The organism is Nonomuraea sp. NPDC003804, assembly GCF_040610675.1.
In the GTDB taxonomy this organism is placed as follows: Bacteria; Actinomycetota; Actinomycetes; order Streptosporangiales; family Streptosporangiaceae; genus Nonomuraea.
In genome coordinates, this window is the sequence record NZ_JBEXMT010000012.1 from 54,764 (window position 1) to 170,106 (window position 115,343).

The following is a 115,343-nucleotide window of genomic DNA, read 5'->3' on the forward strand; positions in this document are numbered from 1 at the left end:
GGGTGCGGATGGCGCGGAGTCGTGCACCCAGCGACTTGGCGTACTCAGACGGCATTGTGTGGCCCCCGGCTGTTGTATGTGCTGCTCTCAGTTGATTGTCCTCCCTTGCGACGATTGCCTGGACCACCGGGGGGTGGGTGCCGGACAGGCACCTTCGGTAGCCGGGCTACTGGGGTTTACCCCGGTACGCCGCAAGGTGTGGTTACGGACAGTGACGGTAAAGCTGTGGACGCCTAAGGTCAAGCTGATTGGAAAAAAGATGCCGAATCCGGTCCGGGATGGTCCGCCTCAAACATCACTCTTGTCCCATGCGCCAACACTACTTCGTCACTGTTTGCCGAGAGCCGCCGGGCTGTCTGGTCAGAACGAGCACAGGACGCGGCGCCACCCTTATGATCTTGACCGATGTGTCACCGAGGAAGACCCGCCGCAGCGGTCCTGACGAGCTGGAGGCGACGATGATCAGCTCGCCGTCCAGCCAGGACGTTCCGTCCATGGCCTGGGCGACGTTCCTGCCCGCCAGCGTCTCGATCGCCGCCTCGGGCTCCCAGCCCCGCGCCGCCTTCTCCAGGTCGGTCATCGCCTGGGCGCGCAGCCCGTCGAGCATCCGCTGCTCGATCTTGGCGCGGCCCGCGCCGACCACCAGCGTCACCAGCCGCAGCGGCGCGTCCAGGGCGGCGGCCAGCTCCACGGCGGAGGCGAGGGCCGCGTCGCAACCGGGGCTGCGCCGGTAGGCCACGGTCAGCCGCTCGATGCGCCGCGGCGCCTGCTCGGCGTAGCCGTTGGGGGCCAGCAGCACCGGCACCGGAGAGGCGTGCAGCAACTGGTCGGCCGTGCTGCCGAGGGAGATGTTCCCCTTGCGGCCCCGCGGGCCCGAGCCGATCACCACGAGGTCGTCGTCCGCGGACCGCGCCACCTCCACGAGGCCCCGCCCGCTGCCCCTGTTGTAGTGGACGACGTACTCGGCCTCGTCGCCCGCCAGTTTCCTGGCCTGCTCGAAGCCCGCCTCGACCTGTTCGTTGAGGAAGGCCAGCCAGGCGCTCTCCTCGGCCTTGGCCGGGCCCGGCGTGGTCCACGGCGGCGGCTGGATGGTGGCGACCGTCAGCCGCGCGCCTGCCTGCCTGGCCAGCAGGACGGCCAGCGTCAGGCCGTCATGTCCCCGGGAGTCGGGCTGGAAGCCGGACAGGACGTGCTCGGGCTTCATCGGATGCTCCCGGTGTTGAGCCGCGAATGTCTGAAGCCGTACGCGAAGTAGGCCAGCAGGCCTGCGGCCGACCACAGCAGGAACGCCACCCAGGTGACCCCCGCCAGCTCGGACATGAGCAGCACGCAGAAGATCACGCCGAGCACCGGGGTGACGGGGAACAGCGGGGTGCGGAAGCTGCGCGGCAGGTCAGGCCTGGTACGGCGCAGCACCAGCACGCCGACGTTGACGATGGCGAAGGCGAACAGCGTGCCGATGCTGGTGGCCTCGGCCAGCTGCCCGAGCGGCACGAACCCGGCGAGCACGGTGACGAACAGGCTCACGATGATCGTGTTGGCGACGGGCACCTGGCGGCGCGGGTTGACCTTCTCGAAGATCTTGGGGATCAGCCCGTCACGGGACATCGCGAACAGGATGCGGGTCTGGCCGTACAGGACGGTGATGACCACGCTGGCGATCGAGATGACCGCGCCGAAGGAGACGATGGCCCCCGCCCAGGTGGAGCCGGTGGCCATGTTGGCGATGACGGCGAGGACGGCCTCGGTGCTCTCGGGATCGAAGTCGGTCCAGGCCATGGCCCCGATGGCGGCGATGGCGACCAGGACGTAGATCACGGTCACGATGCTCAGCGACAGGAGGATCGCCAGGGGCAGGTCGCGCTTGGGGTTCTTGGCCTCCTCGCCGGCGGTGGAGGCGGCGTCGAAGCCGATGTAGGAGAAGAACACCTGGGAGGCCGCGGCCGTGATGCCGGCGACGCCCAGCGGCGCGAAGGGCGTGAAGTGGGCCGAGTTGAAGGCGGTGAAGGCGACCACGCAGAAGAAGATCAGCACGGCCACCTTGATGTAGACGAAGATCGTGTTCGCGGTGGCGGACTCGGAGGTGCCGCGCAGCAGCAGCCAGGTGGCCAGCAGGACGATCAGGATGGCCGTGAGGTTGATCACGCCGCCCTGGTCGCCGGGGGAGTGGGTGATCGAGTCGGGCAGCGAGAAGCCGAAGGTGCTCTCGAAGAAGGTGTTGAGGTACTCGCCCCAGCCCACCGCCACGGCCGCGACCGAGACCGCGTACTCGAGCATGAGGCACCAGCCGCACACCCACGCCACGAGCTCGCCGAGCGTGGCGTAGGCGTAGGAGTAGGACGACCCGGACACCGGGATGGTCCCGGCCAGCTCGGCATAGGACAGCGCGGAGAACAGCGCGGTGACGGCGGCCAGCACGAAGGACAGCACCACCGCGGGCCCCGCCTTCGGCACCGCCTGCCCGAGGATGACGAAGATCCCCGTCCCCAGCGTGGCGCCGACGCTGAACAGCGTCAGCTGCCACAAAGACATGGTGCGGCGCAGGTCGCCGCCCTCCCCATGACCGCCCTCCGCCACGATCTGGTCGGTGGGCTTGGTGCGGAACAGCCGCTCGGCCAGCGCCACGGGCACCTCCCTACAACGTGCTGGACAGCGGCCAGGTGGCGTTGGGCGTGATGATGGTGCCCGCCTTGCCGTCCAGGATCTCCAAGGCCTGATCCAGCCGCCCGATGGCCGCCATGTCGCCGGTCGTCTCCACGAACCTGCAGACCGCCTCCACCTTGGGGCCCATGGACCCCGCGGGGAAGTCGATCGCGCGTAGCTCGTGCGGCGTCGTGTGGCCGATCTCGGTCTGCTGGGGGGTACCGAAGTCGCGCATGACGCGCTCCACGTCGGTGAGGATGAGGAAGGCGTCGCACTCCAGGGCCTCGGCGAGCAGCGAGCCCGTCAGGTCCTTGTCGATGACGGCCTCGACGCCCGTCAGCCGGCCGTTCTCGTCGCGGATGACGGGCACGCCGCCACCCCCGGCGCCCACGACGATGACGCCGTCCCGCATCAGTCCGCGGATCAGCCGCGTCTCGACCACACGCTGCGGTTTGGGCGAGGGCACCACGCGGCGCCAGTACTGGCCGTCGGGCTTGACCACCCAGCCGTTCTCCTCGGCCAGTTTCTCGGCCTCCGCCTGGTCGTAGACCGGCCCGACGAACTTGGTCGGGTTCTGGAAGGCCGGGTCGACGGCCGAGACCAGGGTCTGGGTGATGATCGAGATCACCTGCCGGCCCGGCAGGCCGTTCTGGAGCGCCTGGAGCATCCAGTAGCCGATCATGCCCTGAGTCTCGGCGACCAGCGTGTCGAACGGGTAGGGCTTGGTCAGCTTGGGGTCGGCGGCGCTCTCCAGGGCCAGCATGCCCACCTGTGGACCGTTCCCGTGCGTGATGATCAGCTCATGCCGCTCGGCGACCTTGGCCAGCGGCCTGATCGCCGCGGCCAGGTTCGCCCGCTGGACGTGGTCGTCCTGCCGCTCGCCGCGCCGCAGGACCGCGTTTCCCCCCAGCGCCACCAGGACCTTCATGTCAGCTCCCCAGGGTGGCGACCATGATGGCCTTGATCGTGTGCAGGCGGTTCTCGGCCTGGTCGAAGACGATCGAGCGGGGCGACTCGAAGACGCTCTCGGTGATCTCCAGGGCGTCGAGTCCCGTCTTCTCGTAGATGTCCTCGCCGACCCTGGTCTCCCTGTTGTGGAAGGCGGGCAGGCAGTGCATGACCTTCACGCCGTCGTTCCCCGTCGCCTCCACCACCTCGTCGTTGATCTGGTACGGCTTGAGCAGCCTGACCCGCTCGTCCCACACCCTCTTGGGCTCGCCCATCGAGACCCAGACGTCGGTGTAGAGGAAGTCGACGCCCTCGACGCCCGTGGCCACGTCCTCGGTGATGGTCAGGGTGGCGCCGGTCTGCCTGGCCAGGTCCGTGGCCGGCTTGACGACCATCGTCGGGTCGGGCTGCAGCGACCTGGGCGCCACCAGGCGCACGTCCATGCCGAACATCGCCCCCGTGACCAGCAGCGAGTTGCCCATGTTGTTGCGGGCGTCGCCGAGGTAGGCGAAGGAGACCTGGCGCAGCGGCTTGTCGGTGTGCTCGCGCATGGTGAGCATGTCGGCCAGCATCTGCGTGGGGTGCCACTCGTCGGTCAGGCCGTTCCAGACCGGGACGCCCGAGTAGGCGGCCAGGTCCTCGACGTGCTCCTGCTTGGAACCCCGGTACTCGATGCCGTCGAACATCCGGCCCAGCACGCGCGCGGTGTCCTTGACCGACTCCTTGTGCCCCATCTGCGAACCCGAGGGGTCGAGGTAGGTCACGTGCGCGCCCTGATCGTGGGCGGCCACCTCGAACGCGCAACGGGTCCTGGTCGAGGTCTTCTCGAAGATCAGCGCGATGTTCTTGCCGGTGAGCCGCCGCTGCTCGGTGCCGGCGTACTTGGCCTGCTTGAGTTCGGCGGACAAGGTGAGCAGGAAGCCGAACTCCGCGGGCGTGAAGTCGAGCTCCTTCAGAAAGCTGCGGTTGCGAAGGTTGAAGCCCATGGTCAGATGCCGTCCCTCTCCAGCGGGCAGCTCATGCAGCGCGGCCCGCCCCGGCCGCGGCCCAGCTCGCTGCCGCGGATGGTGATGACCTCGATGCCGTTGTCGCGCAGGTAGTTGTTGGTGGTGGTGTTGCGCTCGTAGGCGACCACCACCCCCGGCGCGATGGCCAGCACGTTGCACCCGTCGTCCCACTGCTCGCGCTCGGCGGCGTTGACGTCCTGGGTCGCGGTGAGGATCTTGATGTCGTCGAGGTCGAGCGCCTGGGCGATCGCCTTGTGCATGTCCTCGGCCGGGTGGTCGGTGACCTTCAGCTCCTTCTCGGTGTCGCCCGGCTCGATCGTGTAGGACGGCAGCATGCCGAGGCCGGCGTACTTGGTGAACACGCCCACGTCCACGTTGGTCATGACCGTGTCGAGGTGCATGAACGCGCGCGCCTTCGGCATGTCCAGCGCGACGATCTTCTTGGCCCCGCCCGTGGCGAACAGGTGGCGGGCGAGCATCTCGACCGCCTGCGGCTGGGTGCGCTCGCTCATCCCGATCAGCACGGCGCCCCGCCCGATGATCAGGACGTCGCCGCCCTCGATGGTGGCGGGCGCGACCTTGGTGCCCGGCATCCACACCTGGAAGCGGCCCGCCTCCGAGGTGAACATCGGGTGGTAGGTGTAGATGGCCTCGAAGTTGACCGTCTCGGCCTGCCTGGCCTTCTTCCTCATCGCGTTGATGGACACCCCGTTGTAGATCCAGCACGAGGTGTCACGCGTGAACAGGTGGTTGGGCAGCGGCGGAAGGACGAAGTCGTTCCCGCCGAGCACGTGGAAGGCGACGCTCTTCGGGTCGGCCCCGCGCTCCATGATCTCCGACTTGGTGATGCCGCCGGTCAGGGCCTGCTGCAGGTCCTTCGACGGCAGCGAGTCGAGGGTGTTGCGGATGGCGTCGGTGGCCAGCGGCCCGTGCCAGCGCTCGTCGACGACGTGGTCGAGGATGTGCTTGCGCGCCTCGGGGATGTCGAGGGTCTCGCGCAGCAGGTCGGCCAGCATGTGGACGGTGATGCCCTGGTCGCGCAGCGTCTGCTGGAACTCCTCGTGCTCCTCCACCGCGCGCTGCACCCACAGCACGTCGTCGAAGAGGAAGTCGTCCTTGTTCGTGGGGGTGAGCCGCTTCAGCGCCAGTTCGGGCTTGTGCAGCAGAACCTGGTGGAGCCTGCCTACCTCGGAATCGACATGAAAGGTCATAACAGGTATTCCTTTCCTAGACCAGCGGGCCGTACTCGCCGCGCTTGGCCTTCACCCAGATGTAGACCGGCACGCCCACCAGGAGCATCAGCGTTCCGCCGAGCACCGCCTCGGGGCCTGATCCGTAGGCCATCCAGAACGCGAACAGCAGCGCGACGACGCTGATGACGAGGTCGCGGCCCAGCCGTCCCCTGTTGACCTGGCGTTCACCCGTCACCAGCCAGAACAGCTGGGCGCAGGCGGAGAAGAAGTAGGGGATGACGGTGGTGAAGGAGGCCAGCAGCACGATGGTGTTGAAGGCGTTCTCCGACGAGTAGGCGACCAGCAGCATGCCCGATGTCAGGACGGTGCCGATCAGGATGCCGGGGATGGGCGCCCCGCGCGGCGACTCCCTGGCGAACAGCGGCGGGAACATGCCGTCCTGGGCCGCGGCCTTGGGCATCTCGGCCACCAGCATGGTCCAGCCGTTGAGGGCGCCGATGCCGGAGAAGATGGCGCAGGCGGCCATCGCGATGCCGCCCCCGGTGCCGCCGAACATGTTGTTGATCGCGTCGGCGAACGGCGCCGACGACTTCACGAGCTCGGCGTACGGCACGGTGCCCATGACCGCGACGGTGCTCAGCATGTAGAGCACGGCGCAGGCCAGCACGCCGATGACGCTGGCGCGCCCGATGTTGCGCATCGGGTCCTTGATCTTCTCCGCGGCGATGGAGACGCTCTCCACGCCCGAGTAGATGAACAACGCCACCGCGCCGGCGAGGGAGATGGCGGCGACGACGTTGCCCTCCGTGGCGTTGAACGGCCCGAAGTTGCCGCCCTGGATGAAGAAAAGGCCGACCAGCGAGACGAACAGCAGCGGCGCGAACTTCAGCACCGTGGTGACGAGCTGGAAGGCGGCCATGTTCTTGGGGCCCATCAGGTTGACCACCGCGGGGATCCACAGCCCCACCAGCGCGATGACGATCGCCGCGGTCGTGCCCGTCCAGTTGAGGCCGAAGACCTGCTGCGCGAAGTACTGCACGTACCCGACCCACGCGACCGCGATGGCGGCGTTGCCGATCCACGCGGTCAGCCAGAACGACCACGCGTTCCAGAAGCCGACGAACTCGCCGAAGGCGTTGCGCGCGTAGGCGTAGGGGCCGCCGCCGGCCGGTATGCGCGCGCCCAGCCTGCCGAAGACGATCGCCATCGCGATGGCCCCGAGGGTGACCAGGCCCATCGCCACGATGCTGACGGTGCCGAAGGCGGCCAGCGAGGCGGGGAGCAGGAAGATGCCGGTGCCGACGACGTTGCCGATCACCAGGGCGATGGCCGCGCCGAGGCCGAGACTGCGTTGCGGGCCTTCGGTGACGCCCGTCAGCTCGGTCTCGACAGTGCCGACGCCTCCGCCTTCAGGCGGCCGTGGCTCTCCCATTGCGCCCCCCAACGCGGATACCCCGGACGTCATGTGACATTCGGGGCGTCCCCGTCGGTGAGTACGCTAAAACGCCCAGCTCAACCATCTTCTCTTGTTCATGAGAGAGCGGGCGGGCGCGCCGGAGGGGCTCAGCTGCGGGGGTTGCCGGACACGAGCAGCACGACGGCGAAGACCGCCATGCAGACCGCGATCAGAGCCACGGGCCACGCCTCCCAGCGCCCGTTGATGCGCTCGGCGGTCACCGGCCCGCGGCCGTGTTCGGCGAAGCCGCGGACCAGCGCGGGCTCCTCAGTGGCGAGCTGGCGGGCGATGGCGTCGAGAATCTTGCGCTCGCGTGCGGACAAGGACATTCCGCGACCTCCCCGAGAAAGACTTGGAGGAGGTTTTATCTCTTTTGTCCGGATTTTCCAAATTGTTCAATGGTGCTTGAGCGCCTCGACCCCGCCGACGATCTCGTTGAGCTCAGTGGTGATCTCGGCCTGCCTGGCCTCGTTGGCCTCCCTGGTCAGCCGCTCGACCAGCTCCAGGGCGTTCTCGGTCGCCGCCGTCATCGCCGTGCGCCTGGCCGCCCACTCTGCGGCCGCCGAGTCGAGCATCATGTACCAGATCCTGGAGCGGACGTACTTCTGCAGCATCTCGTCGAGCACCGCCTCAGGCGTGGGATCGAACTCGTAGGGCGCCTTGGGCAGCACGTCCGCGGCCCGGTCCTCGTCCCGCTCCTCCACCTCCTCCAGGACCATCGGCAGGATCCGGTGCACGGTCGTCTGCTGGGTCAGCATCGAGGCGAAGTGCGTGTACACCACGTGCACCTCGCCGACCCCGCCGTCCCGCGTGGGCATGTCGAAGGCCTCGATCAGCGTCCGTCCGATCTCCGCGGCCGTCGCGTAGTCGGGCTGTCCCGACACTCCGACCCACTTCCCGCGCACCTCCCTGTTGCGGAAGCTGAACCAGTCGACGCCCTTGCGCCCGGTGACGAAGGGGATGATCTCCTTGCCCTGGCCCTCCAGCAGGGTGGCCAGCGCCCGCGCGTGACGGAGCACGTTCTGGTTGTAGGCGCCCGCGAAACCCCTGTCGCTCGTCATCAGCAGCACCGCCACCCGCGAGGTGTCGGGCCGCGTGTTCAGCAGCGCGTGGTTCATCCGCATGCGATGGCTGACCAGCGCCGACACCGCCCGCGAGATCTCCCTGCTGTACGGCTCGGCGTCCGTGGCGCGGTCACGCGCCTTGCCCACGCGTGAGGAGGCGATCAGCTCCTGCGCGCGGGTGATCTTCGCCGTCGATCTGACCGACCTGATCCGCTGACGGATCCGGCGTAGTTGCGCCCCCAACGTAACCCCCCGACGCCGCCCGACTACGTCACGTGAGACACCAGCGTAACCGTCGTATCACCCCCTGCCCGTCGTGGCTGGTAGCTGCTGGTAATGTGGCTGCGACCCAACACCCTTTTAACCCCGTCCCGTGAGGCGGGAAAGGCGGTGAGCTTCACCATGTCCGAACCCAGGGCCGTTCTCGAAGGCCCGGACATCCACCGGGCGCTGACCCGCATCGCGCACGAGATCCTCGAGCGCACCAAGGGCGCCGACGGCGTCGTCCTGCTCGGCATCCCCACCCGTGGCGCCACTCTGGCCGGCCGGCTCGCCGAGCGCATCGAGCAGTTCGAGGGCGTGAAGGTCCCCGTCGGCTCGATCGACATCACGATGTACCGCGACGACCTCAGGCTCCGGCCCGCGCGCCCGCTCGGCCGTACCGACCTGCCCGCCGACGGCATCGACGGCAGGCTCGTCGTGCTGGTCGACGACGTGCTCTACTCCGGCCGCTCGGTCCGCGCCGCGCTCGACGCGCTCAACGACCTCGGCAGGCCCACGGCCGTCCAGCTGGCCATCCTGGTCGACAGGGGCCATCGCGAGCTGCCCATCAGGGCCGACTACGTGGGCAAGAACCTCCCGACCGCCAAGAGCGAGAAGGTCAAGGTCTACCTGGAGGAGACCGACGGGCGCGACGCAGTGGAGTTGATCAAGTGAACAGGCATCTCATCTCGGCGGCCGACCTGACCAAGGACGACGCGCTGCTGATCCTCGACACCGCCGAGGAACTGGCCCGCGTCTCGGAACGATCCATCAAGAAGCTCCCGACCCTGCGCGGGCGCACGGTGGTCAACCTCTTCTTCGAGGACTCCACCCGCACCCGCATCTCCTTCGAGGCCGCCGCCAAGCGGCTGTCGGCCGACGTCATCAACTTCTCCGCCAAGGGCTCCAGCGTCTCCAAGGGCGAGTCGCTCAAGGACACCGCGCTGACCCTGGAGGCGATGGGCGCCGACGCCGTCGTCATCCGCCACGGCGCCTCCGGCGCGCCGCACCGCCTGGCCAACTGGGTGCGCGGCAGCGTCGTCAACGCAGGCGACGGCACCCACGAGCACCCCACCCAGGCGCTGCTCGACGCCTTCTCGATGCGCCGCCGCCTCGGCTCGCTCGAAGGGCGCAAGGTCACCATCGTCGGCGACGTCCTGCACAGCAGGGTCGCCCGCTCCAACGTGCTGCTGCTGGCCACGCTGGGCGCCGACGTGACCCTGGTCGCGCCGCCGACGCTGCTGCCGGTCTCCGTCGGCACCTGGCCGTGCGAGGTCTCCTACGACCTCGACGCCGTGCTGCCCAAGTCCGACGTCGTCATGATGCTCCGCGTGCAGAAGGAGCGGATGAACGCCGCCTACTTCCCCAGCGAGCGCGAGTACTCCCGCCGCTACGGGCTCGACCGCGACAGGTTCGCGAAGATGCCCGACGAGGCGATCGTCATGCACCCAGGGCCGATGAACCGGGGCATGGAGATCGCGGCCGAGGTGGCCGACTCGCCGCGCTCGACGATCGTCGAGCAGGTCGCCAACGGCGTGACCATCCGCATGGCCGTCCTGTACCTGCTGCTCGGGGGAGAGATCTGATGCTGATCAAGAACGTTCGCATCCTCGGCGGCGAGCCGGTCGACATCGCCGTCGTCGACGGCCTCATCGCGGAGGTCCGCCCCGCGGGCTCGGCCCCCGCGGAGGGCGTCGACGGGGTCGTCGACGGGGTCGTCGACGGGCGCGGCGCGATCGCGCTGCCCGGCCTGGTCGACCTCCACACCCACCTGCGCGAGCCGGGCCGCGAGGACGCCGAGACCGTCCAGACGGGCACCCAGTCGGCCGCGCGCGGCGGCTACACCGCCGTCCACGCCATGGCCAACACCATGCCCGTCGCCGACACGGCGGGCGTCGTCGAGCAGGTCTGGCGCCTCGGCCAGGAGTTCGGCCACTGCGACGTGCAGCCCGTCGGCGCCGTCACCGTCGGCCTGGAGGGCAGGCAGCTGGCCGAGCTCGGCGCGATGGCCGACTCCGCCGCCCGCGTGCGCGTCTTCTCCGACGACGGCAAGTGCGTCGACGACGCCGTGCTGATGCGCAGGGCGCTGGAGTACGTGAAGGCCTTCGACGGCGTCGTCGCCCAGCACGCCCAGGAGCCCAAGCTCACCAAGGACGCCCAGATGAACGAGGGCGTCATCTCCGGCAGGCTCGGCCTGGCGGGCTGGCCCGCGGTCGCCGAGGAGGCGATCATCGCCCGCGACTGCCTGCTGGCCGCCCACGTCGGCTCCCGCCTGCACGTCTGCCACGTCTCCACGGCCGGTTCTGTGGAGATCATCCGGTGGGCCAAGTCCAAGGGCTGGAACGTCACCGCCGAGGTGACCCCCCACCACCTGCTGCTCACCGACGACCTCGTCGAGGAGTCGCCCAACGGCGCCTACAACCCCATCTACAAGGTCAACCCGCCGCTGCGCACCGCGCACGACGTCCAGGCGCTGCGCGCGGCCCTGGCCGACGGCACGATCGACGTCGTGGCCACCGACCACGCGCCGCACCCGGTCGAGGACAAGGAGACCGAGTGGGCCGCGGCGGCCATGGGCATGGTCGGCCTGGAGACCGCGCTCAGCGTCGTCCAGGAGGCCATGGTCGACACCGGGCTGCTCGACTGGGCGGGCGTGGCCGAGCGCATGTCCGTGGCCCCGGCGCGCATCGGCCGCCTCTCGGGCCACGGCCGGCCGCTCGAGGTCGGCGCACCGGCCAACATCGTGCTCTACGACCCGTCCTCGCGCACCGAGGTGGACCCCTCCTCCTTCGCCTCCAAGAGCCGCAACACCCCCTACGAGGGCATGACCCTTCCCGGACGGGTGCTGGCGACGTTCCTGCGCGGCAAGCCAACCGTTCTCGAAGGGAAGGTCACGTGACCGAGCGTCGCGAGGGACACCATATGCACAGCAGTAACGCCGTTCTCGTGCTGGAAGACGGCCGTGTCTTCCACGGGCGCACCTATGGCGCGCAGGGCGAGACGTTCGGGGAGATGGTCTTCAACACCGGCATGACCGGCTACCAGGAGACCCTCACCGACCCGTCCTACCACCGCCAGATCGTCGCGATGACCGCCCCGCACATCGGTAACACGGGCGTCAACGACGAGGACCCCGAGTCCTCGCGCGTCTGGGTCGCGGGCTACGTCGTCCGCGAGCCGTCCCGCGTGGTCTCCAACTGGCGCGCCACCCGCTCCCTCGACGACTACCTCAAGGAGCAGGGGGTCGTCGGCATCGCGATCTCCGGCACCCGGGCGCTGACCCGCCACCTGCGCGAGCGCGGCGCGATGCGCGCGGGCATCTTCAGCGCGCCGTCGCAGCCGGTGGAGGCCCTGGTCGAGCGCGTACGGCAGCAGCCCCTCATGGAGGGCGCCGACCTGGCCGCCGAGGTGGCCACGGCCGAGCCGTACGTGGTCGAGGCCATCGGCGGCAAGCGCTTCACCGTCGCGGCCGTCGACCTCGGCATCAAGGGCATGACGCCGCACCGCATGGCCGAGCGCGGCTGCGAGGTGCACGTCCTGCCCGCCACGGCGACCTTCGAGGACATCCAGGCGATCGGTCCCGACGGCGTCTTCTTCTCCAACGGCCCCGGCGACCCGGCCACGGCCGACGTCACCACCCTGCGCAGGGTGCTGGAGGCGGGCATCCCGTTCTTCGGCATCTGCTTCGGCAACCAGCTGTTCGGCAGGGCGCTGGGCCTTTCGACCTACAAGCTCCGCTACGGCCACCGCGGCGTCAACCAGCCGGTCCAGGACGTGCGCACCGGCAAGGTGGAGATCTCGGCGCACAACCACGGCTTCGCCGTCCAGGCGCCGCTCGACGGGCCCTTCGACACGCCGTACGGGCCCGCCGAGGTCAGCCACGTCAACCTCAACGACCGCTGCGTGGAGGGCCTGCGCCTGCTCGACGGGCGCGCCTTCAGCGTGCAGTACCACCCGGAGGCCGCCGCCGGCCCCCACGACGCCGCCTACCTTTTCAATGAATTCTGTGAGGTCATGAGCCGTGCCCAAGCGTGAGGACATCCGGTCCATCCTGGTCATCGGCTCCGGACCGATCGTCATCGGGCAGGCGTGCGAGTTCGACTATTCGGGTACCCAGGCCTGCCGCGTGCTGCGCGCCGAGGGCTTCAGGGTGATCCTGGTCAACAGCAACCCCGCCACGATCATGACGGACCCCGAGTTCGCCGACGCCACCTACGTCGAGCCGATCACTCCCGAGTTCGTCGAGAAGATCATCGCCAAGGAGCGGCCCGACGCGCTGCTGCCCACCCTGGGCGGGCAGACGGCGCTCAACACCGCGGTCGCCCTGCACGAGGCCGGCGTCCTCGAGCGCTACGAGGTCGAGCTGATCGGCGCCGACTTCGACGCCATCCAGGCGGGCGAGAACCGCGAGCGGTTCAAGGAGATCGTCGCCAAGGTCGCCCGCGAGCACGGCCTCAACGCCGAGTCCGCCAAGTCGGTCATCTGCCACAGCATGGACGAGTGCCTGGCCGCCGCCGGCGAGCTCGGCTACCCGCTGGTCGTGCGCCCCTCCTTCACCATGGGCGGCGTCGGCTCGGGCTTCGCCTACGGCGAGGCCGACCTGCGCCGCATCGCCGGCGCGGGCCTCGACGCCAGCCCGACCACCGAGGTGCTCCTCGAGGAGTCGATCCTCGGGTGGAAGGAGTACGAGCTCGAGGTCATGCGCGACAAGGCCGACAACGTCGTCATCGTGTGCTCCATCGAGAACATCGACCCGATGGGCGTCCACACCGGCGACAGCGTCACCGTGGCCCCGGCGCTGACCCTGACCGACCGCGAGTACCAGAACATGCGCGACGTCGCGATCGCGGTCATCCGCGAGGTGGGCGTCGACACCGGCGGCTGCAACATCCAGTTCGCGGTCAACCCGCGTACCGGCCGCATGATCGTCATCGAGATGAACCCGCGCGTGTCGCGGTCGTCGGCGCTGGCCTCCAAGGCGACGGGCTTCCCGATCGCCAAGATCGCCGCCAAGCTGGCGATCGGCTACACGCTCGACGAGATCCCCAACGACATCACCAAGGAGACCCCGGCCTCCTTCGAGCCGACCCTCGACTACATCGTGGTCAAGGTGCCGAGGTTCGCCTTCGAGAAGTTCCGCGGCGCCGACCAGACGCTCACCACGCACATGAAGTCGGTGGGCGAGGCCATGGCGATCGGCCGCTCCTTCCCCGAGGCGCTGCAGAAGGCGCTGCGCTCGCTGGAGAAGAAGGGCTCGTCGTTCTCCTGGGCCGGCCACCTCGCCTCGAAGCAGGAGCTGCTCGACGACTGCCGCACGCCCCACGACGGCAGGCTGCGCACCATGCAGCAGGCCATCAGGGCGGGCGCGACGGCCGAGGAGCTGTTCGAGGCCACCAACGTCGACCCGTGGTTCATCGACCAGCTCATGCTGCTGGACGAGGAGGCCCGCGCTCTCGCCGAGGCCCCCGAGCTGTCCAGGCAGGTGCTGGAGCAGGCCAAGCACCACGGCTTCTCCGACGCCCAGATCGGCGAGATCCGCGGCATGGACGAGTCGCGCGTGCGCGACCTGCGCCACGCCCTCGGCCTGCGCCCGGTCTACAACACCGTCGACACCTGCGCCGCCGAGTTCGCCGCCAGGACGCCCTACCTCTACTCGACCTACGACGAGGAGAGCGAGGTCCCCTACGGCGAGCGGCCCAAGGTCCTCATCCTGGGCAGCGGGCCCAACCGCATCGGCCAGGGCATCGAGTTCGACTACGCGTGCGTGCACGCCTCCTTCGAGCTGTCCAGGGCCGGGTTCGAGACCGTCATGGTCAACTGCAACCCCGAGACCGTCTCGACCGACTACGACACCTCCGACCGGCTCTACTTCGAGCCGCTCACGCTGGAGGACGTCCTCGAGGTCGTCCACGCCGAGCAGCAGACCGGCCCGGTGGCCGGCGTGATCGTCCAGCTCGGCGGCCAGACGCCGCTGGGCCTGGCGCAGGCGCTGAAGGACGCGGGCGTGCCCGTCGTCGGCACCTCGCCGGAGTCGATCCACCTGGCCGAGGAGCGCGGCGCCTTCGGCCGCGTGCTGGCCGAGGCGGGGCTGCCCGCCCCCAAGCACGGCACCGCACTGACCGTCGCCGAGGCGCTGGAGATCGCCGAGGAGATCGGCTACCCGGTGCTCGTGCGGCCGTCCTACGTGCTGGGCGGCGCCGGCATGGCCATCGTCTACGACGACGAGACGCTCAGCACCTACATGGCGGCCCAGGAGGGCGGCCACCCCGTGCTGATCGACAAGTTCCTCGACGAGGCCATCGAGATCGACGTCGACGCGCTGTTCGACGGCGAGGAGCTCTACCTCGGCGGCGTCATGGAGCACATCGAGGAGGCCGGGATCCACTCGGGCGACTCGGCGTGCGCGCTGCCGCCCATCACGCTCGGCGGCAACGACATCAAGCGCATCCGCGCCGCCACCGAGGGCATCGCCAGGGGCGTCGGCGTCCGCGGCCTGCTCAACGTGCAGTACGCCATGTCAGCGGGCGTCCTGTACGTCCTGGAGGCCAACCCGCGCGCCAGCCGTACCGTGCCGTTCGTCTCCAAGGCGACGGCGGTGCCGCTGGCGAAGGCGGCGGCCCGCGTCATGATGGGCGCGACCGTCGCCGAGCTGCGGGCCGAGGGCATGCTGCCCGAGCACGGCGACGGCGGCACGCTGCCGCTCGACGCCTCCATCGCGGTCAAGGAGGCCGTGCTCCCGTTCAACCGCTTCCGCGGCGTCGACACCGTGCTCGGCCCCGAGATGCGCTCGACGGGCGAGGTCATGGGCATCGACGAGTTCTTCGGCATCGCCTACGCCAAGTCGCAGGCCGGAGCCTACGGCGAGCTGCCCACCAAGGGCCGCGCGTTCGTCTCCGTCGCCAACAGGGACAAGCGCTCGATGATCTTCCCGGTGCGCGCCCTCGCCGACCTCGGCTTCGAGATTCTGGCCACGGAGGGCACCGCCGAGGTGCTGCGCCGTAACGGAGTCCATGCCAAGATCGTGCGAAAGCAGAGCGAGGGGACGGGACCCGACGGTGAGCCGACGATCGTGCAGCGCATCCTGGACGGTGAGGTGGACCTGATCGTCAACACGCCGTTCGGCAGCCCCGGGCAGTCGGGGCCGCGCCTCGACGGCTACGACATCCGCACCGCCGCCGTGCTGCGCGGCATCCCGTGCATCACGACGGTCCAGGGGCTCGCCGCGGCCGCCGCGGGCATCCAGGCCAACGTGCGGGGCGATGTGGGCGTACGGTCCCTTCAGGAACACGCACGAGCCCTGCGGGGGTGATCAGGTCTGGCCGGGACTCCGGTGCAGGTGACTGGCACGGTGCTGACCACGCGCCGGGTCGACGCCTACCATGCGCTGACCGTGGTGGCGCCCGGCGTCGCCGAGCGGTTCCGTCCCGGCCACTTCGTCTCGGTCGCCGTCGGGGGGCCGCGCACCTCGATGGTGACCAGACGCGCGCTGTCCATCCACGACGTCAGCCCCGACTACGGCGGCACGGTGGAGCTCGTCTTCACCGCCACCGGCCCCGGCACGTCGTGGCTGGCCGAGCGGCGCGCCCGTGACACGCTCGACCTGGTGGGGCCGCTGGGGCGGCCCTTTCCGCTGCCCCGCGACCCCGCCGTCTGCGTGCTGGTCGGCGACGAGTACGGCGCGGCGCCGCTGTTCCCGCTGGCCGACGCGCTGATGGAACGCGGCTGCCGCATCGACTTCGTGCTCGGCGCGGCCTCGGCCGACCGGGTGTTCGGCGCGATGCGGGCCCGCAGGATGGCCGAGACCACCACCCTCACCACCGAGGACGGCTCGCTGGGCCTGCGCGGCAAGGTGACCGACGTGCTGCCGTCCGTGATCGCCGACACGCGCGCCGACGCCATCTACGCCTGCGGGCCGATGGCGACGCTGCGCCAGGTCACCGCGGTCGCCATCGAGTTCGACATCCCCGTCCAGGTGGCGGTCGAGGAGGCCATGGCCTGCGGCATCGGGATCTGCATGACCTGCGTGCTGCCCGTCATCGGCGACGACGGCGCCACCAGGATGGTGCGCGCCTGCGCGGAGGGTCCTGTGTTCAGAGGCGAACGCGTGCGGTTCGAGGACGTGGGAACGATCCCGTTCGACGCGCTCGGCGCCCCCGGCGGTGGAGCGCGTCATGTCGGTTGACATGCGGACCTTCCTGGCCCACGTCGAGCTCGCCAACCCGGTCACGACCGCGGCGGGCTGCGCGGGCTCGGGCAGGGAGCTGGCCCAGTTCTTCGACCTGCACCGTCTCGGCGCGCTGGTCACCCGGTCGATCACGATGGCCCCGCGGGCGGGCAGGCCCACCCCGCGGATGGCCGAGACGCCCTCGGGCATGCTCAACGCCGTCGGCCTGCAGGGGCCGGGCATCGACGCCTTCCTCGAACGAGAGCTGCCGTGGCTGGCCCAGCGCGGCATCAAGACCGTCGTCTCGATCGGCGGCGGCACCGTGGCCGAGTACGCGGCGCTGGCCCGCCGGCTCACCGACGCGCCCGGCGTGACCGCGATCGAGGTCAACCTCGCCTGTCCCAACATCGAGGACCGCGGCCGGGTCTTCGCCCGCGACGGCGGCGCCGCCGCCGAGGTGATCGCCTCGGTGCGCTCGGTCATGCGCTACGACGTGCCGGTGGTGGCCAAGCTCTCGCCGGACGTGGCCGACGTCGTCGCGGTCGCCCGCGCGTGCGTCGACGCGGGGGCCGACGCGCTCTCCATGATCAACAACCCGCTCGGCATGGCCATCGACATCGACGCGCTCAAGCCGTCCCTCGCCGCCGGCACCGGAGGGCTGTCCGGTCCGGCGATCCTGCCGCTCGCCGTACGGTGCGTGTGGCAGGTCCACGCCGCCATCCCCGGCGTGCCCATCATCGGCGTCGGTGGCGTGGCCAGCGGCCACGACGCCCTCCAGCTCGTCCTCGCAGGCGCCTGCGTGGTCGGGGTGGGCACGGCGCTGTTCCACGACCCCTACGCCTGCCTGCGCATCGAGCGCGAGCTCGAGGAGCTGCTGGCGGCCAGGGGATTCCACCGCCTGGCCGACGCCGTCGGCCTGGCACACCGGCCACCGGGCAGCGCCGCCCGGCACCTGCTCGTCGACTCCGAGGAGAGTTCGCTGTGACGCCCGCACCCATCGCCGTCGCCCTGGACGCACCCGACCTGGAGACCGCGGCCCGCTGGGCTTCGCTGGTGACCCCCCATGTCAGCACCGTCAAGGTGGGCCTCGAGCTCTACCTGCGCTACGGACCCGACGTGATCGCCTCGGTGCAGGGGGCCAGCGGCGTACGGGTCTTCCTCGACCTCAAGCTCCACGACATCCCCAACACCGTGGCCGGGGCCACAAGGGCCGTGGCGCGGCTCAAGCCCGCCATCCTGACCGTGCACGCCGCCGGCGGCCCCGCGATGATCCAGGCGGCCGTGGAGGCCGCCCCGCACACCGAGATCGCGGCGGTCACCGTGCTCACCTCGCTGTCGGCCGCGGACCTCGCCGCGATCGGGATCGCCGGCTCGCCCGAGGACGCGGTGCGCCGCCTGTCGGTGATGGCGGTGGAGGCGGGCGCCAAGGCGCTGGTGTGCTCCCCGCACGAGGTCGCCGGCGTGCGCGCGGCCGTGGGGCCGGACATCACGCTGATCACCCCGGGTGTACGGCCCGCCGGCGCCGACAGCCAGGACCAGGCGCGGGTGGCCACGCCCGAGCAGGCGCTGGCCGACGGTGCCGACCTGCTCGTCATCGGCCGCCCGATCACCGGCTCGGCCGACCCCGGCGCCACGGCGGCCTCGATCGCCGCGTCGCTCCGACGGTCATGATCATCTCTGGAACGGCCGCCTGGGTCAAGTCCACGTCCGTCCCGTCCGTCACATCGCTCGCAGAAGGCCCGTCCGGCCCTGCTGGCGCCCCCGTCCCGACAGCCTGGCCGGCCGCGTCCTGACGCGAGCCTTCACCGGGCGATCGACGCGAGGGGCGCGAGGTGTCCGAAACCCCGGCAGGGCCGCCGAATCGGGTCTTCGGCTGTCCGTAAAGGACGGGTCAGGAAGGGGTGTCGGGACCGGCTTCTGTGATCATGATCGCATTCGCGGCGACCCGGTTGACGAACGCTGAAAAGCGCGAAGTAGGGGCATTTTGATCAGCACGGTGTAGCGGTGTGACTTCACAGAGTGAAGAAGTGGACTTTATGGTGAGAGAAACGGCGCTTGACGTTGCTAACGACGTCTTGACCAGCTAGTTTCCCTTGCCGTCCGAGTACATCGCAAAGAAATTCGAGGTGACCCGGCGTGGCTCTTCCTCCCCTGACCCCTGAGCAGCGCGCCGCAGCCCTTGAGAAGGCTGCCAAGGCCCGTAAAGAGCGTGCCGAGGTCAAGAACCGTCTCAAGCACGGCGCGGTTTCTCTGGCTGAGGTGCTCAAGGATGGGCAGACCGACGACGTCATCGGCAAGATGAAGGTGTCGGCTCTGTTGGAGTCGCTCCCCGGCGTGGGCAAGGTCCGCGCCAAGCAGTTGATGGAGCGGCACGCTATCGCCGAGTCCCGCCGCGTGCGGGGTCTCGGCGCGAACCAGAGGGCTGCCCTCGAGCGCGAGTTCGGTGGCAACGAGGGCTAACCTCGGTACCACACGAAATCGCGGGTTCGACGGGGGTACGAGGTGACCGACAGGTCCTGGTCCGAAGGTGAAGGCACGGATCGTGGAGGTTTCGTTCCCCCAGGTGGCGACGCGCGCCAGCGCGGCGCCACCAGGCGGCTGACGGTCCTTTCCGGGCCGTCAGGCGTCGGCAAGTCCACGGTCGTCGCCGAGCTCCGGCGGGCACACCCCGAGGTGTGGCTGTCGGTCTCGGTGACCACCAGGAAGCCCCGCCCCGGCGAGACCCACGGGGTGGAGTACTTCTTCGCCGACAACGACGAGTTCGACCGGCTCATCGCGGCCGGCGAGCTGCTGGAGTGGGCCGAGTTCGCGGGCAACAGGTACGGCACGCCGAGAAAGGCCGTCCTCGACAAGATCGCGGCGGGTGTGCCCACACTGCTGGAGATCGACCTCCAGGGCGCCCGGCAGGTGCGTGAGAGCATGCCGGAGGCGCTGCTGGTCTTCCTGGCCCCCCCGACGTGGGAGGAGCTGGAGAAGCGGCTGCGGGGACGCGGCACCGAACCCGAGGACGTCATCGCTCGCCGCCTGGAGGCCGGACGGATCGAGATGGCGGCCGAGAAGGAGTTCGATACCACGCTGGTGAACACGAACGTCCAGGACGTATGCCACAGGCTGATAGCCTTGATGACCGCATAGCATTCCGACGAGAGGTCTGACAACGTGGCAGGCATTGCCCCGACGACCGAGGGCATCACCAACCCCTCGATCGACTCGCTGCTCGACATCGTCGACAGCAAGTACTCGCTGGTCATCATGGGTGCCAAGCGCGCCCGCCAGATCAACGCCTACTACTCCCAGCTCGGCGAGGGCCTGCTGGAGTACGTCGGCCCCCTGGTCGAGACCCACGCGCAGGAGAAGCCCCTGTCGATCGCGCTCCGCGAGGTCTCCGAGGGTCTCCTCAACGCCGAGCCCATCGAAGGCGCGGTCTGACCCTTCCATGAGGGTCGTCCTTGGCGTCAGCGCGGGCATCGCCGCCTACAAGGCTTGCGAGCTGCTGCGCCTGTTCACCGAGTCGGGCCACGAGGTGCGGGTCGTGCCGACCCGCGACGCGCTGCGGTTCGTGGGCGAGCCCACGTGGGCGGCGCTGTCCGGGCACCCGGTGACCACCGACGTGTGGGACGGCGTGCACGAGGTGCCCCACGTACGGCTCGGCCAGCAGGCCGACCTCGTCGTGGTCGCGCCGGCGACCGCCGACGTCCTGGCCAGGGCCGCCCACGGCCTGGCGGGCGACCTGCTCACCAACACGCTGCTCACCGCCCGGTGTCCCGTGGTGTTCGCACCCGCGATGCACACCGAGATGTGGGAGCACCCGGCGACCCGGGCCAACGTCGCCGTCCTGCGCGAGCGGGGGGCCATCGTCATCGACCCCGCCGTCGGCCGCCTCACCGGCGCCGACACCGGTCCAGGCCGGCTGCCCGATCCCGCGGAGATCTTCGAGATCTGTCGCCGCGTCATGGCCGGCCGTCCGCGCGATCTGGCGGGACGCAAGGTCGTCATCTCGGCCGGCGGCACCCGCGAGGCCCTCGACCCCGTGCGCTACCTCGGCAACCGCTCCTCGGGGCGGCAGGGATACGCGCTGGCCCGCACAGCGGTCGCGCGCGGCGCCGAGGTGACGCTCGTCGCGGCCAACGTCTCGCTCGGCGACCCGGCGGGCACCAAGGTCGTCAGGGTCGAGTCGGCGATCGAGCTGCGTGACGCCGTGCTGTCGGCCGTGGCCGACGCCGACGCGGTCGTCATGGCGGCGGCCGTGGCCGACTTCAGGCCCGCCGTGCGCCACGACTCCAAGATCAAGAAAACGTCGGCCGAGCCCGAGCCGATCGACCTGGTCAAGAACCCCGACATCCTCGCCGAGCTGGGCGAGCGGCGGCGCGCGGCCGGGCCCGGCGCGGGGCCCGCGGTGATCGCCGGGTTCGCGGCCGAGACCGACGACGTGCTGGCCAACGGCAAGGCCAAGCTCGCCCGCAAGGGATGCGACCTGCTGGTGGTCAACCAGGTGGGCGAGGGGCTGGCCTTCGGCACGCCCGACAACGCCGCGGTCATCCTGGCCGCCGACGGGTCCCAGGTCGAGGTCGGGCGCGGGCCCAAGGAGGACCTGGCCGACGCCGTATGGGACCTGATCGCCGCCCGCCTCTCCTGATCCGCCGCCCGCTTGACCGGGACGTGCTCGCGCGCTCGGGTGTGACCTCACTCGGGCTGGAGGTGGCGGTTCTCGCATGCCCGAAGCGGCTCCGGCGGCCCGTGACCGCCGCGTTTCGAAGGAGGGCCGGGCTCGCCGCTGTCGCGGGTGGCGCGCGTGGCCCCGCCGGGCCGTACCGCGAGAGCGGCGCGGGGCCGCTGCTCCCTCGGCGCGCTTGGCCCCCGGTGCTTTGACCTTCGGGAAGCGACATGGGCGGTTACCTGATCACCTGTTGCGGCGTCCCCCGCCGCCTGCCAATACTGAGGGTCGGCGAGGGGGGATGGGATGCCGGTGACGTCGGCTGTCAGGGATCGCTGCAGGGCTCTGCTGCGCCAGGGGGAGGAGATCCGCTATGTCTTCCCCGCGCTCTCGATAGGCCCGCCCGGCGTCGCCAACTTCCTCATCGTCGTCACCGACCAGTCGGTGTCCGTCCTGGCCACCAGGACGCTGAGAAACGACCGGCCGGTGTCGCTCTACGCCGCCTTCCCCCGTGCCACCAGGCTCGGGCCGATCACGATGGCGCCCAGCCCGGTCATCCAGGTGGGCCAGATGTTCTTCGAGTTCGAGGAGGAGTACGCCGCGGTCGTCGCCGCGGCCGACGCCGAGGTGTTCGAACCCGACACCCTGCCCCACGATCCGCTTCCCTACCTATGACAAGCGGCAGAATGGGAGCAGTTTCGCGGCACACGGGCATGTCGGGCTACACTTCGGCGATGGCCCCGGCGTGCCCTGCCCGCCCGAGCCACACCACCGTCAGCAGCCGCTGCATGAGGAGCCACTGAGTTGTCACGTCGCCTGTTCACCTCCGAGTCGGTCACCGAAGGCCACCCGGACAAGATCGCCGACCAGATCAGTGACGCGATTCTCGACGCCATGCTCAAGGACGACCCCAGGTCCCGGGTCGCCGTCGAGACGCTGATCACTACCGGCCAGGTCCACGTCGCAGGCGAGGTGACGACCGAGACCTACGTCGACATCGCCGGCGTCATCCGCGAGAAGATCCTCGAGATCGGGTACGACGCCTCCCACAAGGGCTTCGACGGCGCCTCCTGCGGTGTGTCGGCCTCCATCGGCGCCCAGTCGCCCGACATCGCCCAGGGTGTCGACGACGCCTACGAGCACCGTGTCGAGGGCGATGTCGACGAGCTCGACCGTCAAGGCGCCGGCGACCAGGGTCTGATGTTCGGCTACGCCTGCCGCGAGACGCCCGAGCTGATGCCGCTGCCGATCACGCTCGCGCACAGGCTCGCCCGCCGCCTGTCCGAGGTGCGCAAGTCCGGCCTGGTGCCCTACCTGCGTCCCGACGGCAAGACCCAGGTCACGATCGAGTACGACGGCGACAAGCCGGTCCGTCTCGACACGGTCGTGGTCTCCACGCAGCACGCGGCGGAGATCGACCTCAAGGAGATGCTGACGCCCGACATCAAGGAGCACGTGGTCGACTACGTGCTCGCCGGGATCGACATCGACACCGAGGGCTACCGGCTGCTGGTCAACCCGACCGGCAGGTTCGAGATCGGCGGCCCCATGGGCGACGCCGGCCTGACCGGCCGCAAGATCATCGTCGACACCTACGGCGGCATGGCCCGCCACGGCGGCGGCGCCTTCTCCGGCAAGGACCCGTCCAAGGTCGACCGCTCGGCCGCCTACGCCATGCGCTGGGTCGCCAAGAACATCGTCGCCGCCGGCCTGGCCGACCGGGCCGAGGTCCAGGTCGCCTACGCCATCGGCAAGGCGGAGCCGGTAGGCGTCTTCGTCGAGACGTTCGGCACCGAGAAGGTCCCCGTGGAGAAGATCCAGGAGGCCGTGACCCAGGTGTTCGACCTGCGTCCTGCCGCGATCATCCGCGACCTCGACCTGCTGCGCCCGATCTACTCCGAGACCGCCGCCTACGGCCACTTCGGCCGTGAGGGCTTCTCGTGGGAGTCGACCGACCGCGCCGCCTCCCTCCGCCAGGCCGCCGGCCTCTGACGGACGCCCGCTTCCGGGCCACCGGTCTTCCGGTCCCGGATGCGGTCGCTCCTCGCGCCGCGGGTCCGCCGTCGCGGACCCGCCTTCGCGGCGCGGGGCGCGGGCTCCTCTGGCCGGGCGTGCCATCGCGTGGTGGCGTCATCCTGTGAGTCGCGGGGCGTCCTCCGATGATCGGACCGTCTCGCGTCACGGGGCGCCGTCTCGGATCGTCTGGCGTCACGGGGCGCCGGTCCCGGATCGGATCGTCTGGCGTCATGGGTTCCGGTCCCGGGTGGCATCGCCTGACGTCATGGGTTCCGGTTCCGGATGGGATCGTCTGGCGTCATGGGGTGCCGGTCTCGGGCCGGATCGTCTGGCGTCATGGGTGTCGGTTCCGGATCGGGTGTTTCGCGACAGAGGTGCCGGTCTGAGATCGAAGCGCTTCGCATCACGCGAGGCGCGGCCGTTCAGTGTGCTCTTGCGCCGATGTGACGCGCGAGGGACGTCGATCTCCGGCCGGTCGGCGTTGAGCGTCGACGGGAGGCCGCCGGTCTACACCGGTGGAGCGTGGGGACCGTCGACTTCCGACCGGTCGGTGTTCGTCATCGGGCCGCGGGGACTGTCAGTCTCCGGCGGCCCGTTCGCGTCTCAGCGCCCCGGAGGCCGGGGGATCGCGCCTGGGCAGCTGGTATCGGCAACCTTGGGCCGCCGGCTCCCGGTGAGCGGCTGTCGGGTCGCTTGAGGTCGCCGGCTCGTGGTCAGGGCGGTCGTCGGGTCGGTTGAGGCCGGTGGTTCGTCAGAGCGGCTGTCGGGTCGGTTGAGGCCGGTGGTTCGTCAGAGCGACCGCCGGTTCGCTTGTGGCGGTGGTTCGTCGGAGCGGCTGTCGGGTCGCTTGGTGCGGCCTCCGGTGCGGTCGGTTCCGACGGGGAGTAGCCGCGGGAATCGTGGGTCTTCCACGGCCGGTTTCCGGCACGACCACGTGCGGCTTGGGTGGTTCTCCTGATGATGCCGCACTCCAGCAGGGGTCCGGTCGCGTCGTCGCAGGGCTGGTTCCGCGTCCGGCGGGAGCCGACCGGCGGGTGCGCAGCATCTGGTAGACGTAGTCTGTGACCGACTCCGACGACGCCCTTCTGCCCCTCGAGGCTGTACGACCCGCGGAGTCGGCCAAGCGCGACCTGGGCGCCCCTGTGGCGGCCGCTGAGCTTCCCGTGGCCAGGGTGGTGGTCGACAGCCCGCTGCCGCATCTCGACAGGCCGTTCGACTATCTGGTGCCCGAGACGATGGATCGTGACGCCGTGCCCGGCGTGCGGGTGCGGGTGCGGTTCGCCGGCAAGCTGGTCGACGGGTTCCTGGTGGAGCGCCTGGCGGGCAGCGAGCACGAGGGGCGGCTGATGGCGCTCGAACGCGTCGTGTCGCCCGAGCCGGTGCTCACGCCCGAGATCGCCGGGCTGGCGCGCGCCGTCGCCGACCGCTACGCGGGGACGATGGCCGACGTGCTGCGCCTCGCGATCCCGCCCCGGCACGCTCGCGTGGAGTCCGAGGCCGCGGCGCCCGCCGTCCGGGGGCGGAAGGCCGATCTGGCCGCTCCAGCGGCGGCCACGCCGACCGGTTCCGCATCCCCGGGAACCGACGACCTCAGCAGCCCGGCGGCGGCCATGGCGACCGGGTCCGCCACTCCGGCGGCCGGCGACCTCGGCGGCCCGGCGGGGGCCACGATGACCGGCCCTGCGACCCCGGCAGACGACCTCCGCGCCAAGGCGGCGGCCCCAGAAGGCGACCTCGCCGCCCCTGCCGGAGCCATGGCGAGCGAGCCCCTCGACCCCGCCACGGCCACGCCCGGCGGCCCCGTCGACCCGGTCGGCACCATGGCGAACGGCCCCGTCACGCCGGCGCGGAAGGCGGCGAGCGACTCCGCCTACCCCGCCACGGCGAGCGACTCCGCCTACCTCGCCACGGCGAGCGGTCCCGTCATGCCGGCCAGGGGCGCGGCGAGCGACTCCGCCGACCCGGCCAGCGCCACGGCGGGCGGCCTCATCGACCCAGCCAGCGCCACGGCGGGCGACCTCGTCGACCCGGCCAGCGCCACGGCGAGCGGCCACGTCGACTCGGCCACGGCCACGGCCACGGCCACGGCGAGCGGTCCCGTCATGCCTACCAGGGGCGCGGCCGGCGGTCCCGCTGTTGCGGCGAAGGAGCCGTCAGCGGACCCTGGCGCCGGAGGCGACGCGACGCGGGACGATCCCACCAGCGGTGACCGCCCGGATCGCCCATCCGGCACCGGGGCGGGAAACGGGAGCGCCTGGGATCCGTACCCCATGGGCGCCTCCTTCCTCGACGCCCTCGCCAACGGCAGGTCGCCGCGAGCCGTCTGGAGCGCCCTGCCCGGCGGCGTCGGCTGGACCCGTCCCGTGGCCGAGGCCGTCAGGGCGACGCTGGACGGCGGCAGGAGCGCGGTCGTCGTCGTCCCCGACGGCAAGGACGTCACGCTCGCCGACCAGGCGCTGTCCGACGTGCTCGGCCCCGGCAGGCACGTCGCCCTCACCGCCGACCTCGGTCCCGCCGAGCGCTACCGAAGGTGGCTGCGCGTGCTGCGCGGCCAGGTGAGGGCGGTCGTCGGCACCAGGGCGGCGATGTTCGCCCCGGTGGAGAAGCCTGGCCTGCTGGTCATCTGGGACGACGGCGACGACCTGCACGCCGAGCGGCTGGCCCCCTACCCGCACGCCAGGGAGGTGCTGGCGCTGCGCGCCCACCGGACGGGTGCGGGCATGCTCATCGGCGGTTACTCCCGTACGGCGGAGTCCACCCAGCTCATCGCCGCCGGGTGGGCCAGGCCCATCGTGGCGGGCAGGCAGGCGATCAGGTCGGTCGCGCCGCGCGTACGGCCCGCGGGGGAGGACGGCGAGCTCGCCAAGGACCAGGCGGCGCGCGCCGCCAGGCTGCCCAGCCTCGCCTGGCGGGCCCTGCAGCAAGGGCTGGCCGACGGGCCCGTGCTCGTGCAGGTGCCGCGGCGCGGCTACCTTCCCTCGCTGGCCTGCCGTACGTGCAGGGCGCCGGCCAGGTGCGTACACCCGCCGACCCGCGCGACGATCACGGGGGAGCAGCTGTGTCACGGGCCGCTGGCGCTGCGCGGCGGGCACGCGGCGCCGTACTGCCGGTGGTGCGGGCGGATCGCGGGCGACTGGCGCTGTCCCACGTGCGGTGACAGCAGGATCCGCGCCTCGGTGGTGGGCGCCCGGCGCACCGCGGAGGAGCTGGGGCGCGCCTTCCCCTCGGTTCCGGTGAAGACCTCGGGGCGCGACGGCGTGCTGGCGACGGTGGGTCCGGGGCGCGCGCTGGTGGTGGCCACGCCGGGCGCCGAGCCCGTCCCTGAGGGCGGCTACGCGGCGGCGGTGCTGCTGGACGGGTGGGCGATGCTGGGCAGGGCCGACCTGCGGGCCGCGGAGGAGGCCGTGCGGCGCTGGATGAACGCCGCCGCGCTGCTGCGGCCGCGGGCCGAGCTGGTGGTGCTGGCCGACGCGGCGATGCCGGCCGTCCAGGCGCTGCTGCGCTGGGACCCGGTCACCCACGCCGAGCGGGAGCTGGCCGAGCGGAGGGAGCTCGGCTTCCCTCCCGCGGTGCGCATGGCGACGCTGACGGGCACGCCGGCGGCGGTCAGGGAGATGCTCGGCGAGGTACGGCTGCCGCCGGAGGCGCAGGTGCTCGGCCCCGTCCCGGTGGAGACGCGGCGCGCCGAGGGCGAGCAGGAGCGCGCGATGATCCGGGTGCCGAGAGCCCTGGGGCAGCAGTTGGCAACGGCGTTGAAAGGGGCGATGGGGATGCGTGCGGCACGTAAGGCGCAGGAAGTCGTGAGGGTAAGTGTTGACCCTCTCGACCTGATATAGCCCGTTTCCCCGATTCGCGCGGGCGTAGGTAACCCGTTAGCGTCACCCTGTGTCGATCGAATGGGTGAACCGAGCCATCGACGATCTGCGCGCCTGGGGCCGGGCGCACGAAGTCGACGTGGACGCGGACGAGATCCGCCTGCTCTGCGACTACGCCAGCGACTATCTCAACGTGACCCAGCTCGGCGGGTTCACGCCCGCCACGTTCGAAGAGCTGCTGCTGTCCATCTATCCCCGCAAGGTCATCGCGCCGCCGGAGAGCGCGCAGGAGACCGTCGCGGCCTCCGGCACGCTCGTCGACTTCCTGCTCGACCGCGGCGAGATCGCGGCCGGGGTCGCGGCGGAGATGCGCGCCAAGCTGGCCGAGATCGAGCCGGAGATGGTCACCGCGCTGGCCGACCCGGCCAACTTCGGCATGGCCAAGAGCCTGTTCAGCGCGATCGGGCCGGAGTCGCTCGAGCAGTCGATCGCCATCCCCGCCGGCGAGCTGTCAGAGCCGCCCGAGCTGGGCGAGGCGCCGTGCGACTGCCCGGCCTGCGCGCCGCTGCCGGCCGTACGGCTGGCGCCACGGCACGAGCTGGTGGCGGCGCTGGAGAACGTGCCGATCCTGGCCGAGGCCCGGCGGCTGCGCGCCTGGGTGGCCGAGCGGGGCTCCACGCCGACCGTGAAGGGGCGGCTGCGGGTCAAGGACGCCGCGGCGGCGCCCGTGCCGTACCCGCGGCTGTTGTGGGACCTCGGACGGCTGCCGCGCTCCGACGACCCGCTGGAGACGTGGGCGCGCACGGTGGAGTTCCTGCTGGACAAGGACACCGGCGGCCAGGTCACCGGCTCGGCCGAGCTCGACGAGGAGCTCTACGACCTGTTCGACATGCTCTACCGCCTGCAGACCCCGGCACCGGTGAGCGTCGTCGAGGAGTTCCTGGAGGAGCTGACCGACTACAGCGGGGCCGACGTCGAGACCGCGCTCGACCGGCTGGCCCACTGCGGGCTGCTCGACCGCGCGGGCGACGTCGTCGTCCTCACCCCCCTGGCCGGCTACGGCATGCGCCACCTCTACCTGGGCCACGGCCTCGACGCGCCCGAGGCCGAGGACCTCGCCGAGGCCGACGCGATGGGCCTGATCGAGGGGCTGCTGTCCGGTGTCCCGACGGAGCTGGCCGAGGACGACATCCAGCGCTGGCTGGCGCGCAGGAGCCCGGCCGAGGCCGCGGGCGAGCTGCTGTCAGCCGCCGGTGGCGCGCCGGCGGTGGCCCGCGGCATCGCGGTCACCATCGTCGACCAGCTCGACTCGGCGGCCGAGAGCGCGGTCAGGGCGTGCCTGGAGGACCAGGAGCTGCGACCGCACGCCATCCACTGGCTGACCGCCCGAGGCCTGCCCGCGCCGCCGCTCACCCAGGAGGAGCTGCTGTGGGTGAGCGTCGACATGCTGGCCCTGGCGATGCCCGCCGCCGAGGAGGACCCGGAGATCTTCGCCGAGAACATCACCGCCTCGGGGCCGCCCGCCCACCTGATCGAGGAGATGTGGCGGGTCGACCATCCCGACGTCGTCGAGGTGCTCGAACTGCTCGGCCGGTCCATCCCCGACGGCACCCTGGCCAAGGCCGCCAGGAAGGCCGCCTTCAAGGCCCGCTCCCGCGCGATCGGTACCTCCATGTGACGGCTGTGCAGTAAGTTTCCTGAGTGGCAAACAACGTCTTCGACCTCACCGAGCTGCGCAAGCCTCCTCAGATCGAGGACAAGCGCGTCGAAGGCCTGGTCTTTCCGCCGGTCGCCCTGGCGTCCGACGCCGACCTGGCCAGAGCCGTGCCGAAGGTGCCGCTGGTCGCCGACGCGCTGCGCCTGACGGCGTGGACGGGCACCCGTCCCGTCACCGAGCACGGCCTGCTGTCCGCGGCCGACGCGGAGGCGGCCGTGGCCGAGCTCGGCCTGGAGGCCTCGCGGCTGCGCCTGCTGTGGGTGGTCGCGGTCAACACCGGCCTGCTGCAGATCATGAGAGGTACGGCCAGCCGTGGCCCGCTCTCGCTCCAGCTGCCCGTCGAGGCGACGCTGGAGTTCTGGGACGGCGTGGTGATGGACGTCCTCGACCGCGCCGACGAGGGGCTGACCGGCTCCGCGGTGATCGACGAGCACCTGGCGGAGACGCTGGCCACCGTCTACTCCGTCCGCACCGGGGTGGCCGCCGCCACCCTGGCCAAGGGCATCCTCCATTCCCACGAGGTCGCCTGCGACCCCGGCGCGGCCGAGCTGCGCCACCTGGCGGCCGTCCTGCCCGCCGCACTCTACGACGCCCTGGCCCTGCTCGAGTACTGCGGCCTGGTCGAGCAGACCACCACCGGCCACTTCCGGCTCACCCCGCTCGGGGTGTGGGCGGTCCGCCGTGACCTGCTGCGCGAGGGCCACGACGCGCCGACGGCGGCGGAGGTCGAGGTCTACTCCGACTACGCCGCCGCCGAACTGGTCGAGGCGATGATCACCGGCGCGGTCACGCCCAGCGTGGTCGCCCACTGGCTGGAGCGCCGCTCGCCCGAGTCGGCCGCGCACGAGCTGGTCCAGGTCGCCGCCACGGGCACGGCGGGCCAGCGCGGCGCGGTCGGCACCGTCCTGGAGGAGCTCGGCCCGGAGGCGGAGCTGCCCGTCCGCAAGGCCCTCGACGAGCCGCTCATGTGGCGCTACGCCGCCTCCTGGCTGCACATCCGCGACCTGCCCGCGCCGCCGCTCACCCCCGACGACCACACCTGGATCGCGATCGACTCGCTGGCCGCGCTCCTCTACGTCGCCGACGCGCCAGGGGCCATGGGCTCCTTCGACGTGCTGGAAGCCGGCGAGGAGCTGGTGCGCATGGTCGGCGAGATGGCCGCGGTCGACCACCCCGACACGGTCGCCGTCCTCGAACTGCTGGCCGACCACCACGGCGACCAGGCGGTGGCCAAGGCGGCGCGGAAGGCGGCGCTGAAGGCCCGCTCGTCGAGGGCGATGCCGATCGGCTAGCCGGGCCGGTGGCAGCGTGGCCGCTGGTCAGTGGCCGTCCGGAAGACGATTCCCTGACCGCGCCTTTCTCACCGGTAAACTGGGGTGATCCCATCTATGCGAAACGGAGTACCCCTTGTCCATTCAGTCGATCCGGCTGTTCGGTGACCCGGTGCTGCGCACCCCGGCGGCCCCGGTCGTCGACTTCGACAAGGAGCTGCGCAAGCTGGTCAAGGACCTCACCGACACGATGATGGACGCGCCAGGCGCGGGTCTCGCCGCCCCGCAGATCGGCGTCGGCCTGCGCGTGTTCACCTACTACATCGACGACCAGCTCGGGCATCTGGTCAACCCCGACCTCGATCTGTCGTCGGAGCTCGACGAGGAGGGCGAGGAGGGCTGCCTGTCCTTCCCCGGGCTGTCGTTCCCGACGCCGCGCGCCATCCGCGCGGTCGCCAAGGGCTTCAACATGCACGGCGAGCCCGTCGTACTGGAGGGCACCGACCTGATGGCCAGGTGCTTCCAGCACGAGACCGACCACCTCGACGGCATCCTGTTCATCGACAGGATGGACCCCAAGCAGCGCAAGCTGGCGATGAAGGAGATCCGCGAGGCGGAGTGGAGCGGGCTGCAGGCGCCCACCGTCAAGTTCTCACCCCACGCCACGGGCGGGAGGGCTCTCTGACGATGCGCCTGGTCTTCGCCGGCACACCCGAGACCGCGCTGCCCTCGCTGCGCGCCCTGATCGACTCGCCGCGCCACGAGGTGGTGGCCGTGGTCACCCGCCCGGACGCCCCCGCGGGCCGCGGGCGCGCGCTGCACCCCAGTCCCGTGGCCGAGCTGGCCGCCGCCGAGGGCATCGAGGTGCTGCGTCCGGCCAAGGCCGGCGATCCTGAGTTCCTCGACCAGCTGCGGGAGCTGGCGCCGGACTGCTGCCCGGTGGTCGCCTACGGCGCGCTGCTGCCGCAGGCCGCGCTCGACATCCCTCGTCACGGCTGGATCAACCTGCACTTCTCGCTGCTTCCCGCATGGCGGGGCGCGGCTCCGGTGCAGCACGCCGTCCTGCACGGCGACGAGATCACCGGCGCGGCCACCTTCCAGATCGTGAAGGAGCTCGACGCGGGCCCCGTCTACGGGGTGGTCACCGAGGAGGTCAAGGCCACCGACACCAGCGGCGAGCTGCTGGCCAGGCTGGCCGTCTCGGGCGCGGGTCTGCTGGCCGCGACCCTCGACGGGGTCGAGGACGGCACGCTCGAAGCCAGACCCCAGCCGCTCGACGGGGTGTCGATCGCGCCGAAGATCTCCGTGGACGACGCGCGGATCGACTGGAACGCGTCCGCGATGCACGTCGACCGGCTGGTGCGCGCCTGCACACCCAACCCCGGAGCGTGGACCACGTTCCGCGACCAGCGGGTCAAGATCGGCCCCGTACGGCCCGCCGCCTCGGCCGACCGGCCGGCCCCCGGCGAGCTCGTGGTGGGCAAGAACACCGTGCTCGTCGGCACCGGCACCCACCCGGTCGAGCTGGGCGAGGTGCAGCCGCAGGGCAAGCGGCTCATGACGGCGGGGGAGTGGGCGCGCGGGGTGCGCGCCACGGCGGCGGATCGGCTGGCGTGATGGCGGATCGAGGTGCGGCTTCCGGCGGCGGTGGTTTGCGTCGCGGGGGTTCTTCGGGCGGCCGGAGGCCTTCGGGCGGTCCGGGCGGTGCGGGACGGCGCGGCGGGCGGCCACCGGCCCGTGACGAGGCCCGCAACGCCGCCTATGACCTGCTGAGAGCCGTCGACGAGCGCGACGCCTACGCCAACCTGCTCATGCCGCGCCTGCTGCGCGATCGCCGGCTGAAGGGCAGGGACGCCGCCCTGGCCACCGAACTGGCCTACGGCACCCTGCGCGGCCTCGGCAGCTACGACGCGATCATCGCGATGTGCGGCGACCGCGAGCCCGACCCCGCCGTGCGCGACGCCCTGCGCCTGGGCGCCCACCAGCTGCTCAAGATGCGCGTCCCGCCGCACGCCGCCGTCGGCACCACCGTCGACCTGGTACGGCTGCGCATCGGCACCGGCGCCTCCCGCTTCGCCAACGCCGTCCTCCGCAAGATCGCCTCCAGGACGCTCGACGAGTGGATCACGATCGTCGCGCCGTCCGCCGACACCGACCCGGTCGGCCATCTGGCGATCGCCCACAGCCATCCCCGCTGGGTCGTCAGCGCCTTCCGCGACGCGCTCGGCCACGACGCCGGCGAGACGGCCGACCTGCTGGCCGCCGACAACGCCAGGCCGGTGGTGACGCTCGTGGCCAGGCCGGGGCGCAGCTCGGTCGAGGAGCTCGAGGAGTCCGGCGCCGAACCCGGCCGCTACTCGCCGTACGCGGCCTACCTCCCGGAGGGCGACCCCGGGCAGATCCTCGCGGTGGCCGAGACCCGCGCCGCCGTCCAGGACGAGGCGAGCCAGCTCGTCGCGCTCGCGCTGACCAGGGTGCCGCTCGACGGGCCCGACGAGCGGTGGCTGGACATGTGCGCCGGTCCCGGCGGCAAGGCCGGCCTGCTCGACGCGATCGCCACGCACGGCGACCTGGCCGCGGCCAAGAGCGGGCAGGTGCCGTTCGCCTTCCCGGGCGGGGCCCGGATGCTGGCCGCCGACGTGCAGTACCACCGGGCCCGCCTGGTCTGGCAGACCACCCGGCAGGCCGCGGTGATCACCGCGGACGGCGCCGAGCCCGCCTGGCGGCCCGGTTCCTTCGACCGCGTGATGCTCGACGCGCCGTGCACGGGGCTCGGCGCCCTGCGCCGCCGCCCGGAGGCCAGGTGGCGGCGTGACCCCGCCAGCGTGGCCGAGCTGGGCGAGCTGCAACGCCGGCTGCTCGACACCGCCCTCGACTCCCTGCGGCCCGGCGGGGTCGTCGCCTACGTCACCTGCTCGCCGCATCTGGCCGAGACCCAGGTGGTGGTGGCCGACACGCTCAAGCGCAGGGACGACGCCGAACAGCTCGACGCCCGCGCCTTCCTGCCCGGGATCGACGGCCTCGGGCAGGGCCCGCACGCGCAGTTCTGGCCGCACCGCCACGGCACGGACGCCATGTTCCTGGCCCTGCTGCGCAGGCGGTCCTGACCGCTACTGCTTCAGCGAGGCCAGCACCTCCAGGTAGTGCGGGTTGACCATGAGGCCGAGGACGTTGCCGAACGGGTCCACGACCGAGGCCGTGCGGAACCCGGCGTCCCCCCAGCTCACCGCCGGCTGGTACTCCTTGGCGCCCATGGAGACCAGCCGCTCCACCGCCGCGTCGAGGTCGTCGACGTGCCAGTAGACGACCGCGCCGCCCGGCTCCGTCGCGGCGCCGTCGGGGGCGTAGCCGCTCTGGCACAGGCCGAACTCGTGCTGGTAGTCGCCGATGCGGTACTCGACGTAGGCGAGGGCGCCGTCGCGGCCGGGCCGCTCGAAGTACGGCTCGATGCCGAACACCTCGGTGTACCACCGCTTGGCGGCCTCCAGGTCGTCGGCCCAGAAGCAGGTGGTGGTGAGGCCTCGCAGCATGGGTGGCTCCTTCGCGTTCGCGGTTCGGTCCCGGTGAGTGACAGGTCTCATTCTTCTCGTCAAAGTGCTCATCAAATGAGCACTTTGTTTTGCGACACTGAGATCCATGCGAGCTGATCGTCTGGTCGCCGCCCTGCTGCTGATGCAGTCGAGGGGCAGGATCACCGCGGCCGAGCTGGCCGAGGAGCTCGAGGTCTCGGTGGCCACTGCCAGACGCGACCTCGAGGCGCTGTCGGCGGCGGGCATCCCCGTCTATCCCCAGCAGGGCAGGGGCGGCGGCTGGTCGCTGCTCGGCGGCGCCCGCACCGACCTCAGCGGGCTGACCGCGGCCGAGGCCCAGGCGCTGTTCCTGCTGGTCGGCCCGGCTGCCGCCATCGCCCCCGAGGTCAAGTCGGCGCTGCGCAAGCTCGTGCGGGCGCTGCCCCAGACGTTCAGGGCCGAGGCCGAAGCCGCCGCCAGCGCCGTCGCCGTCGACCCCGCCAGGTGGGGCGAGCACGGCAGGCGGCGGCCCGAACTGGTCGACCTCCTGCAGCGGGCCACCGTCCAGAGGCTGAAGGTCCGCCTGTCCTACGCCGGCCGTTCCAAGGAGCGCACCGAACGCCTCGTCGACCCCTGGGGCCTGGTCGACAAGGACGAGGTGTGGTACCTGCTGGCCGGCACCGACAAGGGGCAGCGCACCTTCAGGGTCGACAGGATCGCCGAGGCGGTCGTGACGGACCAGCCGTTCGAACGGCCCGCCGGCTTCGACCTCACGCAGGCGTGGGAGCGGGTGGTCGACGAGGTGGAGCGGCACCGATCCACGCTGTCGGCCACCGTGCTCATCCACGCCCGCCTCGTGCCCGTCCTGCGCGACCACTTCGGACGGCACTGCGAGGTGGAGGCCACCCAGGACGACGGGCGGGCCCGGGTCAGGGTCGCGGCGCCGACCCCGCTGATGATCGCCCAGCAGCTGGCGGGATGGGGGGCGCTCGTCGAGGTCGTGGACGGGCCGGAGGTGCGGGCCGAACTCGCCAGGCTCGGCGCCGAACTGGTCGCGCTGCACGGCACGCCGGCCGCCGGATCGCCGCAGGGCCCGGCGCGGGACACCTGACGGCCTGCCGGCGGCGGGATCGGTTCGGGGGATGGCGGCCGGCGGGATCGGTTCGGGGGGCGGCGGCCGGTCGGATCGGTTCGAGGAATGGCGGCCGGTGGGATCGGTTCGGGGGACGGCGGGTGCGGAGCCGCGGGAAGGGCTTCACTACACTCGGGGCCATCATGGCCGTTCAGATCTCTCCCAGCATCCTGTCCGCTGACTTCGCCCGTCTCGCCGACGAGGCCGCCCGCGTGCCGAACGCCGACTGGCTGCACGTCGACGTCATGGACAACCACTTCGTGCCGAACCTCACCCTCGGCCTGCCGGTCGTGGAGGCGCTCCTCAAGGCCACCTCGACGCCGATCGACTGCCATCTGATGATCACCGACCCTGATCGGTGGGCACCCGGCTACGCGGAGGCGGGCGCGGGCAGCGTGACCATCCACGCCGAGGCGGCCAAGGCGCCCGTGCGCACACTGCGCCAGATCCGCGCCGCGGGAGCCAGGGCGGGCTTCGCGCTCAACCCGGCGACGGCCGTCGAGCCGTACGAGGACCTGCTCGGCGAGATCGACATGCTGCTGCTGATGACGGTGGAGCCCGGGTTCGGCGGGCAGAAGTTCCTCGACGTGGTGCTGCCGAAGATCCGCCGGGCGCGGTCGCTGATCGCCAGGCACGGGGGTCAGATCTGGCTCCAGGTCGACGGCGGGGTGGCGGCCGACACGATCGAGCGGTGCGCCGAGGCCGGGGCCGACGTGTTCGTGGCGGGCAGCGCGGTGTACGGCGCCGCCGACCCGGCCGCGGCGATCGACAAGCTGAGAGACCTGGCCAGCCCGTACGCGGACTGACACCCGGGCTGCCACGCGCCTCCTCGCCCCACCCCACCCGGCTTGCAGCGTGGTCTGACCCGCAGCGGGCATCCGGTCTGCCGGGTGGCGGAAACGGCAGGCTTGCGCGGCGTCCGCGGGTGGGGACCGCTGCGCCGCGCGGCATGCCCGGACGGCCCGGTTTGCCGCCGTCTGCCCTGGGTGGCCGGGTCTGCAACCCCGGTCTGCCCTGGGGTGGCCGGGTTCGCGGACGCCCCGACCTGCCCTGCGCGGCCGGGTTCGCAGCGCCACCGCGTGGATGCCCGGCCGACCGCATGATCCGCGGTGTCCCGGCAGATCGTGCGGTGGTCCCGGCGGGGCGGGACGACCCGGGTGGCGTCCGCGATGCGTGGTGACCGATCAGGGCCGTGGATTAGCGTGCGGCGGAACATAGGTTCATCGCCTCCGGGGTAATTGAACACTTATGGAGGATCACGGGCTGTTCGGGCCGCAATCGGTGACATGGCGGGTGATGGGGGAGCCCATCCTGTTGGTGGGCGGCTTCCGCGCCCTGCTCATGCAGGGCCTGCACCCCAGGGCGATGCGCGGCGTGCTGCAGAACTCCGCGCTCATGGACCCGGCCGAGTCGTGGTCGCGCTTCCAGCGCACGACCGAGTTCGTGAGGGTCCGGACGTACGGCACGCGCGCCGAGGTCGAGCGGGCCGGCGCCAGGATCAGGAGGATCCACGCCACCCTGACGGCCCTCGACTACGACACCGGGGAGCGCTTCCGCCTCGACGATCCCGAGGCGCTGCGCTGGGTGCACGTCGGCGAGGTCGACTCCTACCTGACGGTGGCCCGCAGGGCGGGGGTGCGGCTGACCGACGACGAGGCCGACGCGTTCGTGGCGGAATGGCGGGCGGCGGCCGAGGTGGTCGGCCTGTCACCGGCGGACGTGCCAGGCTCGGTGGGCGAACTGCAGGACTACATCCGCGCGGCCCGGCCGGGGCTGCGGTTCGTGCCCGAGGCGGCGCATCCGCTGCGGCTGTCGTTCAACGCGCCGCTGCCGTTGCGCCTGACGCCGCTGAAGCCGATGCTGCCGGCGCTGACGCTGCTGGCGTTCGCGACGCTGCCGCGGTGGGCCCGCCGGCTGTACGGGCTGCCCGCGACGCCGGTGGGGGACCTGTGGGCGACCGCGTCGCTGCGGACGCTGCACACGGGGCTCGGGTTCGTACCGGCCCAGGTCCGCTACGCCCCCGCAGCTCGCCGCGCCCGCCGCCTCATGGCGGCGTGACCTCCCCACCCCCTGCACGGCACGCCGGGTCACGCGCCTCCGCCCGGCACGTGGACCCGTCCTCCGAAGGGACGCTCCTCGTGCGGCGATGGCCGACCTCCCAACGGCGCCCCCATGCCCGACCCTCACCGGACCTGCACTCGCCTGGCCCTGCACTCGCCTGGCCCTGCACTCGCCTGGGCCCGCACTCGCCTGGCCCTGCACTCGCCTGGGCCCGCACTCGCCTGGCCCTGCACTCGCCTGGGCCCGCATCCGCCTGGACTCGTGCCCGCCTGGGCCCGCACCCGCAGCCGCATGGCACCCGGACCCGCATGGCACCCGCGCCCGCTCGACCTCGTCCCGGGCGCCGGACCCGACCAGGCACGCCCCGACTTATGGCGAGTTTCTCCCGGCGTGGGGGATGACCTGCGATGACGTAATTGACCAAGCGTTTGTTAGGGTTTGTTGGCGGGGGCGGTCGCGCCGGGCTTTTCGGACATGGCACACTGGGGGAGAACAGAGCTAGCGTGCTCCGGGGTCGGTGAAAGTCCGAACCGGCGGTGACAGTCCGCGACCCGGCCGATGCCATCGGCCGGTTGACTCGGTGAAATTCCGGGACCGACGGTGAAAGTCCGGATGGGAGGAAGCGCGCGGGTGTCCGGTGTTCGCCGGGCGCCTCTGTGGTGCGTGCGTCGCACCCTGACATCCCCCGGGGCCCGCCGTAGCTGAGAGCTACTGGCGAGTAGGAGGTCCGGGGGTGGACGAACCCGCCCAGTCAAGGCCGGGCATTGCCGTACCCACCAAGCGCGTGGACGAGACCGACGCCCTGCACATGGCCAGGGCCGTGCGGCTGGCCGCGCTCGGTCGCGGCACCACGAGCCCCAACCCCGTGGTCGGGTGCGTCATCGTCGACGCGTCGGGAGCGCACGCGGGAGAGGGCTTCCACGCCTACGCGGGCGGACCGCACGCGGAGGTGGTGGCGCTGAGCGAGGCGGGCGAGCGCGCCAGGGGCGGCACCGCCTACGTGACGCTCGAACCCTGCGCCCACACCGGTCGCACGGGACCGTGCTCCGAGGCGCTGCTTAAGGCGGGCGTCGCCAGGGTGGTGATCGCCGTGCCCGACCCCAACCCGACGGCCGCGGGCGGCGCCGCCCAGTTGCGCGCCCACGGGCGGCAGGTCGAGATCGGGCTGCTCGCGGAGGAGGCTGAGCGCGGCAACGCCGAGTGGCTGACCTTCATCCGGCGCGGTCGGCCCCATGTGACGTGGAAGTTCGCCGCAACGCTGGACGGCAGGTCGGCGGCCGAGGACGGCACCAGCCAGTGGATCACCTCGCCCGAGGCACGGGCGGACGTCCACCGGCTGCGCGCCGAGTCCGACGCGATCGTCGCGGGGATCGGCACCGTTCTGGCCGACGACCCCAGGCTCACGGCCCGCCCGCCCGCGTCCGGCCCGGTCGCGGCATCCCCTCCGGCCGCCGCGCCCTCGTCGGCCGCATCCGGTCCCACGGCCGGGTCTGATCCCGGGTCTGTTCTCTCGGCCGGGTCTGGTTCTGCGGCCGGGGGCGGTCCGGCCGTTGTGTCCGGGCCGGTGGAACCGGCGTCACGTCCGGCTGTCCGGGGGCTGGGGCCGGCGGGTGGCGGCGGGCCGTACCGGCAGCCGCTGCGGGTGGTCGTCGACACCGGCGGGCGCACCCCCGTGACCGCCAGGGTCCTGTCGGACGAGGCCCCCACGCTCGTCGCCGTCGCCGACGACGCCGAGACCGACCTGCCCGCCCCCGTGGTGCGCCTGCCGCGGTCGCCGGCCGGCGGGCTGGATCTGCACGCCCTGCTGGCCGAACTGGCCCGCAGGGGGGTCGTCAGCGTGTTCCTGGAAGGCGGCGCGACCCTCGCCGGTTCCTTCATGAGGGAAGGGCTGATCGACCGCGTCGTCGCCTATCTGGCGCCCGCGCTGCTCGGGTCGGGCGGCGCCGCGCTCGGACACGCGGGGGTGCGGACGATCGCCGACACCCACCGGTTGGTCTTCGAAGAAGTAACCCCCATCGGGACGGACCTGCGGATCACCGCCCGTCCCGTGACCGAGGAGAGCTGATGTTCACCGGAATCGTGGAAGAACTGGGCGAGATCGTCGCCGTCGAACCCCTGGGCGACGCGGCGAGGCTGGCGGTGCGCGGCAAGCTCGTCACCTCCGACGCCAAGCACGGCGACTCGATCGCCGTCAACGGCGTGTGCCTGACGGTCGTCGACGTCGAGGACGAGGTGTTCACCGTCGACGTGATGCGGGAGACGCTCATCAGGAGCTCGCTCAAGAGCGTCGAGAGCGGCGCGCGGGTCAACCTGGAGCGGGCCGTACGGGCCGATCAGCGGCTGGGCGGGCACATCGTGCAGGGCCACGTCGACGGCACCGGCGTCCTGCTGTCGCGCGAGCCGGGCGAGCGGTGGGACGACGTGCGCTTCTCGCTGCCGTCGGAGCTGAACCGCTACGTGGCCGAGAAGGGCTCGATCGCCGTGGACGGCATCAGCCTGACCGTCACCACCGTCGACGACGAGAGCTTCGGCGTCAGCCTCATCCCGACCACGCTGGAGCTGACGACCCTGGGCGGCAGGGGCGTCGGCGACGTGGTCAACCTCGAGGTGGACGTGATCGCCAAGTACGTGGAGAAGCTGGTGGTGGCCAAGTGAGCGGCGACTTCACCGTCTTCGGCACGCCCGTCTACTGGACCGACCTGATCGGCAACGCCGCCGCGCTGGCGACGGTCGTGCTGGCCATGCGCAGGTCGGTGTGGACGTGGCCGGTGCAGCTGACCGGCGCGGTGCTGCTGTTCATCGCCTCGGTCAACGCCCACATCACGGGCAACGCGCTCAAGCAGGTGCTGTTCGGCGCGCTGGCCGTCTACGGCTGGTACAAGTGGACCAAGGGCAGGCGCGACGACGGCGGTCTGGCCGTCAGGCCCGCCACGCTGAAGGAGCGTTCGGCGCTCATCGGCACGATGGTGGTCGGCACGGTCGCGGTCGCGCTGCTGTTCACCTGGCTCAACGCGATGGGCTTGGAGATCTCGTGGGCGCCGTGGCCCGACGCCTACATCTTCGTCGGCTCGGCGGTCGCCACGTTCGCGCAGGGCAGGGCGCTGATCGACTTCTGGTGGATCTGGGTGCTGGTCGACCTGGTCGGCGTGCCGCTGGCGTTCACGTCGGGCCTGGTGGTCTCCGGCGTGGTCTACGGCGTCTTCCTCGTGCTGGTCCTGCTCGGCTTCCGCGCCTGGCTGAAGCAGTACAGGATGGCGCAGACGGCGGTGCCGGCATGAGCATCGTCTTCGACTCGGTCGAACGCGCCATCCACGACATCCGCGAGGGCAGGCCCGTCGTCGTGGTCGACGACGAGAACCGCGAGAACGAGGGCGACATCATCTTCGCCGCCGCCAAGGCCACGCCCGAGCTGCTGACCTTCACCATCCGCCACACCAGCGGCGTCATCTGCGTGCCGATGGAGGGCAAGGAGCTCGACCGGCTCGGCCTGCCGCTCATGGTGGTCCAGAACAGGGAGCGGATGCGGACCGCCTACACCATCAGCGTCGACGCCCGCGACGGGATCACCACCGGCATCTCGGCGGCCGACCGGGCCAGGACCATCCGCACCCTGGCCGACTCCGCCACCGAGCCCCAGGAGCTGGTACGGCCCGGCCACATCTTCCCGCTGCGCTACCACGAGGGCGGCGTCCTGGTCAGGAGGGGCCACACGGAGGCCGCCGTCGACCTGGCCCGCATGGCGGGGCTCAGCGCGGCCGGTGTGCTGGCCGAGATCGTCAACGACGACGGCACCATGGCCAGGCTCCCCGAGCTGCGCGCCTTCGCCGACGAGCACGACCTCGCGCTCATCTCCATCGAGCAGCTCGTGGACCACCGCCGGCGCACCGAGAGCATGGTGACCAGGGTCGCCGAGACCAGGCTGCCCAACGTCCACGGCGACTGGCGCGCCTACGGCTACGCCAGCGCGCTCGACGGCGGCGAGCACGTCGCCCTGGTGCTCGGTGAGCTGGGCGACGGCGAGAACGTCCTGGTGCGCGCCCACTCCGAGTGCCTGACCGGCGACGTGTTCGGCTCGCTGCGCTGCGACTGCGGCGTGCAGCTCGACCGCGCGATGGCGGCCATCGCCAAGGAGGGCCGCGGCGTCGTCGTCTACCTGCGCGGACACGAGGGCAGGGGCATCGGCCTGCTGGCCAAGCTCAAGGCCTACAGCCTGCAGGACAGCGGCAGCGACACCGTCGACGCCAACCTGGAGCTGGGCCTGCCCGTCGACGCGAGAGAGTTCTCCAACGCCGGGCAGATGCTGGCCGACCTCGGCGTCAAGTCGGTCAGACTGCTCACCAACAATCCGGCCAAGCTGCGCGGCATGGACGGCTACGGCATCAAGGTGCTGGGCCGCGAGCCGATGCCGGTGGCGGCGAACCCGCACAACGAGGCGTACCTGACGGCCAAGCGAGAGCGATTGGGGCACGAGCTGTGAGTGGAGAGGGCAGGCCGGCCGCGGCGCCGGTCGACGCGGAAGGGCTGAGCGTCGGCATCGTGGCGGCCAGCTGGCACGGGAAGATCACCGACCAGCTGGTGGCGCGGGCCGTCCAGGCGGCCCAGGACAGCGGCGCGAACGCCACGGTGGTGCGCGTCGCCGGATCGCTGGAGATCCCGGTCGTGGCCCAGGCCATGGCCAGAAGGCACGACGCGGTGGTGGCGCTCGGCGCGGTGATCCGCGGGGAGACCGCCCACTTCGACTACGTCTGCGACTCGGTCACCGCCGGTCTGACCAGGATCTCGCTCGACGAGGAGACGCCCGTCGGCAACGGCGTCCTCACCTGCGACACCCTCGACCAGGCGCTGGCCAGGAGCGGGCTGCCCGACAGCGTCGAGGACAAGGGCTACGAGTCCACGGTCGCGGCGCTGGAGACGGCGCTGGTGCTGCGCCGGCTGCGGTAGTTTTCCTTGGTCACCACAACCCCTGCCACCCAGCGAGAGCCGAGATGCCTGAGCCTGTCAGTCCCCCGCCCCTGCCCCTCACCTGGCGGCCGGTCAGGGCGAGATTCGTGGCGTACGGCTTCGCGGCTCTCGTCGTGGTCGGCGCGGTCGTGATGGCCGTCCTCATCGCGGAGCCGTTCCAGCTCCCCGACAAGATCGCGATCGTGGCCTTCGGCTGCGCCGTCGCCTGGGTGCTGCACCGGCTCGGCCGGGTCAGGGTCGAGGCGGACGAGGAGGGCATCACCCTGGTCAACGCGCTGCGCACGCACCGCTACACCTGGCCGGAGGTGCTCGACGTCACCCTGCTCGAGGGCGACCCATGGCCGAAGATCGACTTCTCGGACGGCATGACGGTGGGCGCGATGGGCATCCAGGGCAGCGAGAAGGCCCGCGCCCGCCGCGCCACCGCCGAACTGGCCGCGCTCATCAGGGCCAAGGGCGAGGCCCGGGAGTAGGCGCCGGCCAGGACCGCGCGGGGGTAGGCGCCGGCCCAGGGACAGCCCGCTCGGCGGTCAGGACCGCGCGGGGTAGGCGTCAGTCCAGGGCCCAGGCCCGCTCGGCGGCCAGGACCCTGGCGACCTCGGCGGGGAGCGCGTCGCGGACCTCGACGACGCCGTTCTCCTCGCGCAGCACGGTCACGATGCCGGTCACCAGCTGCCGCCTGCGCAGCGCGTCCAGCGCCCGCACCTCGCGCTCGGCGGTCAGCGTCTCGGGTGCCGGGCGCCGCTCGGGCGCGGATCCCGGCGCGGCCTGCTCGTGCTCGGCGAGAGCCACCGGCTCGTGCGCCGCGGGACCGGCGGCGTAGGAGGTTGTCTGCCGCTCGTGCGACGAGGGACCGGCGGCGTAGGAGGTTGTCTGCCGCTCGGGTGACGCGGGACCGGCGGCGAAAGGGGTCATCTGCGGATCAGGTGCCGCGGGACCGGCGGCGTAGGGGGTTGGCTGCGGCCCGGGTGACGCGGGACCGCCGGGGTGAGGGGCCGTCCGCGGCTCGGGGGAGGCGGCGACGGCGGCGTACGGCGCCGCCTCGCGCTCCGGCGACGCAAGGTCGGCGGCGAGCGGGACGGCCGGGACCGGGCCGGCGGCGGGGGAGGCGATCGGGCGCCACTGCCACAGCCGGTAGCTCAGGCCGGGATGCGGCCGCTCGACCAGCTCGCCGAACGACAGCTGGATGGTCGGCAGGCCGTCCGGGTTCAGCCGCCTGGCCATCGCCACCGAACTGCGCAGCTCGTTGAGGTACCTGCTGCGGTTGCCCTCGTCGGTGTCGAGCAGCCAGGTCGGCGGGCGCGTCATCAGCCGCTGCCGCAGGTCGCCGAGCAGTTCGGCCAGCCTCACCTCGTGCTCGTGGTCCAGCGGCCACTCCTCCTCCGCCTTCGGCGCGGCGGGCGGCAGGGGCGCCTCGGCCGAGCCGAGCACCCTGGTCGAGACCCAGTCGTGCAGCGAGGACCTCGCCTCGACCGTCTCCACCGGCTTGGCGTCGCCGTCCAGGCCGTCGGGACGCAGGTGGAGCGCGGGGTCGAAGACGTCCCTGATCGGCCAGAAGCGCAGCAGCCGCTCGGCGTTGTGGGCGTACAGGTGCAGGCCGTACTCGAAGAAGGCCGGGCCGATCAGCACGCTGCGCCCCGAGCCGGCGAACATGTACGGCGTGACGGCCACGACTCCCGTCTCCGCCACGCAGCGGGCGTCGGCCACGAGCTTGCCGTGCCCCTCCCACGGTGGCGGCGGGCCGTCCCAGACCTCCACCCTGACGCGGCTGTGCTCGGCACTCGCGTAGAGGTAGATCTGACGGTCGAGTTCGGCCATGTGAACCCGGGTGTCGACGCCCTGGAGCCCGCTCACGCCGCGCAGCATGAACTGCCCGTAGGTGAGGGGGACCTCGTCGTCCAAGGTGTCCAGCAGGTGGGCCATGCGCGTACTCCGGATTTCACAGTGGGGATCGGATGAATGTACCGGAATTCAGGGAGTATGGCCTGACCGGGGACCCTGTTGGAACAGTTCTGGAACATGAGAAGACGGGGCGGCCCCGGTGCGGGGCGCCCCGTCTTCCGCTGTGGATGGATGTGTGGAGAGGGCGGGTCAGGCGATGGCGGGCTCGCCGGAGGCGCGCGGCGTGCTCGCCGGAGCCGACTCGAGCGGCTGCGGGGGCGCGTTGAGCACCGCCTCGTCGAGGCGGCCCTCGCCGCGCGCCACCAGGACCGGCACCACGATCTGTCCCGCGACGTTGGTCGCCGTGCGGATCATGTCGAGGATCGGGTCGATGGCCAGCAGCAGGCCGACGCCCTCCAGCGGCAGGCCCAGCGTGCTCAGCGTCAGCGTCAGCATGACGATCGCGCCGGTCAGGCCAGCCGTCGCGGCCGAGCCGACCACGGAGACGAACGCGATGAGCAGGTACTCACCGATGCCCAGCGGGACGTTGAAGACCTGCGCCACGAAGATCGCGGCCAGCGCCGGGTAGATCGAGGCGCAGCCGTCCATCTTGGTGGTCGCGCCGAACGGCACCGCGAAGGAGGCGTAGTCGCGGTCGACGCCCAGGCGCTCGATCGTGACCTTCTGCGTCAGCGGCAGCGTGCCGACCGAGGAACGGGAGACGAAGGCCAGCTCGATCGCGGGCCACGCGTTGCGGAAGAAGGTGATCGGGTTGACCTTGCCGACGACGGCGAGCAGGGTCGGGTAGACGGCCAGCAGGACGATGAAGCAGCCGACGTAGACGCCGAGGCTGAACTTGGCCAGCGGCGCGAGCAGGTCCCACCCGTAGGTGGCGACCGACTTGCCGATCAGGCCCGCGGTGCCGATGGGCGCCAGGCGGATGACCCACCACAGCGCCTTCTGGACCAGCTCCAGGATCGAGCGGCTGAAGGCGAGGAACGGCTCGGCCTTCTCCCCGACCGCCATGGCCGCCGCGCCGAGGACGATCCCCAGGAAGACGATCTGGAGGACGTTGAGCTCGGTGAACGCCGTGACGATGTTCGTCGGGATGATGCCGGTGAGGAAGTCGACCCAGGTGCCGACGCTCTCGGGGGCCTTGGCGCCGGCGGTGCTCAGGGTGACGCCCTGGCCGGGGTTGAGGATCAGGCCCAGGCCGATGCCGACGATGACGGCGATCAGCGCGGTGGTGAGGAACCAGAACAGCGTCTTGCCCGCCAGCCTGGCCGCGCCGTTGACGTTGCGCAGGTTGGCGACGCTGACCACCACCGCGGTGAACACCAGCGGCGGCACGGCCAGCTTGAGCAGCTGGACGAAGATCTTTCCGACTTCGGTGAGGGTGTTGGCCAGCCAGGCCAGGTCCCAGACGCGGGCGGCGAAGCCGAGGGCCACGCCGACGACCAGACCCAGCAGCAACTGCAGGGAGAACGAGAATCTCTTCACGATGAGGAAGGCTCCGAAAGACGGCATGCCGAAATGGCGGCACGCGGAAGGGGGGTGGGTGAGGGGGTCGGGCGATCGAGCGCTCGTCAGAGCGCGATCAGCGACAGAGGGAGCCGGTCAGACGACAGAGATCGATGTGCAGCCGCTCAACGAGCCACACATCCAGGACAGAAAACCTCACGAGATCAGTAAACCGTAATGAATCGGACAGTATTCCGACTGTAGAAGTGATCTACCTCACAACGCAACCCCTTGTGAGGGGAGGAGTTGATACCAGGCTCGCGCGTGCCGGGCGGCCTCCCGCAGGCCGGCAGCGCGCCGGGGATCCGGCAGATCCGCCCGACGGCAGGAGCCGGGGCGCCCTTGCTTGTCGCGGGCGCGCTCAGCCGGCCGTGGCGGTGGTGATCTGGACGGACAGCTCGTTGGCAGCCGTGTAGGCGGCACGGGCGAACGCGTCTCCGACGAGGTGCCGGGGGTAGAGGTCCACCGCCCTCCGGTCGGCGATGTCGTCGCAGAAGCGGCCCAGCCGGATGGGGCCGCCCCGTTCCACCGGGCACAGGTACAGATCCCACGTCTCCTGCTCCTCCCGCCGCGCCGCCACCAGCCGCTCGTACGGCACCGAGCAGGTGAACCGGCCGTCGAGGTAACTCTGGGCGGGCAGGACCACCTCTCCCTGGGCCGCCTCGCCCGGGCCCCGCGCCGTACCGCGGCGCAGGGCGAGCAGGGTCAGCGGGCCCTGCGGCAGGTTCACCAGCAGCCCGTGGACGGTGAGCCTGGTGGGGGCGGACAACAGGTCCGTGACCTCGGCGTGCGTCGTCCGGACGTGGACGGCGATCGACAGCTCGCCCTTCTCGGTGGCGTAGGGCGTCCACGTCTCCAGCGGCCGGTGCCGGTCGGGCAGGGCGTTGACCAGCACGCGCGTGTCGCACAGGCCCGCGACGAGGCGCCGCAGCCGCTGGCCGGGCCGGGAGAGGTAAGCATCCCAGCGGCCCTCGGCGAGGCGGTTGCCGGCGCGCTCGAGACAGGTCTGTCCCGCGGCGTCCAGCGGCAGTGTGATCGCGCTCGTCGAGCCGCGCCGGCGCAGCCGCACCGACCAGTTCGCGGCGTTCCTGGGCGGCAGGCAGCCGTCGGCGAGACGGATCGTCAGGCCGCCGTCCGCGTGCGCCAGGCAGTGGGCGACGATGGGCTCGTCCGTCCCGCGTGACCGCCCCGCCCCGGCTGACGAGAGCGCCGGCGCGCCGAGCCTCGCCAGCCACCGCCTACCCCGCGACGGCAGCGACCGGGCGCGCGTGAGGATGCCCGTCCCACCCGGTTGGGTCCGCGGCCCGCCGCGTGGCGGTCGCACGTGCTCGGCGAACAGCCGCTCGTAGCGCAGGGCCACCTCGGCGGGATCGAACCTGCGCGCGCTGCTCAGCGCCGCCGCCCCCATCGCGCGGCGCAACGGCTCGTCGTCGATGAGCCGCAGCAGCGCGTCGGCCATCGCCGAGGGCGCCGCCTCGCGCACCAGCAGCCCGTCGACGCCGTCCTCGATGATCTCGCCGGGACCGAACGGGCAGTCGACGCTGACGACCGGAACCCCGCACCGCATGGCCTCGACGATGGTCATGCCGAACGACTCCAGCTTCGACGACACCGCCGCGATCGAGCCCTTCGCCCACTCGGTCTCGATGGGGGAGCGCGCGCCCATGAGGAGGGCACGGCCGTTGAGCCCGAGATCGTCGATCAGCTCCTGGAGCGGCTCGGCCTCCGTGCCCTTGCCGTACAGGCGCAGGCTCCACTCGGGCCGCTGCGCGGCCACCTTGGCGAAGGACTCGATCAGCAGCTCGTACCGCTTGACCGGGGTCAGCCGCCCGGCCGCGACGATCACCTTGGTGTCGAGCGTGGCCGGCTCGATCCCCGGATCGGGGACCCCGTTGGGTATCGACACCACGCTCGTCCGCGTCAGGGGCATCTTGGCCCGGTAGACGGCCGCGTCGCCCTCCGACATGGTCACCAGCACGTCGAGCGCCGCACAGTGCTCGCGCAGCTCGGCGAGCGTTTCGGGGCTCTGCCCGTCGTGGATCAGGTGTTCCTGGCCGACCTTCAGGTAGCGGTCGGTGCCGTACCGGGCCAGGTAGGCGATCAGGCCGGGACGGGTCGCGACGACCACGTCGGCGTCGCAGGCGGCCAGGTAGGCCGCCATGCGCTCGTCGGTCAGCAGCGAGCAGCGCGCGTAGCCCTTGGCCTCACCCTTGGTGTAGCCGGCCGACGGCTGCGCGTGGCGCGGGTCCGCGCCCGCGAAGGCAGGCGAGTCGGCGCGCAGGTCCACCAGGTCGCGGACGGCGACGCGGCGGTCGAGGGCGAACGCCGGTTCGCCGGCGGTCCGCAGCAGGCTGACGATCTCGACCTGGTGTCGTTCGGCCAGCGCTCCGGCGAGGTTGACGGTGGACCGGATGGTCCCGCCGATTCCGTACAGGTTCTGGATCAGAAAGACGATCTTCATCGGTCTCCCATCGCCGCTGGGCTGCCCCCGGAGGCCTGTCCCCGGTGCGACGGCTCGCCCATCGTGCCCGCCTCGGCCGGTTCCGCCGCGCAGGCCGGGCAAGGTATGACGCGGCCTTGGCGAGGGCTTGACACCCTGATGCGCGCGGCACGCCGATCTGGGGCCTCCGGCAAGGACGTCCCCGCACATCGGAAAGTCGGCGGGACGGCGTCCTCAGGGGCGGGACGATCGGGCGGTCACCGGGAGGGTGCGCGGCGGGCGGGGGCCGCCGCGCGAGGGAGGGGCCGCGCCGTGAAGAGAGCCGTGACCGCGCTGGTGTGCTGCGGGAGCCTGCTGGCGGGCCCGGTCGCCGGACCGGCCACCGCCACGAGCGGCCCTGTCACGAGCGGCCCTGTCACGAGCGGCGCCACGGCGCGGGGCGCCACGGCGCGGGGCGCCACGGCGTGCTCCCGTACCACGCTGGTCTCGGTCGCGCACCAGGACGACGACCTGCTGTTCGTCAATCCCGCCATCGCCGGCGACCACGACGCGGGCGCCTGCCTGCGGGTGGTGTACCTGACGGCGGGGGACGACGGGCGCGTGGACGACTACGTGCGCAGCAGGGAGGACGGCGTGCGCGCGGCCTACGCCGTCATGGCGGGCGCGGCCGACGCCTGGCGGCGCTCCGACCTGCGCGTGGGCGGGCGCTCCATCCGTGCCTTCACCCTGGACCGCCCGCCTGCCGGTCGCGGTGAGATCCAGCTGCTGTTCCTCGGCCTGCCCGACGGCCACCCCCGGGGGCGGGGAAGCGCGAGCCAGGGACGGCAGAGCCTGCTCAAGCTGTTCCGCGGCGACATCGACCGCATCTCCACGGTCGACGGCACCGCCCGCTACGACGCGGCGGCGCTGGTCGCGACCCTGCGCCGGCTGATCGAGCGCTTCCGGCCGGACACGATCCGCACGCTCGACCACCACAGCACCCGGCTCGGGTTCAGCCTCACCGAGCCGGTGGACCACAGCGACCACGCGGTGACCGCGCGCTACACGCTGCTGGCCGCGCGGCAGGCCATGGCCGCCACGCCCGGCCTGCGGCCCGCCGTCGTCTTCTACCGCGCCTACGGCATCTCGGCGCTGCCCCCCAACCTCACCGCCGCCGAGCAGGCCCGCAAGAGCGCGGTCTTCGCCGCCTACGCCAGGCACGTGTACTGCAGGCCGGGCGTCTGCCCCGCCCCGCCCGCCACGCTGGCGGCCGGCGACCGCGACTGGGTCGCCCGGCAGTACCGGCGGGAGGCCCCGGTCCCGGCGCCGGGCGCGATCGTCTCGTGGATGGGCACCACCAGCGCCCCCAACGACGACACGGCCACCGCTCGCTGCCTGGAGGTGGGGCCGGGGCGCGGTGCCGTACGGACGCATGCCTGCGCGGGGAGTCCCGCCCAGGGGTGGTACGTGCTGGGCGCGAGCCTGCGCAGCGCCCTGACCGGGCGCTGCCTGTCGGCGGGCCGGGTGCCGGTCATGGACGACTGCGACGGCGGCCGGGACCAGCGCTGGAACCTCTCGCCGACCGGCCGGATCGGCACGGCGGCGGGCTGCCTGCACCAGGACGACCTGCTGGCCCGCCACGCCCGGCTGCGGGTCGTCCCCTGCGATGTCAGGCGACCCGAGCAGCGCTGGTCCCACGGGGAGCTGGAGGCTAGGCGGCCAGCTCCCTGACCTTCTCCAGCAGCCTGATGCGCTCCTCGTGGGTGCGGCCGAGCGGGGTGACGTTCAGCGTGGTCACGCCGGAGTCCTTCATGGCCTGCACGCGGTCGCGGACGAAGCCCTCCGAGCCGATGAGCGACATCCGCTCCAGCAGCTCCTGCGGCACCAGTGCCTCGGCCTCCTTCTTGTTGCCCGCCAGGTAGAGCTCCTGGATCTGCTCGGCCTCCTTCTCGTAGCCGTAGCGGCGGGCCAGCTCGTTGTAGAAGTTCTTGCCCTTGGCGCCCATGCCGCCGATGTACAGCGCGGCCATCGACCGGCCGAGCTGCAGCAGGCTCTCGCCGTCCTCGCCGATGTAGAGGGCGGCCTGCGCGATGACGTCGAGCTCGCCCAGCGAGGCGTCACGCTTGGCCTTGCCCGCCGCCAGCGAGGGACCCCACACGTCGGCGGCCTTCTCCGGCATGTAGAAGATCGGCTCCCAGCCCTCGGCGACCTCGGCGGTCAGCTCGACGTTCTTCGGGCCGATGGCGGCCACCACGATCGGGATGCGGGAGCGCACCGGGTGGTTGATCAGCTTGAGCGGCTTGCCGAGCCCGGTGCCCCTGTCGGCGGGCAGCGGGAGCGTGTAGTGCCTGCCCTCGTAGGTGAGCCGCTCGCGCTCCCACACCTTGCGGCAGATCTCGATGACCTCGCGGGTACGGCCCAGCGGAGCGGTGTACGGCACGCCGTGGAAGCCCTCGATCACCTGCGGTCCCGAAGCGCCGAGACCGAGGGTGAACCGGCCGTCGGAGACGTAGTCCATGCCCGCCGCGGTCATCGCCAGCAGGGTGGGCGTACGCGAGTAGATCGGCAGGATGCCGGAGGCGATCTCCAGGCGCTCGGTCTTGGCCGCGATGTAGCCCATTTGGCTCACGGCGTCGAAAGAGTAGGCCTCGGCCACGAAGACGATGTCGAGCCCGGCCTTCTCGTAGTCGGCCAGCTCGGCGACCGTCTCCTTGAAACCGCCCGAGTAGTTGAGCGCCATCCCGATCCGCATGCCCGAACTCCCTAGTAACCGAACTATGTTCGGCTTCAGGTTAGCGCCTCGCGTGCGGCCCGGCGAGCGCCTACCCTGGTCACCCCAGGGGGCGAGAGGAGCGGTGTGCTGAAGCGTGCGGTGATCGCGGGGGCGATTCTGATCGCGGCGATGCTGGCGGGTCACCGCCTGATCCCAGCACTCGGGGGATTCACCCCCATATTGGAGAGCCTGCTGCCGTGGCTGGGGCTGGCCGTCCCGCTGCTGCTGCTCGTGGCGCTGCTGGCGCGCTCGAGGGGCGCCGCGCTCGCCGTGCTGCTGCCGGCGCTGGTGTGGGCGGTGATGTTCGGCTCCGACGTGCTGCGCTCCGCGCCCGGAGGCGACAGCGACCTGTCCGTCGCGACGGTCAACGTGGGCGTTCGCAACAACGCCTCCGGTTCGGCGGTGCGCGCCATCGCCGACGGCGTGGACCTGATCGCGGCGCAGGAGCTGACGCCCGGCGGCCCCGCGGCCAAGGCGCTCAACGCGATCTACAAGTACCGCAGGACCGTCAGCACGATCGGCGTGTGGAGCAGGTTCCCCCTGGGCAAGCCCGAGTTCTTCGACGTCGGCCTCGGGTGGGAGCGGGCGCTGCGCACCGTGGTCAAGACGCCGGAGGGTGACGTCACCGTCTACGTGATGCACCTGGCCTCGGCCAGGCCCGGGCACACCGCCACGCGCGACCGGACGCTCGAGGAGGCGCGCAAGCTGATCACGGCCGACCGGAGCGAGCGCATCCTGCTGCTCGGCGACCTCAACACCGCCACCGACGACCGGGGGCTCGGCAACCTGGCGCCGCCGCTGCTGAACGCCCAGGAGGAGGCGGGGGAAGGGTTCGGCTTCACCTGGCCGTCGAGCTTCCCGATCACCAGACCCGACCACATCCTCTACAAGGGGATGACGGCGACCAGGGCAGGGGTGGCGCCGGCCACGGGCAGCGACCACCGCGCCGCGACGGCCTCCTTCCGCCTCTGACCTCACGCGCCCCGTCGGCGGCCTCAGCCGGTGCGGGGCGTCAGGGCGGCCAGGTCCTCCGGGGTGTCGATGTCGCGCGGGTCGCCCGGCACCTCCACCTCGGTCACCAGTTCGGGGTGCGCCCGCATGAACGCCCGCGCCCCCACGTCGCCCACCGCCAGCTCGGCCACCCGCGCCACGTGGGCCGCGGAGACCAGCACCGGGTTGCGCCGCCGCCCGCCGTACGTGGCGACCGCGACCTCCGCCCCGCTGCCGATCAGCGCCCGCACCGCGTCGGGCGTCACGAACGGCTGGTCCACCAGCGCGATCACCACGCCCTTCGCGTCGGCGGGCAGCGCGGCCAGCCCCACCCTGAGGGAGGAGCCCATGCCGGTGCGCCAGTCGGGGTTGCGCACCACGACCGCGCCGCGCACCTGGACGGTGGCCGCGCCCAGCACGACGATCACCGGGTGGCAGCCGCCCTCGTGCAGCAGCCGTACCCCGCGATCGACCAGCCGCTCGCCCTCGAACTCCAGCAGCGCCTTCGGCGTGCCCAGACGCGACCCCTGGCCCGCGGCCAGCAGCAGGCCCACCACCCCAGTCATCAGACCTCCCCATGGATGCGGCCGCCGGTCTCGCTGAGCGGCCGTCCGCTCCCACCCCAGCGCAGCTGGACCAGTTCCGCCATCACCGACACGGCGGTCTCCTCCGGCGTCCTGGCACCCAGGTCCAGGCCGATGGGGGAGCGCAGCCTGGCCAGCTCCTCCTCGTTCATGCCCGCCGCGCGCAGCCGGGCCAGCCGGTCGTCGTGGGTACGGCGCGAGCCCATCGCCCCCACGTAGGCCGCCTTGGTGCGCAGCGCCACCTCCAGCAGCGGCACGTCGAACTTCGGGTCGTGGGTGAGCACGCAGATCACCGTCCGCTCGTCGACGTGGGTGGCGGCCAGGTAGTCGTGCGGCCACTTGACGACGACCTCGTCTGCCTCGGGGAAGCGCTTGGCGGTGGCGAAGATCGGCCTGGCGTCGCACACGGTCACGTGGTAGCCGAGGAACTTGCCCAGGCGCGCGACGGCGGCGGCGAAGTCGATGGCGCCGAAGACGAGCATGCGCGGCGGCGGGGCGAAGCTCTGCACGAACACCGACAGGTCGTCCAGGCGGCGCTCGCCGTGCTCGCCGTAGTGCCTGACGCCGGTCAGGCCCTGGGCCAGCATGCCGCGCACGTCGTCGTCCACGGCTTCGTCCAGCCGCCCGAGGCCCAGCGAGCCGGTGGCCCTGCCGGGCCAGACGACCCGTCGCGTGCCGATGACCCCGGGCCCCGCCACGATCGTCGCCACCGCGACGGGCTCGTGCGCGGCCACCGAGGCGACGATCTCGCCCAGCTCGGGATAGGTCTCGATGGAGACCGGCTCGACGAGGACGTCGATGATGCCGCCGCAGGTCAGTCCGACGGCGAAGGCGTCGTCGTCGCTCACGCCGTACCGCTGGAGCACGGGCGTCTCGACCTGGCCGGCCAGCTCGAACACCGCGCCCTCGACGCAGCCGCCCGAGACGCTGCCCACCACCTCGTCGCCGCGCACCGCCATGGCCGCGCCCGGTGGCCTGGGCGCGCTGGAGAAGGTGCTCACCACCGTCGCCAGCCCGAACCGCAGGCCGGACTCCCACCACCGCATGATCTCAGGCAGGACGTCGCGCATGGGAAAGCCTCCCGGACAGATCCTCGAAGGCGGCCAGGCTGTGTCCTGCCACCAGGTCATCGATGTACGGCAGCGCCGCCTGCATCCCGCCGGTGAGCGGCTGGTAGTCCGCGTGGCCCTTGTGCGGGTTCACCCAGATCACCCGGTGCGCCTGGCGGGCCAGCCTGGCCATCTGCTCGCCGAGCAGCGTGGGATCGCCGCGCTCCCAGCCGTCGGAGGCGACGACCACGATGGCGCCGCGCATGCTCCTGCGGGCCAGCAGCTCGCGCAGTTCCTCGCCGAGCCTGGTGCCGCCGCTCCAGTCGGGGATCGCCTTCGACACCTCCGCCAGCGCGGTGCCAGGATCGCGGTGGCGCAGCTCGACGGTGATCGGCGTCAGCCGCGTGCCGACCGAGTAGACCTGCGTCACCCGCGGCTCGGTCCGCACCAGCGCGTGCGCGAACCGCAGCAGCGTCTCGGCGTAGGGGGTCATCGAGCCGCTCACGTCCACCAGCAGCACCACCCGGCGCGGCCTGGTGGTGTGGCGCCGGTAGCGCAGCCGCGCCACCTCGCCCTTCCTGAGCGCGTCGCGGATGGTCCTGCGCTGGTCCAGCCTGCCCCGGTGCGCGGCCACCAGCCTGCGCGAGCGTCGCCGCTCCCGGTGGTCGCGCAGCAAAGCCAGCATCCGGTGCACCTCGGCGCGCTCGGCCTCCGTCAGCCTGGCCACGTCGCGATGACGAAGCACCTCGGCCCTGCTGGCCGTCGCCGTCGCCGCCGGCTCCTCGCCCTCGCCGCTCTCGCCGTCGCCTCCCGCCAGGTACCTGGTGACCGGCTTGGCCGGGGTACGGCCCGGCGCCGCCCGGTGGCCGCCGAAGTAGGCGGCGAAGCACCTGTCGTACCTGGGCAGGTCGTCGGGCGAGGCGCACAGCGTCAGCCGGCCCGCCCAGTAGACGTCGTCGCCGCGGGTGACGTCCAGCTCGTCGAGGGCCTTCAGGAGGTTCTGGGTGCGCTCGTGGTCGGCCGCGACGCCGGCCGCCCGCAGGGTCCTGGCGAAGCCGGTCATGGTGGCGGCCAGGTCACGCACGGGTCAGCACCCCGCTCTTGAGCACGCTCTCCACGTCCTCCCGGTACTTCAGCGCCGCGCCGAGCGTCGCCGCGGCCAGGCCGGGGTCGAGGTCGCGGGCGCCGAGCGTCAGCAGCGCCTCCGTCCAGTCGAGCGTCTCGGCGATGCCCGGCGGCTTGGCCAGGTCCTGCGCGCGCAGCCGCGCCGCTGTCCTGGCCACCTGGGCGGCCAGCGACTCGGTGCACTCCGGCAGCCTGCGCAGCAGGATGGCCACCTCCCTGTCGAAGCTCGGGTGCTCCAGCCAGTGGTAGAGGCAGCGGCGCTTGAGCGCGTCGTGCACTTCGCGGGTGCGGTTGGAGGTGACGACGACCACCGGGGGACGCTCGGCTCTGATCGTGCCGAGCTCGGGGATGGAGATCGTGAAGTCGGACAGCACCTCGAGCAGGAACGCCTCGAACTCGTCGTCGGCCCGGTCGATCTCGTCCACGAGCAGGACGGAGGGCTGCGTCTCGACGGCCCGCAGCAGCGGGCGGGCGATGAGGAAGCGCCGGTCGTAGATCTCGCCCTCGAGCCTGCTCGCGTCGGTGATCCCCGCCGCCTCGGCCGCCTTCAGGTGGAGGAGCTGGCGGGCGAAGTCCCAGTCGTAGAGCGCCTGGGCGGCGTCCAGCCCCTCGTAGCACTGCAGGCGGATCAGCGGGGCGCGCAGCAGCTCGGCCAGGGTCTTGGCCAGCTCGGTCTTGCCGACGCCCGCCTCGCCCTCCAGGAACAGCGGGCGCCCCATCCGCAGCGCCAGGAAGGCGGCCGTCGCCAGACCCTCGTCGGCGAGATACGCGTGCTGGTCGAGGAGTTCGGCCAGTTTTCCTGGTGACTCGATGTTCATCGCGTTGATTGTCCGTCGCGGCAGGCCCTAGGGCTAGGAAGGGACGTGCAGATTCTCCAGGGATACCCGGCCGCGGGCCGTTCGACGCCCCGGATCCCGCCTGCCCCACCACGGCCCGCCGAACCCGATATTTCGCTGTTCGCCGTGGAACGGTGGGCTTCTTCGATTAGATTGATCATGGACAGACTGGACAGGCAGGGGGTTCTCCAGTGACCGACAGCGCGCGGGACCGGCTCGACAGGATCGACTCCAGCGTGCCGCACCCGGCACGCGTGTGGGACTACTGGCTGGGCGGCAAGGACAACTACGAGGCCGACCGGGCCGTCGGCGACGAGATCCTCAAGGTCATGCCCGACCTCGTGGTCGTCGCCAGGGCCGACAGGCAGTTCCTCGGCCGTGCCGTACGGCACCTGGTCGACGCCGGCATCCGGCAGTTCCTCGACGTCGGCACCGGCGTGCCCACCGCCGACAACACCCACCAGGTGGCGCAGCGGGCCGCGCCCGAGTCGCGCATCGTCTACGTCGACAACGACCCGATCGTGCTCGCCCACGCGCGCGCCCTGCTCTACAGCACTCCCGAGGGCGCGACCGACTACCTCGACGCCGACCTGCGCGACCCCGAGACGATCCTGCGCGGCGCGGCCAAGACGCTCGACTTCTCCCGGCCCATCGCGCTGATGGTGCTCGGTGTGCTGGAGTTCCTTCCCGACGACGAGCAGGTCCGCGCCGCGCTGTCGACGCTCTTCGACGCCATGCCGGCCGGCAGCTACCTGGTCGTCTCGCACAGCGTCCACAGCCCCTCGATGGACGAGGCGGCCGCCCGGTGGAACGCCAGCGGCGCGACCGAGATCAGACTGCGCACCCCCGAGCACCTGCGGACGCTGTTCGACGGCATGGAACTGGTCGCGCCCGGCGTGGTCTCGCTGCCGCGCTGGCACCCCGACGCGGCCACCGAGTACACCGACCGCGAGGTCCACCAGTACGGCGGGCTCGGCCGCAAGCGCTGAGCGGCGCCGCCCCGCCGTACCCGGGAAGGGAGGCGGGAGCGGCGCCACCGGCGACGGGGAGATCAGTCCCTGGACATCAGCGTCAGCGCGTAGAACGCGATCGCGGCGAAGTCGTCGGCCGGCTCGGAGGCCTGCCACGAGCGCACGTCGTCGACGAACCTGCTGCCCCTGCCGGTGAACTGCTCGTAGCGGTCCACCCCGTCGGCGGGGCACTTGGCCATCTCCTCGAAGTGGTCGCCGAGGCCGTCGTCGAACAGGGAGGCGGCGTTCGGCCCGTTGACGACCGCACCCGTCGCCGGACGGCCGGTCAGGTTGGAGATCTGGTAGTGCGGGCAGGAGATCGAGTTGTCGCCGACGCCCTGCACGAACGACACGCCCCACGGGTTGGCGCCGAGGGTCCAGCCGCGCTGCTGGGTGCCGAAGGCGTCGTAGCCGCGGTCGCCCGTCACCGAGCGGTACAGCCGGGAGGTGGCGGCCAGCCCGAAGGCGTGCGGCACCGAGTCGAAGGCGTCGTAGGCCGCGCCCGCCCTGAACGGGTCCTTCGCCGCCCTGGCGGCGCCGATCTCCAGTTGCGCCTTGAGATCGGCGACCAGCGCGCCCTTGATCGGGGCGCCCGCCCTGATCAGGTCGGCGTGCGCGAGGGCGCTGACGTCGTAGAGGTTGAGCGTGTCGCCGGTGTCCTTGGCGATGTACTCGGTGGCCCAGTGCTGGGCCTGCTCCAGCCACTGGGCGGCCCTGGGGTCACCGAGCCGCTGCGCGGCCAGCGCCAGTTCGGCCCCGCCCAGCTCCATGTCGTCGCGCCAGACGCTCTCGGGGTAGAAGGCGTGCGGGAGCGAGGTCACCAGCCGGCCCACGTCGGTGGTCTTGGCCATGGCGTAGATCTCGGCGGCCTTGTCGAGCCAGGACTGGGCGCGCTTCCTGTCCGGTTCGACCTGGGCGGCCAGCGCGAAGGCCGCCGCCGTACGGCCGGCCAGGTTGGGGCTGATCGGCTCGCCGGGCGGGGCGGCCCGGAAGACCGGCCGGTTGCGGATGTACTTCTCGCGGGAGGAGTCGTCGGTCTCGGGCAGGCGCCAGATGTCGTGGTCGCCGACGAACGTGCCCTCGGCGTTGCCGGCGCCGACGCCGACCTGGATGTAGAGGGTCCTGGTCGTCCCGTCCCACATCTTGTCCAGGTACTTCAGGCCGTGCAGCGCCTCCGACTTCAGGCGCGGATCGACGACCGGCCCGCCGTCCCTCCTGGCCGCCCACAGCAGCGTGTCGACGTAGGCCAGGATGTGGGTGAACTTCAGGTAGTCGCCGGCGTCGAACCAGCCGCCCTCGACGTCGACGGGCCCGCCGATCCTGGTCAGCTCGCCCTTGATCTGGTCGGTGTCGGGGCCGGTGAAGGCCGGCCAGTCGTAGACGTGGGCGGCGCGGTCGTTGGCGTGCCGCCTGCCGCCGTCGCGCTGGCCGCCGAAGAACGTCACGATCTTCGAGGCGGGCAGCGCCAGGGCGGCGGACGGGGCGATCGTGAACTCGGCGGAGGTCAGGCCGCCCGAGGTGATCCGGTAGCTGCCCGGTTTCCTGAGCCTGGTGAGGTCGAGGTCGTAGACGTGGCGGTAGGCGGCGTTCCACGCGCCGAGGTCGCGGCCGGCCGTACCGTTCAGCACCGGCCTGCCCTTGGCGTCGATCACGGTGAAGGGGGCGGGCCGCCCGCCGGTCATCAGGTAGGCGTGCTTGGCCTCGTCCGGCGCGAACCCGACCTGGTCGAAGCGGATGTGCCCGGTGACCTTCGCGCCGGCCTGCGCGGCGGGCCCGGTAGTCTGCTCGGCGGCGTGCATGGTCGGGGCTCCTGTCAGCGCCAGGGCGAGGGCTAAGACGATCCGCATCGACTGCTCCACGAGTTAGTAAACCTTCCTAACCTTCAGATCTGGACCGTAGCTGGCCGCAGCGAACGTGGTCAATACTTGGTGAAATGACCATCGATTTCGCCCGGCGCCGAGCCACCCTCGCCGCGCTGCTGGCAGGTGTCGACGCCATTCTCGTCACGAAGCCGGTCAACGTCCGCTACCTCACCGGGCTGGACAGCTCCAACGCCGCCGTCCTGGTCCGCGCGGACGGCACCGCCAGGCTCGCCACCGACTCCCGCTACATCGAGATGACCCGCGACCTGGACGTCGAGACCGTCGAGGTCACCGACGTCGCAGGCGAGCTGGCCGCGCCCGGCGTCGGCATCGAGGCCGCGCACATGACGGTGGCGACCTTCAACCGGCTGGGCGAGGGCCTCGTCCCGCTGGAACCGCTGGTCGAACGCCTGCGGATGGTCAAGGACGACGAGGAGATCGAGCTGCTGCGGACCGCCTGCCCGATCTCCGACCAGGCCTTCGCCGACATCAGGGGAAGCATCAGGCCGGGAGTGAGCGAGCGCGAGGTCGCCCGCGTCCTCGAGGCCCGCATGGTCGAACTCGGCGCCGACAAGCCCGCCTTCGAGTCGATCGTGGCCGGCGGGGAGAACGGCTCCATCCCGCACCACTCGCCGACCGACCGCGAGCTGCGCACCGGCGACCTGGTCACCCTCGACTTCGGCGCCCTCTACCGCGGCTACCACGCCGACATGACCCGCACCGTCGCCCTCGGCAGGGTCGACGACTGGCAGCGCGAGATCTACGACCTCGTCCGCGACGCCCAGCGCGCGGGACGCGAGGCGGTGCGCCCCGGCGCCGAGGCCGCCGGGATCGACGCCGCCTCCCGATCGGTCATCGAGCGGGCGGGACACGCCGAACACTTCCGCCACGGCCTCGGCCACGGGGTGGGCCTGGAGATCCACGAGGAGCCGTTCCTGGGCCCTTCGCGGACCGGTAGACTAGAGGATCGAGTTCCGATCACCGTCGAGCCTGGGGTCTACCTCCAGGGCAGGGGCGGGGTCCGCATCGAGGACACGCTCGTGACGCGTGAAGGCGGAGCGGAACTTTTGACGAAGACGACCAAGGAGCTGCTCGTCCTGTAAGAGCGGCCGCATCCGGGAGTAACGAGTGGCGACGACCAACGACCTCAAGAACGGCATGGTGCTGAAGCTCGACGGCGGTGAGCTCTGGGCCGTCGTGGAGTTCCAGCACGTCAAGCCGGGCAAGGGCGGTGCGTTCGTGCGCACCAAGCTCAAGAACGTCCTGTCCGGCAAGGTCGTCGACAAGACCTTCAACGCCGGTGTGAAGGTCGACGTGGCCAACGTCGACAAGCGCGAGATGCAGTTCTCCTACAAGGACGGCGACGACTTCGTCTTCATGGACACCGAGACCTACGACATGGTCAACGTGCCCGCCAAGACCGTCGGCGACGCCGCCAACTATATGCTCGAGAACACGCTGGCCACCGTGGCCTTCAACGAGGGCTCCGCGCTCTACGTCGACCTGCCCGCCGCGGTCGAGCTGCTGATCGCCAACACCGAGCCGGGCCTGCAGGGTGACCGTTCCACCGGCGGCACCAAGCCCGCCACGCTGGAGACCGGCGCCGAGATCAAGGTCCCGCTGTTCATCACGACGGGCGAGAAGGTCAAGGTCGACACCCGCAGCGGCGAATACCTCGGCCGGGCCTGAGTGTCCGCGCGAGGCAAAGCACGCAGGCGGGCGCTCGACATCCTCTTCGAGGCCGAGCTCCGCGGTGAGGACGCGCTGAAGATCCTCGCCGAGCGCGTTGACCGGCGGGAGCCGCCGGTCAACGAGTACACCTCGGCGATCGTCGAGGGCGTCGCCCGGCACTCCCGGCGCATCGACGAGCTGATCACGACCTACGCCGAGGGGTGGACTCTCGAGCGCATGCCCGCCGTCGACCGCAACCTCCTGCGTGGCGGCACCTACGAGCTGCTCTGGATGCCCGACGTGCCGGAGGGCGTGGTGATCAGCGAGTGGGTGCACCTGGCGTCCGAGCTGTCCACGGACGAGTCGCCGCAGTTCATCAACGGTCTGCTGGCCCGCTTCAAGCAGCTCAAGCCCAGCCTCACGCTCTGACCCCGGCCCTCGCCCCCGGCGTCGGCCGCCCACATCCCGGTACGGCCGGCCGGCACCTCCTGGTACGGCCGGTGCCTTCCGGTACGTCCACCGGCCGGGGCGACCGGTGACCTCCTGAGCGGCGGAGACCTCCCCAGCGGCCGGCCACCACGGCCGCCCGTTGGGTCTCTCCGGCGGGACGGGTTCGGTCTGGACACCCGAACCCCCGCGCGGGCCCCGAGGCCTTCCCGGCGGCGCAAGCGCCCGTGCCGGTGGGTGGTGTCCGGGCCGCCGTGCGGTACAGGATGGGTCGCATGGTGACCGAGGACGACGTGCGGCGGATCGCGCTGGGGCTGCCGGAGACCACCGAACGCCTCATGTACGGCACGCCCGCCTTCTACGTCAAGGCCAGGTGGTTCGCGCGGATCAGGGAGGAGGGCGACGTCCTGGCCCTGCCGGTGGCCTCCGAGGAGCACAAGCGCGAGCTGGTCGCCGCGGATCCCGACGCCTTCTTCACCCTCCCGCACTACGACGGCCACGCGGTCGTGCTGGTGCGCTTCGCCGCCGTCGAGGCGGCGGAGCTGGCCGAGCTCCTCGCCGACGCCTGGCGGCTGCGGGCGCCCAGGCGCGTCCTGGCGGCCTTCGACGGCCGGGGAGCGTGACGGGGCCCGCCCCGTGCCCGCATCCGGACGTTACCTCCTTGTGATCTCGTATGCTCACCCGGCTCGGGACGGCGTAGGCTGGCCCCAGCCGCGACGGCCGCTCATGGCCGTCACGCGCGGGGACCACGGGCAAGGAAAGAACGCGTTCGGGGACGCAGCGGGCACACCGTCGTTCCCGGGCGCGGCGAAACGAGGAGGCGAGCCGACGTTGCGTGCGGAGAGCATCACCAAGCAGGCGACCCCGGCGGTGCGCACCGCCGTCGTCTGGGACGCGCTGCGGGCGGTGCTGGCCGCGCGGGCGAGCCAGACCGGCCGCGCGCGGCTCGACATCGTCGACGCGGGCGGCGGCACCGGCGGCTTCGCCGTACCGCTCGCCGAGCTCGGTCACGCGGTGACCGTCGTCGACCCGAGCCCCGACTCGCTGTTCGCCCTGGAGCGCAGGGCCGCCGAGCGGGGGGTCGGCGTGCGGGCGCTCCAGGGTGACGCCGCCGACCTCGGCGACCTCCTGCCGCGCGACAGCGCCGACCTGGTGCTGTGCCACAGCGTGCTGGAGTACGTCGAGGACCCGCTCTCGGCGCTGACCGCGGTCTCGGGCCTGCTGCGCTCCGGTGGTGTCGTGAGCGTGCTGGCGGCCAACCCGGTGGCCGGCGCCATCCACCGCGCGCTGGCCGGGCACTTCGACGCGGCCAGGGCGGCCCTGGACGACCCGATGGGGCGCTGGGGCGACCGTGACCCCACCCCGCGCAGGTTCGCCGCCCAGACGCTGGCCGAACTCCTCGCGGCGACCGGGTTCGCGGTGGACGAGGTCCACGGGGTGCGGGTCTTCGCCGACCTGGTGCCCAGCCGCCTGGTCGACGGGGAGCCGGGCGCCGCCGAGGCGCTGGTCGCGCTGGAGCAGGCCGCCGCCACCCATCCCGTCCTGCGTGACATCGCCACGCAGCTGCACGTCCTGGGCCACAAGTGATGACCCGCCCCCTCGACCGGGTCCCGGCCCCCGGGCGCGGCCCCTGCCGCCACGGCGCCAGGACGGTTGTCGAACGCGCGTTCGGGTAGAATCACGTCGTGTCGCGCAAGCAGATCACCGGAGTCGGCCCCGTCGCCAGGATCGGGGCCGACGACAGCGGCTGCCCCATCCTCCACGTCGACATGGACGCCTTCTTCGCCAGTGTCGAGCTCCTCGAGCGTCCCGAGCTCCGCGGCCGCCCGGTGATCGTCGGCTCGCCCGCCGGGCGCGGCGTCGTCCTCAGCGCGACCTACGAGGCCAGGCAGTACGGCGTGCACTCGGCCATGCCGATGAGCAGGGCCCGCCGCCTGTGCCCGCAGGCCACGATCATCCCGCCCAGCCACGGCAAGTACACCGAGGTCTCCAGGGGCGTGATGGAGATCTTCCACGCGATCACGCCGCTCGTGGAGCCGATCGCCTCCGACGAGGCCTTCCTCGACGTGGGCGGCGCCCGGCGCAGGCTCGGCTCGCCCGCCGACATCGCCGCCAGGATCCGCGCCGAGGTGCGGGAGCGCTTCGGCATCACCTGCTCGGTCGGCGTGGCCGGCAGCAAGTTCGTCGCCAAGCTGGCCTCCAAGCAGTGCAAGCCCGACGGCCTGCTCGTGGTGCCGGCCGACCGCGTGGTCGACTTCCTGCACCCGCTGCCCGTCAGCGCGCTGTGGGGCGTGGGGGAGCGCACCGAGCAGGCGCTGGTGCGCCTGGGCATCAGGAGCGTGGGCGACCTGGCCAGGGTCCCGCCCGCCACGCTGCAGCGCGAGCTCGGCCACGCGGCCGGCACCCATCTGGCGGCGCTGGCGTGGGGCAGGGACGAGCGCGCCGTCACCGCCCACGTGCCCGACAAGAGCGTCGGCGCGGAGGAGACGTTCGCGGCGGACGTCGACGACCCCGAGGTGATCAGGCGCGAACTGCTGCGGCTTTCCGAACGGGTCGCCGCGCGTGTGCGTGCGGGCGGCCATGTGGGCAGAACTGTGAGCGTGAAGCTGCGCCGGGCCGACTTCTCCACGATCACGCGTTCGCGGACGCTGCGGGAGCCGACGGACGTGGCGCAGGAGATCTACACGACGGCCTGCGAGCTCTACGCCGCCGCCGGGCTTGAGCGGATCAGGCTGCGCCTCGTGGGTGTCAGGCTGGAGAATCTGAGACCGGCCGACTCCGCCGCCCACCAGCTCAGCCTGGGGGAGAAGGAGACGGGATGGCGGGAGGCCGAGCGAGCGATGGACAAGGCGATCAGAAGATTCGGCCCCGATGCGGTGGTCCCGGCTTCACTAGTCAGAGGACGGCTTGATGAAATGGAGGCATGACGCCCGATGTCGCGACATCTCGGAGGGTGGGGGAGAATGGACATGTTTAGAGCCATGACGTCACCTCCGGTTTGGTCTACGTTGGACGTTTTCTTTCGCCTACGTCTACAGCCTCGTATTCTGGGGATAACCGACCGCGAGGTCCGGACACCCCGTGTCGTCCGTTGCCGTCTTCCCCGAAATGGGGCCGTCCTTGGGAGGCGCCGTGCCGCTCTCTGAGCACGAGCAGCGCTTGCTCGACCAGATCGAGCAGGCCCTCTACGCCGAGGACCCGAAGTGGGCCAATACCGTTCGGATCAGCGATCCGCGCAGCCATTACAAGCGGCGCCTGGTCAAAGCCTCCATCGGCTTTGCGCTGGGCATCGTCCTGCTGATGGTCGGCGTCGTGATCAACCAGATCCCGCTCGGCGTCGGCGGTTTCGTGGTCATGCTCGCCGCGTGTCTGTGGGGCCTGTCCAGCTGGAAGCGTATGAACGGGTTCGGTGGTGACTCCGGTGGGTCAGGATCCGGCGTCAGGACGCCGGGCAAGAGCCAGCGCCGGGGCAACCGCGGAAGCTTCATGGAACGCATGGAAGAGCGCTGGCGCCGTCGCCACGACGAGCGCTGAGCCGATAGACCGACAGACCTCGTGCGGCCGCTCCTGTGAGGAGCGGCCGCACGGTTCGGCGGTCAGGAGCTCCTGCGGGCTGCCCGCGTCCAGAGCCTGATGTTCTCCAGCCGGTCGAAACCGTCCAGGATGCCCTCGCCCATGCCCCTGATCCGCCGCAGGGCCGAGGGCGGCAGCAGCGCCGCGCGCAGGCGCGTGCCGCGCGAGACGGTGGCCGCCAGCGCCCGCCGTATCGTCCGCAGCTCCCTCTTCATCGGGGCGATCTCCCCCGGGTCGCGCGCGAACAGCAGCCGCTCCACCGCTGAGGCGATGACGGCGACCGCCGCGCCCGCCTCGGCGCCGAACTCGTACTGCTCGGTGAGCCTGCGCGCCAGCGCCCGCGGGGTCTCGCTCGGCAGCCGCGCCATCCCGTAGTCGTACAGCACGTCGTCGAGTTCGGCCCAGGCCGCGGCCACCGAGGTGTCCACCCGCCCGGCTCTCGCCGTGACCTCGTCGGACGGCCCTGAGACCTTCCAGCTCAGCGTCCGCACCCTGCGGTTCCTGATCACCAGCCGCAGCAGGGCGGGAATGAGCAGGATCACCAGCACTCCTGCCACGGCCAGCGCGATCCACACCCACAGCGGGGTGGTCTCCACCGACGTGACGGGACCGCTGTAGATGCCCTCGGGGTCGAGCTCCCTCAGCCTGTCCCTGCTGTTGGGCGCGGCGGTCGGGTCGTCGCCGCTCTCGGCGGCGCTCGTGCTCGGGTCGCTGCTCGGCGTGCTCTCGGCCGGCCTGGGCAGCGTGTAGTCGGGGACGCGGGCGGTGCCCTGTCCCGCGCTGCCGGCGGGGGTCGGCTCGAAGGCCAGCCAGCCGACGCCCTCGAAGTAGAGCTCGGGCCAGGCGTGGGAGTCGTGGGTGCGGACCTCCCAGCGACCCTCCAGCTTGGTGCCGCCCGTGTAGCCGATGGCGACCCTGGCCGGGATGCCGATCGACCTGGCCAGCACCGCCATCGCCGAGGCGAACTGCTCGCAGTAGCCGGCTCTGGTCTGCTCCAGGAAGTTCGTCAGCGCCTCGGTGTCGTGGCCCTGCGTGGCCAGGCTGTAGGTGAAGCCGCCCGTGGTGGTGAAGAACCGCTGCAGGTTCACCGCCGCCTCGTACGGGGACTCGCTGTCCTTGGTCACCCGCTGCGCCAGCTGCCTGATCTGCGGCGGCAGGTCGGGCAGCTTCAGGTAGCGCTCGCCGACCGCCGGATCGACGGTCCTCGGGGAGGCTTCCAGCTGGTCGGCGCTCGCGTCAGGCTCGGTGCTGACCACCTGGTAGCGCAGGCCGCCCGCCAGGTCGCCGGGGGAGAAGACCATCAGGGAGTCGACGTCCGCGCGCCAGTCGCCCTCCGCCCGTACCAGCTGGGGCGGGTACGGCAGCGGCAGGAACTGCAGCTGCGTGATGTCCTCGCTGACCTGGATGTCGGTCTCGACTCGCGTGGTCTTCGTCGTCGAGGCGAGCCCCGGCGGCGGCGGCAGCGGGCCCTGGTCCACCCTGTTCTCCGGGCTGCCCTTCGACTTCATCGTCCAGCGCTGGCCGTCGAAGACGTCGAGGGAGTAGATCCTGAGATAGCGCGGGGCGTCGTCGCTGCTGGTGTAGGAGAGAACGGTGTTGTTCTCCGGCAGCTGCAGCCGCCCCTTCAGATCGGCGACAGGGTCGGGGATGCTGATGGAGTCGCCCCGGCCCTTGCCCGAGCCGCCCACCCCGAACCCGAACAGCGGGTCAGGCTCGAGCGTCGGCAGCAGCGCCGGCAACGCCACGGCCAGCGCGATCGCGGTGAACCCGATGCGCTTGCCCGACAGGCGCAGCCCGCGCGTGTCGGCCGACTCGTCGGCGGCCGTGCCGGCGGCGGCGCGGCTGCGCCGTACCAGGACCGCCCGGCCCCAGTGGCCGACGCGCTCGCGCCCGTCGGCGATCAGCAGGCTGGTGAACCCGAGCGCGCCGAGGATGAACGCGGCCCAGCCGATCGGGTCGGGCAGCACGGCGGCCGGCACCGTGAACAGCGCCAGCAGCGGCAGCCCGGCCAGCGCCGCCCTCCTCAGCCTGGTCACGAACAGGTCCACGACGATCGCGATGACCCCGACGCCCGCGGTGGTGAGCATGGCGATCGGCGGGTCGTCCGGCACCGGCGCGGCATAGCGCTGGATGTCGGCGAAGCCGGTGGTCAGCAGTTTGACCAGGGCCAGCGCCGACTCCTTGGTCGGCACGAGCAGTGCCCAGGCCTTGTCGCCGGTGTAGGCGGCGGTCAGGTAGATGCCGAGCGCCGTCAGGCCGAGCAGCGGCGCGGCCCAGCCGGGCAGGGTGAGCCTGCTGGCGATCACTCCCGCCGCGGTGACGGCGATCACCGCGCCGAGCGAGCCCCACAGCCACGCGCCGCCGTCGAACAACGGGTAGAGCGTGAGCGAGACCGCGAGGGTGGCCACACCCGCCCAGATCGACAGCCTCATGCCGCACCTCCCACGGAGAAGCGGGACTTGACGCCCGCGCTCTGCCAGACCGCCGCCAGCGGCGTGGCCGCGGGCAGGGTGACGATCCGCCAGCCCGATCCGGTCAGCACCGCCTCGACCGCCTGCCTGCGCTCGGTGGAGCCGTAGTCCTTGACCTCCCAGCCCTCCACGTCCAGCAGGACGGCCACGCCGGTGGCGCTGCCGTGCCTGACCTTGGCCAGCTCCCTGGCCTCCTCGGCGTCCATCGCGCCGACCACCGCGACGATCAGGCCGTCACCGCCGCCCTGGCGCAGCGCGGTGATGCCGAGCTCCAGCGAGCGGGCCGGGCTGGTGCGCACGACGGCGAGCGTGTCGAGCAGCGACCAGCTCACCCCGGTGTCGCTCAGGTGCTCGGGCCCCTGGTCGGTGACCAGGCGCAGGCCCAGCCCCTCACGCGCCAGGTGCAGGCCGATGGAGGCGGCGGCCGAGACGGCCACCTCGAAGGAGGAGCGGGGCCCTTCACCCCGGTGGGCGTGCCGTCGGGTGTCGAGCAGGAGCGCGCCGCGGCTCTGCCACTGCTGCTCCTCACGGCGCACCATCAGCTCGCCGTGACGCGCGGTGGAGCGCCAGTGCACCCGCCGCAGGTCGTCCCCCTGCCGGTACTCGCGCGGCGCGACGTCGTCGTCGCCGGCCGCCGCCACGCTCCTGGTACGGCTCTCGCCCCCGCCCGTCCACTCGCCCGACAGCCGCACGTGCGGCAGCGCCTCGACGTGCGGGGTCACCACGAGCGTGTCGGCGATGGTGAAGGACCGGGTCAGTTCGACCAGGCCGAACGGGTCGGTGATCCGTACCGACAGGGGGCCGATGGTGTAGCGGCCGCGCAGGTCGGACCTGACCCGGTAGTCGACCTCCCTGATCCCCCTCGACTCCACCCGGTCCAGCACGAACCTGGGCCGGGCGCCGAGCGCGTAGGGGACGGTGTCCTCGATGAGCAGCAGCCCGGTCGGCAGCCGCGTGACGTTCTCCAGCCGCAGGGTGACCGTCGCCTCGCCGCCCACCTCCGTCCTGGGCGGGTCGAGGCGCCGGGCGCAGGCCAGCCGGTAGCGGGTCCGTGCCACGACCAGGGCGGCCAGCAGCGGCAACGCGACGATCAGCACGCCGATCCTGAGCAGGTCGTGCTCGCCCAGCAGCAGCGCCATCAGCAGCGCGGCCACACCCGAGGCCAGGAACGACCGGCCCCTGGAGGTGAGCGCCCGCAGTCCCGCGATCACGACGCCCGAGCCTCCGGCACGGGCACTCGCCTGACGAGCTCGGTGACGACCTGCTCGGGCATCCGGCGCTGGCCCTGCGCCTCGATGCTCGGCAGCAGCCGGTGGGCGAGCACGGGAACGGCCAGCTCCTGCAGGTCGTCGGGGATCACGTAGTCGCGGCCGGACAGCGCGGCGTGGGCCCTGGCGGCGCGCACCAGCTGCAGCGTCGACCGGGGAGAGGCGCCGAGCCGCAGGTCCGGGGTGTGGCGGGTGGCCGTCACCAGGTCGATGGCGTACTTCTTGACCGGCTGGGAGACGTAGACGCCGCGCACGGCCTCGATGAGCGCGCGCACCTCCGCGGTGGTCGCGACCGGCTCGAGCTTGTCCAGCGGCGAGGTGCCGCCGTGCACGTCGAGCATCTCCAGCTCGGCGGCCGGCTCGGGGTAGCCCATCGCCACCCGCGCGGTGAAACGGTCGCGCTGCGCCTCGGGGAGGGGATAGGTGCCCTCCATCTCGATCGGGTTCTGGGTGGCGATGACCATGAAGGGGGCGTCAAGTCCGTAGGTGACGCCGTCGACCGTCACCTGGTGCTCCTCCATGCACTCCAGCAACGCCGACTGGGTCTTGGGCGAGGCCCGGTTGATCTCGTCACCGACCACGATGTTGGCGAAGACCGGGCCCGGTTTGAACTCGAACTCCCGCGTCTGCTGGTTGTAGGCGCTCACTCCGGTGATGTCGCTCGGCAACAGGTCGGGGGTGAACTGCACCCGCCGTACGGGACAGTCGATGGACCGGGCCAGCGCCTTGGCGAGCATCGTCTTGCCCACGCCGGGGACGTCTTCGATCAGAAGGTGTCCCTCCGCGAGCAGGACGGTCACTGTCAGCCGGACGGCATCGCTCTTGCCCTCGATCACCGACTCGATCGCCTGCCGGATCCGGTGTGCGGTGGAGACCAGCTCGTCGAGCTGGCGAGGGACGTCATGGGTTACTGCCACCAGGCCTCCATGAGAGAAGTGCAACGGCTTCCCCGGGGCGAAGGTGCTTTTGGGGCGCCTTGCCATTCCTTTTCATTGTGCGTACGACCCTACGACGGCGGGCATCCTTGGGCGACTTTTACGGATATCGGGGAACAGCCACAGTGTTCAGGTGATCCATCCGGTTCTTGTCGCATAGTGGTGCGAATCCGGTGACACGGCCCTCCACTTTCCCCGACGGGCCGCCCCGCCATGCGGTATTCACCGACCCTTTCGGTGTTCGACACGCCCGCGCCGCCCGCGGGCCGTCCGCCGCCCCCCACCCCGCTCCACCGCTCTGACCTGCGTAAACGCTGATCGAATGGCGACCGAAGAGGGTTCGAATCAGTTGACGGTGGGGAGAAGTGGAGTATGGTGGTGCGCAGTGGAGGGCAGGTGCACCAGCACTGAGCGCTTCACGAGGCACGGGAGGTGGGGCCGGTGTTCCTCGGCACCCATCAACCGCGTCTGGACGACAAGGGACGGCTGTTCCTGCCGGCTAAGTACCGTGAGGAGCTGGCGGAGGGTCTTGTGATCACCAAAGGCCAGGAGCGATGCCTCTACGTCTTTCCCGTGGGGGAGTTCCAGCGCATTACCGAGGCTCTCAGCACCGCCCCGGTCACCGCCAAGGCGGTTCGGGACTACAGCCGCGTCTTCTTCGCCAGCGCGTCCGACGAGACTCCGGACAAGCAGGGGCGCATCACGATTCCCCAGGCCCTGAGGGCATATGCGGGTCTGGAGCGTGACTGCGTGGTCATCGGCGCCAACACCCGGCTGGAGATCTGGGCCCAGCAGGCCTGGGAGACCTATCTGGCCGACCAGGAGCAGGCTTTCGCCGATCTGTCGGAGGAGGTGCTGCCAGGGATTCTCTAGTCACGGCCGATCCGTCGGTGATGTCGTTCGGCGAGGTCTCCACCCGCAACCACTCGCCCGCCAGCTGATGCACCTTCCCCGGTGTCAGATGGCAGGCGTCCACGAAGCGGGTGCGGATGGGGACCTGGCCGGGCGGCTACGGGTGGGGACCTGGCGACGGGGCACCGGGATCGAGCCTTAGCGTCATCCGCGAGTATGGACGCATTCTTAGTTGGAGGGGGGTTTCAGCAATGCACGTGGAAGGCAACGCTGCGGGCACGGGTGGTCACGTTCCCGTGATGCTCGAGCGGGTCCTGGAACTCCTCGCCCCCGCGCTGGCGGGCCCGGCGCCGGTGGTCGTCGACGCCAACCTCGGCCTCGGCGGTCACTCCGAGGCGCTGCTGGCCGCGCATCCGGCGCTGCACCTGGTCGGGATCGACCGCGATCCCTTCGCCATCGACTTCTCCACGCGCAGGCTCGCGCCCTTCGCCGACCGCGTCACCCTGGTCCACGCCTCGTCCGACGAGCTGGCCTCGGTGTTGGCGAAGGCGGGCCGGCCGGTGGTCGACGGGGTCCTGTTCGACCTGGGCGTCTCCTCGCCCCAGCTCGACGAGGGCGAACGGGGCTTCGCCTACTCCTACGACGCTCCCCTTGACATGCGGATGGACACCGAGCAGGCGCTCACGGCCGAGGAAGTGGTCAACACCTACTCCGCGGCCGAGCTGACCCGCATCCTCCGAGATTACGGAGAGGAAAGGTTCGCACCGCGTGTCGCGGGGCTCATTGTCAAGGAAAGGGCCAGGGAAGCCATAACGTCGACTAAGCGGCTCGCGGACATCGTTCGCGCGGCGATTCCCGCCGCTACCCGACGCACCGGTGGCAACCCCGCCAAAAGGACTTTTCAGGCGCTGCGTATCGAGGTCAACGCGGAGCTGACCGCCTTCGAGGCGGCGCTTCCCGCGGCCCTCGACGCGCTGGCGCTCGGTGGGAGAGTCGTCGTGCTCTCCTACCACTCCCTCGAGGACCGGCTGACCAAGCAGGTGCTCGCGGCGCGAACCAGGGACACCAGCCCCCCGGGGCTGCCCGTCCCGCTGCCGGCTCACCAGCCGCGGTTCCGCCTCCTGACGAGGGGAGCAGAGCTCCCGACTGACGAAGAGCTCGCCCGCAATCCGCGGGCGGCCTCGGCCCGGCTGCGGGCGGCAGAGAGGATCCGTGTTGACGAGGACTGAGCAGGAGATCAGGCGGGGTGCGCCCGTCAGGGGCGGCGTGCCCAGGACCGCTCCGGCGAGGACCGGCGTGCGCGAGCAGGACGCTCCGCGCGCGCCCAGGCCGGCCGTTGACCGGCCGATCGGTCAGCGGCCGGCCCCGGCGCAGGACGGCGCGCCGGTGCGCGTGCGGCGGCCGATGCCGCGCAAGCAGCGCGCCCCCTTCGTGCTGCTCGTCGTCGGCCTGCTGTGCGGTGGCCTGGTCAGCCTGCTGCTGCTCAACACCGTCCTGGCTCGCGACTCCTTCACCGCCAGCGAGCTGCGCGAGCAGATCGCCGAGATGCAGCGGCAGTCCGACAGCGCCAAGCGGAAGATCGCCGAGCTGGAGCAGCCCGGCAGCCTCGCCGAGGCCGCGGAGCGGCAGGGGCAGGTGTCCGACCCCGACGTCAACGTTCTCTACCCGGGTAAGTCGGGCGCGGACAGGTGAGAGAGACAGGCGGCAGGGGTCAGGGCCCCGGCCGCGGTGGTGGCGGCGCCGGCTCTCAGGGAGGGCCCGGCGCCGTTCGTCGTACGCCGGGCGGTCCCGGACGATCGGGACGGCAGGGCGGCACCGGATCCGGACGCTCCGAAGGGCCGCGTGACGAGCCGCCCCGCCGCAGGGACGGCGAGCCGGGCCGGCCCCGCCGCGGCGACGCCGACGGGCGCCCGGGGCCGGCCGACCGTCCGGGTACCGAGAACCGCACGCCGTCCGACCGGCGAGCGGGCCAGGACGGCCGTCCCCGACCGGCCGGCGCCGAGCCCGGAGGTCCTGGCGGGTCCAACCGGCGCGGGAACGACCCTTTCGAGCTGCCGCGCGGCCTGACCGGAGCCGACGCCAGGGACGCCAGGCGCGGCCGCGGCGAGGCCACCGTGCCCGGCCCCCGAGGCGAGCAGCGCCGCGAACCCCGCCCGCCGCAGGGCAGGGCCTCCGGCCGGCCGCCGGGCGGGTCCCAGGGCCAGCCGCAGGGCCCGCGCCGGCAGCCGCGCAGGCCGCCGCCCCCACCGAGGCCGCCACGCCCGCCGCTGGTGCTGCGCCTGGGCAACCCCCGCCGGCGCCTCAACATCGGGCTGATCGGCATGACCTTCATCCTGTCGATCTTCGCCGGGCGGCTCATCCAGCTGCAGGGCCTCGACTCCAAGATCTACGAGGCCAAGGCCGCCGACCAGCGGGTGATCAGCGAGGTCATCCCCGCCAAGCGCGGCTCCATCACCGACGTCAACGGCCACGAGCTCGCCGTCACGGTCGAGGCGCGGGAGATCGCGATCGACCCGAGCAAGGTCCGTCCCGAGCAGTACGCCAAGGTGACCTCGGTGCTGGCCAGGGAACTGGGCAAGCCCGAGGCCGACATCCTGGCCAAGCTGGCCAGGACCACCTCGCGCTACGAGCTCATCGCCCGTGACGTCGACCCCGTGGTCGCCGACAGGGTCCTCGACCACGGGCTGCCGGCCGTCACCACGAAGAAGACCTACCGCAGGACCTACCCGGCCGGCGACCTGGCCGGCACGCTCATCGGCTTCGTCGGCAACGACGGCGCCGGGCTCGAGGGCGTCGAGCGGATGCGCGACTCCCGGCTGGCGGGCCAGGACGGCAAGCAGAGCGTGGAGCAGGGCCGCGACGGCCAGCGCATCCCGATGACCCGCAGCCAGCGCCAGGCCCCGGTCGCCGGTCGCGACGTGCGCCTGACCATCGACCGCGACATCCAGTGGGCCGCCCAGAAGGCCATCACCGAGCAGGTCGCCGCCAGCGGCGCGATCAGCGGCACCGCGATCGTCATGGACGTCAGGACCGCCCAGATCATCGCCATGGCCAACGCGCCCGAGCTCGACCTGAACAACTGGCAGAAGGCGTCCGACACCTCCTACGTCAACCGGGCCGTGGCCGAGGTGTTCGAGCCGGGCAGCACCAACAAGGTCATCACCGCCGCGGCCGCGATCGAGGCGGGAGCCGTACGTCCGGAGACCACCTTCCGCGTCGCCGACCACATCAGGTGCGCCGACCAGACGCTGCGCGACTCCCACCCGCACAAGACGGAGACGATGACGTTCAAGAAGGTCGTGGAGACCTCCAGCAACGTCGGCACCATCCAGGCCGCGCGCAGGGTCGGCGACCAGCGGCTGTTCGAGATGCTCAAGGGCTTCGGCTTCGGCGTCCGGCCGGGGGTCGGCCTGCCTGGCGAGGAGGCGGGCCTGCTGCCTGACTACAAGGGCTGGTCGGGCACCCAGCGCTGCACGGTCGCCTACGGCCAGGGCGTGTCGGTGACCGCCCTGCAGACCGCCAGCGTCTACCAGACCATCGCCAACGGCGGGGTCAGGGTGCAGCCGCAGATCGTGGCGGGGGAGACCGACGAGCACGGCAGGTTCGTCCCCGCCAAGCCCGGCAAGCAGACCAGGGTGGTGAGCGAGCAGACCGCCGGCGAGATCGCCTCCATGCTGGAGGGTGCCGTCAGCGCCGAGGGCACGGGTACGCTGGCGGCCATCCCGGGCTACCGGGTGGCGGGCAAGACAGGCACCGCCAACAGATACGATCAGCAGTTGGGCCGTTACAACGGCTACACCGCCTCCTTCGTCGGTTTCGCTCCCGCGGACAAACCCGAGCTCGTGGTCCTCGCGGTGGTGCAGAAGCCGGCCAAGGACATCTACGGCGGGCACATCGCGGCCCCTGTGTTCAAGGACGTGATGACGTTCGCCATCAAGAGCAGGAAGATTCCGCCCACAGCCCCGACCGCGTCGCCCGCGCGGATCGGCACCGGACAGTGAACAGGGAGGGTACGCTGCCGCCGTGCGTCCCCCGTCGTCTATGCGTCCCACGTCCAGCCCGCCTCGACCGCTGAGCGGGCTGGCCACCATGCTTGACGCTCCGTCAGGCAGCTCCCGCTCACCGCTGGCCGCGGTGACCGGCGTCACCATCGACTCCCGCCAGGTCGGGCAGGGCGACCTCTACGTCGCGCTGCCCGGCAACACCGCCCACGGCGCCGACTTCTCCGCCCAGGCGATGGCGCGAGGGGCGGTCGCCGTCCTGACGGATCCGGCCGGCCGCGACGCCGCCGTCGCCACCGGCCTGCCGGTGCTGGTCGTCTCCGAGCCGCGCTCCCTGCTCGGCCAGATCTCCTCCTGGGTGTACGGCCAGCCCAGCCACGACATCTGCGTCCTGGGCGTGACCGGCACCAGCGGCAAGTCGACCACCACGTTCCTGCTGGAGGCGGGGCTGCGCGCGGCCGGCCACACCACGGGCCTGGTGGGCGGCGTCGAGATCCACGCCGGCGACCTGGTCATCCAGCCCAAGCTGACCACGCCGGAGGCCTCCGACCTGCACGGCCTGTTCGCGCTCATGCGTGAGCGCGGCGTCACGGCGGCCGCGATGGAGGTCTCCAGCCACGCCCTCGCCCTGGGCAGGGTCGACGGCGTCTTCTACGACGTGGCGCTCTTCACCAACCTGTCGCAGGACCACCTCGACTTCCACAAGGACTTCGACGACTACTTCGCCACCAAGGTGAGGCTGTTCCAGCCCGAGTTCAGCAGGACGGGCGTGACCAACCTCGACGACCCCCACGGGCGCGAGCTGCTCCCGCTGGCCAAGATCCCGATGACCACGTTCTCCGTCACCGGCGACCCCGTCGCCGACTGGCGCGCCCTCGACGTCAGGCTCGGCTCCGACGGCAGCGCCTTCAGGGTCGTCGGGCCCGGCGGCGTCGAGGAGGACGTGGCGATCTCGCTGCCCGGCCCGTTCAACGTCGCCAACGCCCTCGGCGCCATCGTGACGCTGGTCGAGGCGGGCGTCCCGGTGCGCACCGCCGTGCACGGCGTGGGCGCCATGACGGGCGTGCCCGGCCGGATGCAGCGCGTCACCTCACCGGGCGAGGAGTTCCAGGCGATCGTCGACTACGCGCACAAACCCGGCGCCGTCGAGTCGGTCCTGACCTCGCTGCGGTCGGTGACCACCGGCAGGCTGACGGTCGTGCTCGGCTGCGGCGGCGACCGTGACAAGGGCAAGCGTCCCCTCATGGGGGAGGCCGCCGCGAGGCTGGCCGATGTGGCGATTTTCACCAGCGACAATCCGCGCTCGGAGGACCCGCTGGCCATCCTGGCGGCGATGATGGACGGAGCGCTCCAGGTGCCGCGCGAGCGACGCGCCCACGTGATCGTCGAGCCCGACAGGGCCGCGGCGATCAGGCTGGCGGTCGAGTCGGCCGAGCGCGGCGACGTGCTCGTCGTGGCGGGCAAGGGCCACGAGCAGGGCCAGTACATCTCAGGCGACGTGATCCCCTTCGACGACAGGGCCGTGGTCGCCGAGGCGATCGACGCACGCAAGGAAAGCAGGAAGAACCTATGATCCCGATGCCGCTGGCCAGGATCGCCGAGATAACCTCCGGCGCCCTGTCAGGCATGACGGACCCACGCGCGGTGGTGCGCGGCCCCGTCGTGATCGACTCGCGGGCCGTCGAGCCGGGATCGCTGTTCGTGGCCATCAAGGGCGCCCGCGTCGACGGCCACGACTTCGCCGACCAGGCGATGGCGGCCGGCGCCGTGGCCGTGCTGGCCACCAGGCCGCTGGCGGCGCCCTCGGTCGTCGTGGCCGACCCGGTGCGGGCGCTGGCCGACCTGGCGAGGGCCGTGGCAGGCGCGCTGCCGTCCGCCACCGTGATCGGCCTCACCGGCTCGGCGGGCAAGACCACCACCAAGGACCTGCTGGCCAGGCTGACCGGCCGCATGGGCCCCTCGATCGCGCCGGCCGGCAACTTCAACAACGAGATCGGCCACCCGCTGACCGTGCTGCGGGCCGAGCACGAGACCCGCTTCCTGGTCCTGGAGATGGGCGCCCGCCACGCGGGCCACATCGCCGACCTGGTCCGCATCGCCCCGCCCCGCATCGGCGTGGTGCTGAACGTCGGCACCGCGCACCTGGGCGTGTTCGGTGGCAAGCAGGCCATCGCCGCCGCCAAGGGCGAACTGGTCGAGGGGCTGCCCGCCGACGGCGTCGCGGTGCTCAACGCCGACGACCCGCTGGTGCGCGAGATGGCCGGCCGTACCAGGGCCCGGGTCACGCTCTTCGGCCAGGCCGAGGACGCCGCCGTCCGCGCCGAGGGCGTCACCGTCGACGAGCGCGGGCGCGCCTCGTTCATGCTGCGCACCCCCTCGGGCGCCGCCCACGTGGCGCTCAGGCTCCACGGCGCGCACGCCGTGGAGAACGCGCTGGCCGCCGCGGCCACCGCCTACGAGCTCGGCCTGCCGCTGACCACCATCGCCGACGAGCTGTCGCAGGCCGAGCCGCGCAGCCGGTGGCGCATGGAGGTCACCGACCGCGCCGACGGCGTCACCGTGATCAACGACGCCTACAACGCCAACCCCGACTCCATGCGCGCCGCCTTCGAGGCGCTCGCCGTCCTCGGCAAGGGCAGGCGCCGCTTCGCCGTCATCGCCTCGCTGCGCGAGCTCGGCGAGGAGAGCGAGGCGCTGAACGAGGGCGTCGGCCGTACGGCGGGCGCGGCGGGCCTGTCCGGGCTGATCGTGGCGGGCCCCGACGCCGAACCCGTCCTGCGCGGAGCGGCCGCGGGAGCGGCGGAGTCGGCCGCGCGCGGCGGACCTGGCGAGCCACCGATCGCGCACGTACCGGACGCCGAGGCCGCGGGCGCCCTGCTGGCCGAGTGGCTGCGGCCGGGCGACGCCGTGCTGGTGAAGGGGCCGCGCGCGATGGACCTCCAGCGCACCGCCGAGCTGGTCCTCGGGAGGGTCACCAAGTGACCAACATCATCATCGCCGGCGCGGTGGGCCTGATCCTGTCGATGCTCGGCACCCCCCTGGCCATCAGGCTCTTCTCCCGGCGCGGCTACGGCCAGGAGGTCCGCGACGACGGGCCCGAGGCCCACCTCAGCAAGAAGGGCACGCCCACCATGGGCGGCACCGTCTTCGTGCTGGCCGCGCTCATGGCCTACGCCGCCTCCCACCTGGCCATGCTCGAACCGCCGACCGTGTCCGGCCTGCTGGTGCTGTTCCTCATGACCGGCCTGGGCATGGTGGGCTTCCTCGACGACTTCATCAAGATCTACAAGCAGCGCAGCCTGGGCCTGCGCAGCGGCGCCAAGGCGCTCGGCCAGCTCATCGTCGGCGCCGTCTTCGCCGTCCTGGTCGTGCGCTTCCCCAACGTCTACGGCATCACGCCGGCGCAGACGAAGCTGTCGTTCCTGCGCGACTTCGGCCCGTCGATCCCCATCGTGCTCTTCGCCGCGTGGGTCATCTTCATGATCGTCGGCTTCTCCAACGCGGTGAACCTGACCGACGGCCTCGACGGCCTGGCCTCCGGCGCCACCGCCACCGTGCTCGGCGCCTACGTGCTGATCGGCAACTGGCAGCTGCGCAACAACTGCATCGACAACCTCGGGCCCAACTGCTACTGGGTACGCGACCCGCTCGACCTCGCGGTCGTGGCCGCCGCCGTGCTCGGCGGGCTCATCGGCTTCCTGTGGTGGAACGCCCCGCCCGCCCGCATCTTCATGGGCGACACCGGCTCGCTCGCGCTCGGCGGCGTACTGGCCGGCCTGGCCATCACCACCCGCACCCAGCTCCTGCTGGCGATCCTGGCCGGGATGTGCGTCATCATCACGGTGTCGGTGATCATCCAGGTCGGCTTCTTCAAGATGACCGGCAAACGCGTCTTCCGCATGGCTCCGCTCCAGCACCACTTCGAGCTGAAAGGATGGGCGGAGACCACGATCGTGATCAGGTTCTGGCTGATCGCGGGTCTGTGCGCGGCCGTGGGTCTCGGCCTGTTCTACGTGGAGTGGATGCCCAAGCCATGATCGTCGTAGCGGGACTCGGCGTCTCCGGCACCGCCGCGGCGCGGGTGCTGGCCGCCCGCGGCGAGCACGTGGTGGTGCTGGAGGCGGTCGACGGCGAGCGGCAGCGCGTCGTGGCGGAAGAGCTGGCCAGGCTCGGCGTCGAGGTGCGCTTCGGCTCCATGGAGCTGCCCGCTGAGGCGGGCGAGCTGGTCACCACCGGCTGGGCGCCGCACCATCCGCTGATCGCCGCCGCCCTCGCGGCGGGCGTCGAGGTGATCGGTGAGGTGGAGCTGGCGTGGCGGCTGCGGTCCGCGCAGGCCGCGCCGTGGCTGGCGCTCACCGGCACCAACGGCAAGACGACCGTGGTGCGCATGCTGACCTCGATGCTGCTGGCGGCCGGCCGCAAGGCGCTGGCGGTGGGCAACGTCGGGGTGCCCGTGGTGGAGGCGGTCGGCGGGCCGTACGACGTGCTGGCCGTGGAACTGTCCAGCTTCCAGCTGCACTGGTCCGGCTCCCTCGCGCCGCACGCCGCCGCGATCCTCAACGTCGCGCCCGACCACCTCGACTGGCACGGCTCGCTGGAGGAGTACGCCAGGGCCAAGGGCCGCATCTTCGAGCGGGCGGGCACGGTCGTCTACAACGCCGACGACCCGATCGCCTGCGCGCTGGCCGAGCCGTACCGGCCGGCGGTGGGCTTCACCCTCCAGGTGCCCCGGCCCGGTCAGCTGGGCGTGGTGGAGGACCTGCTGGTCGACCGCGCCTTCGTCGCCGATCCGGTACGGCAGGCCGAGGAGCTGGCCACGCTCGACGACGTGCGCCCCTTCGCCCCGCACAACGTCGCCAACGCCCTGGCCGCCGCCGCCCTGGCCCGCACGGTCGGGGTGCCGGCCGAGGCCGTCCGCCAGGGCCTGCGTGACTTCGTGCCCGACCCGCACCGCATGGCCCACGTCGGCAGGGTCGGCGAGGTCGACTACGTCGACGACTCCAAGGCCACCAACCCCCACGCGGCCGCCGCCTCGCTGGCCGCCTACCCGTCGATCGTGTGGGTGGCCGGCGGGCAGCTCAAGGGCGCCGACGTCGACGACCTGGTCCGGCGGGCCGCGCCCAGGCTGCGCGGCGCGGTGCTCATCGGCGTCGACCGGGCCGCGATCGCCGGCGCGCTCGCGCGACACGCGCCGGATGTCCCCGTGGTGGACCTCGCCGATCGCGACACTGGGGTGATGGACCGTGTCGTCACCGAAGCCGCCAGGCTCGCCGCCCCCGGGGACACCGTGCTGCTGGCTCCCGCCGCCGCCTCCCTCGACATGTTCGCCAACTATCCGGCCCGGGGGGAGGCCTTCGCGCGCGCCGTGGGCAAGCTGGGGGAGCGTTCGTGAGCACGACGGCCGACAACCCCGTCGACCGCCCGACCGGCTGGGTCAGGGAGCAGGCCGCCGGGCTCAAGGAGCTGCTCGACCGGCCGCTGACCACCTACTATCTGATCATCGGGTGCAGCGCGCTGCTGCTGGCGCTCGGCCTGATGATGGTGCTGTCGGCCTCCAGCATCGAGGCGCTGCAGAAGACCGGCGACCCGTTCTACTGGTTCGTCAAGCAGTCGATGTCGGCCGCGCTCGGCGTGCCCGTGATGTGGATCTGCTCGCGGCTGCCGCACCGGTTCTTCCGCTGGGCCGGCTACCCGCTCATGGCGCTGTCGATCATCGGTCTGGGCATCGTGATCTTCGCGGGCGAGTCGCAGCTGGGCGCGCAGCGCTGGATCGACATCGGGCCCATCTACCTGCAGCCGTCCGAGCCGGCCAAGCTCGGGCTGGCGCTGTGGGGAGCCGACCTGCTGGCCCGCAAGGCGCGCGGGGGCCGCATCGAATGGCGCCACCTGCTGATCCCGCTGCTGCCCGGCACCGCGATCCTGGCCGTCATGGTCATGCTGGGCCGCGACCTCGGCACCACGCTCGTGCTGATGCTCATCTTCCTCGCGCTGCTGTGGGTGGTGGGAGCGCCGCTGAAGCTGTTCGGCGGCATCATCGCGATGATGACGGTCGCCACCGTCTTCATGATCACGACTGAGGGCTACCGGTCCGACCGCATCACCGGCTGGCTCGACCCGTGGGGCCACGCCCAGGGCGCCGGCTACCAGGCCGTGCAGGGGCAGATCGCGATGGGCTCCGGCGGCTGGTTCGGCCTCGGGCTCGGCAGCAGCAGGGGCAAGTGGAGCTGGATCCCCCACGCGGAGAGCGACTTCATCTTCTCCATCCTCGGCGAGGAGCTGGGGCTGATGGGCACGCTGTCGGTGATGGCGCTGTTCGGCCTGCTCGGCTACGCGGGCCTGCGGGTGGCGATGCGCGTCAACGACGCCTTCATCAGGCTGGCGGCCGCGGCCGTGGTCGCCTGGGTCGCCGGGCAGGCGATCGTCAACATCGGCGCCGTGATCGGCGTGCTGCCCATCACCGGCATCCCGCTCCCGCTGGTCTCCTACGGCGGTTCGGCGTTGTTGCCGACGCTCGCCGCGCTCGGCATGTTGTTGTCTTTCGCCAAACGCGAACCTGGCGCCAAGGAGGCTCTGGCCGCGCGTGGCCCCGGACCGGCCGCGAGGGCTCTAAGCTGGCTGGGCCTGGGGGGTGCGCAACGGGGCCGACCGAGACGACCAACAAGGAATGTGCCGACTGGACGAGCCAGGCCAGATGCGGAACGTTAAGGCGGCACGTTTCTCATCAGTAGGGAGTAAACCGACATGAGGGTGGTCCTCGCCGGTGGCGGGACGGCCGGCCACATCGAGCCGGCTCTGGCCCTGGGTGACGCGCTGCGCAGGCTCGTGCCCGGCGTCGGCGTCACCTGTCTCGGCACGGAGCGGGGCCTGGAGACCACGCTCGTCCCGGCCAGGGGTTACGACCTGCAGTTGGTGCCGGCCGTACCACTCCCGAGGGCGCTGACCCCGCAGCTGCTGACCGTCCCGGGACGGCTGGCGGGCGCCATCAACGCGGCCGCCGGCGTCATGGACAAGGTCCAGGCCGACATCCTGGTCGGCTTCGGCGGCTACGTGGCCACCCCCGCCTACCTGGCGGCCAGGCGGCGCGGGCTGCCGATCGTGGTCCACGAGGCCAACGCGCGCCCCGGCCTGGCCAACCGGCTGGGCGCGCGGCTGACCGACCACGTCTTCACCGGCCACACCCAGAGCGCCATGGCCAAGGCCGAGTACATCGGCATCCCGCTGCGCCGGCAGATCGTCGAGCTCGACCGGCTCTCCATGGGCGACAAGGCCCGCTCGTGGTTCGGGCTGCGCACCGACCTGCCGACACTGCTGGTCTTCGGCGGCTCGCAGGGCGCCCGCTCGCTCAACCAGGCGGCGCTGGCGGCCGGTCCCACCCTGCGCCGGGCCGGCGTGCAGGTGCTGCACGTGCTGGGCCCGAAGAACACCCTGGAGGAGGAGCCTCCGCCAGGCGACCCCCAGTACGTCGTGCTGCCCTACGTCGACCGCATGGACCTCGCCTACGCCGCCGCCGACTTCGCGCTCTGCAGGAGCGGCGCGCTCACCTGCGCCGAGCTGACCGCCGTCGGGCTGCCGGCCGCCTACGTTCCGCTGCCGCACGGCAACGGCGAGCAGCAGCTCAACGCCACCCCGATCGTGCAGGGGGGCGGCGGCCTCATGATCGACGACTCCGACCTTTCACCTGATTGGATCATCCAGAACGTGCTGCCCATCCTCCGCGACCCCGAGCGGGTCGCCACGATGTCGGAGGCCGCCGCCTCGATGGGGCGAAGGGACGCCGACGTCGCCCTGGCCCGCAAGGTGCTCGAGATCGCGGGAGGCCGCTCATGAACCTGGTACGGCTGGTCGACCCGGTGGCCGCCGAAGACCTCGGCAGGGTCCACTTCATCGGCATCGGCGGCGCGGGCATGTCGGGGATCGCCCGCATCCTGCTCAAGCGCGGCGTCAGCGTCTCCGGCAGCGACGCGCGCAGCTCGGAGCTGGTGACGGAGCTGCGTGAGCTGGGCGCCACCGTCCACATCGGCCACGCCGCCTCCCACATCAAGAACGTCGACACCGTCGTGGTCTCCACCGCCATCCGCGACTCCAACCCCGAGCTCGGCGAGGCGATCAAGCAGGGCGTGCGGATCATCCCGAGGGCCGCCGCGCTCGCCTCGGTCATGGCCGGGCGCTCCGGTGTGGCCATCGCGGGCACCCACGGCAAGACCACCACCACCTCGATGCTCACGGTCGCGTTGCAGAAGTGCGGCGCCGACCCCTCCTACTGCGTGGGCGGCCAGCTCGTCACCACGGGCCTGGGCGCCGACGAGGGGTCGGGCGAGGTGTTCGTGGCCGAGGCCGACGAGAGCGACGGCTCCTTCCTCATGCTGGCCCCCGACATCGCGGTCGTCACCAACGTCGAGGCCGACCATCTCGACAACTACGGCGACCCGCGGGCGGTCCACGACAGCTTCGCCCGCTTCGTCGAGCGGGTGCGCCGCACGCTGGTGCTGTGCGTCGACGACCCGGGCGCCGCGGCGCTGGCCGAGCCGGCGCGCCAGGCGGGCCTCAAGGTGGTCACCTACGGCGTGGCGGGCGACGCCGACTACCGGATCACCGGCGTGCGCCCCGACGGCTTCGGCGTCGTCTTCGAGGTCGCCGGCAGGGGCGAGGTCAGGTTGTCGGTCCCGGGCGCCCACAACGCGCTCAACGCCGCGTCGGTCATCGCCGTGGCCGACGAGCTGGGCCTGCCGTTCGAGGACATCAGAATGGGCCTGTCGGCCTTCACAGGGGCCAAGCGGCGCTTCGAGGCCAAGGGCGAGGCCGGCGGCGTGGCCGTCTTCGACAGCTACGCCCACCATCCGACCGAGCTGGTCGCCGACCTGCGCGCCGCGCATGACGTGGTCGCCTCCTACTCCGGCGACGGCAGGGTGATCGCGGTCTTCCAGCCGCACCTCTACTCGCGCACCAGGTTCTTCGCCGACGAGTTCGGCGTGGCGCTCGGCCTGGCGGACCAGGCCGTGGTGCTCGACGTCTACGGAGCGCGCGAAGACCCCGAGCCCGGCGTCTCAGGGGCCATGGTGGCCTCCCGGGTGCCGTTGCCCGAGGGCAGCGTGACCTACGCCCCCGACAAGGCCGCCGTGCCCGCCCTGGTGGCCGCGCTGGCCAGGCCCGGCGACGTGGTGCTCACGATGGGCGCGGGCGACGTGACCGAACTCGGCCCGAGGATCGTGGCGGAGCTGTCAGCCAGGTGAGAGCGCGTCAGGCGTTCGTGGCGTTGCTCACCGCGGGCGTGGTGGGCTCGACGGTGTGGCTGGTGTTCTTCTCGCCGGTCCTGGGCGTACGGTCGGTGGAGATCGTGGGAAATCTCACAGTCCCCGCCGACCAGATCAGGAAACAGGCCGCGGTCGCCGAGCTGCATCCGCTGGCCACCGTCGACCTCGACGCGGTCCAGGGCAGGGTGCTGCAGATCAGGCAGCTGGCCTCGGCGAAGGTCGAGCGGATGTGGCCGAGCACGCTCACCATCGAGGTGGTCGAGCGCCGGCCCGTCGCCGTCGTGCCGTACGGCGGCAAGGCGGCGCTGATCGACCGCAAGGGCTTCGTGACCGAGGTGCGCGTGATCGCCCCGCCCCAGCTACCCGTCCTGCGGGTCGACCGGCCAGGTCCAGCCGACCCCTCGACCGTGGCGGCGATCAAGGTGATCGGGGAGTTGCCCGACAGCCTGCTGGCGCGCATCGACGAGGTGCGGGCCACCTCGCCCGAGGGTATCTCCTTCCGGCTGACCAACGGCCGCACGGTCGTCTGGGGCGGCGCCGACCGGATCGCGGACAAGGTCCGGGTGCTCGAAACGCTGCTCCGGCGCACGGCGACGGTGTATGACGTCAGTTCGCCCGACGTGGTGTCGATGAAATGAGATGGTGGTCGCGAATGGGACAGCGCGCGACACGCCGGACGGCCTTGCGGCGCGGTTAGTTGACCCGCCCGGTAGGCGACTCCTACTGTCCGTATCAATCCTCAGGTTGACATAAATCTGAATCTCAACTTGAGGTTGAGAGTTTTTCGAACAGCTGAAATGGCAAGTCAACGAGCGGAAAGGCCCCTCGTCGTGGCAGCACCGCAGAACTACCTCGCGGTCATCAAGGTCGTCGGCATCGGCGGCGGCGGAGTCAACGCCGTCAACCGGATGATCGAGGAGGGACTCAAGGGCGTCGAGTTCATCGCGATAAACACCGACGCCCAGGCGCTGCTGATGAGTGACGCCGACGTCAAACTCGACGTGGGCAGGGAGCTCACGCGCGGCCTCGGGGCCGGCGCCAACCCGGATGTGGGCCGCAAGGCGGCCGAGGACCACCGTGAGGAGATCGAGGAGGTCCTCAAGGGGGCCGACATGGTCTTCGTCACGGCCGGCGAGGGCGGCGGCACGGGCACCGGCGGCGCCCCCGTCGTCGCCAACATCGCGCGCTCCCTCGGCGCGCTGACCATCGGTGTGGTCACCAGGCCCTTCAGCTTCGAGGGCCGCCGCCGCGCCATGCAGGCCGAGGCGGGCATCGAGACCCTGCGCGACGAGGTCGACACCCTCATCGTGATCCCCAACGACAGGCTGCTGTCGATCTCCGACCGGCAGGTCAGCGTGCTGGACGCCTTCAAGGCGGCCGACCAGGTGCTGCTGTCGGGTGTCCAGGGCATCACCGACCTGATCACCACTCCCGGTCTGATCAACCTCGACTTCGCCGACGTGAAGTCGGTCATGTCCGGAGCGGGCTCGGCGCTGATGGGCATCGGCCACGCGCGCGGCGACGACCGCTCGGTGGCCGCCGCCGAGATGGCCGTCTCCAGCCCGCTGCTGGAGGCCTCCATCGACGGCGCCCACGGCGTGCTGCTGTCGATCGCGGGCGGGTCCGACCTGGGCCTGTTCGAGATCAACGAGGCGGCCCAGCTGGTCTCGAACGCCGCCGCGCCCGACGCCAACATCATCTTCGGCACGGTCATCGACGACGCGCTCGGCGACGAGGTGCGCGTCACCGTCATCGCCGCGGGCTTCGACGAGCTGGCCCCGGCCGACAAGCCCATGCTGCAGCAGACCCGCCAGCAGCCCAGGCCCGCGGCCGGCACGTCCCAGGCCGCGCCCGCCGTCTCGGCCCCCGTACGGCCCGCGCCCGCCCCGGCGCCGAGCGTGAAGGCCGAGCCCCCGCGCGTCGAGCCCCGCGTCGAGGTCAGGCCCGAGCCCCCGCGGCCCGAGCTGCGCGCCGAGCCGCGCTCCGACCTGCGGCCCGAGCTGCGTGCGGAGCCCCGTCTCGAGCCGCGTGCCGAGATCCGTCCCGAGCCGAGGCCGGAGCCGCGCCCCGAGCCGGTGCGCGCGGTGGAGACGCCGCCGCCCCCGGCGGTCGCCGCGCCGGAGGAGGAGCCGCCTCCGCCGGTGTCGATCCCGCGCCCCGCGCCCGAGGTGACCAACCCGCCGACCCCGATCTCCTCCCGCATGTCGGAGCCGCCCAGGCGGCCCAGGGTGGTCTTCGAGGAGCAAGAGGAAGAGCTGGACGTACCCGACTTCCTGAAGTGAGATTCCTCACCCGGTGAGGCCGGGGGAGGGGATCACACCCCCGCTGCGAGGCTCATGGGCCGTCGCGGTGGGGGTTCGGTGCGTTCGGAGCCGGCGACGACTCGCCGGCCCTGACCCCGGTTCGCGGGAACGGTAGGAACGGTGCACGATGGATGCCTTGTGGACGTAACACGCACATCGCAGATAGCGGCGGGCCTGGCGGAGGTCGAGGCGCGCATCGCCGAGGCCTGCGCGGCCGCCGGTCGCGCCCGTGACGAGGTCACGCTCATCGCGGTCACCAAGACCTATCCCGCCGCCGACGTCAGGATCCTGGCCGGGCTCGGCGTGCGGGAGATCGGGGAGAACCGCGACCAGGAGGCCTCCCTCAAGGCCCGCGAGTGCGCCGACCTGCCGTTGACCTGGCACTTCGTCGGCCAGCTGCAGACCAACAAGGTGCGCTCGGTGGCCGGGTACGCCGACGTGGTCCACTCCGTCGACCGCTCGCGGCTGGTCGCCGCGCTCGGGCACGAGGCCGTCAGGGCGGGCAGGCGGATCGGCTGCCTGGTGCAGGTCGCCCTTGACGACGATCCTGACCGGGGCGGAGTCCGCCCCGTCGACGTGCCGGCACTGGCCGACGAGATCGCGGCCACCGAGGGACTCAGGCTCGGCGGCGTCATGGCCGTCGCCCCGCTGGGGGAGGAACCGGGCAAGTCGTTCGCCCGGCTGCGGGAACTGGCACTGGCCGTACAGGCCGGGCATCCTGGTGCGACCATAATCTCGGCGGGGATGAGCGGCGATCTGGCGCAGGCCATCGCGCACGGCGCGACACACGTGCGCGTCGGTACGGCGTTGCTCGGTCGTCGCAAGCCCTTCGTCAGGTAATGTCCCCTCCAGCGGATCGTGAGGTCCGCGGCAGAAGTAGAGGTCGATCAGCGGTGAGCTCCAAGGGGGTACGGCTACCGCCTCGGCCCGGCCGCCGACACGCACCCCGGCGGAAGGCCCGAGCGAGTGCGACCATGAGCAGGAGGACGACGTAGCGATGGCCGGCGCGATGCGCAAGATGGCGGTCTACCTCGGTCTCGTGGAGGACGACCGCTACGAGAGGTACGAGACCTACCCCGACGACGAGTACGAGTACGAGGAGGAGTCGCGTCGGACCGAGCAGGACCGTCCGGCGGCCTCCCACGACCGTGACGACGACTCCGACCCCGGTGTGCCCGCGCCCCGGCCGGCCACGACAGTCCTGGAGCGCCGCACGACCGATCTGGCGCGCATCACCACGCTCCACCCGCGCACCTACAACGAGGCGCGCACCATCGGCGAGCACTTCCGCGACGGCACTCCCGTCATCATGAACCTGACCGAGATGGTTGACTCCGACGCCAAGCGGCTTGTCGATTTCGCGGCAGGTCTGGTCTTTGGCCTACACGGGAGCATCGAACGTGTTACCAACAAGGTGTTCCTGTTGTCCCCAGCCAATGTCGAGGTGACCGCCGAGGACAAGGCCCGAATCGCGGAACGCGGATTCTTCAACCAGAGTTAGAGTCTGTGTATGTCTATCGACCCGACCCTGGTCTCACCGAGGCCGGGAGGGGCACCTAGAAGTGGAGGCGCGGCCGGACCGTGGGGATCGTAGGCGAGATCTTGGTCGTTGTCCTGTCTCTGTATCTGGTGTTGCTCATCGGCAGAATGATCTTTGAGACGGTGCAGGCGTTCGCCCGGCAGTGGCGTCCATCGGGATTCGTCCTGGTGCTCGCCGAGGCCACATACACCGCAACCGACCCACCTCTCAAGTTTCTCCGCCGTTTCATTCCTCCCCTCCGGTTGGGTACGGTGGCCTTTGACCTAAGCTTCACAGTGCTTTTCATTGTGGTCTTGGTCATGATCCAACTCGTGTCCGCGCTGTAGTGATCGGGTACCGTCCCTCCGGACAGACTCCAAGCGCGCCAAGGAGACCAAAAAGATGCCGCTGACGCCCGCTGATGTGCGGAACAAGCAATTCAGTACCACCCGGCTGCGGCCGGGCTACGACGAGGAAGAGGTGGATGCCTTCCTCGACGAGGTCGAGGCTGAGCTTGACCGCCTGATCCAAGAGAACGAGGAGCTCCGCGCCAAGCTGGCCGAGTGCCTGCGTGGCAAGGTGCCCGGCGGCATGAACATGCCGATGGCCTCCGCCCCCGTGCAGGAGCAGCCCAAGCCGGAGATGATGGCGCCCCCGCAGCCGGAGCCCATGCAGGCTCCGCCGCCGCCGCAGCCGGTTCCCGTGGCCATGAGCATGCCTCCCGCCGAGGACAACATGGACACCGCGGCCCGCGTGCTCGCCCTCGCGCAGCAGACCGCCGACCAGGCGATCGCCGACGCGCGCCGCGAGGCCGACGAGACCGTCACCCGCGCCCGCCGCGAGGCCGACGACATCCTCACCAAGGCCCGCCGCCAGGCCGAGCAGGTCATCGGCGACGCCCGCGCCCGCGCCGAGACGCTCGAGCGCGACGCCCAGGAGCGGCACCGCCAGGCGATGGGCTCCCTCGTGCAGACCCGTGACGAGCTCGAGCGCAAGGTCGAGGAGCTGCGCAGCTTCGAGCGCGAGTACCGCAGCAGGCTCAAGCTCTACCTCGAGAACCAGCTCGCCGAGCTGACCGTCTCCGCGGAGGGCGGCAGCGGCGGCTTCCCCGTCATCCCCAGCGGCCCGATGGGTGGCGCCCCCGCCATGACCCACGCGGTCCCGCAGGGCGGACAGCAGCCCCTGCCCGGCGCGCCCAGCCCGTTCGGCGGCGACCAGTCGCAGCACCAGGGTGCCTTCCAGGGCGCCGACGGACCGCACAACGACCGTCGCTAACGCCGGTAAGGTAACGGGTCAGGTTCGCTTCTGGTCCGTCACTCGAAAGAGCCCCCTGTGATCCTCATCAGCGCTGGTCTGGTGCTCGCTGCGGTCGTGTTGCTGATCGCGGGCTTCATCATGGCTGAACCGTTCCTGATCATGTGGTCGATCGTGGTCAGCGTGCTGTCCGCGCTCTTCCTCGTGATCGGGGCGTTCCTGCGGCGTCACGAGCTCTTCCCCGGCGGCGGTGGTGCCGGGGCGAAGACTCCGCAGGCGAACGCCCCGATGGTCACCCCCACGGCGATCACGCCCGCGGGGGCGGCCACGGCGCCCACGATGCCGCACCAGCAGCCCCCCAGGCCGCTCGCCCCCGCATCGCCCGTCCCCTCGGGGATGGGGCCGCGGCCGGCGACCGCCCCCGGGGCGCCGCCCCGGCCCGCGGCGGGAGCGCCGAGAGGGATCTCGCCCGACGCGATCGTGCTGGTGATTCCCGGTCGCAAGCGCTACCACGTGGCAGGTTGCCGCCAGCTGGCCGGGCGGGAGTACGAAGAACTCACCTTCGAGGAGGCACGCGAGGAGGGCTTCACGCCCTGCACGACGTGCCTGCCCGACGCCGCGCTCGGAGGGCGGCAGGTACCACCTGCCGCCGAGCCGCGGCAGGGCCAGCCCGCCGGTCGCGCCCCCTACACGGCCGCCCAGGGTCCCAGGGACACCGCGCCCGCAGGCCGTCCCGCCTCCTCCGCTCCGCCCGCCGGAGCCGCTTCACCTGCCGGAGCCGTCTCACCTGCCGGCGCCGCCTCACCCGTCGAAGCCGCCTCGCCGACCGAGGCCGCTCCGGCCCGCGAGCGTGAGAGCGCGGCGCAGACCGGCTCTCGCCCCCCAGCGGGCGGGCCCGGCGCACCGGCATCCACCGACGACAAGGACAGCCCCCAGGGCCGTCCGGCCGGTGCCAAGCCCACGAGCACCCCTTCCGCCGGCGCGCCGGAGACCGCTGCGAGCACGCAGGCGACGCCCACCGCCAAATCCGCGACCTCGGACGACACGTCCGCGACCTCGGACGACACGTCGACGGCTTCGCACGGCACGTCCGCGACCTCCGGTGGCACGTCCGCGACCTCCGGTGGCACTTCTGCGGCGTCGGACGGTGCGTCTGCGGCATCGGGCGGCAAGGCGGAGGCGGCGAGCGCCGAGCCCGCCGCGTCTGTCGGCAAGCCTGCGACGCCCGGCGGCAGGCCCGCGACGTCGGCCGGCAAGCCCGGAACGTCCGGTGGCGCGGAGGTCGCCCCTGGCGGCGATGAGGAGCCGTCCCCGGGCAAGGCGAAGACGCCCACCGAGAAGGTCGGGACGTCCGCCGGCAAGGTCGTGACGTCCGCCGACAAGGTCGGGAGCGCCGCCGAGAAGGCCGGGCCGGCCGACGGCAAGGCGGCCGGTGCCGCCGCCCGTCCGCAGCCGTCGGGGAAGTCCGCCCAGAGTGCTCCAGCCGAGGCTGAGGACGACGAGCGCGACACGGCGCCGGGTGGCCTTCCTCTGCTGCCACCGGCCATGCCGGGCAGGCTCGTAGCGGGCGTTCCAGGCTCCGCCCAGCGCAAGCCCGCCGTCCAGGAGGAGCAGGCGGCCGACGAGGACACCGCCACCCAGCAGACCCAGCGGCTGCGTCCGCCCGCCGGTGCCGCCTCCTCCGGTCCTGAGCCGGAGTCTGAGCCGGAGGCCGAGCGCCCCGGCGGCAAGTCCGCGGCCTCCCGCGGAGGGTGGTTCGACCGCCCCGAGTCCATGGCCAAGGAGCCGGTGGAGCCGGAGGTGACCGCACCCGGGCGCGCCGGGCCTCCGGTCGCCTCCGGTCCCACCCCACCCGCCCCCGGTACGGCAGGCGGCGCCGAGAAGGGTGAGAGCGCGAACGACACCGTCAGGCTCGACCGTCCCGGCATCGTCAAGGTGATCGGCGGCACCAAGCGCTTCCACAACTCCTCCTGCCCGCTGGTGCGGGCCGCCGAGGCGGGTGGCGTGCTGTCGATGCCGCGCGCCGAGGCCGAGGCGAAGGGCCTCACCCCGTGCTCGGTGTGCATGCACGAGCACCAGACCGTCGGCTGATCCCGGCCTGAGACGCCTTCGCGCCGCCGCCCGCGGGACCTTCCCCGGGCGGCTGCGCCGTTTCCGGGACAGGACGAGCCAGGCTCGCCCCGATACCGGCCACCGGGGAGTGGGCTACCAGTTGCCATATGCCAGATGCCGGGCAGAGCCGGACGCCGGATGTCGGGTGCCCAGTGCCTGAAGCTGGATGCCTGACGGCCGGTGCCTGAAGCTGGATGCCGGACGGCCGGTGCCTGACGCCAGATACCTGGCGCCCAGTGCCCAACGCCCGGTGCCTGACGCCGGATGTCGGATGTCGGATGTCGGGTGGGGGCGGGTTTCGTGGCCGGGTGGACCCCGGAGTCGGGGTTCGCGGCCGGGTGGGTCACGGGAATGCGAAGAGCGCGGCCCCCGGGAGAGGGGCCGCGCTCTTCCTACTCGTCAGGCGCGCCGCAGCTGGAAGGTCAGCCCCAGGTCGGCGTCGGACAGGACGGGCAGGCCCTCGGTCTGCCCCTCGGCGAGGCTGGTGGCGAGGACCTCCTCGGCGACCTGCGAGCCGTCCGCGCGCAGCGCCTCGGCCAGCTCGGGCGACGAGGCCGACCACCACAGCTCGATCCGGTCGGTGATGGACAGCCCCGTGGACTTGCGGGCGTCCTGCACCAGGCGGATCACCTCGCGGATCAGCCCGGCCCTGCGCAGTTCGTCGGTGATGGCCAGGTCGAGCGCGACCGTCTCGCCGGTGCCGGTGTCGACCGCGCCGGTCTCCACGGCCCATCCCGACTTGGGCTGCTCGGTGACGATCACCTCGTCCGCCGTGAGCGACACCGCGCCCAGCTCGCCCGCCTCGACCGAGACGGCCGACCCGGAGCGGAGCGAGGCCGCCAGCGTGGCGGGGTCGGCGGCCGAGACGGCCGCGGCGACCAGCTTGGTCTGCGAGCCGAACCGCTTGCCGAGCGCCCTGAAGTTGGGCTTGACGGTGAAGGACACCAGGTCCGAGCTGAAGCCGGACAGGTCTTCCAGCGCCTGCACGTTCAGCTCGTCGGCGATCAGGTCGCGCAGCTCGGCGGTGAGCCCCGCCCAGCCCGGCGCGCCCACGAGGGCCCTGCCGAGCGGCTGCCGCGTCTTGACGCCCGAGGTGGCGCGGGCCGAGCGGCCCAGCTCGACCAGCCGGCGCACCAGCGCCATCTGGGCCGACAGCTCGGGGTCGAGCAGGTCGTCCTTCACCTGCGGCCAGCCGGCCAGGTGGACCGACGACGGCGCGTCGACGCCGCGCAGCACGTCCCACAGATAGTCGGTGATGAACGGGGTGATCGGCGCCATGAGCCTGGTGACGGTCTCCAGGCACTCGTACAGCGTGGCGAACGCCTCGCGCGAGCCCTGCCAGAAGCGGCGGCGCGAGCGCCTGACGTACCAGTTGGACAGGTCGTCGAGGAAGTCGGCGAGCCTGCGGCCGGCCCGTACGGTGTCGAAGGAGTCGAGCGCGGCCGACACCTCGGCGACCGTCCGGTGCAGCTCGGCCAGCGCCCACCTGTCGATGAGCGGGCGCTCGGCGACGGGCGGCGCCTCGGCGGCCAGCGCGGGCGACCACGACTCGGCGTTGGCGTACAGGGTGAAGAAGGAGGCGGTGTTCCAGTAGGTCAGCAGGACCTTCCTGACGATCTCCTCCAGCGCGTGGTGGCCGACGCGGCGCGCCGCCCACGGCGAGCCGGAGGCGGCCATGAACCAGCGCAGGGCGTCGGCGCCGTGCTGGTCCATCAGCGGGATGGGCTCCAGCACGTTGCCCAGGTGCTTGCTCATCTTGCGGCCGTCCTCGGCCAGGATGAGGCCGAGGCAGAGCACGTTCTCGTAGGAGGACTGGTCGAAGACCAGCGTGCCGACCGCCATCAGCGAGTAGAACCAGCCGCGGGTCTGGTCGGTCGCCTCGCAGATGAACTGGGCCGGGTAGACGCCCTCCGGCTTGCCCTTGGCGCCCCACTGGGCGAACGGCATCGAGCCCGAGTCGTACCAGGCGTCGATCACGTCGGGCACCCTGCGCGCCTCGGCGCCGCAGGTGGGGCAGGCGAAGGTGATGTCGTCGACGAAGGGGCGGTGCGGGTCGAGGGCCGACAGCTCCTGTCCCGCGTACGAGCCCAACTCCTCGAGGGAGCCGACGCAGGTGACGTGCGATTCGTCGGCCGAGCACACCCACAGGGGGAGCGGCGTGCCCCAGTAGCGGGAGCGCGACAGCGACCAGTCGACGTTGTTGCGCAGCCACTCGCCGAAGCGGCCCCACTTGATGGTCTCGGGGAACCAGTTGGTCTTCTCGTTCTCCTCGAGCATCCGGTCCTTGACCGCGGTGGTGCGGATGTACCAGGCGGGCAGGGCGTAGTAGAGCAGCGCGGTGTGGCAGCGCCAGCAGTGCGGGTAGCTGTGCTCGAAGTGGCCGCCGCGGAACAGCAGGCCGCGGGCGCGCAGGTCGGCGGTGAGCTCCTCGTCGGCGTCCTTGAAGAACCGGCCGCCCACCATGGGGACGTCGGGCAGGAAGCGGCCGTCGGGGCCGATCGGGTTGACGATCGGCATGCCGTACGTCTTGCAGACCGTCATGTCGTCGGCGCCGAAGGCGGGCGCCTGGTGGACCAGGCCGGTGCCGTCCTCGACGGTCACGTAGTCGCCGAGCACGACGTAGTGCGCGCCGGGGATGTCGACCAGGTCGAACGGCCGGGAGTAGGACGTGCGCTCCAGCTCGCGCCCGCTGAAGCGGGCGACCTCGGTGTAGCCCTCGCCGAGCACCTGCGCCAGCAGCGGCTCGGCGACGACCAGCACCTCGCCGTCGGCGGTGCGGGCGGCGACGTAGGTCACCTCGGGGTGGACGGCCACCGCCGTGTTGGACACCAGCGTCCACGGCGTGGTGGTCCAGATCAGCAGGGAGGCGTTCAGCTCGGCCAGCGGGCCGGAGGTGACGGGCATCCTGACGTAGACCGACGGGGAGGAGATCGTCTCGTAGCCGCCGGGCTGGCCCAGCTCGTGGTCGGACAGGCCGGTGCCGCAGCGCGGGCAGTACGGCGTGATGCGGAAGTCGCGGAACAGCAGGCCCTTGTCGAAGATGACCTTGAGCGACCACCAGACGGACTCGACGTAGTCGGGGTCCATCGTGCGGTAGGCCGTGGACAGGTCGATCCAGTAGCCCATCCGCTCGGTCAGCTCTTCGAAGGCGTCGACGTGGCGCAGCACCGACTCGCGGCACTTGGCGTTGAACTCGGCGATGCCGTACGCCTCGATGTCCTTCTTGCCCGTGAGGCCGAGTTCCTTCTCGATGCCCACCTCGACGGGCAGGCCGTGGCAGTCCCATCCGGCCTTGCGGGGCACGCTGAAGCCACGCATGGTCTTGTACCGGGGGAAGAGGTCCTTGAAGACGCGCGCCTCGACGTGGTGGACGCCCGGCAGGCCGTTGGCGGTGGGCGGACCCTCGTAGAAGACCCAGGTGGGGGCGCCTTCGTTCTGCTCGACGGAGCGCTCGAAGATCTTCCCGTCCCGCCACCGGTCGAGGACCTCACGCTCGAGCGCGGGCAGGTCGACCTGCGCGGGTAGAGAGCGGAAATAGTGGGACATCTCGGGCGGGACCTCCACGTGTCAGGCTCGGTGACGGTGTGAAGGGACGAAGCCGTACGGCTCCGCGGTACCACCCCTCTTGACCCCCGCAGGGACCCACTTCATTTGGTCTGCTGCCGGTTCTAGTGAGCTCTGGCGAGCCGTTCTTCCGGCGGCTCGGGAGTGATGCCCCTGTGATGTGGACCACAGGGCTCCGTCAACGCCTCGCAGGCTAAAACCATAACGCAGAGTGGAGGCTGCCTGCTTCCCGTTTGTGCAGCGCAGCAAATGGCGACAAAGAACCGGGAATGGATGCTTATGGTGAGGAGTTGATTGGTCGAGGCGGGATAGTACGGGAGGGGTAATCCGTACGGCGGGTCGTTTGCCGGGTCGTTATCGACGGCCTATGCTGCCCGCACCGTTTGAGCCTTGATCAGCATGGAGGCAGCCATGGCGGCAGTCACGCAGACCGCGACCCCTGCGATGTGGTCGGCAGAGGAGCTGGCCGAGGTGCGCGAGTCGCTCGCGCAGGAGATCGCCGATCTCGAGGCGGACATCCTGCGGCACGAGTCCGAGATCGCCTCTGGAGATGTGACGCAGGGCGCCGGTGACGACCAGGCCGACGCCGGGGCCAAGACCTATGAGCGCGAACGCGAGATCGCCCTTACCCTGAACACACGCGACCTGGTCGCGCAGAACGAACGTGCGATCGCCAGGATCGACGCCGGAACCTATGGAGTGTGCGAATCGTGCCACAAGCCGATCGGCAAGGAACGCCTGCAGGCGTTCCCGAGGGCGACGCTGTGCGTGTCGTGCAAGCAGCGGGAGGAGCGCCGCTGAAGGCCGATGGTGAGACGAGCGGAAGGCCGGTCGGGCGACGCCTGATCGGCCTTCTCGCGTTGATCGCGGTCGTGATCTACGCCCTCGACCTGCTCACCAAGACGCTGGTGCTGCGGTCGCTCGAAGGCGGGCCGCCGCTGGTGATCATCCCCGACCTGCTGCAGTTCAGGGTCATCTTCAACTCGGGGGCCGCCTTCAGCATCGGCACCGGGATGACCTTCGTCTTCACCATCGTCGCCGCCGGCGTGGTCATCGCGATCCTGCGCACCGCGCGCAAGCTGCGCAGCCTGCCGTGGGCGATCACGCTGGGCATGCTGCTCGGCGGGGCGCTCGGCAACCTCACCGACCGGCTGCTGCGCTACCCCGCCGGCTTCGGCCGTCCCGCCGCCGGCCAGCTGCAGGGTCACGTGGTCGACTTCATCGAGACCTTCCCCGGGCACTTCCCCGTCTGGAACGTCGCCGACTCGATGATCGTGTGCGGCGGCATCCTGGCGGTCCTCCTGGCCTGGCGCGGCTACCAGATCGACGGCACCAGGGAGGTGTCCGGCAAGAATGGCTGAACAGCGCAGCCTGCCCGTCCCCGACGGGCTCGAAGGAGAACGCCTCGACGCGGCCCTGTCGCGGCTGTTCGGCTTCTCCCGCACCCGGGCCGCCGAACTGATCGGCTCGGGCGACGTCCTGGTCGACGGCGCCACGGCCGCCAAGTCCGACCGGGTGCACGCCGGCGCGTGGCTCGACGTCACGCTGCCGCCCCCGCCGACCACGCCCATGCCCGTGGCCGAGCCCGTCCCCGGCATGACGATCATCTACGAGGACGACGACATCGTCGTGGTCAACAAGCCGATCGGCGTCGCCGCCCACCCCACCGTGGGCTGGACGGGCCCGACGGTGATCGGCGGCCTGCTCGGCACCGGCCACCGGGTGGCCACCAGCGGCGCGGCCGAACGGCAGGGCATCGTGCACCGCCTCGACGCCAACACCACCGGCGCGATGGTCGTGGCCAAGAGCGAGCACGCCTACTCCGTGCTCAAGCGCGCCTTCAAGGAGCGCACCGTCGACAAGCGCTACCACGCGCTGGTGCAGGGCCACCCCGACCCGTTCAGGGGCACGGTCGACGCGCCCATCGACCGCCACCCGTCGGGCGACGGCAGGTTCGCGGTGGTGGCCGGCGGCAAGCCGTCGGTGACCCACTACGACACCGTCGAGGCGTTCAGGGCGGCGTCGCTGCTCGACATCAAGCTGGAGACGGGGCGCACCCACCAGATCCGCGTCCACATGGCCGCGCTGCGCCACCCGTGCGTCGGCGACCTGCTGTACGGCGCCGACCCCACGCTCGCGGCCCGGCTCGGGATGACCAGGCAGTGGCTGCACGCGGTCTCACTCGGCTTCGAGCACCCGTCGAGCGGCGAGTGGATGTCCTTCAGCAGCGACTACCCCGACGACCTGCAGAAGGCGCTCGACACCGTGCGGGCGGAGTCCTAGGCCCTGCCCTTGTCCCTGTCCTTGTCAGTGGTCTTGTCCGTGTCCTTGTCAGTGGCCTTGGCGCCGTCCTTGGTCGTGCTCCTGTCCTTGGCGTGACCCCTGTCCTGGGTCCTGCGGGCCATGCCGCCCAGGCCCTCGTCGGGCTCCACCTGGCCGGGAGCGCTGTCCGACGGCTCCTGCGTCCGCGTCTCGGCGGGTGGCGCGGAGGTCTTCTCCTTCGACTTCGTCGGTGACGGCCGGTCGGCGTCCGACCGGCTGTCGGGCGGCGCCTCGGGCGAGGAGTCGCTCGTGGCGGGCGGGTCCCGCCGCTCGTCGTAGGTGCCCGTGCTCCGGCGGTCCTCTGACACCGAGCGGGTCCGCGCGGGCGCCGGCACCGGCGCGGCGGTCGCCGTGGGCGTGGAGACGATGAGCGGCACGGAGGCGGGCTTCGGCTGCTGCCGTTGGGGGCCGGGGTCACGGCTCGACATCCAGGCCATCCCGCCGGCGGCCAGCGCCACCGCGACCGCCGCCGCGGCGAGCGCGACCAGCGGGGGCCGGCGCCGGACGGGCAAGCGGCCGCGCTGGCCCGCTCCGGCCCGCGTGACAGCCGGTACGGCCGACCGCGAGGCCGTGTCCGCCGCCATCATGTCCGCCGCCATCATGTCCGCCGCCATCGCGACCGGCGCGGTCGACTCGGGCGCGATGCCCAGCACGATCATGCGCATGCGCCGCTCGGCCTCGTCCAGGCCCATCCGCTCGGCCGGGTCCTTGCGCAGCAGCCCGGAGATCACCGGAGCCAGCGGCCCCGCCGTCGACATCGGCAGCGGCTCCTCGTGCATGACGGCCGCCATCGTGGCCAGCGGGTGGCCGCGCTGGAAGGGCGAGTGCCCCTCCACGACCGTGTAGAGCGTGACCCCCAGCGACCACAGATCCGAGGCGGGCAGCGCGGAGCCGCCGGCGGCCCGCTCGGGCGCGATGTAGGCCGGGGTGCCGACCAGGACCCCCGTCCTGGTCACGGGGACGTCGTCCTCGGTGGTGGCGATGCCGAAGTCGGTCAGCACCGCCCTGCCGTCCTCGGCCAGCAGCACGTTGTCCGGCTTGACGTCGCGGTGCAGCACGCCTACCGCGTGCGCGGCCCGCAGCGCCCCCAGGAGCTCCACCCCGATGGCCGCCACCCTGGCGGGCTCGAGCGGCCCCGCGTCGCGCACCATGGCGCCCAGCGTGCGCGAGCGGACCAGCTCCATCACGATCCAGGGGTGGCCCGCGTCCTCGACCACGTCGTAGACGGTGGCCACTCCTGGATGGGCGACCCTGCCGGCGGCCCTGGCCTCGCGCAGGGTGCGCACCGTGAAGACCTCGCGCTCCGGCCCCGGCAGATCGGGCGGCGGCACCACCTCCTTGACCGCCACGTCGCGGCCGAGGACCTCGTCGTGGGCCTGCCACACCGTCCCCATGCCGCCGCGGCCGATGGTCTTGAGGAGGCGATAGCGTCCGCCGATGATCTCCGAGGATTCGGACATGAAGGACGGACTACCCCGTAATTGCCGGAGCTCACGCGGGCTGGAAGGTCTTCACGAACGTGTCGAAGAACGCCAGGCCCTTCCGCCACGAAGCCTCCGGCGTCTCCCAGTAGATCGCGTACGGCCGGCCGTCCTCGAGCCTGAACCCGCGGTTGACCACGTGGATGGTCTCGCCGTCCCTGATCCTGGTGAACTCCCAGTCGGCGGCGGACACCCCGAGGTAGGTGAGCGGCCGGATGCCCAGTCGCCGGTAGCCCGCGAACTGGCCCTTGGCGCGGATCTCCTTCTCCAGGCGCTGCCATGCCTCGACGGGGTCGCGCACCGGGTCGTCCGCCTCGGTCCACTCGATGATCAGCGTGCCGGGAGCGCCGGGACCCGTCACGCTCACGCTGTCGCGGCCGGGGGTCTTCTTCGCGGTCCACCCGGCGGGCACCGAGACGGAGAAGCGGCCCAGCTTGCTGGTCAGCTCGCGCCAGCCGGGGCCGGCCGACGGACTTCCGGTGGCGGAGGGAGTGCTGGAGGAGGTCGGCGTACCGCTGGTCGGCGTGGGCCGCGCGGTGGGTGAGGGGGGTGAAGCGTCGGGCCGCATCGCCAGCCAGACGCCGCCACCGGCCAGCGCGGCGGCCAGCACGGCGCTCGGGACGGCCCACAGCAGCGGCGAGCGCCGCCTGGCCGGCCGCGCGGTCGTGGCGGCGTCGCGGGCCGCCGGAGGCGTGCGCGGCGCGTGGCCGGCCTGCCCGGTCCCGGGCTCGGTGAGCGTGGCGGGTGGCCGGGTCGCGGGCGGCCCGGCGGCGTTCTCGACCCGCTGCACGGCGGGCTGGACGCCCCGCGGCCCGGCGGGCTGGCCGTCCTGCGGCCCGGCGGGGTGGAGGCTCTGCGGTCCGGCGGGGTGCAGGCCGTACGGCGCGGCGGGCTCCAGTCCCGGCGGCCGGGCGGGGGGCTCCAGCGCCGCGAGCCTCGCGGCCACCTCATGGGCGCCCATCCGCGCCGCAGGGTCACGTCGCAGCAGCCCCGTGATCACGGGCGTGAGCGGGCCGGCCAGACGCGGCGGCTCGGGCGGGTCACGCAGGACCGCCGCCACCGTCGCCGCCCACGAGTCCCGCCGGTACGGCGCGTCGCCCTCCACCGCCGTGTGCAGCATGGCGCCCAGCGACCACAGGTCGGAGGCCGGGGTGGCGGGCAGGCCGTTGAGCCGCTCCGGGGGCATGTAGGCGGGCGTGCCGACCAGGTTGCCGGTGGCGGTCAGGCCCGCCTCGGCGTCGACGGCGGCGATGCCGAAGTCGGTCAGCACCACCCGGCCGTCCTCGGCCAGCAGCACGTTCTCCGGTTTGACGTCGCGGTGCAGCACGCCGGCCGCGTGCGCGGCCCGCAGCGCGCCCAGCACGGCGCCGCCGACCCTGGCCGCCTCCGGCACGGGCAGCGGACCCCGCTGCCTGATCACCTCGGCCAGCGACCGCGAGCGCACCAGCTGCATCACGATCCAGGGCCGGCCGTCCTCCTCGATCACATCGTGGATGACGATCACGTTGGGATGGTCGAGCCGGCCGGCCGCACGCGCCTCCCTGATGGTGCGCTCGTTGAGCTGGGCGCGTTTCTGCTCGCCGATCCCGGTGTAGCGGACCTCCTTGATCGCCACCGTCCGGTCGAGCAGGTCGTCGTAGGCGCGCCACACGATGCCCATCCCGCCCTCGCCGATGGGTTCGATCAGGCGGTACCTGTTGCCGACTCGCACCACCGAAGCCTACTTGGCGGGTTTGAAACTCGCCGCGAAGGCGTCGAAGAAACGCAGGTCACGCTTCCAGTTCTCGTCAAGGGTGTGCCAGTAGATCGCGTAGCCGCGGCCGTTGTCGGTGACGAACCCGCGGTTGCGCACCCTCGTCTTGCCGGTGTTGGTGTTCCAGGTGAACTCCCAGTCGGCGGCGGCCTTCATGTAGTCGACCTTCTTGATGCGGAGCAGCTTGTAGCCGCCGAAGTTGTACTTGGCGCTCGGCTCCTGCTTCTTCCAGTCGCCCAGGGGATCGTCGCCGGGGTTGGTCGCCTCCTCGATCATGACGTAGGAGTTGGACGAGGCGCCCGGTCCGCGGAAGTAGACCTGGTTGCCCTTGCGCTGGTAGGTCTTCCACTCGGGGGGCAGGCCGATCGAGAAGCCCATCTCCTCGTCCTTGTACATCCGCCAGCCCTCGGGAAGCGCCTCCGCGGTGGCCGAGGGCGTCGGGGCAGGGGTGGCAGGCGGGGTCGCCGCCGCCGAGGGCGCGGCGGCGGTGGTCGTCGTCGCCGTCGCGGTGACCGTGGTGGTCACCTTCTGGGCCGGCTCCTGCGAGCTGCGGGGGGAATCGTTCTCGGCAGAGCGCAGCCCGAGCAGGCCGGCCACGCCGCCGACGACCAGGATGGCGATGGCCACGGCGACGAAAGGGAGCACGCGGCGGGCCGGCGCCGCCGGTTCGGGGGCGATCGTGGGCGTCTCGGGCAGGCGCATGCCCGTCTCGAACAGCTCGGCCGGCGAGTCGGACGCGGCCGGCAGCGCCGCGGTGGGCGGGGGAGCCTCGGGCGCGGCACCGGCGGACCCGGCGGCCCTGGCGGACGCGGTGGAGCCGGTGGGCGCGGTGTGCGCCGTGGGCCTGGCGGGCTTGGCGGGCTTGGCGGTGGGTGTTCCCGCCTTGGCCGGTGCGGATCCGGTCCTGGCGGCGGCCGCGCCGGAGCCGGCCGGTGCGGGGCGCTTGGGCGCGGCCGGCCTGTTCGTGGCCGTCCTGTCCCGCGCGGTCTTGGGCGGGGAAGACTTCGTGGCGGCGGGTTTGGCTCCGGCGGGCGGCTCGATCGCGGGCAGGCTGGGGTCGGTGGGGGTGTCGTCCACGTCGGGTACGGCGGGCACGGCGAGCGGACGCGAGACCCTGACGGTCTCGTTCTGGGTCTGCTCGATGATCCTGCGCAGCATCCTGGCCGTCTCGTCGACGGACAGCCGCTGGACCGGCTCCTTGGCCAGCAGGCCGTCCAGGACCGGCTCGAGCGGCCCTGCCTTGGCGGCGGGCGCGGGGTCGTCGTTGAGCACCGCCATCATGGTCGCCATCGCCATGCCGCGCTCGTGCGGGGCCTTGCCCTCGACCGCGGTGTAGAGCGTGGCGCCCAGCGACCACAGGTCCGACTCTCGCCGGGCGGGCAGGCCCTTGAGCCGCTCGGGCGCGATGAACGCGGGCGTGCCGGCCAGGCCCGTCATGGTCAGCGCGGTCTCGGTCTCCAGCGTGGCGATGCCGAAGTCGGTCAGGACGACCCTGCCGTCCTCGGCCAGCAGCACGTTCTCGGGCTTGACGTCGCGGTGCAGCACGCCTGCGTCGTGGGCGCCCTTGAGCGCCTCCAGGACGGCCAGGCCGATCTCGGCCACCCGCCGGGGCGGGAGCGGCCCCTCGGTCTTGATCGCCTGGCCCAGCGAGCGGGAGGGGACCAGCTGCATGACGATCCACGGCCGGTCGTCCTCCTCGATCACGTCGTGGACGACGATCACGTTCGGATGGGTGAACCGGGCCGCCGCGCGCGCCTCGCGCATGGTGCGCCGGTTGAGCAGCTGCACCTCGTCGCCCAGAACGGCCGCGTAGCGGACCTCCTTGACCGCGACCTCGCGGTCGAGCAGCTCGTCATGGGCGCGCCAGACGATGCCCATGCCGCCGCGCCCGATGGGCTCCTTCAGGTGGTACCGGCCGGCGACGCGGCGTCCGGCGTGCTGCTGTCCATCCGACATCAACGGCCTCAAACCCCCTTCTAAGCCTAGAAATACTCCCATAGGGATCGGGTAGCAGCGACCCGTGTAGTCTTAGATCCATGACTCCTCGCTACACGTTTATCGAGCCGGCTCCCGGAGGGCCGGTCATGCGGTAGCGACCACCTGGAGCCGGCGACAGGCAGAGACCCGAGGTCTCTGCCCTTTTTCTTTCCTGGAGACCGCCGGCTCCGCACGGACCGGCTTGAGCGTTGGGATCGAGATGTCTTCCACCCTCGAAAAGCGTCCCGCCGTCACCCGATGGATCAGCCTGCGCCCGCACCACGGGCGGGTGCGGGTGGAGGACGTGCTCGACGGCCCGGTGTACGTCGAGCCGTCCTCGGCCGACGACCTGCCCGCCATCGCCGAGCGCGCCGCGGGCGTGGTGGTGGGGGCGGCCTGGATGCGGGACCTCCCGCTGGTGCGGGCGACGGCCAGGCTCGGCCTGCCGGTGATCGTGCAGCGCGGCCACGCCGCGACCCTGGAGGAGTGGCTGGCCGTCGCCGACTCCTGCGCGGCCGAGGGCAACGACCAGGTGGCCCTGTGCGAGAGCGGCGGTCAGACCCCCGCCGGCCACCTGGCCCTCGACCTGTCGCTGCTGCGCGCCGCCAAGGCCCGCTCGGGACGGCCGGTGCTGGCCGAGGTCTCCGCCGACCCCTCCCTGGCCGGCGCCGCCGTCGCGGCGGGCGCCGACGGCCTGCTGCTGTCGCCCTCGGCCGCCGACGAGGAGGTCGCCCAGGCGCGCGAGGCGGCCACGCTCTTCGGCGCGCTGGCGCGCCACGACACCCCCGAGACCCTGGCCGAGGCCCGAGCCGCCGTCGACAGGGTGGACGCCGCCCTCGCCACCCTCCTCGAACGGCGGGCCGAGCTGGCCGGTGTCATCCAGGCGCTCAAGCCCGTCGGCGGGTTCGCCGGCCGCGACATGGAGCGGGAACGTCAGCTGGTGGCCAGGATGGCCGAGCGTGCACCCAGGCTCGGCGTCGAGCGCCTCGCCCCGATCATGAACGCGGTCATCGAAGCGGGCCTGCACCTCGCCGAGGAGAGCTGACCACCTTCCACCCGAGGGCGATGGCCGCGGCGAGCACGGGGATGAGGAAGAAGGCCACCCGCTGGTCCTGGTCGGCGAAGGCCATCAGCACCACCACCAGCGCCAGGAAGCCCAGCGTGAACCAGTTGGCGTACGGCGAGCCCGGCATCGGGAAGCTCGAGCGGTGCCCGGTACGCCGCAGCAGCAGCTGGCAGTACACCAGGGTGCCCCACGTGGTGATCACGCCGAGCGAGGCTACGGCGGTGGCGATGGCGAAGGCCCGCTCGGGGAGGAAGTAGAACAGCACGACCCCCGCGAGGAAGACCGCCGCGGTCATCAGGATCCCCCCGTAGGGGACGTGGCGGGAGCTCAGGTTGCCGGTGAAGTGCGGCGCCTCGCCCTTCAACGCCATGGCCCGCACGATGCGCCCGGTCGAGTACAGGCCCGAGTTCAAGGAGGAGGTGGCCGCCGTGATGACGACGAGGTTCATCGCGTCGGCCACCCACGGCACCCCCAGGTGGTCGAAGACCGTGACGAACGGTGACTCGTCGGCGCTGTAGGCCGTCCACGGCAGCACCATGGCCAGCAGCAGGATCGAGCCCACGTAGAAGACCGCGATGCGCCACACCACGCCGTTGATCGCCCTCGGCATGACCTGCCGGGGGTTCTTGGTCTCACCCGCCGCGATGCCCACCAGCTCGATCGAGGCATAGGCGAAGACGACCGCCTGCAGGCTCATCAGCACCACGGGGAAGCCGTTGGGGAAGAACCCGCCGTGGGCCACGAGGTTGGCCGCGCCGGCCTGGGTGCCGCCCACGTTCGCGCCGGTGATCACCAGGAACAGGCCGGCGACCAGGAAGGCGCAGATGGCAAGCACCTTCAGCAGGGCGAACCAGAACTCCAGCTCGCCGAAGACCCGGACCGACAGCAGATTGACCGTCAGCACGAAGCCCAGCGCGATCAGCGCGGTCAGCCACTGCGGGAAGCGCGGCGCCCAGTAGTGGACGTAGGTGGCGACCGCCGTCAGCTCGGCGATGCCGGTGAAGGCCCAGTTGATCCAGTACATCCAGCCGCTGGTGAAGGCGGCCCACGGTCCGATGAACTCGGCCGCGTACTCCACGAAGGAGCCCGAGGTGGCCCGGTAGAGCACCAGCTCGCCGAGCGCCCGCATGACGAAGAAGGCGGCCAGGCCGGCCACCGCGTACGACAGCACGAGCGCGGGCCCCGCCGCGGCCAGACGCCCGCCCGCGCCGAGGAACAGCCCGACGCCGATGGCACCGCCGATCGCGATCATCTGCACCTGGCGGTTGCCCAGCGCGTGGGAGTACCCCTCTTCCAGCTGCGCGCACACCGTGCCTCCTTCGTCACAAGAACGATATATGCGCAGGCTGGAAGGGTTCGCGAGGGCTCGCCGGGCAACCTGTAGCCGAGGCCGTACACCTCGTCAGACGGTGGCGCCGACGGCCGGAAAAGTCGGTGCGGAGCACTAGGCTCGAAGCCTGCACATCCGCTCTCGATCGAGGAGGCGCCGCTCCATGTCGTCCAGCGACTCGTTTGTACACCTGCACGTACACACCGAGTACTCCATGCTGGACGGGGCCGCGCGCCTCAAGCAGATGTTCAAACAGGTCGGCGAGCTGGGCATGCCCGCCATCGCCATCACCGACCACGGCAACATGCACGGCGCCTACGACTTCTACAGGCAGGCGACCGCCGCCGACATCAAGCCGATCATCGGCATCGAGGCCTACGTCGCCCCCGAGCTGCGCCACAACAAGCGGCCGGTGCTCTGGGGTGAGCCGCACCAGAAGAAGGACGACGTCTCCGCGGGTGGCTACTACACCCACATGACGATCTGGGCGCGCAACAGGGCGGGCCTGCACAACCTGATGCGCCTGTCGTCGCGGGCCTACACCGAGGGTTTCGTGCGCAAGTGGGCGCGCATGGACGCCGAGATCCTCGCCGAGCACGCCGACGGCCTGATGGCCACCACCGGCTGCCCCTCCGGCGAGGTGCAGACCAGGCTGCGCCTCGGCCAGTACGACGAGGCCGTCAAGGCCGCCGCGAGGTTCCAGGACATCTTCGGCAAGGACAACTACTTCCTGGAGATCATGGACCACGGGCTCGACATCGAGCGCAGGGTCCGCGACGGGCTGACCAGGATCAGCAAGGAACTGGGCATCCCCCCGCTGGTCACCAACGACTCGCACTATACCTACGAGTCCGACGCCGCCTCCCACGACGCCCTGCTGTGCATCCAGACCGGCAAGCAGCTGTCCGACCCCGACCGCTTCCGCTTCGACGGCAGCGGCTACTACATCAAGTCGGCCGACGAGATGCGCGCCGTCGACTCCTCCGACCTGTGGGCCGAGGGCTGCCGCAACACGCTGCTGGTGGCCGAGAAGGTCGACCCGACGGGGTTCTTCACGCACAAGAACCTCATGCCGACCTTCCCCATCCCCGACGGGATGACCGAGGAGGAGTTCTTCCGCCAGGAGGTGTGGAAGGGCCTGGAGCGGCGCTTCCCCGACGGCGTAGACGAGGAGCACCGGGCCTGGGCCGAGAACGAGCTCGGCGTCATCCTCCAGATGGGCTTCCCGAGCTACTTCCTCGTGGTCGCCGACTTCATCATGTGGGCCAAGAACAACGGCATCAGGGTGGGTCCCGGCCGTGGTTCGGCGGCCGGCTCGCTGGTGGCCTACGCGCTCGGCATCACCGACCTCGACCCGATCCCGCACGGCCTGATCTTCGAGCGGTTCCTCAACCCCGAACGTGTCTCCATGCCCGACGTCGACATCGACTTCGACGAGCGCAGGCGGGCCGACGTGATCCGCTACGTCACCGAGAAGTGGGGCGCCGACAAGGTCGCCATGATCGCCACGTTCGGCACCATCAAGGCGAAGGCCGCCATCAAGGACGCCGGTCGCGTGCTGGGCTACCCGTACGCGCTGGGCGACCGGGTGTCCAAGGCCTTCCCGCCCGCGGTGATGGGCAAGGACATCCCGCTGTCGGGCATCTTCGACAAGGACCACCCCCGCTACGCCGAGGCCGGCGAGCTGCGCCGCCTGTACGAGGAGGACGTCGACGTCAAGGCGACGATGGACCTCGGCAGGGGCCTGGAGGGCCTGATCAGGCAGACCGGCGTCCACGCCGCCGGCGTCATCATGTCCGCCGAGGTGCTCACCGACTACATCCCGGTCATGCGCCGCGACTCCGACGGCGCGATCATCACGCAGTTCGACTACCCGACCTGCGAGACGCTCGGCCTGCTGAAGATGGACTTCCTGGGCCTGCGCAACCTCACGATCATCGACGACTGCCTGAAGGCCATCGAGCTCACCAGCGGCGAGAAGATCGAGCTGCTCGACCTGCCGCTCGACGACGTCAAGACCTACGAGCTGCTGGCCCGCGGCGACACCCTCGGCATCTTCCAGCTCGACGGCGGCGGCATGCGCTCGCTCATGCGGCTCATGCGCCCCGACAACTTCGAGGACATCTCCGCCGCCCTCGCGCTCTACCGGCCCGGCCCGATGGGCGCCAACTCGCACACCAACTACGCGCTGCGCAAGAACGGCCAGCAGGAGATCACCCCGATCCACCCGGAGCTGGAGGAGCCGCTCAAGGACATCCTCGACACGACCTACGGCCTGATCGTCTACCAGGAGCAGGTCATGGCCATCGCCCAGCGGGTGGCCGGCTACTCCCTCGGCGGCGCCGACCTGCTGCGCCGCGCCATGGGCAAGAAGAAGAAGTCCGAGCTGGACAAGCAGTACGAGTTCTTCGAGAAGGGCATGAAGGACAACGGCTTCTCGCCGGCTGCCATCAAGGCCCTGTGGGACATCCTGCTGCCCTTCTCCGACTACGCCTTCAACAAGGCCCACACCGCCGGCTACGGCCTGGTCGCGTACTGGACCGCCTACCTCAAGGCCAACTACCCGGCCGCCTACATGGCCGCGCTGCTCACCTCGGTCAAGGACGACAAGGACAAATCGGCCCTCTACCTCAACGAGTGCCGCCGCATGGGCATCAAGGTCTTCCCGCCGGACGTCAACGACTCCGACTTCGACTTCACGCCGCACGACACCGACATCCGCTTCGGCCTGTCGGCCATCCGCAACGTCGGCGGCAACGTCGTCGACGGCATCCTGGCGGCCCGCAAGGAGAAGGGCCGCTACGCCGACTTCAAGGACTTCCTGCGCAAGGTGCCGGCGATCGTCTGCAACAAGCGGGTGATCGAGTCGCTGATCAAGGCGGGCGCCTTCGACTCCCTCGGCCACGTCCGCAAGGGCCTGGTCATGGTGCACGAGCAGGCCGTCGACGCGATCATCGACATCAAGAAGAACGAGGCCATCGGCCAGGACTCCCTGTTCGGCGCCGTCGACGGCGGCGAGGACCAGACCTTCGACGTGCAGATCCCGGTCGGCGAGTGGGACAAGAACACCCTGCTGCAGTTCGAGCGGGAGATGCTCGGCCTCTACGTCTCCGACCACCCGCTGTTCGGCGTGGAGCACATCCTGGCCTCCGGTGCCGACTGCTCGATCGCCTCGCTGCAGGACGAGAGCCGCGCCGACGGTCAGGTCGTGACGGTCGGCGGCATCCTGTCGGGCGTGCAGCGCAAGGTCACCAAGAAGGGCGACACCTGGGTGCTGACCCAGCTGGAGGACCTCGAGGGCGCGATCGAGGTGATGATCTTCCCGTCGGCCTACCAGCTGTGCTCGACGATCCTGGCCGAGGACGCCATCGTCTTCGTCAAGGGGCGCATCGACAAGCGCGAAGACGTGGCCAAGATCATCGCGATGGAGGTGACGGCGCCCGACCTCACCCAGGAGGCGGGCGGCCCGCTGCTGGTCAGCCTGCCGCTGAGCCGGTGCACGCCGCCGGTGGTCGGCCGGCTGAAGGAGATCCTGACCACCCACCCCGGCACCTCCGAGGTGCACCTGCAGGTGCACAACGGCCCCAAGACCACGGTCATGCGGGTGGAGGACCGGCTGCGGGTGACACCCTCACCGGCCCTCATGGGCGACCTCAAGCAACTCCTCGGCCCCGCCTGCCTGGGCGGCTGACACCGGCACCGGCGGCCCGCCCTCGTCACCCGTCCGGTCAGCGGCGGCGGGCCTGGTGTCTGGTCATCCACCGGTAGAACCGGCGGTACCGCTCGCGGTACTTCTGCACGTAGCGGCGGATCTCCGCGCGCCGGGCCGCGGCCTCCGCCTTGGCCAGCCCCGGGGTGTGCCCGCCGCCGAAGCGGCTCATGTCGGGGCGGGTGAACGACGTCGCGTCGGTGTCGCGCAGCGCCGACTCCATCGAGGCCACCCAGATCGGCCCCGGCAGCGACGCGCCCTGCACCGAGCCGTACGACTCGTCGCCGATCGTCACCCCCTGCAGCGGGTAGCGGTAGGAGCCGCGGATGTCGCCCACGCTCACCGCCGCCGCGAGGTCAGGGGTGTATCCGGCGAACCAGGCCGCGGTGTAGCCGTCGGTGGTGCCGGTCTTGCCCGCCGCGGGCCTGCCGATGCCCTGCCCCTTCATCGTGCCCTTGGTGAACACCCCGGACAGCACGTGGTTGACCGCGTCGGCCACGTCCCGCTCCAACGCCTGCGAGCAGGTGGGCCGCACGGTGGTGCGCAGCCCCTGGCTGTCGGTGATGTCGACGAGCGCCATCGGACGGCAGTAGCGCCCGCGGGCGGCGAAGGCGGCGAAGGCGGCGGCCACGGTGAGCGGGTCCATCTCGTTGACACCGAGCGTGAAGGTGGGCACCTCGCGCAGCGGGGTGCCGTCGGCCCTGACGATGCCCAGCGACTTGGCCGTCTTGACCACCTCGCACAGGCCGACCCTGCGCTCCAGCATCATGTAGAAGATGTTCACCGAGTTCCACGTGCCCGTGGACAGGCTGTGCGGGCCGCCCTTGCCCTCGCCGCTGGCGTTGTAGATCGTGGTGGTCGGCGCGTTGACCGGCCGGCCCGCGCAGTTGCGGTAGCCGTCGGCGGGGACGAAGCTGCCGGGCGTCTTGAAGCCCTGGTCGAAGCGCCAGCCCTGCTTGAGCGCGGTGGCCAGGGTGAACGCCTTGAACGTCGAGCCGGCCTGCAGTCCCATCCCGCCGCCGTGCTTGACGTCGGCGGGCAGGTTGAAGGTGGTCCTGGGCCCGTTCTTGCGGTCGCCGGGATTGCGGCCGAACCTCTTGCTGGCCGCCAGCGCCCTGATCCTGCCCGTGCCGGGCTCGACCATCGCCTCGGCGGCGACCTCGGTGTCCACGGGGTGCACCCGCTGCCTGATCGCCTGCTCTGCGGCGCGCTGCGCGACGGGGTCGAGCGTGGTGCGCAGCACGAGCCCGCCCATGGACAGGCGGCGCTCCCGTTCGGCCGTGGTGTCGCCGAAGACGGGGTTGGTCAGCAGTTCGCGCTGCACGTAGAGGCAGAAGTACGGGTACTCGCTCTCGGCGCACCCGCCGGGTTCGGGCCGCAGCCTGATGTCCAGCGGCTGCCGTTTGGTGGCCGCCGCCGTCTCGGCGGAGATCATTTTCAGGCTCGCCATGCGGTCCAGGACGATGTCGCGGCGCTCCAGCAGCCGCGCCCGCCGTTCAGGGCCCAGTGAAGGATCGGTGGTGTACGGCAGGCGCACCGCCCCCGCCAGCGTCGCCGCCTGGGCCAGCGTGAGGCTGCCGGCCGTGGTGGAGAAGAAGCGCCGGGCCGCCGCCTCGACCCCGTAGGCGCCCGCCCCGAAGTAGGCGATGTTGAGATACCGCTCGAGGATCTCGTCCTTGCGGTACTTGTCCTCCAGCGCCAGGGCGTAACGCAGCTCGCTGATCTTGCGGGACAGGTTGGGCGCGCGGGCGGCCTGCCGTTCCTTCTCGGTGTCGGCGTTCTCGACCAGGATGTTCTTCACCAGCTGCTGGGTCAGCGACGAGCCGCCCTGCTTGATGCCGCCCGCCTGGGTGTTGGTGATGATCGCGCGCAGGGTGCCTTTGATGTCCAGGCCGGCGTGCTCGTAGAAGCGGGCGTCCTCGATGGCCACGATGGCGTCGCGCATCGCCGGCGCCACCTGGGCGAGCGTCACGGGCGTCCGGTTGGCCTTGTAGAACTGCGCGAACGGCTTGCCGTTCTTGTCCAGCAGCGTGGTGACCTGCGACAGCGGCTCCTCGCGCGGGGCGGGTGGCAGGTCGGTGAAGGTGGCGGCGGCTTCGCGGACGGCGATTCCGGCCCCGCTGACCGCCGGGACCGCCACCGCCGCGGTCAGCACGCCGCCGATCGCGCCCGCCATGCCGAGCCCGACGACGCATCTGAGCACAGTCACTCAGATGATCTGCAACGCGGACGAGGGCGCCAAACGCCTGCTTCAGCAGCCTTTGCGATCTGCAAACGCGCTCATGGAACGCGCGCCGCGCCCGATCGGCCCCCTCTGTCCGGTTGACGGCCGTGCCCGGTCAGCCTCTGTGTCCGGTAACGGCCGTGCCCGGTCAGCCCTCTCGGTGGAGGTCCAGGCCGAGCGAGCGGAACTGCTCGAACGGGCGGTGGTAGCCCCGCTCGATGTGGTGCACGCCGCGCAGCCTGGAGGAGCCGTCGGCCACCGCGGCGGCCAGCACCGCCGAGAAGCCCGCCCTGATGTCGGGCAGCATCACGTCGGCGCCGCGCAGCTTGGACACCCCGCGCACCACGGCCGAGTGCTTGGCGTTGGTGTCGTGGTAGCGGCAGGCCGGACCACCGAGGCACTGGTCGAAGACCTCGATCTCGCAGCCCATCTGCTGCAGCGCGGGCACGTAGACCAGGCGGTTCTCGAAGACCGTCTCGTGCAGCACCGACATGCCCTGGCTCTGGGTGAACAGCACCATCAGCGGCGTCTGCCAGTCGGTCATGAACCCGGGATGGGTGTCGGTCTGCACGGCCGCCGAACGCAGCCCCTCGGGCGGCGCGGTGGCGCAGATGTAGTCGTCGTTGATGTCGAACTGGGCGCCCATCCTGGCCAGCGTGGTGATCGCGGTGACCAGGCGGTCCTGCGGGCAGCCGTGCACCCGCACCTCGCCCCTGGTGATGAGGCCCGCCGCCAGGTAGGAGAAGGCCTCGATGCGGTCGCCCGCGAGCCAGGTCTGCGCGCCGTGCAGTTCGGGCACGCCCTCGATGACGATCCGCCGGTCGGGGGACAGCTCGATCCTGGCGCCCATCCGCTGCAGGAACAGCGCCAGCTCGACCACCTCGGGCTCCATGGCGGCGTTCTTGATGACGGTCTTGCCCTCGGCGAGCACCGCCGACATCAGGATCGTCTCGGTCGCGCCGACGCTGGGGTAGGGCAGCTGGATCCTGGCGCCACGCAACCTGGTCGCCTTGGCGTGGATGCCGTCCTCGCCCACCTCGACCTCGGCGCCCATGGTCCGCAGCGCCTCGACGTGGAAGTTGACCGGCCTGCGTCCGATGGGGTCGCCGCCGACCAGCGGCACGAACGCCTCGCCGGCCAGGTGGAGCAGCGGGCCCAGCATGAGGATGGGGATGCGGTTCAGGCCGCTGAAGGCGTTGGGCACGCGGGGCTGGATCTGCCGCCCCTTCGCGATCCTGATCTCCTTCTTGGTGATCTCCACGTGGATGCCGAGCGCTTCCAGCATCGCCGCGGTGATGCCGACCTCACCCACCTCGGGGGCGTTGTGGATGGAGCTCTCACCGGTGCCGAGCATGGCCGCCACCATGTGCTTCGACACCGCGTTCTTGGATCCGCGGACCTCCACATCGCCACGCAGCGGACCGGAGGGCTCGATCAGCCAGACCTTGTCTTCAATCACGGCATGAGCCTAGCCGGGGGATACCATCGAGCAGGTTCGGACACACTTGTGAGGGGGAGTGGCCTCGTGGGGCATGTGCGGGCTTTCGCGGTGACCGTTCTGGCGCTGGCCGCCCTCGGCGTCCCCGCGGGTCTGGCCTGGTCCCTGCTCGCGCCCCGGGCGCCCTACGCGATCGTCAACGGCCGGCCGGTGCTGGCCGACCCCTCCACCCAGGCCCTCATCGCCGCCGACGGCTGGTTCGCCGTGGTCACGGGCGGCATCGGGCTGGTCTGCGCGGTCGTGGCGTGGAACCTGGCCCGTGACAGGCGCCTGGAGGTGCTGCTCGGGCTGGCGGCCGGCGGCGCCGCCGCGGCCTTCGTCGCGCAGTGGGCCGGCACGACCTTCACCCTCGCCCCGGTCACCGTGGAGGCCGCAGCCGCCGTGCCCGGCGTGAAGGTGGTGGCCGGAGCGCTCGTCCTGACCGCCAGGGGCGTGCTGGTGGCCTGGCCGCTGCTCGCGGTCGGGCTCTACGGGACGATGGAGGCCGTGGTCGCCTACCGCGAGTCGCCGCTGCGCCGGCCGTACGGGGAGATCGAGGGGCTGTAGACCGCTCTTCAGGCCGGGCTACAGATCGGGGCGGCGCGAGCCGTACCCGGTGGCCTGCTCGAAGGCGCGGGCCACGCGCAGCACCCTGGCGTCGGCGAACGGCCGGCCGACGACCTGCACGCCCACCGGCAGCCCCGTCGAGGTGAAGCCGGCCGGCACCGAGGCCGCGGGGGCGTGCAGGACGCTGATCCAGTACGCCGAGCGCATCCAGGCCAGGTAGTCGGGCAGCTTCACACCGTTGATCTCGTCGACGTAGGGCCGCTCGACGGGGAACGGCGGTACCTGGCTGACCGGCGCGACCAGCACGTCGTAGGTGTCGAAGAAGGCGGCCATGCGCTGGTAGAGGCCGCTGCGCAGCTTCTCGGCGCGGGCCAGGTCGGCGCCGGTCACCGTACGGCCCTGCTCGACGTTCCAGGCGGTGTTGGCGCCGAGCCTCTCCAGCTCGCCGAAGCTCAGCGCGTAGTACCAGGCGCGGTAGGTCCTGAAGGCGTCGTCGGCGTCGGACAGGTCGAGGTCCACGCGCTCCACGACGGCGCCGAGCCGGTCGAGCACCCGCACCGCCGCCTCCGTGACCGCCGCGGTCTCGGGGTCGACGGGCAGGCCGCCGAGGTCGGGGCTGAAGGCCACCCGCAGGCCGCGCACGGAGGTCTCCGGGTCGGGGGTGTACGGCTCGGTGATCGCGTACGGCGAGCGCGGGTCGAAGCCGGACATCACCGACAGCATGAGCTCCAGGTCCTCGACGGTCCTGGCCATCGGCCCCGAGACCGCCAGCGTGTACCAGGCGGCGGTGTCGGAGATGTCGGGAACGCGGCCCGGCGTCGGGCGCAGGCCGACCACGTTGCAGAAGCTGGCCGGGTTGCGCAGCGAGCCGCCCATGTCGGAGCCGTCGGCCAGCGGGACCATCCCGGTGGCCAGCGCCGCCGCGGCGCCCCCGCTGCTGCCGCCGGCGGATCTGGACAGGTCGTAGGGGTTGCGGGTGGCGCCGAACACCTCGTTGACGGTGTGCGAGCCGGTGCCGAACTCGGGCGTGTTGGTCTTGCCCACCGTGATCGCCCCGGCCTTCCTGAGCCGCTCGACCAGCAGGTCGTCCTGGCCGGGGACGTGGTGGGCGAACAGCGGCGAGCCGTACGTGGTCCTGATGCCCGCGGTGTCGACGAGATCCTTGTGGGCCACGGGCACGCCGTGCAGCGGACCTCGGGGCTCGCCCGCGTCGGCCGCCTTGGCCTGGTCGAGCGCCCGCTCGGCGACCAGCGTCACGATGGCGTTGACGGCCGGGTTGACCTGCTCGATGCGCGCCAGGTGGGCCTCGAGCAGCTCGACGGCGCTCACCTCGCGGGCCCGCACCAGGCGGGCCATCTCAGTGGCGGTGAGGTAGTGCAGTTCGGTCACTCTTGCGATCCTGCCGCATGCGCCCGCGCCCGGCGATGGCAAGGATTGCCAGCTGACCGGCCCTCAACCGGTCTTGGCGATCGGCGCGGTGGCCGCCCCGGTGAGCTCGACCAGGTTCGCCGGCGCGGTCTCGATCTGCAGGCCGCGCTTGCCGGCCGAGAAGTAGATCGTCTCGAAGTCCAGCGCGGAGGCGTCGACCACGGTGGGCAGCCGCTTGCGCTGCCCGAGGGGACTGATGCCGCCGACCACGTAGCCGGTGACCCGCTCGACCTTCGCCGCGTCGGCCATCGCGGCCCGCTTGCCGCCCAGCGCCGCGGCGAACGCCTTCAGGTCGAGCTTGCCCGCCACCGGCACGACCGCCACCGCGAGCCCGCTCTCGACCTCCGCCACCAGCGTCTTGAAGATCCTGTCGTACGGCAGGCCCAGCGCGTCGGCGGCCTCCTCGCCGTAGGCCTGGGCGTTGGCGTCGTGCTCGTAGGGGTGGAGCGTGAAGTCGACCTGTGCCTTGGCCAGCGCGACCGTCGCGGGGGTGCCCTGCCCGCCCTTCTTCGCCTTGCTCACGGTGCCGATCGTAGAGGATCGGCGGCCACGCCGTGCCTGCGGAAATGCCCCGCCATGCATGGAGAAACACGGCGAATGCCCTGGCTGTCCCGCAATATGGACGGAAGCGGTTGTGCCTGAGAGTGTCCGTAGACTGTATGGGTGATTTCCCGTATCGACCTGCGCGGCTCTCTGCCGGAGAACCTGCGCGACGTGCTGCCCCGCGCCGAACTCGACGTCGAGGCCGCCCTGGAGAAGGTGCGGCCCATCTGCGACGCGGTGCGCCATCGCGGGGCGGCAGCCGTTCGCGAGCTGACCGCCAGGTTCGACGGTGTCGAGATCACGTCCGCCAGGGTTCCCGCCGAGGCGATCCGGCAGGCGCTGGACGACCTTGACCCCAAGGTCAGGGCCGCCCTCGTCGAGTCGATCACGCGGGCCAGGAAGGTGCACCGCGACCAGCGGCGCACCGACACCACGACCCAGGTGGTCCCCGGCGGCACGGTCACCGAGCGGTGGGTGCCGGTCGAGCGCGTCGGCCTCTACGTGCCGGGCGGGCGCGCGGTCTACCCCTCCAGCGTGGTCATGAACGTCGTCCCAGCCCAGGAGGCGGGCGTCGAGTCGCTGGCCGTCACCAGCCCCGCGCAGAAGGAGTTCGGCGGGCTGCCGCACCCCACGATCCTGGCCGCCTGCGCGCTGCTCGGCGTGGACGAGGTCTACTCCGTCGGCGGGGCGCAGGCCGTGGCGATGTTCGCCTACGGCACCGAGGAGTGCCCGGCCGCCACCATGGTGACCGGACCAGGCAACATCTGGGTGGCCGCGGCCAAGCGGCTGCTCAAGGGCGTCATCGGCATCGACTCCGAGGCGGGCCCCACCGAGATCGCCATCCTCGCCGACGCCACCGCCGACCCCCGGCACGTGGCCGCCGACCTCATCAGCCAGGCCGAGCACGACGTCATCGCGGCGGCCGTGCTGGTCACCGACAGCGTCGAGCTGGCCGAGGCGGTCGAGAAGGAGCTGCCGGGACAGGTCGCCGCGACCCGCCACTCCGAGCGGATCTCCGAGGCGCTGGCCGGCCGGCAGTCGGGCATCGTGCTGGTCGACGACCTGGCCGCCGGGCTCAGGGTCGTCGACGCCTACGCCGCCGAGCACCTGGAGATCCAGACGGCCGGAGCGGCCGAGGTGGCGGCCAGGGTGCGCAACGCCGGCGCGATCTTCGTCGGTCCCTACAGCCCGGTGAGCCTGGGCGACTACCTCGCCGGCTCCAACCACGTGCTGCCCACCGGCGGGTGCGCCTGCCACTCCAGCGGGCTGTCGGTCCAGTCGTTCCTGCGCGGCATCCACGTGATCGACTACACCCGCGAGGCGCTGGCCGGGGCGGCCGAGCACACCTGCGTGCTCGCCGACGCCGAGGACCTGCCCGCCCACGGCGCCGCCATCCGCGCGAGGTTCGACTGGGAGATCCCCTCATGAGGTTCGACGACCTGCCGATCCGCGACGACCTGCGGGGGCGCAAGCCGTACGGTGCTCCCCAGCTCGACGTGCCGGTGCAGCTCAACACCAACGAGAACCCCTACCCGCCCTCCCAGGCGCTGGTCGACGACCTGGCCGAGGAGATCAGGCGCGGCGCGGCGGCGCTCAACCGCTACCCCGACAGGGACGCCCTGGCCCTGCGCCAGGACCTGGCCGACTACCTGGGCCACGGGCTGACCCGCGACATGGTCTGGGCCGCCAACGGCTCCAACGAGGTGCTCCAGCAGATCCTGCAGGCCTTCGGCGGCCACGGGCGCACCGCGATCGGCTTCGAGCCGTCCTACTCCATGCACCCGATCATCACCACCGGCACCAGCACGGAGTGGATCTCGGGCGCGCGCGAGGAGGACTTCTCGCTCGACCCCGGCAAGGCCGTCGCCGCGGTCGAGGAGCACCGGCCCGACATCGTCTTTTTGACCTCGCCCAACAACCCGACCGGCACCGCGCTGCCGCTGGAGACCATCGCGCGGGTCGCCGCGGCAGCTCCCGGCATGGTCGTGGTGGACGAGGCCTACGCCGAGTTCGCCCGCACCGGCACGCCGTCGGCGCTGACGCTGCTGGCCGACCACCCCCGGCTGATCGTGACGCGGACGATGTCCAAGGCGTTCGCCATGGCGGGCACCCGCCTGGGCTACCTGGCCGCGCACCCGGCCGTGGTCGAGGCGATGCTGCTGGTCCGGCTGCCGTACCACCTGTCGACGGTCACGCAGGCCACGGCCAGGGTCGCGCTGCGGCACCGGGCCGAGCTGCTCGGCACCGTCGACGCGCTCCGGCGCGAGCGCGACGACATCGTCGAATGGTTGCGCGGCAAGGGCTTGACGGTCGCCGATTCGG

97 protein-coding genes and 1 riboswitch (2 of these 98 running past the window's edge) are annotated in these 115,343 nt (G+C 71.7%); of the genes, 65 read left to right on the forward strand and 32 right to left on the reverse strand.

Annotation, left to right across the window (positions count from 1 at the left end; translation table 11 throughout):
• From ABZX22_RS18280 to ABZX22_RS18320, 9 genes are all read right to left on the reverse strand, one after another.
• Positions 1–55: the 5' portion of a transcriptional regulator gene (locus ABZX22_RS18280; protein ID WP_026214021.1), read on the reverse strand. It extends 440 nt beyond the left edge of the window; only the first 55 of its 495 coding nucleotides appear in the window; its start codon is at positions 53–55; its stop codon lies beyond the left edge, outside the window.
• A gap of 264 nt (positions 56–319) precedes the next feature.
• A complete protein-coding gene (locus ABZX22_RS18285) occupies positions 320–1,204 on the reverse strand; it encodes a universal stress protein (protein WP_354910185.1) in 885 nt (294 codons plus the stop codon).
• The gene (locus ABZX22_RS18290; RefSeq protein WP_354910188.1) at positions 1,201–2,625 is read right to left on the reverse strand and encodes an amino acid permease; all 1,425 of its coding nucleotides are present in this window, start codon (positions 2,623–2,625) and stop codon (positions 1,201–1,203) included. Before ABZX22_RS18290 ends, ABZX22_RS18285 begins: the two co-directional genes overlap by 4 nt.
• A 10-nt stretch (positions 2,626–2,635) precedes the next feature.
• The gene (arcC, locus tag ABZX22_RS18295; protein ID WP_354910190.1) at positions 2,636–3,571 is read right to left on the reverse strand and encodes a carbamate kinase; all 936 of its coding nucleotides are present in this window, start codon (positions 3,569–3,571) and stop codon (positions 2,636–2,638) included.
• Between the two features lies 1 nt (position 3,572).
• Positions 3,573–4,577 (reverse strand): ornithine carbamoyltransferase, encoded by a 1,005-nt coding sequence (argF, locus tag ABZX22_RS18300; RefSeq protein WP_354910192.1) that lies wholly within the window; start codon positions 4,575–4,577, stop codon positions 3,573–3,575.
• Positions 4,578–4,579: 2 nt separating this feature from the next.
• Complete coding sequence (locus ABZX22_RS18305; protein WP_354910194.1) at positions 4,580–5,809, reverse strand: arginine deiminase; 1,230 nt, start codon at positions 5,807–5,809, stop codon at positions 4,580–4,582.
• Between the two features lie 16 nt (positions 5,810–5,825).
• Positions 5,826–7,223 (reverse strand): amino acid permease, encoded by a 1,398-nt coding sequence (locus ABZX22_RS18310; protein ID WP_354910197.1) that lies wholly within the window; start codon positions 7,221–7,223, stop codon positions 5,826–5,828.
• A 131-nt stretch (positions 7,224–7,354) separates the two neighbouring features.
• The gene (locus ABZX22_RS18315) at positions 7,355–7,576 is read right to left on the reverse strand and encodes a DUF3040 domain-containing protein (protein WP_354910199.1); all 222 of its coding nucleotides are present in this window, start codon (positions 7,574–7,576) and stop codon (positions 7,355–7,357) included.
• Positions 7,577–7,642: 66 nt separating this feature from the next.
• Positions 7,643–8,554, reverse strand: a complete 912-nt coding sequence (locus ABZX22_RS18320; protein WP_354910201.1) for a F0F1 ATP synthase subunit gamma — start codon at positions 8,552–8,554, stop codon at positions 7,643–7,645.
• 159 nt (positions 8,555–8,713) lie between these two features.
• Here ABZX22_RS18320 and pyrR point away from each other — a divergent pair, with 159 nt between their 5' ends.
• The 20 genes from pyrR to ABZX22_RS18420 all read left to right on the forward strand — a co-directional run bounded on the left by pyrR (position 8,714) and on the right by ABZX22_RS18420 (position 33,316).
• On the forward strand, positions 8,714–9,247 hold the full coding sequence (gene pyrR, locus ABZX22_RS18325) for a bifunctional pyr operon transcriptional regulator/uracil phosphoribosyltransferase PyrR (RefSeq protein WP_354910526.1): 534 nt from the start codon (positions 8,714–8,716) through the stop codon (positions 9,245–9,247).
• Complete coding sequence (locus tag ABZX22_RS18330; RefSeq protein ID WP_354910204.1) at positions 9,244–10,158, forward strand: aspartate carbamoyltransferase catalytic subunit; 915 nt, start codon at positions 9,244–9,246, stop codon at positions 10,156–10,158. The genes pyrR and ABZX22_RS18330 overlap by 4 nt, the downstream gene beginning before the upstream one ends.
• Positions 10,158–11,471, forward strand: coding sequence for a dihydroorotase (locus ABZX22_RS18335; RefSeq protein ID WP_354910206.1), 1,314 nt, complete (start codon positions 10,158–10,160; stop codon positions 11,469–11,471). The genes ABZX22_RS18330 and ABZX22_RS18335 overlap by 1 nt, the downstream gene beginning before the upstream one ends.
• A gap of 23 nt (positions 11,472–11,494) precedes the next feature.
• Positions 11,495–12,607: a glutamine-hydrolyzing carbamoyl-phosphate synthase small subunit gene (gene carA, locus ABZX22_RS18340; RefSeq protein WP_354910207.1), complete on the forward strand. Its 1,113-nt coding sequence runs from the start codon at positions 11,495–11,497 to the stop codon at positions 12,605–12,607.
• Entirely contained in the window at positions 12,594–15,881 is a 3,288-nt protein-coding gene (gene carB / locus ABZX22_RS18345; RefSeq protein ID WP_354910209.1) for a carbamoyl-phosphate synthase large subunit, read from the forward strand. The genes carA and carB overlap by 14 nt, the downstream gene beginning before the upstream one ends.
• A 21-nt stretch (positions 15,882–15,902) precedes the next feature.
• The gene (locus ABZX22_RS18350) at positions 15,903–16,754 is read left to right on the forward strand and encodes a dihydroorotate dehydrogenase electron transfer subunit (RefSeq protein WP_354910212.1); all 852 of its coding nucleotides are present in this window, start codon (positions 15,903–15,905) and stop codon (positions 16,752–16,754) included.
• Positions 16,744–17,721 carry a dihydroorotate dehydrogenase gene (locus ABZX22_RS18355; RefSeq protein ID WP_354910215.1) on the forward strand — a complete coding sequence of 326 codons (978 nt, stop codon included), beginning with the start codon at positions 16,744–16,746 and terminating at the stop codon, positions 17,719–17,721. Before ABZX22_RS18350 ends, ABZX22_RS18355 begins: the two co-directional genes overlap by 11 nt.
• On the forward strand, positions 17,718–18,407 hold the full coding sequence (pyrF, locus tag ABZX22_RS18360) for an orotidine-5'-phosphate decarboxylase (protein ID WP_354910218.1): 690 nt from the start codon (positions 17,718–17,720) through the stop codon (positions 18,405–18,407). Before ABZX22_RS18355 ends, pyrF begins: the two co-directional genes overlap by 4 nt.
• Positions 18,408–18,872: 465 nt before the next feature.
• Positions 18,873–19,196 (forward strand): integration host factor, actinobacterial type, encoded by a 324-nt coding sequence (gene mihF, locus ABZX22_RS18365; protein WP_183658973.1) that lies wholly within the window; start codon positions 18,873–18,875, stop codon positions 19,194–19,196.
• A 138-nt stretch (positions 19,197–19,334) separates the two neighbouring features.
• Complete coding sequence (gmk, locus tag ABZX22_RS18370; protein ID WP_354910528.1) at positions 19,335–19,871, forward strand: guanylate kinase; 537 nt, start codon at positions 19,335–19,337, stop codon at positions 19,869–19,871.
• 24 nt (positions 19,872–19,895) lie between these two features.
• On the forward strand, positions 19,896–20,165 hold the full coding sequence (gene rpoZ, locus ABZX22_RS18375; protein ID WP_183658975.1) for a DNA-directed RNA polymerase subunit omega: 270 nt from the start codon (positions 19,896–19,898) through the stop codon (positions 20,163–20,165).
• A 7-nt stretch (positions 20,166–20,172) separates the two neighbouring features.
• Complete coding sequence (gene coaBC, locus ABZX22_RS18380) at positions 20,173–21,372, forward strand: bifunctional phosphopantothenoylcysteine decarboxylase/phosphopantothenate--cysteine ligase CoaBC (RefSeq protein WP_354910220.1); 1,200 nt, start codon at positions 20,173–20,175, stop codon at positions 21,370–21,372.
• Between the two features lie 324 nt (positions 21,373–21,696).
• Positions 21,697–22,065, forward strand: coding sequence for a hypothetical protein (locus ABZX22_RS18385; RefSeq protein ID WP_354910222.1), 369 nt, complete (start codon positions 21,697–21,699; stop codon positions 22,063–22,065).
• 129 nt (positions 22,066–22,194) lie between these two features.
• Entirely contained in the window at positions 22,195–23,382 is a 1,188-nt protein-coding gene (gene metK / locus ABZX22_RS18390) for a methionine adenosyltransferase (protein WP_354910224.1), read from the forward strand.
• A 1,085-nt stretch (positions 23,383–24,467) separates the two neighbouring features.
• Positions 24,468–27,242, forward strand: coding sequence for a hypothetical protein (locus tag ABZX22_RS18395; RefSeq protein WP_354910227.1), 2,775 nt, complete (start codon positions 24,468–24,470; stop codon positions 27,240–27,242).
• A gap of 49 nt (positions 27,243–27,291) precedes the next feature.
• A complete protein-coding gene (locus ABZX22_RS18400) occupies positions 27,292–28,899 on the forward strand; it encodes a hypothetical protein (RefSeq protein ID WP_354910229.1) in 1,608 nt (535 codons plus the stop codon).
• 23 nt (positions 28,900–28,922) lie between these two features.
• Positions 28,923–30,230 (forward strand): hypothetical protein, encoded by a 1,308-nt coding sequence (locus ABZX22_RS18405; RefSeq protein WP_354910232.1) that lies wholly within the window; start codon positions 28,923–28,925, stop codon positions 30,228–30,230.
• 115 nt (positions 30,231–30,345) lie between these two features.
• Positions 30,346–30,894, forward strand: coding sequence for a peptide deformylase (gene def / locus ABZX22_RS18410; protein WP_354910234.1), 549 nt, complete (start codon positions 30,346–30,348; stop codon positions 30,892–30,894).
• A gap of 2 nt (positions 30,895–30,896) precedes the next feature.
• Positions 30,897–31,826: a methionyl-tRNA formyltransferase gene (gene fmt, locus ABZX22_RS18415; RefSeq protein ID WP_354910236.1), complete on the forward strand. Its 930-nt coding sequence runs from the start codon at positions 30,897–30,899 to the stop codon at positions 31,824–31,826.
• Entirely contained in the window at positions 31,826–33,316 is a 1,491-nt protein-coding gene (locus ABZX22_RS18420) for a transcription antitermination factor NusB (protein WP_354910239.1), read from the forward strand. Before fmt ends, ABZX22_RS18420 begins: the two co-directional genes overlap by 1 nt.
• Positions 33,317–33,319: 3 nt before the next feature.
• Here ABZX22_RS18420 and ABZX22_RS18425 read toward each other — a convergent pair whose 3' ends face one another.
• Positions 33,320–33,739 carry a VOC family protein gene (locus ABZX22_RS18425; protein ID WP_354910241.1) on the reverse strand — a complete coding sequence of 140 codons (420 nt, stop codon included), beginning with the start codon at positions 33,737–33,739 and terminating at the stop codon, positions 33,320–33,322.
• A 106-nt stretch (positions 33,740–33,845) separates the two neighbouring features.
• Between ABZX22_RS18425 and ABZX22_RS18430 the strand changes: the two genes are divergently transcribed.
• From ABZX22_RS18430 to ABZX22_RS18470, 9 genes are all read left to right on the forward strand, one after another.
• Positions 33,846–34,829, forward strand: a complete 984-nt coding sequence (locus tag ABZX22_RS18430) for a WYL domain-containing protein (RefSeq protein WP_354910243.1) — start codon at positions 33,846–33,848, stop codon at positions 34,827–34,829.
• Between the two features lie 164 nt (positions 34,830–34,993).
• Complete coding sequence (gene rpe, locus ABZX22_RS18435; protein ID WP_354910246.1) at positions 34,994–35,656, forward strand: ribulose-phosphate 3-epimerase; 663 nt, start codon at positions 34,994–34,996, stop codon at positions 35,654–35,656.
• Positions 35,657–36,146: 490 nt separating this feature from the next.
• On the forward strand, positions 36,147–36,908 hold the full coding sequence (locus tag ABZX22_RS18440; RefSeq protein WP_354910249.1) for an oxygenase MpaB family protein: 762 nt from the start codon (positions 36,147–36,149) through the stop codon (positions 36,906–36,908).
• Positions 36,909–37,410: 502 nt separating this feature from the next.
• A riboswitch (FMN riboswitch) is annotated at positions 37,411–37,541 on the forward strand.
• 154 nt (positions 37,542–37,695) lie between these two features.
• A complete protein-coding gene (gene ribD / locus ABZX22_RS18445) occupies positions 37,696–38,976 on the forward strand; it encodes a bifunctional diaminohydroxyphosphoribosylaminopyrimidine deaminase/5-amino-6-(5-phosphoribosylamino)uracil reductase RibD (protein ID WP_354910251.1) in 1,281 nt (426 codons plus the stop codon).
• Entirely contained in the window at positions 38,976–39,566 is a 591-nt protein-coding gene (locus ABZX22_RS18450) for a riboflavin synthase (RefSeq protein WP_354910254.1), read from the forward strand. The genes ribD and ABZX22_RS18450 overlap by 1 nt, the downstream gene beginning before the upstream one ends.
• Positions 39,563–40,189: a nicotinamide riboside transporter PnuC gene (pnuC, locus tag ABZX22_RS18455; RefSeq protein ID WP_354910257.1), complete on the forward strand. Its 627-nt coding sequence runs from the start codon at positions 39,563–39,565 to the stop codon at positions 40,187–40,189. The genes ABZX22_RS18450 and pnuC overlap by 4 nt, the downstream gene beginning before the upstream one ends.
• Positions 40,186–41,388: a bifunctional 3,4-dihydroxy-2-butanone-4-phosphate synthase/GTP cyclohydrolase II gene (locus ABZX22_RS18460; protein ID WP_354910259.1), complete on the forward strand. Its 1,203-nt coding sequence runs from the start codon at positions 40,186–40,188 to the stop codon at positions 41,386–41,388. The genes pnuC and ABZX22_RS18460 overlap by 4 nt, the downstream gene beginning before the upstream one ends.
• Positions 41,385–41,852 carry a 6,7-dimethyl-8-ribityllumazine synthase gene (gene ribH, locus ABZX22_RS18465; RefSeq protein ID WP_354910261.1) on the forward strand — a complete coding sequence of 156 codons (468 nt, stop codon included), beginning with the start codon at positions 41,385–41,387 and terminating at the stop codon, positions 41,850–41,852. The genes ABZX22_RS18460 and ribH overlap by 4 nt, the downstream gene beginning before the upstream one ends.
• A 44-nt stretch (positions 41,853–41,896) precedes the next feature.
• On the forward strand, positions 41,897–42,346 hold the full coding sequence (locus ABZX22_RS18470; protein WP_354910262.1) for a PH domain-containing protein: 450 nt from the start codon (positions 41,897–41,899) through the stop codon (positions 42,344–42,346).
• 79 nt (positions 42,347–42,425) lie between these two features.
• Here the strand turns inward: ABZX22_RS18470 and ABZX22_RS18475 are convergent, their stop codons facing one another.
• From ABZX22_RS18475 to ABZX22_RS18490, 4 genes are all read right to left on the reverse strand, one after another.
• Positions 42,426–43,796: a hypothetical protein gene (locus ABZX22_RS18475; RefSeq protein WP_354910264.1), complete on the reverse strand. Its 1,371-nt coding sequence runs from the start codon at positions 43,794–43,796 to the stop codon at positions 42,426–42,428.
• A gap of 168 nt (positions 43,797–43,964) precedes the next feature.
• A complete protein-coding gene (locus ABZX22_RS18480; protein ID WP_354910266.1) occupies positions 43,965–45,254 on the reverse strand; it encodes a dicarboxylate/amino acid:cation symporter in 1,290 nt (429 codons plus the stop codon).
• Positions 45,255–45,351: 97 nt separating this feature from the next.
• The gene (locus ABZX22_RS18485; RefSeq protein WP_354910531.1) at positions 45,352–45,435 is read right to left on the reverse strand and encodes a putative leader peptide; all 84 of its coding nucleotides are present in this window, start codon (positions 45,433–45,435) and stop codon (positions 45,352–45,354) included.
• 201 nt (positions 45,436–45,636) lie between these two features.
• Entirely contained in the window at positions 45,637–47,736 is a 2,100-nt protein-coding gene (locus ABZX22_RS18490) for a glycosyltransferase family 4 protein (protein WP_354910269.1), read from the reverse strand.
• A gap of 291 nt (positions 47,737–48,027) precedes the next feature.
• Here ABZX22_RS18490 and ABZX22_RS18495 point away from each other — a divergent pair, with 291 nt between their 5' ends.
• Entirely contained in the window at positions 48,028–49,425 is a 1,398-nt protein-coding gene (locus tag ABZX22_RS18495) for a PIG-L family deacetylase (RefSeq protein ID WP_354910272.1), read from the forward strand.
• On the opposite strand, the gene ABZX22_RS18500 is transcribed toward ABZX22_RS18495, so the two are convergent.
• Positions 49,406–50,446: an LLM class F420-dependent oxidoreductase gene (locus ABZX22_RS18500; RefSeq protein ID WP_354910275.1), complete on the reverse strand. Its 1,041-nt coding sequence runs from the start codon at positions 50,444–50,446 to the stop codon at positions 49,406–49,408. The genes ABZX22_RS18495 and ABZX22_RS18500 overlap by 20 nt on opposite strands.
• Positions 50,447–50,551: 105 nt before the next feature.
• Between ABZX22_RS18500 and ABZX22_RS18505 the strand changes: the two genes are divergently transcribed.
• Positions 50,552–51,439, forward strand: coding sequence for an endonuclease/exonuclease/phosphatase family protein (locus tag ABZX22_RS18505; RefSeq protein ID WP_354910278.1), 888 nt, complete (start codon positions 50,552–50,554; stop codon positions 51,437–51,439).
• 23 nt (positions 51,440–51,462) lie between these two features.
• On the opposite strand, the gene ABZX22_RS18510 is transcribed toward ABZX22_RS18505, so the two are convergent.
• From ABZX22_RS18510 to ABZX22_RS18525, 4 genes are read right to left on the reverse strand one after another with little or no spacing between them, the layout of a single operon-like run.
• Positions 51,463–52,023, reverse strand: coding sequence for a nucleotidyltransferase family protein (locus ABZX22_RS18510; protein ID WP_354910280.1), 561 nt, complete (start codon positions 52,021–52,023; stop codon positions 51,463–51,465).
• A complete protein-coding gene (locus ABZX22_RS18515; protein ID WP_354910283.1) occupies positions 52,023–53,111 on the reverse strand; it encodes an XdhC/CoxI family protein in 1,089 nt (362 codons plus the stop codon). The genes ABZX22_RS18510 and ABZX22_RS18515 overlap by 1 nt, the downstream gene beginning before the upstream one ends.
• Positions 53,092–54,174 carry a VWA domain-containing protein gene (locus ABZX22_RS18520; RefSeq protein WP_354910286.1) on the reverse strand — a complete coding sequence of 361 codons (1,083 nt, stop codon included), beginning with the start codon at positions 54,172–54,174 and terminating at the stop codon, positions 53,092–53,094. Before ABZX22_RS18520 ends, ABZX22_RS18515 begins: the two co-directional genes overlap by 20 nt.
• Entirely contained in the window at positions 54,167–55,033 is an 867-nt protein-coding gene (locus ABZX22_RS18525; protein WP_354910289.1) for a MoxR family ATPase, read from the reverse strand. Before ABZX22_RS18525 ends, ABZX22_RS18520 begins: the two co-directional genes overlap by 8 nt.
• Before the next feature lie 209 nt (positions 55,034–55,242).
• Between ABZX22_RS18525 and ABZX22_RS18530 the strand changes: the two genes are divergently transcribed.
• A complete protein-coding gene (locus ABZX22_RS18530; RefSeq protein ID WP_354910292.1) occupies positions 55,243–56,040 on the forward strand; it encodes an SAM-dependent methyltransferase in 798 nt (265 codons plus the stop codon).
• A gap of 62 nt (positions 56,041–56,102) precedes the next feature.
• Here the strand turns inward: ABZX22_RS18530 and ABZX22_RS18535 are convergent, their stop codons facing one another.
• Positions 56,103–57,908, reverse strand: coding sequence for a glycoside hydrolase family 9 protein (locus tag ABZX22_RS18535; RefSeq protein ID WP_354910294.1), 1,806 nt, complete (start codon positions 57,906–57,908; stop codon positions 56,103–56,105).
• Positions 57,909–57,994: 86 nt separating this feature from the next.
• On the opposite strand from ABZX22_RS18535, the gene ABZX22_RS18540 reads away from it, so the two are divergent.
• The 7 genes from ABZX22_RS18540 (at position 57,995) to ABZX22_RS18570 (ending at position 63,575) form a co-directional block, all read left to right on the forward strand.
• On the forward strand, positions 57,995–59,026 hold the full coding sequence (locus tag ABZX22_RS18540) for an aminopeptidase P family protein (RefSeq protein ID WP_354910296.1): 1,032 nt from the start codon (positions 57,995–57,997) through the stop codon (positions 59,024–59,026).
• A gap of 25 nt (positions 59,027–59,051) precedes the next feature.
• The gene (gene efp / locus ABZX22_RS18545; RefSeq protein WP_354910299.1) at positions 59,052–59,612 is read left to right on the forward strand and encodes an elongation factor P; all 561 of its coding nucleotides are present in this window, start codon (positions 59,052–59,054) and stop codon (positions 59,610–59,612) included.
• The gene (gene nusB, locus ABZX22_RS18550) at positions 59,613–60,023 is read left to right on the forward strand and encodes a transcription antitermination factor NusB (RefSeq protein WP_354910301.1); all 411 of its coding nucleotides are present in this window, start codon (positions 59,613–59,615) and stop codon (positions 60,021–60,023) included.
• Positions 60,024–60,316: 293 nt separating this feature from the next.
• Positions 60,317–60,664 (forward strand): MmcQ/YjbR family DNA-binding protein, encoded by a 348-nt coding sequence (locus ABZX22_RS18555; RefSeq protein WP_354910302.1) that lies wholly within the window; start codon positions 60,317–60,319, stop codon positions 60,662–60,664.
• 208 nt (positions 60,665–60,872) lie between these two features.
• Positions 60,873–61,628 carry a methyltransferase gene (locus ABZX22_RS18560; protein ID WP_354910303.1) on the forward strand — a complete coding sequence of 252 codons (756 nt, stop codon included), beginning with the start codon at positions 60,873–60,875 and terminating at the stop codon, positions 61,626–61,628.
• A 98-nt stretch (positions 61,629–61,726) separates the two neighbouring features.
• Positions 61,727–62,968 carry a DNA polymerase IV gene (gene dinB, locus ABZX22_RS18565; protein WP_354910305.1) on the forward strand — a complete coding sequence of 414 codons (1,242 nt, stop codon included), beginning with the start codon at positions 61,727–61,729 and terminating at the stop codon, positions 62,966–62,968.
• 205 nt (positions 62,969–63,173) lie between these two features.
• Positions 63,174–63,575: a DUF3040 domain-containing protein gene (locus tag ABZX22_RS18570; protein ID WP_354910307.1), complete on the forward strand. Its 402-nt coding sequence runs from the start codon at positions 63,174–63,176 to the stop codon at positions 63,573–63,575.
• A gap of 62 nt (positions 63,576–63,637) precedes the next feature.
• Here the strand turns inward: ABZX22_RS18570 and ABZX22_RS18575 are convergent, their stop codons facing one another.
• Genes ABZX22_RS18575 through ABZX22_RS18585 form a run of 3 tightly spaced genes read right to left on the reverse strand, consistent with a single transcriptional unit; the run spans position 63,638 to position 68,270 of the window.
• Positions 63,638–66,046, reverse strand: a complete 2,409-nt coding sequence (locus ABZX22_RS18575; protein WP_354910310.1) for a DUF3488 and transglutaminase-like domain-containing protein — start codon at positions 66,044–66,046, stop codon at positions 63,638–63,640.
• Positions 66,043–67,296, reverse strand: a complete 1,254-nt coding sequence (locus tag ABZX22_RS18580; protein ID WP_354910312.1) for a DUF58 domain-containing protein — start codon at positions 67,294–67,296, stop codon at positions 66,043–66,045. The genes ABZX22_RS18575 and ABZX22_RS18580 overlap by 4 nt, the downstream gene beginning before the upstream one ends.
• Entirely contained in the window at positions 67,293–68,270 is a 978-nt protein-coding gene (locus ABZX22_RS18585) for a MoxR family ATPase (RefSeq protein WP_354910315.1), read from the reverse strand. The genes ABZX22_RS18580 and ABZX22_RS18585 overlap by 4 nt, the downstream gene beginning before the upstream one ends.
• Positions 68,271–68,729: 459 nt before the next feature.
• Between ABZX22_RS18585 and mraZ the strand changes: the two genes are divergently transcribed.
• The 18 genes from mraZ (at position 68,730) to ABZX22_RS18675 (ending at position 89,559) form a co-directional block, all read left to right on the forward strand.
• On the forward strand, positions 68,730–69,161 hold the full coding sequence (gene mraZ, locus ABZX22_RS18590; RefSeq protein WP_354910317.1) for a division/cell wall cluster transcriptional repressor MraZ: 432 nt from the start codon (positions 68,730–68,732) through the stop codon (positions 69,159–69,161).
• A gap of 230 nt (positions 69,162–69,391) precedes the next feature.
• Positions 69,392–70,369 carry a 16S rRNA (cytosine(1402)-N(4))-methyltransferase RsmH gene (gene rsmH, locus ABZX22_RS18595; RefSeq protein WP_354910320.1) on the forward strand — a complete coding sequence of 326 codons (978 nt, stop codon included), beginning with the start codon at positions 69,392–69,394 and terminating at the stop codon, positions 70,367–70,369.
• Positions 70,356–70,832: a hypothetical protein gene (locus ABZX22_RS18600; RefSeq protein ID WP_354910322.1), complete on the forward strand. Its 477-nt coding sequence runs from the start codon at positions 70,356–70,358 to the stop codon at positions 70,830–70,832. The genes rsmH and ABZX22_RS18600 overlap by 14 nt, the downstream gene beginning before the upstream one ends.
• Positions 70,829–73,141: a penicillin-binding transpeptidase domain-containing protein gene (locus ABZX22_RS18605; RefSeq protein WP_354910325.1), complete on the forward strand. Its 2,313-nt coding sequence runs from the start codon at positions 70,829–70,831 to the stop codon at positions 73,139–73,141. The genes ABZX22_RS18600 and ABZX22_RS18605 overlap by 4 nt, the downstream gene beginning before the upstream one ends.
• Positions 73,142–73,181: 40 nt before the next feature.
• Positions 73,182–74,714 carry a UDP-N-acetylmuramoyl-L-alanyl-D-glutamate--2,6-diaminopimelate ligase gene (locus tag ABZX22_RS18610; protein ID WP_354910328.1) on the forward strand — a complete coding sequence of 511 codons (1,533 nt, stop codon included), beginning with the start codon at positions 73,182–73,184 and terminating at the stop codon, positions 74,712–74,714.
• A complete protein-coding gene (gene murF / locus ABZX22_RS18615) occupies positions 74,711–76,123 on the forward strand; it encodes a UDP-N-acetylmuramoyl-tripeptide--D-alanyl-D-alanine ligase (protein WP_354910331.1) in 1,413 nt (470 codons plus the stop codon). The genes ABZX22_RS18610 and murF overlap by 4 nt, the downstream gene beginning before the upstream one ends.
• Positions 76,120–77,178 (forward strand): phospho-N-acetylmuramoyl-pentapeptide-transferase, encoded by a 1,059-nt coding sequence (mraY, locus tag ABZX22_RS18620; RefSeq protein WP_354910333.1) that lies wholly within the window; start codon positions 76,120–76,122, stop codon positions 77,176–77,178. Before murF ends, mraY begins: the two co-directional genes overlap by 4 nt.
• Positions 77,175–78,533 carry a UDP-N-acetylmuramoyl-L-alanine--D-glutamate ligase gene (gene murD / locus ABZX22_RS18625; RefSeq protein WP_354910336.1) on the forward strand — a complete coding sequence of 453 codons (1,359 nt, stop codon included), beginning with the start codon at positions 77,175–77,177 and terminating at the stop codon, positions 78,531–78,533. The genes mraY and murD overlap by 4 nt, the downstream gene beginning before the upstream one ends.
• On the forward strand, positions 78,530–79,846 hold the full coding sequence (gene ftsW / locus ABZX22_RS18630) for a putative lipid II flippase FtsW (RefSeq protein WP_354910338.1): 1,317 nt from the start codon (positions 78,530–78,532) through the stop codon (positions 79,844–79,846). Before murD ends, ftsW begins: the two co-directional genes overlap by 4 nt.
• Before the next feature lie 36 nt (positions 79,847–79,882).
• A complete protein-coding gene (gene murG, locus ABZX22_RS18635; protein WP_354910341.1) occupies positions 79,883–80,968 on the forward strand; it encodes an undecaprenyldiphospho-muramoylpentapeptide beta-N-acetylglucosaminyltransferase in 1,086 nt (361 codons plus the stop codon).
• Positions 80,965–82,371, forward strand: coding sequence for a UDP-N-acetylmuramate--L-alanine ligase (gene murC / locus ABZX22_RS18640; protein WP_354910343.1), 1,407 nt, complete (start codon positions 80,965–80,967; stop codon positions 82,369–82,371). Before murG ends, murC begins: the two co-directional genes overlap by 4 nt.
• Entirely contained in the window at positions 82,368–83,030 is a 663-nt protein-coding gene (locus tag ABZX22_RS18645; protein WP_354910345.1) for an FtsQ-type POTRA domain-containing protein, read from the forward strand. The genes murC and ABZX22_RS18645 overlap by 4 nt, the downstream gene beginning before the upstream one ends.
• 192 nt (positions 83,031–83,222) lie before the next feature.
• Positions 83,223–84,674, forward strand: coding sequence for a cell division protein FtsZ (ftsZ, locus tag ABZX22_RS18650; protein ID WP_354910347.1), 1,452 nt, complete (start codon positions 83,223–83,225; stop codon positions 84,672–84,674).
• Between the two features lie 159 nt (positions 84,675–84,833).
• A complete protein-coding gene (locus tag ABZX22_RS18655) occupies positions 84,834–85,535 on the forward strand; it encodes a YggS family pyridoxal phosphate-dependent enzyme (RefSeq protein WP_354910349.1) in 702 nt (233 codons plus the stop codon).
• A 157-nt stretch (positions 85,536–85,692) separates the two neighbouring features.
• On the forward strand, positions 85,693–86,196 hold the full coding sequence (sepF, locus tag ABZX22_RS18660; RefSeq protein ID WP_354910350.1) for a cell division protein SepF: 504 nt from the start codon (positions 85,693–85,695) through the stop codon (positions 86,194–86,196).
• An 80-nt stretch (positions 86,197–86,276) separates the two neighbouring features.
• Positions 86,277–86,561: a YggT family protein gene (locus ABZX22_RS18665; protein ID WP_183659086.1), complete on the forward strand. Its 285-nt coding sequence runs from the start codon at positions 86,277–86,279 to the stop codon at positions 86,559–86,561.
• 55 nt (positions 86,562–86,616) lie between these two features.
• The gene (locus tag ABZX22_RS18670; RefSeq protein ID WP_354910351.1) at positions 86,617–87,489 is read left to right on the forward strand and encodes a DivIVA domain-containing protein; all 873 of its coding nucleotides are present in this window, start codon (positions 86,617–86,619) and stop codon (positions 87,487–87,489) included.
• 57 nt (positions 87,490–87,546) lie between these two features.
• Positions 87,547–89,559, forward strand: a complete 2,013-nt coding sequence (locus tag ABZX22_RS18675; protein WP_354910353.1) for a hypothetical protein — start codon at positions 87,547–87,549, stop codon at positions 89,557–89,559.
• A 420-nt stretch (positions 89,560–89,979) separates the two neighbouring features.
• On the opposite strand, the gene ileS is transcribed toward ABZX22_RS18675, so the two are convergent.
• Positions 89,980–93,126 carry an isoleucine--tRNA ligase gene (ileS, locus tag ABZX22_RS18680; protein ID WP_354910356.1) on the reverse strand — a complete coding sequence of 1,049 codons (3,147 nt, stop codon included), beginning with the start codon at positions 93,124–93,126 and terminating at the stop codon, positions 89,980–89,982.
• A 417-nt stretch (positions 93,127–93,543) separates the two neighbouring features.
• On the opposite strand from ileS, the gene ABZX22_RS18685 reads away from it, so the two are divergent.
• The 3 genes from ABZX22_RS18685 to ABZX22_RS18695 are packed head-to-tail and all read left to right on the forward strand — an operon-like array spanning position 93,544 to position 95,427.
• Entirely contained in the window at positions 93,544–93,945 is a 402-nt protein-coding gene (locus ABZX22_RS18685) for a TraR/DksA C4-type zinc finger protein (RefSeq protein ID WP_354910533.1), read from the forward strand.
• Positions 93,946–94,004: 59 nt separating this feature from the next.
• Positions 94,005–94,505 carry a signal peptidase II gene (gene lspA / locus ABZX22_RS18690; RefSeq protein WP_354910359.1) on the forward strand — a complete coding sequence of 167 codons (501 nt, stop codon included), beginning with the start codon at positions 94,005–94,007 and terminating at the stop codon, positions 94,503–94,505.
• A complete protein-coding gene (locus tag ABZX22_RS18695; protein ID WP_354910362.1) occupies positions 94,498–95,427 on the forward strand; it encodes an RluA family pseudouridine synthase in 930 nt (309 codons plus the stop codon). Before lspA ends, ABZX22_RS18695 begins: the two co-directional genes overlap by 8 nt.
• Here the strand turns inward: ABZX22_RS18695 and ABZX22_RS18700 are convergent.
• The 3 genes from ABZX22_RS18700 to ABZX22_RS18710 are packed head-to-tail and all read right to left on the reverse strand — an operon-like array spanning position 95,424 to position 100,656.
• Entirely contained in the window at positions 95,424–96,926 is a 1,503-nt protein-coding gene (locus ABZX22_RS18700; protein ID WP_354910364.1) for a serine/threonine-protein kinase, read from the reverse strand. The genes ABZX22_RS18695 and ABZX22_RS18700 overlap by 4 nt on opposite strands.
• Before the next feature lie 31 nt (positions 96,927–96,957).
• Positions 96,958–98,658, reverse strand: coding sequence for a protein kinase (locus ABZX22_RS18705; RefSeq protein WP_354910366.1), 1,701 nt, complete (start codon positions 98,656–98,658; stop codon positions 96,958–96,960).
• Positions 98,659–98,667: 9 nt separating this feature from the next.
• Entirely contained in the window at positions 98,668–100,656 is a 1,989-nt protein-coding gene (locus ABZX22_RS18710) for a protein kinase (RefSeq protein WP_354910368.1), read from the reverse strand.
• A 241-nt stretch (positions 100,657–100,897) separates the two neighbouring features.
• On the opposite strand from ABZX22_RS18710, the gene ABZX22_RS18715 reads away from it, so the two are divergent.
• Positions 100,898–101,722 (forward strand): chorismate mutase, encoded by an 825-nt coding sequence (locus ABZX22_RS18715; RefSeq protein WP_354910370.1) that lies wholly within the window; start codon positions 100,898–100,900, stop codon positions 101,720–101,722.
• Here the strand turns inward: ABZX22_RS18715 and ABZX22_RS18720 are convergent.
• On the reverse strand, positions 101,685–103,052 hold the full coding sequence (locus ABZX22_RS18720; protein ID WP_354910373.1) for an amino acid permease: 1,368 nt from the start codon (positions 103,050–103,052) through the stop codon (positions 101,685–101,687). The genes ABZX22_RS18715 and ABZX22_RS18720 overlap by 38 nt on opposite strands.
• 184 nt (positions 103,053–103,236) lie before the next feature.
• On the opposite strand from ABZX22_RS18720, the gene dnaE reads away from it, so the two are divergent.
• The gene (gene dnaE, locus ABZX22_RS18725; RefSeq protein WP_354910375.1) at positions 103,237–106,764 is read left to right on the forward strand and encodes a DNA polymerase III subunit alpha; all 3,528 of its coding nucleotides are present in this window, start codon (positions 103,237–103,239) and stop codon (positions 106,762–106,764) included.
• Positions 106,765–106,801: 37 nt separating this feature from the next.
• On the opposite strand, the gene ABZX22_RS18730 is transcribed toward dnaE, so the two are convergent.
• Together ABZX22_RS18730 and murA are read right to left on the reverse strand one after the other, a co-directional pair.
• Entirely contained in the window at positions 106,802–108,991 is a 2,190-nt protein-coding gene (locus tag ABZX22_RS18730) for a transglycosylase domain-containing protein (protein ID WP_354910378.1), read from the reverse strand.
• A gap of 163 nt (positions 108,992–109,154) precedes the next feature.
• Positions 109,155–110,465, reverse strand: a complete 1,311-nt coding sequence (gene murA / locus ABZX22_RS18735; protein ID WP_354910381.1) for a UDP-N-acetylglucosamine 1-carboxyvinyltransferase — start codon at positions 110,463–110,465, stop codon at positions 109,155–109,157.
• 66 nt (positions 110,466–110,531) lie between these two features.
• Here murA and ABZX22_RS18740 point away from each other — a divergent pair, with 66 nt between their 5' ends.
• Positions 110,532–111,050 carry a hypothetical protein gene (locus tag ABZX22_RS18740; protein ID WP_354910383.1) on the forward strand — a complete coding sequence of 173 codons (519 nt, stop codon included), beginning with the start codon at positions 110,532–110,534 and terminating at the stop codon, positions 111,048–111,050.
• 18 nt (positions 111,051–111,068) lie between these two features.
• Here the strand turns inward: ABZX22_RS18740 and ABZX22_RS18745 are convergent, their stop codons facing one another.
• Entirely contained in the window at positions 111,069–112,439 is a 1,371-nt protein-coding gene (locus ABZX22_RS18745; RefSeq protein WP_354910385.1) for an amidase, read from the reverse strand.
• Between the two features lie 63 nt (positions 112,440–112,502).
• Entirely contained in the window at positions 112,503–113,000 is a 498-nt protein-coding gene (ybaK, locus tag ABZX22_RS18750) for a Cys-tRNA(Pro) deacylase (protein ID WP_354910387.1), read from the reverse strand.
• Positions 113,001–113,141: 141 nt separating this feature from the next.
• Between ybaK and hisD the strand changes: the two genes are divergently transcribed.
• A complete protein-coding gene (hisD, locus tag ABZX22_RS18755) occupies positions 113,142–114,449 on the forward strand; it encodes a histidinol dehydrogenase (protein WP_354910390.1) in 1,308 nt (435 codons plus the stop codon).
• Positions 114,446–115,343: the 5' portion of a histidinol-phosphate transaminase gene (locus ABZX22_RS18760; RefSeq protein ID WP_354910392.1), read on the forward strand. 173 nt of this gene lie beyond the right edge of the window; only the first 898 of its 1,071 coding nucleotides appear in the window; the start codon lies at positions 114,446–114,448; its stop codon lies off the right edge, out of view. Before hisD ends, ABZX22_RS18760 begins: the two co-directional genes overlap by 4 nt.

Coding starts and splice junctions, on each gene's coding strand:
- ABZX22_RS18285 (WP_354910185.1), bottom strand. CDS start 1,204: ATGAAGCCCGAGCACGTCCTGTCCGGCTTCCAGCCCGACTCCCGGGGA.
- arcC (WP_354910190.1), bottom strand. CDS start 3,571: ATGAAGGTCCTGGTGGCGCTGGGGGGAAACGCGGTCCTGCGGCGCGGC.
- argF (WP_354910192.1), bottom strand. CDS start 4,577: ATGGGCTTCAACCTTCGCAACCGCAGCTTTCTGAAGGAGCTCGACTTC.
- ABZX22_RS18305 (WP_354910194.1), bottom strand. CDS start 5,809: ATGACCTTTCATGTCGATTCCGAGGTAGGCAGGCTCCACCAGGTTCTG.
- ABZX22_RS18310 (WP_354910197.1), bottom strand. CDS start 7,223: ATGGGAGAGCCACGGCCGCCTGAAGGCGGAGGCGTCGGCACTGTCGAG.
- ABZX22_RS18315 (WP_354910199.1), bottom strand. CDS start 7,576: ATGTCCTTGTCCGCACGCGAGCGCAAGATTCTCGACGCCATCGCCCGC.
- pyrR (WP_354910526.1), top strand. CDS start 8,714: ATGTCCGAACCCAGGGCCGTTCTCGAAGGCCCGGACATCCACCGGGCG.
- ABZX22_RS18335 (WP_354910206.1), top strand. CDS start 10,158: ATGCTGATCAAGAACGTTCGCATCCTCGGCGGCGAGCCGGTCGACATC.
- carA (WP_354910207.1), top strand. CDS start 11,495: ATGCACAGCAGTAACGCCGTTCTCGTGCTGGAAGACGGCCGTGTCTTC.
- ABZX22_RS18355 (WP_354910215.1), top strand. CDS start 16,744: ATGTCGGTTGACATGCGGACCTTCCTGGCCCACGTCGAGCTCGCCAAC.
- coaBC (WP_354910220.1), top strand. CDS start 20,173: ATGAGGGTCGTCCTTGGCGTCAGCGCGGGCATCGCCGCCTACAAGGCT.
- ABZX22_RS18385 (WP_354910222.1), top strand. CDS start 21,697: ATGCCGGTGACGTCGGCTGTCAGGGATCGCTGCAGGGCTCTGCTGCGC.
- fmt (WP_354910236.1), top strand. CDS start 30,897: ATGCGCCTGGTCTTCGCCGGCACACCCGAGACCGCGCTGCCCTCGCTG.
- ABZX22_RS18420 (WP_354910239.1), top strand. CDS start 31,826: ATGGCGGATCGAGGTGCGGCTTCCGGCGGCGGTGGTTTGCGTCGCGGG.
- ABZX22_RS18425 (WP_354910241.1), bottom strand. CDS start 33,739: ATGCTGCGAGGCCTCACCACCACCTGCTTCTGGGCCGACGACCTGGAG.
- ABZX22_RS18430 (WP_354910243.1), top strand. CDS start 33,846: ATGCGAGCTGATCGTCTGGTCGCCGCCCTGCTGCTGATGCAGTCGAGG.
- rpe (WP_354910246.1), top strand. CDS start 34,994: ATGGCCGTTCAGATCTCTCCCAGCATCCTGTCCGCTGACTTCGCCCGT.
- ABZX22_RS18440 (WP_354910249.1), top strand. CDS start 36,147: ATGGGGGAGCCCATCCTGTTGGTGGGCGGCTTCCGCGCCCTGCTCATG.
- ABZX22_RS18450 (WP_354910254.1), top strand. CDS start 38,976: ATGTTCACCGGAATCGTGGAAGAACTGGGCGAGATCGTCGCCGTCGAA.
- ABZX22_RS18460 (WP_354910259.1), top strand. CDS start 40,186: ATGAGCATCGTCTTCGACTCGGTCGAACGCGCCATCCACGACATCCGC.
- ABZX22_RS18470 (WP_354910262.1), top strand. CDS start 41,897: ATGCCTGAGCCTGTCAGTCCCCCGCCCCTGCCCCTCACCTGGCGGCCG.
- ABZX22_RS18475 (WP_354910264.1), bottom strand. CDS start 43,796: ATGGCCCACCTGCTGGACACCTTGGACGACGAGGTCCCCCTCACCTAC.
- ABZX22_RS18490 (WP_354910269.1), bottom strand. CDS start 47,736: ATGAAGATCGTCTTTCTGATCCAGAACCTGTACGGAATCGGCGGGACC.
- ABZX22_RS18500 (WP_354910275.1), bottom strand. CDS start 50,446: ATGCGGATCGGGATGGCGCTCAACTACTCGGGCGGTTTCAAGGAGACG.
- ABZX22_RS18510 (WP_354910280.1), bottom strand. CDS start 52,023: ATGACTGGGGTGGTGGGCCTGCTGCTGGCCGCGGGCCAGGGGTCGCGT.
- ABZX22_RS18515 (WP_354910283.1), bottom strand. CDS start 53,111: ATGCGCGACGTCCTGCCTGAGATCATGCGGTGGTGGGAGTCCGGCCTG.
- ABZX22_RS18525 (WP_354910289.1), bottom strand. CDS start 55,033: ATGAACATCGAGTCACCAGGAAAACTGGCCGAACTCCTCGACCAGCAC.
- ABZX22_RS18535 (WP_354910294.1), bottom strand. CDS start 57,908: ATGCGGATCGTCTTAGCCCTCGCCCTGGCGCTGACAGGAGCCCCGACC.
- ABZX22_RS18540 (WP_354910296.1), top strand. CDS start 57,995: ATGACCATCGATTTCGCCCGGCGCCGAGCCACCCTCGCCGCGCTGCTG.
- ABZX22_RS18555 (WP_354910302.1), top strand. CDS start 60,317: ATGGTGACCGAGGACGACGTGCGGCGGATCGCGCTGGGGCTGCCGGAG.
- ABZX22_RS18575 (WP_354910310.1), bottom strand. CDS start 66,046: ATGAGGCTGTCGATCTGGGCGGGTGTGGCCACCCTCGCGGTCTCGCTC.
- rsmH (WP_354910320.1), top strand. CDS start 69,392: ATGCACGTGGAAGGCAACGCTGCGGGCACGGGTGGTCACGTTCCCGTG.
- ABZX22_RS18610 (WP_354910328.1), top strand. CDS start 73,182: ATGCGTCCCACGTCCAGCCCGCCTCGACCGCTGAGCGGGCTGGCCACC.
- murF (WP_354910331.1), top strand. CDS start 74,711: ATGATCCCGATGCCGCTGGCCAGGATCGCCGAGATAACCTCCGGCGCC.
- murD (WP_354910336.1), top strand. CDS start 77,175: ATGATCGTCGTAGCGGGACTCGGCGTCTCCGGCACCGCCGCGGCGCGG.
- murG (WP_354910341.1), top strand. CDS start 79,883: ATGAGGGTGGTCCTCGCCGGTGGCGGGACGGCCGGCCACATCGAGCCG.
- murC (WP_354910343.1), top strand. CDS start 80,965: ATGAACCTGGTACGGCTGGTCGACCCGGTGGCCGCCGAAGACCTCGGC.
- sepF (WP_354910350.1), top strand. CDS start 85,693: ATGGCCGGCGCGATGCGCAAGATGGCGGTCTACCTCGGTCTCGTGGAG.
- ABZX22_RS18670 (WP_354910351.1), top strand. CDS start 86,617: ATGCCGCTGACGCCCGCTGATGTGCGGAACAAGCAATTCAGTACCACC.
- ileS (WP_354910356.1), bottom strand. CDS start 93,126: ATGTCCCACTATTTCCGCTCTCTACCCGCGCAGGTCGACCTGCCCGCG.
- ABZX22_RS18685 (WP_354910533.1), top strand. CDS start 93,544: ATGGAGGCAGCCATGGCGGCAGTCACGCAGACCGCGACCCCTGCGATG.
- ABZX22_RS18695 (WP_354910362.1), top strand. CDS start 94,498: ATGGCTGAACAGCGCAGCCTGCCCGTCCCCGACGGGCTCGAAGGAGAA.
- ABZX22_RS18700 (WP_354910364.1), bottom strand. CDS start 96,926: ATGTCCGAATCCTCGGAGATCATCGGCGGACGCTATCGCCTCCTCAAG.
- ABZX22_RS18710 (WP_354910368.1), bottom strand. CDS start 100,656: ATGTCGGATGGACAGCAGCACGCCGGACGCCGCGTCGCCGGCCGGTAC.
- ABZX22_RS18715 (WP_354910370.1), top strand. CDS start 100,898: ATGTCTTCCACCCTCGAAAAGCGTCCCGCCGTCACCCGATGGATCAGC.
- dnaE (WP_354910375.1), top strand. CDS start 103,237: ATGTCGTCCAGCGACTCGTTTGTACACCTGCACGTACACACCGAGTAC.